This window comes from Nonomuraea sp. NPDC048882 (assembly GCF_040649755.1).
In the GTDB taxonomy this organism is placed as follows: domain Bacteria; phylum Actinomycetota; class Actinomycetes; order Streptosporangiales; family Streptosporangiaceae; genus Nonomuraea; species Nonomuraea maheshkhaliensis.
Map to the genome: position 1 here is coordinate 1 of NZ_JBEZGB010000017.1, position 114138 is coordinate 114138.

Annotated in this window: 105 protein-coding genes, 1 tRNA gene, 1 pseudogene and 1 riboswitch; of the genes and pseudogenes, 63 read left to right on the forward strand and 44 right to left on the reverse strand. The window is 69.6% G+C overall.

The window, feature by feature from the left end; genetic code table 11:
* Window positions 1-98: 98 nt before the first annotated feature.
* From AB0C27_RS43495 to bcp, 3 genes are all read right to left on the reverse strand, one after another.
* Window positions 99-171: transfer RNA gene (locus tag AB0C27_RS43495), tRNA-Leu, on the reverse strand.
* Window positions 125-646 (reverse strand): HNH endonuclease signature motif containing protein, encoded by a 522-nt coding sequence (locus AB0C27_RS43500; protein ID WP_357858104.1) that lies wholly within the window; start codon window positions 644-646, stop codon window positions 125-127. Before AB0C27_RS43500 ends, AB0C27_RS43495 begins: the two co-directional genes overlap by 47 nt.
* A 110-nt stretch (window positions 647-756) precedes the next feature.
* Window positions 757-1230 carry a thioredoxin-dependent thiol peroxidase gene (bcp, locus tag AB0C27_RS43505; protein ID WP_357857697.1) on the reverse strand — a complete coding sequence of 158 codons (474 nt, stop codon included), beginning with the start codon at window positions 1228-1230 and terminating at the stop codon, window positions 757-759.
* A 142-nt stretch (window positions 1231-1372) separates the two neighbouring features.
* On the opposite strand from bcp, the gene AB0C27_RS43510 reads away from it, so the two are divergent.
* The gene (locus tag AB0C27_RS43510) at window positions 1373-1708 is read left to right on the forward strand and encodes a DUF3618 domain-containing protein (protein ID WP_357857700.1); all 336 of its coding nucleotides are present in this window, start codon (window positions 1373-1375) and stop codon (window positions 1706-1708) included.
* Window positions 1709-1793: 85 nt separating this feature from the next.
* Here the strand turns inward: AB0C27_RS43510 and AB0C27_RS43515 are convergent, their stop codons facing one another.
* Window positions 1794-2987: an amino acid deaminase/aldolase gene (locus tag AB0C27_RS43515; RefSeq protein ID WP_357857703.1), complete on the reverse strand. Its 1194-nt coding sequence runs from the start codon at window positions 2985-2987 to the stop codon at window positions 1794-1796.
* Between the two features lie 137 nt (window positions 2988-3124).
* Here AB0C27_RS43515 and AB0C27_RS43520 point away from each other — a divergent pair, with 137 nt between their 5' ends.
* Both AB0C27_RS43520 and AB0C27_RS43525 read left to right on the forward strand, forming a co-directional pair.
* Complete coding sequence (locus AB0C27_RS43520; protein WP_357857706.1) at window positions 3125-3724, forward strand: DUF6286 domain-containing protein; 600 nt, start codon at window positions 3125-3127, stop codon at window positions 3722-3724.
* A 61-nt stretch (window positions 3725-3785) separates the two neighbouring features.
* Window positions 3786-4301 carry a hypothetical protein gene (locus tag AB0C27_RS43525; protein WP_357857709.1) on the forward strand — a complete coding sequence of 172 codons (516 nt, stop codon included), beginning with the start codon at window positions 3786-3788 and terminating at the stop codon, window positions 4299-4301.
* A gap of 20 nt (window positions 4302-4321) precedes the next feature.
* On the opposite strand, the gene AB0C27_RS43530 is transcribed toward AB0C27_RS43525, so the two are convergent.
* The 7 genes from AB0C27_RS43530 to AB0C27_RS43560 form a co-directional block, all read right to left on the reverse strand.
* A complete protein-coding gene (locus AB0C27_RS43530; RefSeq protein ID WP_357857712.1) occupies window positions 4322-5698 on the reverse strand; it encodes an L-serine ammonia-lyase in 1377 nt (458 codons plus the stop codon).
* A 55-nt stretch (window positions 5699-5753) separates the two neighbouring features.
* On the reverse strand, window positions 5754-6146 hold the full coding sequence (gcvH, locus tag AB0C27_RS43535) for a glycine cleavage system protein GcvH (protein WP_346104794.1): 393 nt from the start codon (window positions 6144-6146) through the stop codon (window positions 5754-5756).
* The gene (gene gcvT / locus AB0C27_RS43540; protein ID WP_357857715.1) at window positions 6143-7228 is read right to left on the reverse strand and encodes a glycine cleavage system aminomethyltransferase GcvT; all 1086 of its coding nucleotides are present in this window, start codon (window positions 7226-7228) and stop codon (window positions 6143-6145) included. The genes gcvH and gcvT overlap by 4 nt, the downstream gene beginning before the upstream one ends.
* 131 nt (window positions 7229-7359) lie before the next feature.
* A riboswitch (glycine riboswitch) is annotated at window positions 7360-7457 on the reverse strand.
* An 82-nt stretch (window positions 7458-7539) separates the two neighbouring features.
* Window positions 7540-8232: a gamma-glutamyl-gamma-aminobutyrate hydrolase family protein gene (locus AB0C27_RS43545; protein WP_357857718.1), complete on the reverse strand. Its 693-nt coding sequence runs from the start codon at window positions 8230-8232 to the stop codon at window positions 7540-7542.
* Between the two features lie 7 nt (window positions 8233-8239).
* Window positions 8240-9004 (reverse strand): 3-oxoacyl-ACP reductase, encoded by a 765-nt coding sequence (locus tag AB0C27_RS43550; protein ID WP_357857721.1) that lies wholly within the window; start codon window positions 9002-9004, stop codon window positions 8240-8242.
* Between the two features lie 5 nt (window positions 9005-9009).
* Window positions 9010-10353: an aldehyde dehydrogenase family protein gene (locus AB0C27_RS43555; protein WP_357857724.1), complete on the reverse strand. Its 1344-nt coding sequence runs from the start codon at window positions 10351-10353 to the stop codon at window positions 9010-9012.
* A 9-nt stretch (window positions 10354-10362) separates the two neighbouring features.
* A complete protein-coding gene (locus AB0C27_RS43560) occupies window positions 10363-11733 on the reverse strand; it encodes a glutamine synthetase family protein (RefSeq protein WP_357857728.1) in 1371 nt (456 codons plus the stop codon).
* A gap of 124 nt (window positions 11734-11857) precedes the next feature.
* Between AB0C27_RS43560 and AB0C27_RS43565 the strand changes: the two genes are divergently transcribed.
* Both AB0C27_RS43565 and AB0C27_RS43570 read left to right on the forward strand, forming a co-directional pair.
* Window positions 11858-12562 carry an FCD domain-containing protein gene (locus tag AB0C27_RS43565; RefSeq protein ID WP_357857731.1) on the forward strand — a complete coding sequence of 235 codons (705 nt, stop codon included), beginning with the start codon at window positions 11858-11860 and terminating at the stop codon, window positions 12560-12562.
* Window positions 12563-12626: 64 nt separating this feature from the next.
* Window positions 12627-13379: a hypothetical protein gene (locus AB0C27_RS43570; protein WP_357857734.1), complete on the forward strand. Its 753-nt coding sequence runs from the start codon at window positions 12627-12629 to the stop codon at window positions 13377-13379.
* Window positions 13380-13455: 76 nt separating this feature from the next.
* Here AB0C27_RS43570 and AB0C27_RS43575 read toward each other — a convergent pair whose 3' ends face one another.
* The 4 genes from AB0C27_RS43575 to AB0C27_RS43590 form a co-directional block, all read right to left on the reverse strand.
* Window positions 13456-14247, reverse strand: a complete 792-nt coding sequence (locus tag AB0C27_RS43575; protein ID WP_357857737.1) for an SGNH/GDSL hydrolase family protein — start codon at window positions 14245-14247, stop codon at window positions 13456-13458.
* 140 nt (window positions 14248-14387) lie between these two features.
* A complete protein-coding gene (locus tag AB0C27_RS43580) occupies window positions 14388-15968 on the reverse strand; it encodes a High-affinity nickel-transporter (protein ID WP_357857740.1) in 1581 nt (526 codons plus the stop codon).
* Window positions 15965-17164 carry a tetratricopeptide repeat protein gene (locus AB0C27_RS43585; RefSeq protein WP_357857743.1) on the reverse strand — a complete coding sequence of 400 codons (1200 nt, stop codon included), beginning with the start codon at window positions 17162-17164 and terminating at the stop codon, window positions 15965-15967. Before AB0C27_RS43585 ends, AB0C27_RS43580 begins: the two co-directional genes overlap by 4 nt.
* 203 nt (window positions 17165-17367) lie before the next feature.
* On the reverse strand, window positions 17368-18744 hold the full coding sequence (locus tag AB0C27_RS43590) for a DUF4331 domain-containing protein (protein ID WP_357857746.1): 1377 nt from the start codon (window positions 18742-18744) through the stop codon (window positions 17368-17370).
* Between the two features lie 232 nt (window positions 18745-18976).
* Between AB0C27_RS43590 and AB0C27_RS43595 the strand changes: the two genes are divergently transcribed.
* Entirely contained in the window at window positions 18977-20683 is a 1707-nt protein-coding gene (locus tag AB0C27_RS43595) for an ABC transporter ATP-binding protein (RefSeq protein ID WP_357857749.1), read from the forward strand.
* 122 nt (window positions 20684-20805) lie between these two features.
* On the forward strand, window positions 20806-21639 hold the full coding sequence (locus AB0C27_RS43600; protein ID WP_357857752.1) for a MurR/RpiR family transcriptional regulator: 834 nt from the start codon (window positions 20806-20808) through the stop codon (window positions 21637-21639).
* On the opposite strand, the gene AB0C27_RS43605 is transcribed toward AB0C27_RS43600, so the two are convergent.
* From AB0C27_RS43605 to AB0C27_RS43615, 3 genes are read right to left on the reverse strand one after another with little or no spacing between them, the layout of a single operon-like run.
* Entirely contained in the window at window positions 21619-22368 is a 750-nt protein-coding gene (locus tag AB0C27_RS43605; RefSeq protein ID WP_357857755.1) for an ABC transporter permease, read from the reverse strand. The two genes, AB0C27_RS43600 and AB0C27_RS43605, sit on opposite strands and share 21 nt — an antisense overlap.
* A complete protein-coding gene (locus tag AB0C27_RS43610) occupies window positions 22365-23318 on the reverse strand; it encodes an ATP-binding cassette domain-containing protein (protein ID WP_357857758.1) in 954 nt (317 codons plus the stop codon). The genes AB0C27_RS43605 and AB0C27_RS43610 overlap by 4 nt, the downstream gene beginning before the upstream one ends.
* 17 nt (window positions 23319-23335) lie before the next feature.
* Entirely contained in the window at window positions 23336-23866 is a 531-nt protein-coding gene (locus tag AB0C27_RS43615; protein WP_346104767.1) for a PadR family transcriptional regulator, read from the reverse strand.
* A 55-nt stretch (window positions 23867-23921) separates the two neighbouring features.
* Between AB0C27_RS43615 and AB0C27_RS43620 the strand changes: the two genes are divergently transcribed.
* The 6 genes from AB0C27_RS43620 to AB0C27_RS43645 all read left to right on the forward strand — a co-directional run bounded on the left by AB0C27_RS43620 (window position 23922) and on the right by AB0C27_RS43645 (window position 30334).
* Window positions 23922-24608, forward strand: a complete 687-nt coding sequence (locus tag AB0C27_RS43620) for an SDR family oxidoreductase (protein ID WP_357857761.1) — start codon at window positions 23922-23924, stop codon at window positions 24606-24608.
* Between the two features lie 32 nt (window positions 24609-24640).
* Window positions 24641-25810 carry an allantoate amidohydrolase gene (locus AB0C27_RS43625; protein WP_357857764.1) on the forward strand — a complete coding sequence of 390 codons (1170 nt, stop codon included), beginning with the start codon at window positions 24641-24643 and terminating at the stop codon, window positions 25808-25810.
* Entirely contained in the window at window positions 25801-27234 is a 1434-nt protein-coding gene (locus AB0C27_RS43630) for a formimidoylglutamate deiminase (protein WP_357857767.1), read from the forward strand. Before AB0C27_RS43625 ends, AB0C27_RS43630 begins: the two co-directional genes overlap by 10 nt.
* Complete coding sequence (gene hutI / locus AB0C27_RS43635) at window positions 27231-28415, forward strand: imidazolonepropionase (protein ID WP_357857770.1); 1185 nt, start codon at window positions 27231-27233, stop codon at window positions 28413-28415. The genes AB0C27_RS43630 and hutI overlap by 4 nt, the downstream gene beginning before the upstream one ends.
* A gap of 66 nt (window positions 28416-28481) precedes the next feature.
* A complete protein-coding gene (locus AB0C27_RS43640) occupies window positions 28482-29423 on the forward strand; it encodes a sigma-70 family RNA polymerase sigma factor (RefSeq protein ID WP_106248319.1) in 942 nt (313 codons plus the stop codon).
* Between the two features lie 149 nt (window positions 29424-29572).
* Window positions 29573-30334, forward strand: coding sequence for an MOSC domain-containing protein (locus tag AB0C27_RS43645; protein ID WP_357857773.1), 762 nt, complete (start codon window positions 29573-29575; stop codon window positions 30332-30334).
* A gap of 6 nt (window positions 30335-30340) precedes the next feature.
* Here AB0C27_RS43645 and AB0C27_RS43650 read toward each other — a convergent pair whose 3' ends face one another.
* The gene (locus AB0C27_RS43650) at window positions 30341-31273 is read right to left on the reverse strand and encodes an iron-siderophore ABC transporter substrate-binding protein (protein ID WP_357857776.1); all 933 of its coding nucleotides are present in this window, start codon (window positions 31271-31273) and stop codon (window positions 30341-30343) included.
* Window positions 31274-31477: 204 nt separating this feature from the next.
* Here AB0C27_RS43650 and AB0C27_RS43655 point away from each other — a divergent pair, with 204 nt between their 5' ends.
* The 7 genes from AB0C27_RS43655 (at window position 31478) to AB0C27_RS43685 (ending at window position 40150) form a co-directional block, all read left to right on the forward strand.
* Entirely contained in the window at window positions 31478-32791 is a 1314-nt protein-coding gene (locus AB0C27_RS43655; RefSeq protein WP_357857779.1) for an ammonium transporter, read from the forward strand.
* Entirely contained in the window at window positions 32788-33126 is a 339-nt protein-coding gene (locus AB0C27_RS43660) for a P-II family nitrogen regulator (protein WP_020546578.1), read from the forward strand. Before AB0C27_RS43655 ends, AB0C27_RS43660 begins: the two co-directional genes overlap by 4 nt.
* Window positions 33127-33247: 121 nt before the next feature.
* Window positions 33248-35473 carry a [protein-PII] uridylyltransferase gene (locus AB0C27_RS43665; RefSeq protein ID WP_357857782.1) on the forward strand — a complete coding sequence of 742 codons (2226 nt, stop codon included), beginning with the start codon at window positions 33248-33250 and terminating at the stop codon, window positions 35471-35473.
* Between the two features lie 222 nt (window positions 35474-35695).
* The gene (locus AB0C27_RS43670; RefSeq protein WP_357857785.1) at window positions 35696-38758 is read left to right on the forward strand and encodes a nitrate- and nitrite sensing domain-containing protein; all 3063 of its coding nucleotides are present in this window, start codon (window positions 35696-35698) and stop codon (window positions 38756-38758) included.
* Between the two features lie 21 nt (window positions 38759-38779).
* Window positions 38780-39202, forward strand: a complete 423-nt coding sequence (locus AB0C27_RS43675) for a roadblock/LC7 domain-containing protein (protein ID WP_106248327.1) — start codon at window positions 38780-38782, stop codon at window positions 39200-39202.
* A 26-nt stretch (window positions 39203-39228) separates the two neighbouring features.
* A complete protein-coding gene (locus AB0C27_RS43680; protein ID WP_106248329.1) occupies window positions 39229-39591 on the forward strand; it encodes a DUF742 domain-containing protein in 363 nt (120 codons plus the stop codon).
* A complete protein-coding gene (locus AB0C27_RS43685; protein ID WP_346104744.1) occupies window positions 39572-40150 on the forward strand; it encodes an ATP/GTP-binding protein in 579 nt (192 codons plus the stop codon). The genes AB0C27_RS43680 and AB0C27_RS43685 overlap by 20 nt, the downstream gene beginning before the upstream one ends.
* A 47-nt stretch (window positions 40151-40197) precedes the next feature.
* On the opposite strand, the gene AB0C27_RS43690 is transcribed toward AB0C27_RS43685, so the two are convergent.
* The gene (locus AB0C27_RS43690) at window positions 40198-40968 is read right to left on the reverse strand and encodes a TetR/AcrR family transcriptional regulator (protein ID WP_357857790.1); all 771 of its coding nucleotides are present in this window, start codon (window positions 40966-40968) and stop codon (window positions 40198-40200) included.
* A gap of 80 nt (window positions 40969-41048) precedes the next feature.
* Here AB0C27_RS43690 and AB0C27_RS43695 point away from each other — a divergent pair, with 80 nt between their 5' ends.
* Both AB0C27_RS43695 and AB0C27_RS43700 read left to right on the forward strand, forming a co-directional pair.
* The gene (locus tag AB0C27_RS43695; protein WP_357857792.1) at window positions 41049-41996 is read left to right on the forward strand and encodes an ATP-binding cassette domain-containing protein; all 948 of its coding nucleotides are present in this window, start codon (window positions 41049-41051) and stop codon (window positions 41994-41996) included.
* Window positions 41997-42058: 62 nt separating this feature from the next.
* Window positions 42059-42853 carry an ABC transporter permease gene (locus tag AB0C27_RS43700; RefSeq protein ID WP_357858107.1) on the forward strand — a complete coding sequence of 265 codons (795 nt, stop codon included), beginning with the start codon at window positions 42059-42061 and terminating at the stop codon, window positions 42851-42853.
* A gap of 1 nt (window position 42854) precedes the next feature.
* Here the strand turns inward: AB0C27_RS43700 and betA are convergent, their stop codons facing one another.
* The 5 genes from betA to AB0C27_RS43725 are packed head-to-tail and all read right to left on the reverse strand — an operon-like array spanning window position 42855 to window position 49507.
* Complete coding sequence (gene betA, locus AB0C27_RS43705) at window positions 42855-44486, reverse strand: choline dehydrogenase (protein WP_357857795.1); 1632 nt, start codon at window positions 44484-44486, stop codon at window positions 42855-42857.
* A complete protein-coding gene (locus AB0C27_RS43710) occupies window positions 44483-45436 on the reverse strand; it encodes an ABC transporter substrate-binding protein (RefSeq protein ID WP_357857798.1) in 954 nt (317 codons plus the stop codon). The genes betA and AB0C27_RS43710 overlap by 4 nt, the downstream gene beginning before the upstream one ends.
* A gap of 56 nt (window positions 45437-45492) precedes the next feature.
* Entirely contained in the window at window positions 45493-46467 is a 975-nt protein-coding gene (locus tag AB0C27_RS43715; RefSeq protein ID WP_357857801.1) for an ABC transporter substrate-binding protein, read from the reverse strand.
* The gene (locus tag AB0C27_RS43720) at window positions 46464-48380 is read right to left on the reverse strand and encodes an ABC transporter permease subunit (protein WP_357857804.1); all 1917 of its coding nucleotides are present in this window, start codon (window positions 48378-48380) and stop codon (window positions 46464-46466) included. The genes AB0C27_RS43715 and AB0C27_RS43720 overlap by 4 nt, the downstream gene beginning before the upstream one ends.
* A complete protein-coding gene (locus AB0C27_RS43725) occupies window positions 48377-49507 on the reverse strand; it encodes a glycine betaine/L-proline ABC transporter ATP-binding protein (protein WP_357857807.1) in 1131 nt (376 codons plus the stop codon). The genes AB0C27_RS43720 and AB0C27_RS43725 overlap by 4 nt, the downstream gene beginning before the upstream one ends.
* A gap of 337 nt (window positions 49508-49844) precedes the next feature.
* On the opposite strand from AB0C27_RS43725, the gene AB0C27_RS43730 reads away from it, so the two are divergent.
* The 4 genes from AB0C27_RS43730 to AB0C27_RS43745 all read left to right on the forward strand — a co-directional run bounded on the left by AB0C27_RS43730 (window position 49845) and on the right by AB0C27_RS43745 (window position 53918).
* Window positions 49845-52571, forward strand: a complete 2727-nt coding sequence (locus AB0C27_RS43730; RefSeq protein WP_357857810.1) for a nitrate- and nitrite sensing domain-containing protein — start codon at window positions 49845-49847, stop codon at window positions 52569-52571.
* Window positions 52568-52990: a roadblock/LC7 domain-containing protein gene (locus AB0C27_RS43735; protein WP_346104726.1), complete on the forward strand. Its 423-nt coding sequence runs from the start codon at window positions 52568-52570 to the stop codon at window positions 52988-52990. The genes AB0C27_RS43730 and AB0C27_RS43735 overlap by 4 nt, the downstream gene beginning before the upstream one ends.
* A gap of 66 nt (window positions 52991-53056) precedes the next feature.
* Window positions 53057-53371 (forward strand): DUF742 domain-containing protein, encoded by a 315-nt coding sequence (locus AB0C27_RS43740; protein ID WP_245956310.1) that lies wholly within the window; start codon window positions 53057-53059, stop codon window positions 53369-53371.
* Window positions 53352-53918, forward strand: coding sequence for an ATP/GTP-binding protein (locus AB0C27_RS43745; RefSeq protein WP_357857814.1), 567 nt, complete (start codon window positions 53352-53354; stop codon window positions 53916-53918). The genes AB0C27_RS43740 and AB0C27_RS43745 overlap by 20 nt, the downstream gene beginning before the upstream one ends.
* A 30-nt stretch (window positions 53919-53948) precedes the next feature.
* Here AB0C27_RS43745 and AB0C27_RS43750 read toward each other — a convergent pair whose 3' ends face one another.
* Window positions 53949-54908: an SIS domain-containing protein gene (locus AB0C27_RS43750; RefSeq protein ID WP_357857817.1), complete on the reverse strand. Its 960-nt coding sequence runs from the start codon at window positions 54906-54908 to the stop codon at window positions 53949-53951.
* A complete protein-coding gene (locus AB0C27_RS43755) occupies window positions 54905-55834 on the reverse strand; it encodes a hypothetical protein (protein WP_357857819.1) in 930 nt (309 codons plus the stop codon). Before AB0C27_RS43755 ends, AB0C27_RS43750 begins: the two co-directional genes overlap by 4 nt.
* A 361-nt stretch (window positions 55835-56195) precedes the next feature.
* Here AB0C27_RS43755 and AB0C27_RS43760 point away from each other — a divergent pair, with 361 nt between their 5' ends.
* From AB0C27_RS43760 to AB0C27_RS43775, 4 genes are read left to right on the forward strand one after another with little or no spacing between them, the layout of a single operon-like run.
* Window positions 56196-57317: a spermidine/putrescine ABC transporter substrate-binding protein gene (locus AB0C27_RS43760; protein WP_357857822.1), complete on the forward strand. Its 1122-nt coding sequence runs from the start codon at window positions 56196-56198 to the stop codon at window positions 57315-57317.
* Between the two features lie 38 nt (window positions 57318-57355).
* Window positions 57356-58195, forward strand: coding sequence for an ABC transporter permease (locus tag AB0C27_RS43765; RefSeq protein WP_357857825.1), 840 nt, complete (start codon window positions 57356-57358; stop codon window positions 58193-58195).
* Window positions 58188-58967 (forward strand): ABC transporter permease, encoded by a 780-nt coding sequence (locus tag AB0C27_RS43770; RefSeq protein WP_357857829.1) that lies wholly within the window; start codon window positions 58188-58190, stop codon window positions 58965-58967. The genes AB0C27_RS43765 and AB0C27_RS43770 overlap by 8 nt, the downstream gene beginning before the upstream one ends.
* Window positions 58954-60000: an ABC transporter ATP-binding protein gene (locus AB0C27_RS43775; RefSeq protein ID WP_357857832.1), complete on the forward strand. Its 1047-nt coding sequence runs from the start codon at window positions 58954-58956 to the stop codon at window positions 59998-60000. The genes AB0C27_RS43770 and AB0C27_RS43775 overlap by 14 nt, the downstream gene beginning before the upstream one ends.
* Here AB0C27_RS43775 and AB0C27_RS43780 read toward each other — a convergent pair.
* A complete protein-coding gene (locus tag AB0C27_RS43780) occupies window positions 59994-60599 on the reverse strand; it encodes a TetR family transcriptional regulator (RefSeq protein ID WP_357857835.1) in 606 nt (201 codons plus the stop codon). The two genes, AB0C27_RS43775 and AB0C27_RS43780, sit on opposite strands and share 7 nt — an antisense overlap.
* Window positions 60600-60723: 124 nt before the next feature.
* Here AB0C27_RS43780 and AB0C27_RS43785 point away from each other — a divergent pair, with 124 nt between their 5' ends.
* From AB0C27_RS43785 to AB0C27_RS43810, 6 genes are all read left to right on the forward strand, one after another.
* A complete protein-coding gene (locus tag AB0C27_RS43785) occupies window positions 60724-61989 on the forward strand; it encodes a glycosyltransferase (RefSeq protein ID WP_357857838.1) in 1266 nt (421 codons plus the stop codon).
* A gap of 28 nt (window positions 61990-62017) precedes the next feature.
* The gene (locus tag AB0C27_RS43790; protein ID WP_357857841.1) at window positions 62018-63415 is read left to right on the forward strand and encodes an aminobutyraldehyde dehydrogenase; all 1398 of its coding nucleotides are present in this window, start codon (window positions 62018-62020) and stop codon (window positions 63413-63415) included.
* A gap of 251 nt (window positions 63416-63666) precedes the next feature.
* On the forward strand, window positions 63667-66852 hold the full coding sequence (locus AB0C27_RS43795; protein WP_357857844.1) for a nitrate- and nitrite sensing domain-containing protein: 3186 nt from the start codon (window positions 63667-63669) through the stop codon (window positions 66850-66852).
* A gap of 5 nt (window positions 66853-66857) precedes the next feature.
* Entirely contained in the window at window positions 66858-67271 is a 414-nt protein-coding gene (locus AB0C27_RS43800; RefSeq protein WP_201760494.1) for a roadblock/LC7 domain-containing protein, read from the forward strand.
* Window positions 67272-67291: 20 nt separating this feature from the next.
* Window positions 67292-67699, forward strand: coding sequence for a DUF742 domain-containing protein (locus AB0C27_RS43805; RefSeq protein WP_346104707.1), 408 nt, complete (start codon window positions 67292-67294; stop codon window positions 67697-67699).
* Window positions 67680-68258 (forward strand): ATP/GTP-binding protein, encoded by a 579-nt coding sequence (locus AB0C27_RS43810; protein ID WP_106248363.1) that lies wholly within the window; start codon window positions 67680-67682, stop codon window positions 68256-68258. The genes AB0C27_RS43805 and AB0C27_RS43810 overlap by 20 nt, the downstream gene beginning before the upstream one ends.
* Window positions 68259-68347: 89 nt before the next feature.
* Here AB0C27_RS43810 and AB0C27_RS43815 read toward each other — a convergent pair whose 3' ends face one another.
* The 5 genes from AB0C27_RS43815 to AB0C27_RS43835 all read right to left on the reverse strand — a co-directional run bounded on the left by AB0C27_RS43815 (window position 68348) and on the right by AB0C27_RS43835 (window position 72869).
* Entirely contained in the window at window positions 68348-69217 is an 870-nt protein-coding gene (locus AB0C27_RS43815; RefSeq protein ID WP_357857848.1) for a DUF4429 domain-containing protein, read from the reverse strand.
* A gap of 90 nt (window positions 69218-69307) precedes the next feature.
* Window positions 69308-70078 carry an ABC transporter ATP-binding protein gene (locus tag AB0C27_RS43820; RefSeq protein ID WP_357857851.1) on the reverse strand — a complete coding sequence of 257 codons (771 nt, stop codon included), beginning with the start codon at window positions 70076-70078 and terminating at the stop codon, window positions 69308-69310.
* Window positions 70079-70249: 171 nt separating this feature from the next.
* Window positions 70250-71038 carry an ABC transporter permease gene (locus AB0C27_RS43825; RefSeq protein WP_357857854.1) on the reverse strand — a complete coding sequence of 263 codons (789 nt, stop codon included), beginning with the start codon at window positions 71036-71038 and terminating at the stop codon, window positions 70250-70252.
* A 17-nt stretch (window positions 71039-71055) separates the two neighbouring features.
* The gene (locus AB0C27_RS43830; protein ID WP_357857857.1) at window positions 71056-71871 is read right to left on the reverse strand and encodes an ABC transporter permease; all 816 of its coding nucleotides are present in this window, start codon (window positions 71869-71871) and stop codon (window positions 71056-71058) included.
* Entirely contained in the window at window positions 71868-72869 is a 1002-nt protein-coding gene (locus AB0C27_RS43835) for an ABC transporter substrate-binding protein (RefSeq protein ID WP_346104700.1), read from the reverse strand. Before AB0C27_RS43835 ends, AB0C27_RS43830 begins: the two co-directional genes overlap by 4 nt.
* 609 nt (window positions 72870-73478) lie before the next feature.
* Between AB0C27_RS43835 and AB0C27_RS43840 the strand changes: the two genes are divergently transcribed.
* The 7 genes from AB0C27_RS43840 (at window position 73479) to AB0C27_RS43870 (ending at window position 81174) form a co-directional block, all read left to right on the forward strand.
* Window positions 73479-76256, forward strand: coding sequence for a nitrate- and nitrite sensing domain-containing protein (locus tag AB0C27_RS43840; RefSeq protein ID WP_357857860.1), 2778 nt, complete (start codon window positions 73479-73481; stop codon window positions 76254-76256).
* Window positions 76253-76675, forward strand: coding sequence for a roadblock/LC7 domain-containing protein (locus AB0C27_RS43845; RefSeq protein ID WP_080042345.1), 423 nt, complete (start codon window positions 76253-76255; stop codon window positions 76673-76675). Before AB0C27_RS43840 ends, AB0C27_RS43845 begins: the two co-directional genes overlap by 4 nt.
* 71 nt (window positions 76676-76746) lie before the next feature.
* Window positions 76747-77094, forward strand: coding sequence for a DUF742 domain-containing protein (locus AB0C27_RS43850; RefSeq protein ID WP_346104825.1), 348 nt, complete (start codon window positions 76747-76749; stop codon window positions 77092-77094).
* Window positions 77075-77662: an ATP/GTP-binding protein gene (locus AB0C27_RS43855; protein ID WP_346104696.1), complete on the forward strand. Its 588-nt coding sequence runs from the start codon at window positions 77075-77077 to the stop codon at window positions 77660-77662. The genes AB0C27_RS43850 and AB0C27_RS43855 overlap by 20 nt, the downstream gene beginning before the upstream one ends.
* 310 nt (window positions 77663-77972) lie before the next feature.
* The gene (locus AB0C27_RS43860) at window positions 77973-78779 is read left to right on the forward strand and encodes a class I SAM-dependent methyltransferase (RefSeq protein WP_346104695.1); all 807 of its coding nucleotides are present in this window, start codon (window positions 77973-77975) and stop codon (window positions 78777-78779) included.
* Window positions 78780-78872: 93 nt separating this feature from the next.
* A complete protein-coding gene (locus AB0C27_RS43865; RefSeq protein WP_357857865.1) occupies window positions 78873-79736 on the forward strand; it encodes a cyclase family protein in 864 nt (287 codons plus the stop codon).
* Window positions 79729-81174: an MmgE/PrpD family protein gene (locus AB0C27_RS43870; RefSeq protein WP_357857868.1), complete on the forward strand. Its 1446-nt coding sequence runs from the start codon at window positions 79729-79731 to the stop codon at window positions 81172-81174. The genes AB0C27_RS43865 and AB0C27_RS43870 overlap by 8 nt, the downstream gene beginning before the upstream one ends.
* Before the next feature lie 4 nt (window positions 81175-81178).
* Here the strand turns inward: AB0C27_RS43870 and AB0C27_RS43875 are convergent, their stop codons facing one another.
* The 7 genes from AB0C27_RS43875 to AB0C27_RS43905 all read right to left on the reverse strand — a co-directional run bounded on the left by AB0C27_RS43875 (window position 81179) and on the right by AB0C27_RS43905 (window position 87882).
* Window positions 81179-81955, reverse strand: coding sequence for an ABC transporter permease (locus tag AB0C27_RS43875; RefSeq protein WP_357857871.1), 777 nt, complete (start codon window positions 81953-81955; stop codon window positions 81179-81181).
* On the reverse strand, window positions 81952-82728 hold the full coding sequence (locus AB0C27_RS43880; protein WP_357857874.1) for an ABC transporter permease: 777 nt from the start codon (window positions 82726-82728) through the stop codon (window positions 81952-81954). Before AB0C27_RS43880 ends, AB0C27_RS43875 begins: the two co-directional genes overlap by 4 nt.
* A complete protein-coding gene (locus AB0C27_RS43885; protein WP_357857877.1) occupies window positions 82725-83699 on the reverse strand; it encodes an ABC transporter substrate-binding protein in 975 nt (324 codons plus the stop codon). Before AB0C27_RS43885 ends, AB0C27_RS43880 begins: the two co-directional genes overlap by 4 nt.
* 265 nt (window positions 83700-83964) lie before the next feature.
* Window positions 83965-85413, reverse strand: coding sequence for a dihydroorotase family protein (locus AB0C27_RS43890; RefSeq protein WP_357857879.1), 1449 nt, complete (start codon window positions 85411-85413; stop codon window positions 83965-83967).
* 14 nt (window positions 85414-85427) lie between these two features.
* Window positions 85428-86204, reverse strand: a complete 777-nt coding sequence (locus tag AB0C27_RS43895) for an ABC transporter permease (RefSeq protein ID WP_357857881.1) — start codon at window positions 86202-86204, stop codon at window positions 85428-85430.
* Window positions 86201-87007 (reverse strand): ABC transporter permease, encoded by an 807-nt coding sequence (locus AB0C27_RS43900; protein ID WP_357857884.1) that lies wholly within the window; start codon window positions 87005-87007, stop codon window positions 86201-86203. Before AB0C27_RS43900 ends, AB0C27_RS43895 begins: the two co-directional genes overlap by 4 nt.
* Complete coding sequence (locus AB0C27_RS43905; RefSeq protein WP_346104685.1) at window positions 87007-87882, reverse strand: ABC transporter substrate-binding protein; 876 nt, start codon at window positions 87880-87882, stop codon at window positions 87007-87009. The genes AB0C27_RS43900 and AB0C27_RS43905 overlap by 1 nt, the downstream gene beginning before the upstream one ends.
* 553 nt (window positions 87883-88435) lie before the next feature.
* Here AB0C27_RS43905 and AB0C27_RS43910 point away from each other — a divergent pair.
* The 14 genes from AB0C27_RS43910 (at window position 88436) to AB0C27_RS43975 (ending at window position 99858) form a co-directional block, all read left to right on the forward strand.
* Window positions 88436-91285 carry a nitrate- and nitrite sensing domain-containing protein gene (locus AB0C27_RS43910; protein ID WP_357857887.1) on the forward strand — a complete coding sequence of 950 codons (2850 nt, stop codon included), beginning with the start codon at window positions 88436-88438 and terminating at the stop codon, window positions 91283-91285.
* Window positions 91282-91704: a roadblock/LC7 domain-containing protein gene (locus AB0C27_RS43915; RefSeq protein ID WP_346104683.1), complete on the forward strand. Its 423-nt coding sequence runs from the start codon at window positions 91282-91284 to the stop codon at window positions 91702-91704. Before AB0C27_RS43910 ends, AB0C27_RS43915 begins: the two co-directional genes overlap by 4 nt.
* A gap of 113 nt (window positions 91705-91817) precedes the next feature.
* Window positions 91818-92126 carry a DUF742 domain-containing protein gene (locus AB0C27_RS43920; protein ID WP_106252093.1) on the forward strand — a complete coding sequence of 103 codons (309 nt, stop codon included), beginning with the start codon at window positions 91818-91820 and terminating at the stop codon, window positions 92124-92126.
* 7 nt (window positions 92127-92133) lie between these two features.
* Window positions 92134-92694: an ATP/GTP-binding protein gene (locus tag AB0C27_RS43925; protein WP_106252091.1), complete on the forward strand. Its 561-nt coding sequence runs from the start codon at window positions 92134-92136 to the stop codon at window positions 92692-92694.
* Window positions 92695-92751: 57 nt separating this feature from the next.
* Window positions 92752-94302: a signal recognition particle protein gene (gene ffh / locus AB0C27_RS43930; RefSeq protein WP_357857892.1), complete on the forward strand. Its 1551-nt coding sequence runs from the start codon at window positions 92752-92754 to the stop codon at window positions 94300-94302.
* 248 nt (window positions 94303-94550) lie between these two features.
* A complete protein-coding gene (gene rpsP / locus AB0C27_RS43935; RefSeq protein WP_357857895.1) occupies window positions 94551-94991 on the forward strand; it encodes a 30S ribosomal protein S16 in 441 nt (146 codons plus the stop codon).
* A gap of 1 nt (window position 94992) precedes the next feature.
* Window positions 94993-95238 carry an RNA-binding protein gene (locus AB0C27_RS43940; protein ID WP_043634919.1) on the forward strand — a complete coding sequence of 82 codons (246 nt, stop codon included), beginning with the start codon at window positions 94993-94995 and terminating at the stop codon, window positions 95236-95238.
* A 73-nt stretch (window positions 95239-95311) separates the two neighbouring features.
* On the forward strand, window positions 95312-95812 hold the full coding sequence (rimM, locus tag AB0C27_RS43945; protein ID WP_357857898.1) for a ribosome maturation factor RimM: 501 nt from the start codon (window positions 95312-95314) through the stop codon (window positions 95810-95812).
* Entirely contained in the window at window positions 95812-96660 is an 849-nt protein-coding gene (gene trmD, locus AB0C27_RS43950; RefSeq protein WP_357857901.1) for a tRNA (guanosine(37)-N1)-methyltransferase TrmD, read from the forward strand. Before rimM ends, trmD begins: the two co-directional genes overlap by 1 nt.
* Window positions 96661-96819: 159 nt before the next feature.
* Complete coding sequence (gene rplS / locus AB0C27_RS43955) at window positions 96820-97182, forward strand: 50S ribosomal protein L19 (RefSeq protein ID WP_106251970.1); 363 nt, start codon at window positions 96820-96822, stop codon at window positions 97180-97182.
* A 195-nt stretch (window positions 97183-97377) separates the two neighbouring features.
* Window positions 97378-98181, forward strand: a complete 804-nt coding sequence (gene lepB, locus AB0C27_RS43960) for a signal peptidase I (protein ID WP_357857905.1) — start codon at window positions 97378-97380, stop codon at window positions 98179-98181.
* On the forward strand, window positions 98181-98774 hold the full coding sequence (gene lepB, locus AB0C27_RS43965) for a signal peptidase I (RefSeq protein ID WP_357857908.1): 594 nt from the start codon (window positions 98181-98183) through the stop codon (window positions 98772-98774). Before lepB (AB0C27_RS43960) ends, lepB (AB0C27_RS43965) begins: the two co-directional genes overlap by 1 nt.
* Before the next feature lie 52 nt (window positions 98775-98826).
* Window positions 98827-99495 (forward strand): ribonuclease HII, encoded by a 669-nt coding sequence (locus AB0C27_RS43970; protein WP_106251975.1) that lies wholly within the window; start codon window positions 98827-98829, stop codon window positions 99493-99495.
* Window positions 99496-99534: 39 nt separating this feature from the next.
* A complete protein-coding gene (locus AB0C27_RS43975; protein WP_026215037.1) occupies window positions 99535-99858 on the forward strand; it encodes a DUF2469 domain-containing protein in 324 nt (107 codons plus the stop codon).
* A 293-nt stretch (window positions 99859-100151) separates the two neighbouring features.
* Here the strand turns inward: AB0C27_RS43975 and AB0C27_RS43980 are convergent, their stop codons facing one another.
* Window positions 100152-100361, reverse strand: coding sequence for a hypothetical protein (locus tag AB0C27_RS43980; protein ID WP_357857912.1), 210 nt, complete (start codon window positions 100359-100361; stop codon window positions 100152-100154).
* A 1055-nt stretch (window positions 100362-101416) separates the two neighbouring features.
* Between AB0C27_RS43980 and AB0C27_RS43985 the strand changes: the two genes are divergently transcribed.
* The 3 genes from AB0C27_RS43985 (at window position 101417) to dprA (ending at window position 106363) form a co-directional block, all read left to right on the forward strand.
* Window positions 101417-101776 carry a YraN family protein gene (locus AB0C27_RS43985; protein WP_357857915.1) on the forward strand — a complete coding sequence of 120 codons (360 nt, stop codon included), beginning with the start codon at window positions 101417-101419 and terminating at the stop codon, window positions 101774-101776.
* Complete coding sequence (locus AB0C27_RS43990) at window positions 101777-103315, forward strand: YifB family Mg chelatase-like AAA ATPase (protein ID WP_357857918.1); 1539 nt, start codon at window positions 101777-101779, stop codon at window positions 103313-103315. It begins immediately after the preceding gene.
* Between the two features lie 1833 nt (window positions 103316-105148).
* Entirely contained in the window at window positions 105149-106363 is a 1215-nt protein-coding gene (gene dprA / locus AB0C27_RS43995) for a DNA-processing protein DprA (protein ID WP_357857922.1), read from the forward strand.
* Window positions 106364-106962: 599 nt separating this feature from the next.
* Here dprA and AB0C27_RS44000 read toward each other — a convergent pair.
* Window positions 106963-107523 carry a helix-turn-helix domain-containing protein gene (locus tag AB0C27_RS44000; protein ID WP_357857925.1) on the reverse strand — a complete coding sequence of 187 codons (561 nt, stop codon included), beginning with the start codon at window positions 107521-107523 and terminating at the stop codon, window positions 106963-106965.
* 700 nt (window positions 107524-108223) lie between these two features.
* Between AB0C27_RS44000 and AB0C27_RS44005 the strand changes: the two genes are divergently transcribed.
* From AB0C27_RS44005 to AB0C27_RS44015, 3 genes are all read left to right on the forward strand, one after another.
* Window positions 108224-109033, forward strand: a complete 810-nt coding sequence (locus AB0C27_RS44005; RefSeq protein ID WP_357857928.1) for an alpha/beta fold hydrolase — start codon at window positions 108224-108226, stop codon at window positions 109031-109033.
* Between the two features lie 606 nt (window positions 109034-109639).
* Window positions 109640-110542 carry a tyrosine recombinase XerC gene (locus AB0C27_RS44010; RefSeq protein WP_357857931.1) on the forward strand — a complete coding sequence of 301 codons (903 nt, stop codon included), beginning with the start codon at window positions 109640-109642 and terminating at the stop codon, window positions 110540-110542.
* A gap of 466 nt (window positions 110543-111008) precedes the next feature.
* A complete protein-coding gene (locus AB0C27_RS44015; protein WP_357858124.1) occupies window positions 111009-111698 on the forward strand; it encodes a hypothetical protein in 690 nt (229 codons plus the stop codon).
* 275 nt (window positions 111699-111973) lie between these two features.
* Here AB0C27_RS44015 and AB0C27_RS44020 read toward each other — a convergent pair.
* Together AB0C27_RS44020 and AB0C27_RS44025 are read right to left on the reverse strand one after the other, a co-directional pair.
* A pseudogene (locus AB0C27_RS44020) lies at window positions 111974-112630 on the reverse strand (M23 family metallopeptidase); the annotation flags it as partial.
* A 54-nt stretch (window positions 112631-112684) separates the two neighbouring features.
* The gene (locus AB0C27_RS44025) at window positions 112685-113938 is read right to left on the reverse strand and encodes an MFS transporter (RefSeq protein WP_357857934.1); all 1254 of its coding nucleotides are present in this window, start codon (window positions 113936-113938) and stop codon (window positions 112685-112687) included.
* Between the last annotated feature and the right edge of the window lie 200 nt (window positions 113939-114138).

Below are 114138 nucleotides of genomic sequence, written 5' to 3' on the forward strand. Positions count from 1 at the left end.
ACCCCAGCCGCGATTACCAACCTCAGGCAAACCCCAGCAAGACGAAACCCCCGAACCCGTAGGTTCGAGGGTTTCCGATGTCCTGAGACATCACAATGTAGGGCCGGTGGGATTCGAACCCACACTAACAGCCACCTAAAGACTGCGCCTCTGCCATTGGGCTACGACCCCTTTTCACCTTTCCCTTGCCCGCGAAATTTTCGGTCTGGGAATGGCAATTCGGGCACAGGAAGCGGAGATTCTCCATTTGATTGTCGAGCCAGTCGCCACTGATGTGGTCGACATGGAGCGTCAGCGGCCTTCCCTGCCACGTGCCGCCAATCTTACAGCCTGCGCACGTGTACGGGACCCCTGCTTCGACCAGAGCGCGGCGGAGAATCGGCGCCTTCTCGCGAATGGAACCGGGCGGGCGCGTCACCAGAACTTCCTGGTAGGAGCGCGCGGTCGCGGAACGCCGCCCTTTGCCGTGGGCCTGGCCGACGAAGTGAGAAGTGTCTATGCCGAAGTGTTTGAGCCGCCGGCTGATGTGGGCGTGGCTGCCCCCGGTCCACTTGATCCCGAGGCGCCTGAGCACGTCGGCGACGCTACGCGACTCCGCGGCGGCCTCGGCGAGCGACTCGCGGGAATACTTGATGTACGCGGCCACGACGCGAGCCTAGAGAACGACTCCGACGTTTTCCCGCGGCCGGGAAATCGCTGCGAGCATGCGGAGAATGTCGCCTTTGCGGGCCCTCCGGGAATGGAGGGCCCGTCGGGTCAGAGGAGGCCGAGCTTCTTCTTGAGTGAGGCCACGTGGCCCGTCGCCTTCACGTTGTAGAGGGCCTGCTCCACCTTTCCGTCCCCGTCGATGACGAACGTCGAGCGGATGACGCCCACGACCTCCTTGCCGTACAGCTTCTTCGTGCCGTACGCGCCGTAGGCCTGGTGGACGGTGAGGTCGGGGTCGGACAGCAGGGGGAAGGTCAGCGCGTCGCGCTCGGCGAACTTGGTCAGCTTGGCCGGCTTGTCCTTCGACACGCCGAGGACGACGAAACCCTCGGCGGTGAGCTGGTCGAGGCTGTCGCGGAAATCGCAGGCCTGCTTGGTGCAGCCGGGGGTCATCGCGGCGGGGTAGAAATAGAGGATCACCCGCTTGCCGCGGTAGGTCTCCAGGGAGACGGTGCCGCCGTCGGCGGTGGGTAGCGTGAACTCGGGCGCGGCGTCGCCGGGCGCGAGCTTGGTTTCGGTCAATTGGCCCTCCTGAGTTCTCCCCGCCAACCTACCGGCCTGGCCGCCGTGCCGTACGGCGTGCCGACCTGACAGACTGATCACCCAGATACGAAGCCCAGCACGGCACGCGGCGCCGGGCACGCGTACGGTCGAAAGGAGAGCCATGGCTGACACCGATCCCGACGAGCTGGAGCGGCGGATCGCGCGGACGCGCGCGGAGTTGGCGCAGACGGTCGACGCCATTGCCGACCGGGTGAGCCCCAAGCGGGTCGCCGAGCGTACGGTGGCGGACGTCAAGATCAGGGCGGGGAACTTCGTGGCGTCCGTGGGTGACGCGCTGGGGGTGACGCCTCGGCCGGTGCCGTACGACGGGGAGGAGCCGGATCGGGTCTGGGAGGACGAGCGGCCCGACATGGGTCCTGTGCTGATCGCGGTGGGCGCGGTGCTGGTCGTGGGGGCGGCCGTCGTGCTGTGGCGGCGCAGGCGCAATCGTCGTTGAATCGTCGTTGAGCGGTTCACGCGTTCCTGGGGTCGGTCGTTGAGCGGGTGACGTGCTCCGGGGGCCAGTTGACGTGCTCCGGGGGTCAGAGGAAGGTCTGGCCCTCGCCTCGGTACGTCGGCACGGTCTCGACCAGGGTGTCGCCGTCCACGAGGTGGAGGGCGTCGAAGCGTTCGCACAGCTCGCCCGCCTTGGCGTGCCTGAACCACACCCGGTCCCCGATCCGCAGCTCCGCGGCGGCCTGGCCGATGAGCGGGGTCTGCACCTCGCCCGCGCCCTCGTCGGGCGCGTAGCGCAGGCCGGCGGGCAGGTACGGCTGGGGCAGCCGGCTGGGCCCGGCCGAGCCGGAGGCCGGGTAGCCGCCGCCGAGTACGGTCACCGTCTCCATGTCGGGCCGGCGGACCACGGGCAGGGCGAAGAGGGCGGCCGGCCGGCCGGTGAAGCGGCGGTAGAAGTCGAACAGCCTGGGGTGGAAGAGCCCTGAGCCGGCCGCCACCTCGGTGATGGCCTTCTCGCGTACGGTGCGTTCCACGGAGCCGGTGCCGCCGCCGTTGACGAATTCGAGGTCGGTGTACTGGCGTACGGCGTTCACGACGCGGCCGCGCCGGACGATGAGCTCCCTGGCGGAGCGGGCCTGCATGAGCCGGATGAGGCGGGTGTAGACGGCGTTGCCTGGCGGGTCGTCGCCGAGGCCGGCGATCTGCGACTCGTACGCCATCAGCCCGGCCAGCCGGAACCCGGGGCGCTTGGCGATGCCGGCGGCCAGGTCGGCGGCCTGGTCGGGCTCGCGGACGGGGGAGCGCAGCGCGCCGGCCCTGAACCGTCCGCCGAGGGCGAGGTAGCCGGCGTCGATGTCGAGGCAGGTCCTGAGCTCGGCGCGCGGGTGCACGTGGGCCACGGCGGCGTCGATGAAGTCGAGGTGGGTGGCCGAGTCGATGGTGACGGTGATCCGCCGGGCGGCGTCCTGGTCGGCGGCCAGGGTGGCGAGGGCGTGCCGGTCGGCGGTGGGGTAGGCGACGAGGATGTCGGTGAAGCCGTGGCCGGCCAGCCAGAGCGCTTCGGGCAGGGTGAAGGCCATGATGCCGCGGAAGCCGTCCATGGCCAGGACACGTTCGAGGACCGCCCGGCTGCGGATGGATTTGCTGGCGACCCGAATGGGCTTGCCGGCGGCGCGGCGGACGAGGTCGGCGGCGTTGGCGCGCATGGCCGCCAGGTCGAGGATCGCGAACGGCGCTTCCAGGGCCGCTGTGGCTCTGTCGTAGCGCTGGCGGTCATCCATACCAGCAGCGTAACGACATATCGGGCAAATGAATATGAGGCTTGTTCGTGTTGATCGTCGTCCCCGTAATGATCGGGCAAATGGGCGGCGAGGGCGCGGTTCAGGTCATGCGGGATCCATGTACGTCTGTCGTTGTGATGACCACGCTTCAGCAGATACTGCCCGGTGCCGCCGTCACCCCGCGGCACACCGGGCTGCGCCGGGCGAACAGGGCGTTGCGGCCGGCGCGTACCGTTCCGGGGGCCCTGGTCGCGCTGACGCTGGCCGCCGGGCTGGGGGTGACCGCGGCCGAGGTGGTCTCGGGGCTGCTCGGCGCGCCGCTCGGCTGGGTGCCGGTGAACGAGGCGGTCGATCTCGCCACGAAGAGCACGTGGCCGGAGCTCGCCACGCCGTCCCTGGTCATGTCGGGGGCGGGCGTGCTGATGCTGCTGCTCGCGGTCGTGCCGGGCCGGTCGAGGACGGTGCCGGTGGAGACGTCCGACCCACTGATCGTCATCGGGATCACCCGCTCAGGACTGCGCCGCACGCTCCGCGCCGCCGCCCAGCAGGTGGCGGGGGTGGACAAGGCCCGGGTACGCCTGCGCCGGCGCACCATCGAGGTCACGGTCGTGACGAGCGCGGAGAGCTCGGGCCAGATGTTGCGGCAGGTCGGGGTCGCGGTGGGGGACCGTCTGGCGGGCGTGGGCACCCTAGGGACGGGCGAGGTCGTGGTGCGTCTGCGCAGGAGGTCCGCGTGATGGGCTCTCCGGTACGGCGGGGGCGCCGTGTGATCTGCCGGGACAGTGGGAGGTACGTCTGATGCGTCAGTACACCGGGAATCGGGTCGGGCTGGCGATCGTCGGGGCGACGCTGCTGGGCCTCGGCGCGTACGCGTGGCTGCGCGGCGAGGACCGTTTCCTCGGCCTGCCGCCGGGCGCCAGGGTGCTGCCCGCGCAGGCGTACCGGACGCTGGCGGAGGAGCCGTGGCCGCTGTGGTTCCTGGCCCTGGGCCTGTTGCTGCTGACCCTGGTCTGCCTGCGCTGGCTGCTGCTGTGCCTGGGCTGGGGCCGCAGGGGCACACCCAACGGCACGGGCACGGCCATGCTCTTCGTGGGCCTCAAGGGCGTGGAGGGGCTGGGCCGGGCGGGGGTCAGGGTCGCCGAGGACGGGCTGCGCATCTCCCTGACCTGCCCGGCGGCGGCCGACGTGGGCGCGGTGGTGGGCAAGCTGGACGGCGACATCGTCGGCCGGATCCGGCGGGAGGTCCGCGATGACGAGGCCCCCGCCGTCGTACGGCTGCACGTCCGCCGCCCGGCCGGTGCCCGATCACGTTGAAAGGCCGGGTCGCCGCCCGGTCAGCACTCGATCACGTTGACGGCCAGGCCGCCGCGTGAGGTCTCCTTGTACTTGTCCAGCATGTCCTGCCCGGTGATGCGCATCGTCTTGATGGCCTTGTCGAGCGCCACGTAGTGCTTTCCGTCGCCGCGCAGGGCGATCCTGGCGGCGGTGATGGCCTTGTTGGAGGCGACCGCGTTGCGCTCGATGCACGGGATCTGGACCAGGCCGCCGATCGGGTCGCAGGTCAGCCCCAGGTTGTGCTCGATGCCGATCTCGGCGGCGTTCTCCACCTGCTCGGGGGTGCCGCCGAGCACCTCGGTGAGGCCGGCGGAGGCCATGGAGCAGGCCGAGCCCACCTCGCCCTGGCAGCCCACCTCCGCGCCGGAGATCGAGGCGTTCTCCTTGAACAGCACGCCGATCGCGCCGGCCGTCAGCAGGAAGCGGACCACGCCCTCGTCGTCGGCGTGGGGGACGAAGCGGGTGTAGTAGGTCAGGACGGCGGGGATGATGCCGGCGGCGCCGTTGGTGGGGGCGGTGACGATGCGGCCGCCGGCGGCGTTCTCCTCGTTGACGGCGAGGGCGAAGAGCGCCACCCAGTCCATGGCCTGGAGCGGGTCCTTCTCGGCCGGCTCCGACTGCAGGCGGCGGTGCAGCTGGTTGGCGCGGCGCTTGACCTTCAGGCCGCCGGGCAGGACGCCCTCCTTGGAGATGCCGCGGCGCACGCACTCGGACATCACCCGCCACAGGTTGAGCAGGCCCTCCCGGATCTGCTCCTCGGTGCGGCCGAACGCCTGCTCGTTCTCCAGCATGAGGGCGGAGATCGACAGGCCCGTGTTGGAGCAGTGCTTGAGCAGCTCCTCGCCGGTGGTGAACGGGAAGGGCAGCACGGTGTCGTCGGGCTTGATGCGGTCGGCGCCGGTGGCCTTCTCGTCCACCACGAAGCCGCCGCCGACCGAGAAGTAGACCTTCTCCCTGATCGGCTCGCCGGAGGCGGTGCAGGCGGTGAAGCGCATGCCGTTGGGATGTTCCGGCAGCGAGATCTTGCGTTCGAAGACGAGGTGCTCGCCGACGACGAACGGGATCTCGTGCGTGCCGTAGAGCTTGAGCGTGCCGGACTCGCGCATCGCGGCGATGCGGGCCTCGACGCTGTCCACGTCCACCAGTTCGGGCTTCTCGCCGGACAGGCCGAGCAGGACCGCCTTGTCGCTGCCGTGGCCCTTGCCGGTCAGGCCGAGCGAGCCGTACAGGATGGTCTCGACCCGGGCCACCCGGTCGAGCAGGCCGTCCTCGTGCAGGCCGCGGGCGAATTTGTGCGCGGCGGCCATCGGGCCGCCGGTGTGGGAGCTGGACGGTCCGATACCGATCTTGAACAGGTCGAAGACGCTGATCGCCATTGATGTGCGCCCTTCTTAGGGGCCGGGGCCCGGCCGTGCGGGCCCCGGCGGTGGGTCAGGACTCGCTGCCCTTGGTGAGCGCTGTGTACTCCTCGGGCGTCAGCAGCTCTTCGGTGTCGCCTTCCACGCGCACCTTGAACATCCAGCCCTCGCCGTAGGAGTCGCTGTTCACCAGGCCGGGGTCGTCCACGACGGCCTGGTTGACCTCCACGATCTCGCCGCCGACCGGCGCGTAGATCTCGTTGACGGACTTGGTCGACTCCACCTCGCCGACGGAGTCGCCCCGCTCGATGGTCGAGCCGACCTCGGGGAGCTGCACGTAGACGACATCACCAAGGGCCTCGGCGGCGAAGGCCGTGATGCCGACGGTCACGGTGAGGCCGTCTTCGAGGCCGGCCACCCACTCGTGCTCCTTGGTGTAGCTCAGGTCGTCAGGGATGTTGCTCACTTGTTCCTCCTGTAGAAGGGCAGCTCGACCACGTCCATAGGTTCATGGCTGCCCCGGATGTCCACGGCCAGGCCTGTTTCCGCGCCGGTGTCCACGTAGGCCATCGCGATCGGCTTGCCCAGGGTCTGGGAAGGCGCGCCGCTGGTGACCACGCCGACGACGGCGCCGTCTTTCGTGACCGGGTAACCGTGGCGCGGCACCCGGCGGCCCCGCGCGACCAGGCCGACGAGCCGGCGTCGCGGCGTGTCGTCCTTGACCGCCTCGAGCGCCGCCCTGCCGACGAAGTCACCGGGCTTGTCGAATTTCACCACCCGGCCCAGCCCCGCGTCGAACGGGGTGAGCCCGGCGTGCAGCTCGTTGCCGTAAAGAGGCATGCCGGCTTCGAGCCTGAGCGTGTCGCGGCTGGACAGGCCGGCGGGCTTGAGCCCGTACGGCTCCCCGGCCGCCGTGAGGGCGTGCCACAGCGGCACCGCGTCGTCGTTGGCGACGAACAGCTCGAACCCGTCCTCGCCGGTGTAGCCGGTACGGGCGATGAGGGCCTGCCGGCCGTCCACCACGCCGGGCAGCCCGGCGTAGTACTTGAGCCCGGCGAGGTCGGCGTCGGTGAGCGTGGCCAGGATCTCCTGCGAGCGGGGCCCCTGGACGGCGATCAGCGCGTACTGGTCGGACCGATCCTCGACGACCACATCGAACGCCTTAGAGCGAATTGTCAGCTCATTTCCGACTTTTTCATAGTTCGAGGCGTTGGCCACGACCATGAACTCCTCGTCCCCGAGCCGGTAGACGATGAGGTCGTCGAGCACCCCGCCGCGCTCGTCCACGATCATGGTGTAGCGCGCCCGCCCGGGCGCCAGCGCCGACAGATGCCCGACCAGCGCGTGGTCCAGCGCCTGGCCGGCCTGCGGCCCGGTCAGGAAGATCTCTCCCATGTGGGACAGGTCGAACAGCCCGGCCGCCTCGCGCACGGCCTTGTGCTCCGCGGACTCGCTGCCGTACCGGAGCGGCATGAGCCAGCCCGCGAAGTCGGTGAGCGTGGCGCCGAGGCTCTCGTGAACGTCTCGTAGCGGTGTCGGTCGGGACATTGGTCGCACCTCAGGACAGGGTTGGATGCCAGGATCCTCCCCCTCTGTCATCGATGCCTGAGAGCTTCGCCCGACTTTTGCCGGACTTTCACCTTCGGCGAGGCCCACGGGCCTGCTTTCCAGAGGTCACCCTTAGCCGTGCGGTCCTTTGCCTTGAGAGGTTTGCGGGGAGGGCTTGCTCCTTCAGGGACCCTGACCGGCTGTCAGGGTGCTCTCCCGCACGATGCGTCGGTGATTGCCGCCAGCCTAGTGCCGTCCGGGGGTCGTTGTCGCGTCCAGGGCAGTCGTGACCCGCCGCCGGCGCACGCGTCTCAGCAGGCGGACACCAGCGCGTCGAACAACGCGTGGCCCTCCGCCATCTCCGCGTGCCACTGCACGGCCACCACGAAAGCCGCGTCCAGCTCGACGGCCTCGATCGTGCCGTCGGCGCTCGTGGCCGTGACCGCCAGGCCGGGGGCCAGGCGATCGACGGCCTGGTGATGGTAGTGCGGGACCGCCACCGGCTCCTCGCCCAATGCCTTCGCCAGCCGGGTGCCCGGCACGACGTTCACCGGCAGGTCGCCGAACCGGCCGGGCCCTGGGCAGTGGTCCGTGTGGCCGACCACGTCGGGCAGGTGCTGGTGCAGGCTGCCGCCCAGGGCCACGTTGAGCACCTGGAGGCCGCGGCAGATGCCCAGGTAGGGCAGCCCGGCGTCCAGGGCCGCGGCGAGCAGGGCGAACTCCGCCTCGTCGCGGAACCGCCTGACGTAGCCGATCCGCTCGTGCGGGGCGGCGCCGTACCTGGCCGGGTCGATGTCGCCGCCCCCGGCCAGGATCAGCCCGTCCAGGCCGCGCACGACGGAGGCGGGCGCGCCGGCCGGAGGCAGCACGACCGGCTGGCCGCCGGCCCGCACGACCTGCTCCACGTACGCGTACGGCAGCAGCGCGGCCGTCGTGTCCTGCCACACCGTGAACGAGGCGGGCTCGACGTAACAGGTGATGCCGATGACGGGACGACGCACCATGACCCCCTTAGAGCGGTGTGACGTAGGCACCGGAGATGCCGCCGTCCACCAGGAACTCGCTGCCGGTGATGAACGAGGCGTCGTCGCTGGCCAGGAACGCCACCGCCGCCGCGATCTCCGACGCCTCCGCGAAGCGGCCCACGGGGACGTGCACCAGCCGCCGCGCCGCCCGCTCGGGATCCTTGGCGAACAACTCCCGCAGCAACGGCGTGTTCACCGGTCCCGGGCACAGGGCGTTGACCCTGATGCCCTCCCTGGCGAACTGCACGCCCAGCTCCCGCGACATCGCCAGCACCCCGCCCTTGGACGCGGTGTAGGAGATCTGCGAGGTGGCCGAGCCCATCACCGCCACGAAGGACGCGGTGTTGATGATCGAGCCCTTGCCCTGGCGGCGCATGTACGGGATCGCGTGCTTGCAGCACAGGTAGACGCTGGTCAGGTTCACCTCCTGGACGCGGCGCCAGGCGTCGATGCCGGTCTCCAGGATCGAGTCGTCGTCGGGCGGCGAGATGCCGGCGTTGTTGAAGGCGATGTCCACGCTGCCGTAGGTGTCGTGCGCCGTGGCGAACATCCGCACGACGTCGTCCTCGCTGGTCACGTCGGCCCGTACGAACAGGCCGCCGACCTCGGTCGCGGCCTTGACCCCCGCCTCCTCGTCGATGTCCGCGCAGACCACCTTGGCGCCCTCCTCGGCGAAGCGGCGGGCCGTGGCCAGCCCGATGCCGCCGCCCGCGCCGGTGATGACCGCCACCCGATCCTGCAACCGCTGCATGTGTGTCACTCCGATGAGATGAAGACGTTCTTGGTCTCGGTGAAGGCGGCCAGGGCGTCCGGGCCGAGCTCCCTGCCGAGGCCGGACTGCTTGAAGCCGCCGAACGGGGTCCAGTAGCGGACGGAGGAGTGGGAGTTGACCGACAGCGCGCCCGACTCGACCGCCCTGGCCACGCGCAGCGCCCGGCCGACGTCGCGGGTCCAGATCGAGCCGCTCAGGCCGTAGGGGGTGTCGTTGGCGATCCGCACGGCCTGCGCCTCGTCCTCGAACCTGACCACCGACACGACCGGGCCGAAGATCTCCTCGGTGAACGCGCGGTCCGTCAGCTCGGGGGTCAGCACCGTCGGCGGGAACCAGAAGCCCTTGCCCTGGGGGCAGGAGCCCTGCAGCCAGGGGGTGCCCTCGACGAAGCCGCGGACCCGGTCGAGGTGCTCGGCGCTGATCAGCGGGCCCATCTCGGTGCTCTCGTCACGCGGGTCGCCGACCTTGACGTCCTGGACGGCCGGGGCGAGCAGGGCCATGAATGCGTCGTACACGGACGACTGGACGAGGATCCTCGACCGGGCACAGCAGTCCTGGCCGGCGTTGTCGAAGACGGCGCAGGGGGCGGTGCGGGCGGCCTTGTCCAGGTCGGCGTCGGCGAAGACGATGTTCGCCGACTTGCCGCCCAGCTCCAGCGTGACCCGCTTGACCTGGCGCGCCGCCTTGGCCGCGATCTCCTTGCCCACCTCGGTCGAGCCGGTGAACACGATCTTCGCCACGTCGGGGTGCTCGACCAGGCGGGCTCCCGCGACCTCCCCTGCCCCAGGCAGCACCTGGAGCACCCCCTCGGGGAGGCCCGCCGCCAGGGCCAGCTCGGCCAGCCTCAGCGCGGTCAGCGGAGTCCACTCGGCCGGCTTGACGATCACGGTGTTGCCCGCCGCCAGAGCCGGGGCCATGCCCCACGTCATGATCACCATCGGGAAGTTCCACGGCACGATGATCCCCACGACGCCCATCGGCTCCTGGAACGTCAGGTTCACCCCACCGGGCACCGGGATCTGCTTGCCGTGGTCGCGCTCAGGCGCCCCGGCGTAGAAGTGCAGTACGTCGCGGACGTTGCCGGCCTCCCAGCGGGCGTTGGCGACGGTGTGGCCGGCGTTGGCCAGCTCAAGCCCCGCCAGCTCCTCGCCGTGCGCGTCCACCAGGTCGGCGAAGCGGCGCAGCAGCCGCGCCCGGTCGCCCGGGGCCACCTCACGCCACGTCGCGTACGCCTTCCTGGCACGCTCCACGGCCCGGTCGACCTCGGCCGCGTCGCAGAGCTCGACGTCGGCCAGGACGTCCTCGGTGGCCGGATTTACGATCTTCATGCGCCCCCGTCACATCCGCTCGAAACCACGGAACAGTTCCCAGTCCGTCACCGCCGCGTCGTACGCGGCCAGCTCCACCCGCGCGTTGTTCGCGTAGTGGTCGACCACGTCCTCCCCGAACGCCTCCTTGGCCAGCTTCGACCCCTCGAACAGGGCCAGCGCGTCGCGCAGCGTGTGGGGCACGGTCTCGGCCCCGCTGACGTAGGCGTTGCCGGGGCACGGGTCCTCCAGCGGCAGCTCGGCGTCGATGCCGTGCAGGCCGGCCGCGATCAGCGCCGCCACCGCCAGGTACGGGTTCACGTCGCCGCCCGGCACCCGGTTCTCCACCCGCAGCGACGGGCCGTGGCCGACGAGCCTGAGCGAGCAGGTGCGGTTGTCCACGCCCCACTTGACCGCCGTGGGGGCGAAGCTGCCGGGGACGAAGCGCTTGTAGGAGTTGACGTTGGGGGCGTACAAGAGGGTCAGCTCCCGCATGCACGCCAGTTGCCCGGCGATGAAGCGGGCGCCGAGCGGTGAGAGCCCGTAGGGTCCCTCGCCCGCCATGACGAGCTCGCCGTCCTCACCGCGGAGGGAGATGTGCACGTGGCAGGAGTTGCCCTCACGCTGGTTCGGCTTGGCCATGAAGGTGATCGAACGGCCCTCCTGGGCCGCGATCTCCTTGGCGCCGTTCTTGTAGATGGCGTGGTTGTCGCAGGTGGCCAGCGCCTCGGCGTAGCGGAAGGCGATCTCGTGCTGGCCGAGGTTGCACTCGCCCTTGGCGGACTCGACGTACAGGCCCGCGCCCTCCATGTCGCGCCTGATCCGGCGCAGCAGCGGCTCGACGCGGGCCGTGCCGAGCAGCGAGTAGTCCACGTTGTAGAGGTTGGCGGGCGAAAGATCCCGATATCCCCGGCGCCAGGCGTCCTCGTAGCTGTCGTCGTAGACGACGAACTCCAGTTCGGTGCCCACGTACGCGGCCAGCCCCCGGTCGCCCAGGCGGGCGAGCTGCCGGCGCAGGATCTGGCGCGGCGAGGCGGTCACCTCGGCGCCGTCCTCCCAGGTCAGGTCGGCCATCAGCATCGCGGTCCCCTCGTGCCACGGCACCCGGCGCAGCGTCGCGAGGTCTGGCTTCATCACGAAGTCGCCGTAACCGCGCTCCCAGGACGACATCGAGTATCCCTGCACGGTGTTCATGTCCACGTCGACCGCGAGCAGGTAGTTGCAGCCCTCGGAGCCGTGGTGCAGCACCTCTTCGAGAAAATACCGCGCCGACAGCCGCTTGCCCTGCAACCTGCCCTGCATGTCGGCGATCGCGAGGAGCACGGTGTCGATCCGCCCGTCCGCCACCTCGTCGCGCAGCTCGGCGACGGAAAGGAACCCGGTGCTCGCTCGTCCGCTCACGCTACGTCGCTCCGATCTGGCCTGACGCGCTCACCCGTTGATTGGGCTAGTCTCAGACCATTGATGTGCATGCCACGATCGCTTGTCAAGACCTGAGGACACGTTGGACGAGTCGGCGCGCTTGATGACGGTGTTGCGGCCGGTCAGGGCCGGCAACGCCTTCGAGGAGACCGTGGAACGGCTGCTCCAGGCGATCAAACTCGGCGTGGTCGCTCCGGGCGACAAACTTCCCGCCGAGCGCGAGCTGGCCGCGCGGCTCGGCATCAGCAGGGTGACGCTGCGCGAGGCGATCCGCGCCCTGTCCGACGCGGGCTATCTCGACGTACGCAGGGGCCGCTACGGCGGCGCGTTCGTCACCTACGTCCCGCCCAAGCCCGACGCCGGCGACCTGCGCCAGGCCCTCAGGAAGATGGGCCAGGACGAGCTGTCGGACGCGCTCACGTTCCGGCTGGCGGTGGAGTGCGGGGCGGCGCAGGTCCTGGCCACCTGCGAGCTCACCGACGACAGGAAGGCCGTCCTCGTCCGCCGGCTCGCCGAGCTCAACCAGGCCGGGCTGGACGACTACCGCCGCCTCGACACCGCCTTCCACCTGTCCATCGCGGAGCTCACCGGCTCGGCCCTGCTCGCCACCACGTGCGCCGACGCCCGCTCCAGGATCAGCGACCTGCTCAACGCCATCCCGATGCTCCAGGTCAACCTCGACCACGCCGCCGTCCAGCACCAGGCCATCGTGGACGCCATCCTCGCCGCCGACCCCGACGCGGCCAGGAGAGCCGTCACCGAACACCTGGACGGGACGGCCGCGCTGCTGCGGGCATTCCTCTCCTGACCGGCCATGATCGGGCAATGGGGCCTGGAAGGGGCGCGCGGCTCGTACCATCGAACCCAAGGCCATGCAGAACTGGTTTCAGCAGAGCATCATCTCCACAGGACGGCTGCCGCTGTTCTGTTACTTCGTCATGCTCATCGTCGCCTTCATCGCCACCCGCATCAACGTGCGCCTGATCAGGGCGAAGATCGGCTGGTTCCGCAACGTCAACGTGGGCGAGATGCACATCCACCACGTGGTCTTCGGCGTGGTGCTCATGCTGATCGGCGGCGTCGCCCTCATCGTCTCGCCCGGCTCGCAGATCGGCACCGCCGCCGCGGCCTCCGTGTTCGGCGTCGGGTCGGCGCTGGTGCTGGACGAGTTCGCGCTGATCCTGCACCTGCACGACGTCTACTGGGAGGAGGAGGGCCGCACCTCGGTGGACGCCGTCTTCATCGCGGTCGCCGTCACCGGCCTGCTCCTCATCGGCCTGCGCCCTCTCACCTGGAACTACGGCACCCCGGTCAACCCGGCCATGCTGATCGTGGCCAACCTGGTGCTCGCCGTCGTCACGCTGCTCAAGGGCAAGATCTGGACCGGCATGGCGGGGCTCTTCGTGCCGCCCATGCTGCTGGTCGGCGCGATCCGGCTGGCGCGGCCGGGCTCGCCGTGGGCCCACTGGTTCTTCGGCAAGGGCTCGCCGCGCAAGGTGGCCAGGGCGGTGCGCCGGGAGGAGAGGTTACGGCGGCCGGTGATCAAGGCGAAGATCGCGTTCCAGGAGTTCCTCTCCGGGCGGCACGATCTGCCGTCCACCCGGCGCGGGCGCCGGCACACGTAGCGGCTGTCCCGGCGGGCGCGGGCACACGAAGCGGCCATCCCGTAGCGGCCATCCCGTAGCGGCCGTCCCGCAGCGGCTATCCCTGTGTGCCGGAGACCGGCTGAACCCATGGGATGAGGTCCGGGCGTTTGGCCGTGCGGCCGTCGCCCGAGGAGCGGCCGCGCAGGCGGCGCGCCATCCACGGCCCCGCGAACGTGGCCAGCCAGCGCACCTCGCCCGCCGCCACCCGCCACCGCGCCGCCGGAGGCAGCGGCGGGAAGGGCAGCATCCACGAGTCGTCGCTGCCGGCCAGCCCCAGCGCGTGCGCCATGGCGGCGGCGATGCGGGCGTGACCGGCCGGGCTCGCGTGCAGGCGGTCCACGCCCCACATCCGCGCGTCCGTGACGAACTCCATCGCGAACGTGTCCACCAGCGTGACCCCGTGCCTGGCGGCGGCGGCGCGGATGCGCTCGTTGAGGTCGAGCACCCGGGGCACTAGTGGCCGGGCCATCGGGGCGATCTTGCCGATGTCGGGGAACGTCACGCTGACCACGTGCGCGCCCGCCCCGGTCAGCGCGGCGAACATCTCCTCCACCACCCCCGCCACCGCGGCGGCGTCGAAGCCGGGACGGATGATGTCGTTCATCCCCGCCATGACCGTGACCAGGTCGGGCCGCAGCGCCAGCGCGGCGTCCAGCTGCTCGGCCCTGATCTGCGCGGCCACCCGGCCGCGGACGGCCAGGTTGGCGTAGCGGAGCTCCGGGTCGGCGCGGGCCAGGTGCTCGGCCAGGCGGTCGGCCCAGCCGCGGTGGCCGTTGACGTCGTCGCCGTCGCCCAGGCCCTCGGTCTGGCTGTCCCCGAGCGCGACGTAACGCGTGTAGGCGGTCATGAGGGCCCCTTCCCGATGCGCTCGCGTGCCCCGGCCGAGCGCTCCTCCGGCGTCCGCGCGGTACGCAGGCACCATAAGCGGTGGGCGCCCGCGGGTGCCAGGCGGGGGTCAGGCGGGGGTTGGACGGGGGTTGGACGGGGCTACAGAGCGACCACGGAGCGCAGGGCCAGGCCCGCGCCGAGGAGGACGACCATGGCGGCCGTGCCCATCGGGGCGAGGCCCGACAGCCTGGCGGCCAGGCGGCGACCGGCCGAGGCGCGCCGCTCCAGCCGGTCCACGAGTTTGACCAGGAGCAGGCCGGTGATCGTGAGGGTGGCGGCCATGCCGACGCCGTACGCGGTGACCAGCGCGACGCCGAACCAGGTCCGGCCGAGGGCGATGGCGCCGAGCAGGACGATCAGGGCCGAAGGGCTGGGCACGAGACCACCCGCCACCCCGAGCCCGATCAGGCCGCGGCGCTTGGAGCGATGCTGCTCGTGGTCGTGGTCGTGGCTGTGTCCGTGCTCGCCCTGGTCGTGGTCGTGCTGCTGGGTGCTGTCGTCGCTATGACCATGGCCGTGTCCGTGCCCGTGCGCATGTCCGTGACCGTGACGGTGCCCATGCCCATGCCCGTGACCGTACGTAAGGCCGTGGCGGGTGTTCTGGAGGAGGCGCAGGCCGATGACGGCGATCAGCACGCCGCTGGCCACCCCCAGCCAGGCCAGCACCGACTCCCCGGCCAGCGCCGTGAACACGGTCAGCAGCAGCCCCACCACCAGCACGCCCGCCGTGTGCGTGGCCGTCACCGTCGCGCCCACCACGAGCGCGTCGCGCGGGCGCCCGCGCCGGCCCGCCAGGTACGCGGCCATGATCGTCTTGCCGTGCCCGGGGATGAGGGCGTGCCCGGCCCCGAGCACCACGGCCAGCGCCACCGCCAGCAGGCCCAGCGGCACGGTCAGCGTCTCCGAGCCGATCAGGCCGGTGAACGTCCGGTCCAGCGCGGCCAGGGCGTCCCCGATCGGCCCGCCGATCTCGACCCCGCCGGGCACTGCGCCGCCGCCGGAAGTACCGGACTGGCCGGGGGCAGCGGTGCGGGGAAAGCCGAGACTGGAGAGGGGGCCGGAGACCGTGAAGGTGGCCGTCCGCTGGTCGAGCGGGGCCGTGAGCAGGTCGTCGGGGTAGGACCGCAGCTCCTGGCTGATGCTGCGGGCGGGCACGGAGGAGCCGGTCAGGGCCACCCCGTCGCCGGCGGCGGTGATCTCGCGCCAGCCGATCCTGTCCTGCTCGAACCCGTCGGTGAACGTCACGGCCCCCGAGGCGCGGACGTCGCCCACGAGCCGGCAGGACAGGCGGCTGGTCCGCAGGCCGCCCTCGCCGGGGGCGTAGGTGAAGGAGGAGCCCTCCACGCGCCACGGCACCGTCCGCCCGGCCACCTCAAGCCGCTGGGCGGCGGCCAGGGCGGCGCAGCGGCGGGCCGGGTAGGCGGCGTCCACGTCCGGCTCGGCCTGGAGGGTCGGCAGCTCGGCCAGGTCCACGACGGCGAGGTTGCGCACGGCCGTAGCCGAGACCCGCAGGCCGTTGTAGTGGTTGACGGTGAACCGGCCGAGCGGATGAGCCAGCGTCTCCGCATGGGCGGCCGAGACGGGCGTCTGCGCGTGGGCGGAGGCGGGCAGGAGGGTCGCGCCGAGGGACAGCAGCAGGCCCGTCGCGACGGACAGCAGAGCGAGCAGGACCGCTCTCATGAGAACCTCGCCAGTGCGGAAAGCGTCGGGTCGAAGGCCGGATCCACCCGCGCCGAGCGGCCGAGAGCCCGCTCGATCACGGCGCGGTGGTAGGCGAGCAGCGGGTTGTGCCAGCCGGTCGCGGTGGCCCGCTCGGCGTATTCGAGCGCCTCGGCCGGCTCGTCCGCCTTGAACAGGGCCCAGGCCAGGGCGTCGGCGGCGACGAGGTTGGGGTTGCGCGCGTATTCGGCCCTGGCGTGCCGTACGGCCTTGGCCGGGTCGCCGTGGTCGGCCTCGAACTCGGCCCACGTCAGGTCGTCGCGCACGCCCGCCGCCGCGAAGAGCTTGCGCTGGGCTTCGAGCAGCGTCCAGTCGGCCCGCTGACCGGCCTTGATCCGGGTCTCGCCCTGCTCGATGAGGTACTGGGGGAGGGGGAGCCGTTCGACCACGCGCTCGTACAGGCCGAGTGCCTCGGTGAGCCGGCCGCCTAGCGCCGCCGCCCTGGCCTGGCCGGCGAGGGCGGGCGTGTAGGCGGGGTAGGCCGTGAGGGCCTTGCCGTACCAGCCGGCCGCGGTCTTGAGGTCGCCCGAGTGCAGGGCCAGTTCGCCCAGGTAGTAGCGGGCGTAGGCGACGTCGGCGGGCGTCCAGGCGTCGTTGTGCGCGTATTCGAGATATTTGCGGGCTTTGTCGAGGTCGCCGCGCAGCTCGGCCGCGTAGGAGGCGCGGGTGAAGGCGGGGACGCCGGGGTGCAGGTCCATCATCCGGTCCACGGCCCGCTGTGCCCCGCGCAGGTCGCCGAGCTGGGTCTTCGCGTCGGCCAGCACGCCGTACGCCGCCACGCCGTACGGGTTGGCCGCGATGGCGCGTTCGGCCAGCCGTACCGCGTCGGTGAACTCGTGCCGGCCGGCGGCCAGCGCCGCCTGGGCGGTGAGGACGGCGTCGTCGCGGTCGTTCAGCCGGGCGGCCGTGGCGAGCGCGCCCTCCGCCTTGCTGTAGTACGCCGGGTCGCCGGTGACCCGGGCCTGGTCCACGTACTGGGAGGCGAGTTGCGCCCAGCCGCGGAAGTCACCGGGCAGCCGCTTGAGCCGCTCCTGCAACGTCTCGCGGCGCTGCGCGTCCGCCACCGGCAGTGGCTCGGGCGAGGCCGTGAAGGTGAAGATCGTGAACAGCATCGCCCCGACGAGGGCGAGACCGGCGAATATCGCGAAGGCACGCATGTCCAAGGCTCCAGGGTCGGGCTCCCGGGTCGGGCTCCGGGGTCGGGCTCCGGGGTCGGGCTCCGGGGTCGGAAGGTGGGGCCGACCGGCCGTGACGGGGGGCGCGGCCGGTCGGCCCTTTCTGCTGGCGGCAGGCGATGGGAGACGGGGCCTGCCGCCGGGGCAACCGGCCGGTCTGGAGAGGAACCGGCCGGTCAGGCGGGTCAGCGCTGGTTCACTGCCACGTTGCTCGGCAGCGGGATGTACGGGAACGTCTGCCCGAACGGCTTGTCGTTCCTGTCCACCTTGTCCGTCAGCCCGGGCACGAGCTTGCCGGTCAGCGCGGCGCCGGCCACGGCCTGCAGCTCGATGTCCACGACGTCGTCGGCGAGCCGGCGGCCGTTCGGGAAGCCCGCGAGGTCGCCGCCGAGGACGCCGAGCCGGTTGGGGGACTTGGACGGCGGGACCGCCATGTTCAGCCGCAGCATCTCCGAGGGGCGCAGCTTGCCCGCGTCCTTGTTGAGCACCTGCGAGTTCAGGTCGGCCTTGATGGGGCCGTTCTGCTTGGCGATGCCGGTCAGGAAGATCTCGACCAGGTCGTTGCGCGGGGTCGCCGGAGCCTTGATCCCGTAGATCTTCTGCAGCAGCCTGGCCACCTCGGGGTCGGTGACCCGGTCGACCAGGGGCTGCACGTCGGCGTCCTTCGACGGGTCGAGGGCGTTGAAGGCGTCCTTCAGCCCGGCGGGGGCGACGACCTCGTTCACCAGCGGGTTGCACAGGCGGGAGACCTGCACGAAGGAGTTGCCGTTGAACTTGTCGGTGGTCGAGCAGACGCCGATCACGGGGTTGCGCTTGGGGTCGCCCTTGAGCGCGAGGTCTTTGGCGGGCACCTGGAGGGCCACGGTGTTGACGTTGTAGCCCTTGGTGGTGTCCTGACCGACCTCGGACAGGTCGCCGCCGTAGAGGAGGTCGAAGACGCGCAGGTCGAGGAAGAACGCCTCGTCCGACTGCCCGGCGAACGTCTTGCCGCCGTTCGGCAGGCTCTTGATCGACTGGTTGCGCAGGGTGCCGTAGTCGGGCATGGAGGCGCGTCCGACGTTGCTCGGCGCGACGATGCCGTCGTCGACCAGCGTCCTGGAGCCGCCCGGGGTGATCCGCTTGAGCGTGTAGCGCTGGCGGAAGAGCAGGTTGGGGTCGTTCAGCGAGGTGACGGGGCCGTTGTTGTAGAGGAACGTGTCGTTGCCGCGCTTGTCCTCGTTGCGGAACGTCCACTCGTAGGTGATGTCGGTCTTGGCGTCACCATCGTTGTCGATCTTTATGTTGTGCCGTGACTTGACCGCGAACGGGTAGAAGTTCGGGCCGCCGTTGGGCTCCTCGAACGGGATCCAGTTGGCGATCAAGGTCACGGAGTCCGCTTTGTCGGGACTCACGAAGGCGTACACGTCGGTGTTGTCATGCTGCGGGTCGCCCGAGATCATCGGGGCCTCGCGGTGCGAGGAAGCGATGCCGGAGTCTGTGCGGAGCACGGCCAGGGACGACACAGCGACGGCTGCGGCCAGGCCGATTCCGACAAGAGCGCGCCGGTTGGTCCGGAGCTCCATGTTCGGTCCTTTCGGGAAGGGCTGTTCGTGACTTGCGAGGTTCCGGCCGGGATTCCTCGACGCCCTATTCGTCCGTGGCCCGCCCGCGGATGTCGGTCTCCTCCTTGAGAATGAGTGTCAACCAAAGTTGACATACTTAAGTCGTCAATCTAAGTTGACGTTGTCCTGGCGGTGCGGATCCCGGGGTTCCGTTCGTTGGAGTGAATCGAGAAATGTCGTGAGAGGAGCTGTGGTGCTCAGGGAACTGCTGGCTTATGTGCGCCCGCACCGGAAGATCCTGCTCGTGGGCGGGCTGCTGGGCCTGATCGGCTCGGCGGCGGGCCTGGCGATGCCGTTGCTGGCCAAGTACGTGGTGGACGCCTTCGGACAGACCGGGTCGATGGCGGCGCCGTTACTCGGGCTGACCGCGGCGGTGCTCGTCGGGGCGGTCGTCTCGGCCGGGGGAAGTTACCTGATGGAACGCACGGGCGAGGGCATCGTGCTCGGCGCCCGCCGGAACCTGGTGGACCGGATGTTGCGGCTCAAGGTCGCGGACGTGGACCGACTCAAGCCCGGCGACCTGCTGTCGCGGGTGACCGGTGACACGACGCTGCTGCGGGCCGTGCTGACCAACGGCATCGTCGACTCGGTCAGCTCGGCGTTCATGCTGGTGGGGGCCATCGTCCTGATGGCGACCATGGACGGCGTGCTGCTGCTCGTGACGCTGCTCGTGGTGGTGGTGATCGGCGGCATGGTGGCGCTGATCATGCCGCGGATCCAGCGGGCGCAGACCCAGGCCCAGGAGGCCGTGGGCGAGATGGGCGCGGTGCTGGACCGGGCGCTGCAGGCGTACAGGACCGTCAAGGCCAGCGGCGCGGAGGAGCGGGAGATCGCCGTGGTCGGCGACGCGGCCGTGCGGGCCCGCGACCGGGGGCTGCAGGTCGCCGGATGGACGTCGCTGGCGGGAGTGGCGACGTGGATGGCGGTGCAGATCGCGTTCCTGGCCGTGCTGGGTGTCGGCGGCGCGCGGGTCTCCTCCGGCACGCTGGAGGTGTCGTCGCTGATCGCGTTCCTGCTCTACCTGTTCTACCTGGTGCCGCCGATCGGGCAGCTGGTCCAGGGCGGCGTGCAGCTGCAGCAGGGGCTCGCCGCGATGAAGCGGATCAAGGAGATCGAGGACCTGCCCGCCGAGCCGGTCGGCGTCGCGGAGCCGCAGGCGGCACGCCCGGCCGGCGTGCGGTTCGAGGACGTGGTCTTCCGCTACGGCGACGACCGGCCGCTCGTGCACGACGGCGTGAGCTTCGAGGTGGCGCCCGGCGGGCTGACGGCGCTGGTCGGGCCGTCGGGGGCGGGCAAGTCGACGGTGTTCGCGCTGCTCGAACGCTTCTACGACCACCAGTCAGGCTCGATCGCCGTCGACGGGCGGGACATCCGCGATTGGCCGCTCGGTGAGCTGCGCGGCGCGCTCGGCTACGTCGAGCAGGACGCTCCCGTGCTGGCCGGCACGCTCAGGGAGAACCTGCTCTTCGCCGCCAGTGACGCCACGGAGGAGGAGCTGCACCGGGCCATCGCGCGGACGAGGCTCGACGACCTGGTGGCCCGGCTCCCCGACGGGATCGACACCCCGGTCGGGCACCGCGGTGTGCTGCTGTCGGGCGGCGAGCGCCAGCGGGTGGCCATCGCCAGGGCGCTGCTGCGCAAGCCCAGGCTGCTGCTGCTCGACGAGGCCACCTCGCAGCTCGACGCGGTCAACGAGCTGCGGCTGCGCGAGGTGATCGCCGAGGTCGCGAGGGAGACCACGGTGCTGGTCATCGCGCACCGCCTGTCCACGGTGACCAACGCCGACCGCATCGTGGTGATGGAGGGCGGCGGCGTGCGCGCGGTCGGCACGCACGAGGAGCTGGTGGGCGCGGACGAGCTCTACCGGGAGCTGGCCGCCACCCAGTTCCTGGTCGGCTGAGCGGCGCGGGCCCGCCGCCGGGTTAGTCTCTGCTGTGAATGGGTTCATTCACAGCAGAGACCGCTTCCGGTCGTCACCGGTGTGAGGGATGAGAATGCCGGGTCGGCGGTGTTGGAGGTGACGTGGCGGACGGATATCACGGCGGGCTGAGCGTGCTCCTCGACGGCCGGAGGCTGTCGCCCGTGCAGCGCAGGATCGCCCACTACCTGAGCGAAAACCTGGACGAGGCCATCTTCCTGTCCAGCGTGGAGCTGGCCGACCGGGCCGGGGTCAGCCAGCCCTCGGTGACCAGGTTCGCCATGGTGCTGGGGTTCGCCGGATATCCCGAGCTGCGCCAGGCGCTGCGGCCGCTGGTGCTGGGCGGCGGCGTGGAGGCGCCGCAGGAGAGCCTGCTGCGCGGCGCCATCGACTGCGAGATCCGCAACCTGGCCCTGGTCAGGGAGCGGCTGGCGGCGTTGCCGCTGAAGGAGCTGGGCGAACACCTGGCCGCGACCGAGCCGCTGCCCGTGCTGGGGCTGCGGGTCTCGTGCGGCCTCGCCACCACCTTCGCCTACTACGCCCGCCGCATCCATCCCGACGTGCGGCTGCTCACCCACGGCGGCTCCGAGCTGGCCGAGGGGCTGCACGCGGCCCGGCGGGCCGGAGCCGAGTGGGTGGTGGCCGTGGTGCTGCCGCGCTATCCGGCAGAAGCGCTGCGGGCGCTGGAATACGCGGAGAAGCTGGGCCTGCGCGTGGCCGCCATCACCGACAGGCCCGACTTCCCGGCCGAGATCGTGCTCGACGCGCCCGTGGGCGACCGGCTCGTGTTCGACTCGCACGCCGCGCCGCTGGCCCTGGCCATGGCCCTGGTGGAGGCCATGGCCGACGCCGCGCCGCTGCGTACGCGGGCCAGGCTCGAAGAATATGAGCGGATGGCCGACGAGACCGGCACGTTCCTAACCGGCGATCTTGCCTAGCGACCGCATCGACCACATCGTCGTGAGCACCGCCAGCGCGATGAACAGCCCGAACGCGATCGGGATCGACGCATCACCCAGCCGCCCGTCGAACAGCGCCCGCCCCGCCTCGACGGCGTGGTAGAGCGGGTTGACCGGGGCCAGGAACTTCATCCAGTCGGGCGCGAACGAGATCGGCACGAACAGCCCGGCCAGCAGCATGATCGGCAACATGAACAGGTTGAGCGTCTGCGACATGCCGTTCTCGTCGCGCACGGTCAGCGCCAGCCCCTGCGACAGCCCCGAGGCGAACAGCCCGGTCGCGGCCATGAGCAGCAGCACCAGCACCAGCTCGACGGCTCCGATGCGCACCCCCATGGCGATGGCCACGATCAGCACCAGGACGGCCTGGAGGACCAGCACGACCATGTCCTTGGCCACCCGCCCGAGCACGATCGCCGGCCGCCAGGCGGGGCTGACGGCGTAACGTTCGAGCGAGCCGTTGCGCAGCTCGGCGATCAGCCCGAACCCGGAGAAGAGCGAGCCGAACACGGCGATCATCATCATGGACGCCGGGGTGAACATGCGCAGCGCGTCCACCGTGGTGCCGCCCGGCGTCAGCGACTTCAGCAGCGGCGCGAACATGAGCAGGTAGAGCACCGGCTGCATGAGGCCGAACAGCGGCCAGATCGGGTTGCTGAAGGACTTCTTCAGCTCGTAGCCGGTGAACAAGGCGGTGTGGCGGATCATACGGCGGCTCCCGCGTCACGAAGGGATCGGCCGGTCTTGGCCAGGAAGACGTCATCGAGGGTGGAGCGGTCGAGCGCGATCGAGGTCAGGCCCAGGCCCCGCTCCTCCAGCGCCCGCAGCAGGGCGGGCAGCGTGTGCTCGCCGTCGTCCACGTAGACGCGCAGCAGGTCGTCGTCCACGCGGGTCTCGCGGGCCAGCGGCTTGAGCGTCTCCGCCGCGCGTTCCGGCTCGCTCACCCTGAGCGTGATCACGTCGCCGGAGACCTCCCGCTTGAGCGCGGACGGCGTGCCCTCGGCCACGACCGTGCCGTGGTCCACGATCATCAGCCGGTCGCACAGCGCGTCGGCCTCGTCGAGGTAGTGGGTGCTGAGCAGCACGCTCGTGCCCGCCTCGCGCAACTGCCTGATCCGGTCCCAGAGGTTGGCCCGGTTTTGAGGGTCGAGGCCCGTGGTGGGCTCGTCGAGGAAGAGCAGCGGCGGGTTGTGCACGAGCCCGATCGCGATGGCCACCCGCCGCTTCTGGCCGCCCGACAACGTACGGCCGGGGCGGTCGGCCAGCTCGGTCAGCTCGAAACGGTCGAGCACCTCGGCGGTGGCCCGCGCCGGATCGGCCATGGCGTGGATCCTGGCGGCCATCATGATCTGCGCCCGCGCGCTCGTGGTGTCCTCCACCCCGCCGGCCTGGCTCACATAACCGAGGTTGCGCCGGACCTGCGCGGGCTCCTTGAGCAGGTCGTGGCCCGCGATCGTGGCGGTGCCCGCGTCGGGGGCGATCAGCGTGGACAAGATCCTGATCGTGGTGGTCTTGCCCGCGCCGTTGGGCCCGAGCACGCCGAAGATCTCGCCCTTGGCCACGTCGAGGTCCACGCCGCGCACGGCCTCGACGGTCTGGGCGCCCTTTCTGCTTCTCGTGGTGAACGTCTTGCGCAGGCCCTCTGCCTGAATGATCATCGGGGCGGTCAGCTCCTTCATGGCAACTCGTCGGCCTCGATCCTCGGGATCGCCTTCTCCACCCAGTCGAGCTGGGCCTGGAGCATGGCCCGCTGCAGGCCGAGGTTCTCGTTGACGTGCTCGGGGGCGCCGTGGGCGACTTTCACGCCGCTCATGTGTCCCATGGTGTCGACGTACATCCGAAGCTGGGACATCCTGCCACGCAGCGCCGTCAATATCTCCTGCTTTTCCAGCCGGTCCATGAACGTCATGGCCACCTGGAACGGGTCGACGATGGGCTTGAGCTCGTGCCACGCCTTGAGCAGCATCCGGTGGAACTCCTCGCGGCCGAGGTCGGTGAGGGCGTAGACGACCTTGCCGCCCTTGCCCGCCTCGACGACCTCCAGCAGGCCCTCGTCGGCCATCTTGCTCAGGCCGTGGTAGATCGAGCCGAACGCCACGTTGGTCCAGGATTCGATGCCCATGACCTCCAGGCGGCGGCGGACCCCGTAGCCGTTCATGGGGCCGTCCAGCAATGCGCCGAGGATCAGGATCCGGGTCGATGACATGTATTCAAGTTTGTATGCAAACTTGAATAGGCGTCAAGGTCAATAAGCTGCCTCCATGAGTGAACGACCGACGGCGCTGGTCACAGGCGCCTCCCGGGGTGTCGGCGCCGCCGTCGCCAGGGCGCTGGCCCCGACCCACGACGTCATCCTGGGCGGGCGCGACGAGCGGGCGCTGGCCGCGCTGGCGGCCGGACTGCCGGGAGCGCGCCCCTGGCCGGTGGAGCTGACCCGGGTCACCGCGGCCGACGTGGCCGGCATCGAGCGGCTCGACGTGCTGGTGCACAGCGCCGGGATGAGCCGGCTCGGCCGGATCGCCGACCAGGGCGCCGACGTCTGGCGGCAGACCATGGAGGTGAACGTGATCGCGGTCGCCGAGCTGACCAGGCTGCTGCTGCCCGCGCTGCGGCGGGCCGGCGGCCACGTCGTCTGCGTCAACTCCGGCTCCGGTCAGCGGGCCAACCCTCACTGGGCGTCCTACGCGGCCAGCAAGTTCGCGCTGAAGGCGTTCGCCGACACGTTGCGGCTGGAGGAGCCGGAGCTGCGGGTCACCACCGTCTATCCGGGGCGGACGGCCACCGACATGCAGCGGGAGGTGCGGGCGTACGAGGGCGGCGCGTTCGAGCCGGAGAAGTATCTCGAACCGGAGACCGTGGCGCGGGCGCTGCTCGCGGCCGTCATGGCCGGACCCGACGCCCACCTTACCGAGCTGACCCTGCGGCCCCGAGGGGGTCCCGTCAACTGAGGTGAATGGATCCATTCACTATGGTGGGGTCCATGCTTGAACGACTCGCCCCCATTGGCAGAGATCCCGAGACCGGCGGCTACCTGCGCGACGCCTGGTCGGACGCCGACCTGGAGCTACGCGAGTGGTTCGCGGGCGAGGCCACCAGCAGGGGGCTCGACCTGCGCGAAGACCGCAACGGCAACCTGTGGGCGTGGTGGGGGAGCCCGTCGCGCGAGCGCCCCGGCGTGGTGACGGGCAGCCACCTCGACTCCGTCCGCCAGGGCGGCGCCTATGACGGGCCGCTCGGCGTCGTGTCCGCCTTCGCCGCGCTCGACCTGCTGAAGGAGCGGGCCGTGACGCCCTCGGTGCCCGTGGGCGTGGCCTGCTTCACCGACGAGGAGGGCGCCAGGTTCGGCGTGCCGTGCATGGGCTCGCGGCTGCTCACCGGCGCGCTCTCCCCCGACCGCGCGCTCGGGCTCACCGACGACGACGGCGACACCCTGGCAGATGTGCTGCGCCGGGCCGGGCGCGAACCCCACGAGACCGGCCGCGACGACGAGACGCTGGCCACCGTCGGCACCTTCGTGGAGCTCCACGTCGAGCAGGGCCGCGGGCTCGTGACCGAGGGCCGCCCCGTGGGCGTGGCCGGGGCGATCTGGCCGCACGGCCGCTGGCGGCTCGACTTCCGCGGCCGGGCCGACCACGCCGGCACCACCCGGCTGGCCGACCGCGACGACCCGATGCTGCCCTTCGCCCGCATGACGCTGGCCGCCAGGCAGTCGGCTCAGCGGCTCGGCGTGGTGGCCACCGTCGGCAAGGTACGCGTCTCGCCCGGCAGCGCCAACGCCATCCCGGGCCTGGTCAGCGCCTGGCTCGACGCGCGCGGAGCCGACGCCGCGGCCGTGCGCGAGCTGGTCGGCGAGGTGAGCGGCGAGGCGAGCGAGGTGCGCGAGGAGTCCTGGACGCCCGAGGTGGTCTTCGCCGAGGCGCTGCGCGACCGGCTGGCCCGGGTGGCCGGGGGCGACACGCCCGCGCCCATCCTGCCGACCGGCGCCGGGCACGACGCCGGAATCCTCGCGGCGGCGGGTGTCCCGAGCGCCATGTTGTTCGTCAGGAACCCCACCGGCGTGTCCCACTCACCCGGAGAGCACGCCGAGCGGGCAGACTGCGAGGCGGGAGTGGTGGCACTCGCGGATGTGCTGGAGGATCTGTGTCGCTGACCTACTGGTGCGAGCGGGCCTGGCTGCCCGATGGGGTCGCCGGCGACGTGCTCGTGGAGATCGACGGCGCCAGGATCACCCGCATCGAGCAGGGCCCGCCCGGCGACGCCGAGCGGCTGCCTGGGCTGACCGTCCCCGGCCTGGCCAACGCCCACTCCCACGCCTTCCACCGCGCGCTGCGCGGCGTCACCCAGGAGGGCAAGGGCGACTTCTGGACCTGGCGCGAGCGGATGTACGAGGTGGCCGCCCGGCTCGACCCCGAGTCCTACCTGCGCCTGGCCACCGCGGTCTACGCCGAGATGGCCCTTTCCGGAGTGACGTGCGTGGGCGAGTTCCACTATCTGCACCACGACCGTGACGGGCGGCCGTACGAGGACGACGACAACGCGATGGGCCACGCCCTCGTGCGCGCCGCCCGCGCCGCCGGGCTGCGCATCGCGCTGCTCGACACCTGCTACGTGTCGGGCGGCATCGGCGCCCCGCTGGCCGGCCCGCAACTGCGCTTCAGCGACGGCGACGCCGAGCACTGGGCGGTCAGGGCCGAACGGCTGGAGGCCGCCTACGGCGGGCAGCCCGACGTCGAGATCGGCGCCGCCATCCACTCCGTGCGGGCGGTGCCGCCCGAGCAGATGCAGGTCGTGGCCGAGTTCTCCCACCGCCATGCCGCGCCCCTGCACATGCACGTCTCCGAGCAGCGGGCCGAGAACGCCGCCTGCGTCGAGCGCTACGCCGCCACGCCCGTCCAGGTCCTGCACGAACGGCGGGCGCTGGGGCCGCGCTCGACCGCGGTGCACGCCACCCACCTGACCGACGTGGACATCGAGCTGCTCGCGCAGTCGGGCACCTACATCTGCATGTGCCCCACCACCGAACGCGACCTCGCCGACGGCATCGGCCCGGCCAGGACGGCGGCCGACCGGGGCGCGCGCATCACGCTCGGCTCCGACAGCCACGCCGTGATCGACCTGTTCGAGGAGGCCAGGGCGGTCGAGCTGAACGAGCGGCTGGCCAGCGAGCGACGCGGGCACTGGCGCGCCGCCGACCTGCTGCGCTCCGCCACGGTCGAGGGGCACACCTCGCTCGGCTTCCCCGACGCGGGCCTGCTCGTGCCCGGCGCGTGGGCGGACCTGGTGACGCTGCGGCTCGACTCCGTACGCACGGCCGGCGCTCCCGACCTGGAGGCCGTGGTGTTCGCGGCCACGGCGGCCGACGTGCACTCGGTGGTCTCCGGCGGGCGCCGCGTGGTGACCGACGGCCGCCACGTGCTCGGCGACGTGGGCCGCATGCTGATCCGGGCGATCGGGGCGGTGACAGGACCCGAGACGGGGGCCGCGACAGGGCCTGTGACAGGAACGACGACGGGAACGACGACGGGGACGGCGTCAGGGGCGGAGACAGGCGCGGCGATGGGAGAGCGGCGATGACCACGACGCTGATCGACGGGATCGGGCTGCTCTACACCGGCGACCCCGAGCGCGAGGAGATCCCCGGCGCCGCGCTCGTCGTCGAGGACGGCCTGGTCGCCTGGACCGGCCCCGCCGCCGAGGCTCCCGACGCCGACGTGCGGGTGGACGCCGGTGGGCGGGCCGTCATCCCCGGGTTCGTCGACAGCCACGCGCACCTCGTCTTCGCCGGTGACCGGACGGCCGAGTTCCAGGCGCGCATGTCGGGGGAGGCGTACACGGGGGGCGGCATCAGGACCACGGTCGCGGCCACCCGCCGGGCGAGCGAGGCCGAGCTGGCCACCCGCGCGCGGGCCCTGGTCGGCGAGATGCTCGCCCAGGGCACCACCACCGTGGAGATCAAGAGCGGCTACGGGCTGTCCGTCGAGCACGAGCGGCGCTCGCTGGAGATCGCCACCGGGCTGACCGACGAGACCACCTTCCTCGGGGCCCACGTGGTGCCGGCCGGCATGGACACCGACTCCTACGTGCGGCTCGTGGCCGGGGAGATGCTCGAAGCGTGCGCGCCCTACGCGAAGTGGGTGGACGTGTTCTGCGAGCGCGGGGCCTTCGACGGGGACCAGACGCGCGAGATCCTCACGGCCGGGCGCAAGGCCGGGCTCGGGGTGCGCGTGCACGCCAACCAGCTGACGGAAGGGCCTGGGGTGCGGCTGGCCTGCGAGTTGGGGGCGGCCTCCGCCGACCACTGCACCCACCTGACAACGGCCGACGTGGACGCGCTGGCCTCCTCGGGGACGGTGGCGACGCTGCTGCCGGGGGCCGAGTTCTCCACCCGCTCGCCGTACCCCGACGCGCGGCGGCTCATCGACGCGGGCGCGACCGTGGCGCTGGCGACCGACTGCAACCCTGGCTCGTCGTTCACCTCGTCGATGGCGTTCTGCGTGGCGCTGGCCGTGCGCGAGATGCGGATGACGCCGCTGGAGGCGATCAGGGCGGCGACGTACGGCGGGGCACGCGCGCTGCGCCGTAGGGACGTAGGCTGGTTGCGGCGCGGGGCCCGTGCGGACCTCGTCGTCCTCGACGCTCCCTCCTACGTGCACCTGGCCTACCGGCCCGGCGTTCCCCTCGTTCACCAGGTGTTTCACCGTGGTCTCCTCCTTGAGGAGGACATCCAGAACCATCCCGCAGACGTAGTGCTTTAGGGAATCTTTGCCCCTGCCCGGACGTTGGCCGGGTAAGTATGCAGCTGCGGAACGAGGTGCCTGGGGATGGCAAGGCCTACGGGGAGTCGCACGCAGGAGCAGCACGTCGCTGATCGCGATCTGCTGGGGACATATCTGGCCGAGATCGGCCGGGTCCCGCTGCTCACGGCTGAGGAAGAGGTGGAGCTCGCCAAGCGGATCGAGGCGGGCCTGTTCGCCGAACAGCTGCTCGACAGCGGGGGCACGGAGCCGCGCATCGGGGACGCGGCCGACGAGGAGCTGGAGCGGCTGGCCATCTCGGGCCAGCGGGCGAAAGACGAGTTCATCCAGGCCAACCTGCGCCTGGTCGTGGCGGTGGCCAGGAAATACTCCGGCCGGGGGATGCCGCTGATCGACCTGGTCCAGGAGGGAAACCTGGGGCTGGTCCGGGCGGTGGAGAAGTTCGACTACCGGCGGGGATACAAGTTCTCCACCTACGCCACGTGGTGGATCAGGCAGTCGGTGGGCCGGGCCATTCACGAGCAGGCCCGTCCCGTACGCCTGCCGACCCACGCCGGCGAGCAGATGACCCGGCTGATGCGGGTGCGGCGCGACATCCTGGCGGAGTTCGACGCCGAGCCGACCGACGACGATCTCGCCGAGATCCTCGACCTGCCCATCGAGCGGGTGCGTGAGCTGCGGCGCTGGGCCTCCGACCCGGTCTCGCTGCAACTCGGCGTCGGCGACGAGGACGAGACCGAGCTCGGCGACATGATCGCCGACGAGACCTGGGCCGACCCCGAGCAGCAGGCCATCGACATTCTGGAGCGGGAGCGGCTGGACCAGTGGCTCACCGGGCTCGAAGGGGTCACCAGCGAGATGCTGCGCTGGCGTTACGGGCTGGTCGACGGGCGCGAGCACACGCTGACCGAGGTGGGTGAGCGTTACGGCATCGGCCGTGACCGCGCCCGCCGCATCGAACGCGACGCCCTGGCCCGGCTGCGCAAGATGGCCACCGCGGCCGCCTAGACCGCTCGCGGTTCCGGGGGGAGCCGTGCGGAGGTTCGGGGGGTGGGCCGCCAGGGCCCGGGGGCGTCAGGTTCGGGGCGTCAGGTTCGGGGTGGGTCAGGTTTTGCGGGTGATCCGCGACTTTCCGGGCGGGTCGTAAGCTCTCGGGCATGCATGTCGAGACGTTGCGCCGCTATCCGGTCAAGTCGATGCTGGGGGAAGAGCTCGCCGAGAGCGCGGTGAGCGAGCGGGGGTTCGCGGGAGACCGGGCTCGGGCGGTGCTCGACGTCGCCACGGGGAAGATCGCCAGCGCCAAGAACCCCCGCCTCTGGCGCGGGCTGCTGGCGATCGAGGGCGCGCGGGCGCCGGGTGACGCGGAGCTGTCGGAGCTGCTCGGGCGCGAGGTCAGGCTGATCGACGTGCCCCCGGAGGGCGCTCACCTCGAACGGTCGGTGCCCGAACGGGTGCTCGCCGACGGCATCGAGGCCGAGGTGCCCTACACCACGACCGTGCTCGGCTCGGGCTCGCCCGAGGGCACGTTCTTCGACTTCGCGCCGATCCATCTGATCACCACCTCCACCGTCGAGCGGATCGGCGCGCTCGGCCCGCGCGGGCACGTCGAGGCGCTGCGCTACCGGCCCAACCTGGTGATCGCGACGGAGCCGGACGGCTTCGTGGAGAACGACTGGGCCGGGCGCGAGCTGCACGTCGGCGCGGAGGTGGTGCTGCACGTGATCGTGGCCAGCCCGCGCTGCGCCGTGCCGACGCTGGCGCACGGGTCGCTGGAGCGCGACGCCGACGCCCTGCGCACCGTGGCCAGGCACAACCGGGTCACGGTCTTCGACCTGGAGAACCAGGCCTGCGCGGGCGTCTACGCGCGAGTGCTCCGCCCCGGCCTGATCAGGAAGGGCGATCCGGTACGTCTCGCGTGACCGGCGTCACTTCGCGAGCGGCGCCAGGTACTTGTCCAGGTCGTCCAGGATCTTGCCGGCGGCCGTGACGCCGATCCCGGTCATCCAGATCTCGTCGTCCACGTTGTGCGCGTTGCCCGACTTGACCGCCTCCAGGTTCTTCCACAGCGGCCCCGCGGTGACGGTGGCCTGCGACTTGGCCGCCGCCTCCCCGTACGCGGTGTAGAAGACCGCGTCGGCATCGGCCTTGGCGATGTTCTCCTGGCTCAGCTTGCCGAAGCGCTTGTCGTCCTGGTCGGCCAGCTGCTGCGCCTCGGGCCTCGGGATGCCGGCGTCGCCCACCACGATGCCGCTGAACGACTCGGGGCCGTACATGCGGATCTCGGTCGGCATGAACCGCACGATGCTGACCTTCAGCTTCGAGAACTTGGCGCCCACCTCCTTGGCCCGCGTCTCGTACGCGGACAGCAACTGCTGGGCCTGCTCCTTCTTGCCCAGCGCCTCGGCGTCGAGCAGGAAGTTGTCCTTCCAGGTGATGCCGACCCGCTCGGTGAACACGGTGGGGGCGATCTTGGCGAGCTTGTCGTAGAAGGCGGCCTGGCGGAACTTGCTGCCCAGGATGAGGTCCGGCTTGAGCGCCATGATGGCCTCGATGTTGAGCTGCTGCAGCGTGCCCACGGGCTTGGTGTCCGCCAGCGCCGGGCCGAGGTATTCGGGCCAGGTCTGGTTCTCCTGGGCCTGCGCCGCGCCGACGGGGGAGAGACCGAGCGAGACCATCGTGTCGAGCTTGTCGGTGTCGAGGACGATGACCCGTTTCGGCGTCATGGGCACCTTGGTCTCACCCATGGCGTGCTTGACGGTACGGGTGGGCCCCGCTTCCTGGGACGCGGTGGTGCCGCTCCCGCATGCGGTGAGGACTAACACGGGCAGCATGGCAGCGACGGCCAGGCGAAGGCGCATGGGCATTCCTTGATCGTTAGGTTAGGCAATCCTAAGTATGACATGTCCGATTCAGTGTTACCCAAATGCGCGGAGTGAGATGTCCGAAACCTAGTCGAAACACCCGTGTGGCGAGATTCACAGATGTGAAACACGCCTGGTCGAGCCACGAAACCCCGGCCGAACACGCTGTGGCCACACGTCACATGTAAGGAGGGTCGCGTCGTGAAGATCGATAGCGGCACGACTGCCTGGATGCTCGCGGCCACCGCGTTGGTGCTGTTGATGACTCCGGGCCTCGCGTTCTTCTACGGGGGCATGACCAGGGCCAAGAGTGTCCTGAACATGATGATGATGTCGTTCGGCGCCATCGTCACCGTAACCATCACCTGGATGCTCTTCGGGCACTCCCTGGCCTTCACCGACAACCCCAGCTCAGCACTCAACAACTTCGTCGGCGGCTTCGACGCGCTCGGCCTGCAGAGCCTGGTGGAGACCGCGACGAAGGACGACGGCACCGGCATGCCGAGTCTCGTCTTCTCGGCCTTCCAGATGACGTTCGCCATCATCACGGTCGCCCTGATCAGCGGTGCCATCGCCGACCGGGCGAAGTTCGGCGCGTGGATGCTGTTCAGCGTGATCTGGGCCACGGTCGTCTACTTCCCCGTCGCCCACTGGGTGTGGGGCACCGGCTGGCTCAACACCATGGGCATCGAGGACTTCGCGGGCGGCACGGTCGTCCACATCAACGCCGGCGCCGCGGCGCTCGCCCTGGCCCTGGTGCTGGGCAAGCGGCAGGGCTGGCGCAAGGAGCCGATGCGGCCGCACAACCTGACCCTGGTGCTGCTCGGCGCGGCGCTGCTGTGGTTCGGCTGGTTCGGCTTCAACGCCGGCTCCGAGCTGGCCGTGGACGGCACGGCGGGCCTGGCCTTCCTCAACACCCAGGTCGCCACCGCGGTCGCCGTCGGCGCCTGGCTCGTGGTGGAGAAGCTGCGTGACGGCCACGCCACCAGCCTCGGTGCCGCCTCCGGCGCGGTGGCCGGTCTGGTCGCCATCACCCCCGCCTGTGGTTTCGTCGACCCCTGGGCCGCGATGGTCATCGGCCTGCTGGCCGGCGCGATCTGCGCCTACGCCGTGGGCCTGAAGTACAAGCTCGGCTACGACGACTCCCTCGACGTGGTCGGCGTGCACCTGGTCGGCGGCGTTGTTGGTGCCGTCTCCCTCGGCTTCCTGGCCGCCTACCCCTTCCTCGACCAGCAGAGCGAGGGCCTGTTCTACGGCGGCGGCTTCGGCCAGCTCGGCCTTCAGGTGCTCGGCCCCGTCGCGGTCGGCGGTTACTCGTTCATCCTCACATGGGTGATCGGCAAGATCATCGACAAGACGATGGGCTTCCGCATCTCCACCGAGGACGAGGTCACCGGCATCGACATCACCTCGCACGCCGAGACCGGGTATGACCTCGGCACCGTTCACGCCTCCGGCGTGAGCTCCCCCAACGGCCCCGTCACCGCTCCCGCCACGAAGAAGGTGGACGCATGAGGCTCATCACCGCCATCATCAAGCCCTTCAAGCTCGACGACGTGAAGGCCGCGCTCGAACAGTTCGGCATCAAGGGAATGACCGTCAGCGAGGCCAGCGGCTACGGCCGCCAGCGCGGCCACACCGAGGTCTACCGCGGCGCCGAGTACCAGGTGGACCTGGTGCCGAAGGTGCGCCTCGAGGTCCTCGCGGAAGAGGACGACACCGAGGACGTGATCGACGTCATCGTCAAGGCGGCCCACACCGGCAAGATCGGCGACGGCAAGGTCTGGTCCGTTCCGGTCGACACCGTCATCCGTGTGCGCACGGGAGAACGGGGTCCGGAAGCCCTGTGACGTCGGAGACGCGAAGCCCTGACAACGGCGTCAGGGCGGAGCACGACAGGGGTTCCACGACGGATCCGCGGCGATGCCCGGACAAGGGGGTCCGGGCGGAGCTCGGCAAGGGGGCACAGCAGTGAGGGGAGAGGCCCGTTCGTACGCCGCGGCCCGCAAGGAGCGGGGCGCGGACACCGACCGCTGGCTGAAGGATCTCTTCCGCACGGCGAGCGACGGCGAGCACGTCTCGCTCGTCGCCGTCGGCAGCCTGGGAAGGGGTGAGCTGGCACCCGGCAGCGACCTCGACCTCGTGCTGCTGCACAACGGCCGGGCCGACGTGGCCAGGATCGCCGACCGGATCTGGTATCCGATCTGGGACTCCGCGGTCAACCTCGACCACTCCGTACGCACGGTGGACGAGGCCGTGTCGGTGGCCAGGCAGGACCTCAAGGCCGTGCTCGGCCTCATCCAGGCCAGACACGTGGCCGGCGACCCCGACCTGACCAGGAAGGCCAGGGAGTCGGTGCTGGCCGAATGGCGCGCCGACTCCAGGCGCAGGCTCGGCGAGCTGCGCGAGGCGGCCGACAAGCGGGCCCAGGCCAGCGGCGAGCTCGCCTTCCTGCTGGAGCCCGACATCAAGGACGGACGCGGCGGGTTGCGCGACGTCCAGGCGATGCAGGCCGTGGCCGCCGCCTGGGTCGCCTCGGCGCCGGGCCCGCGGGCGCGGGAGGCGTACGAGTTCATCCTCGACGTGCGGCACGCGCTGCACGTCGTCACCGCCCGCGGCACCGACCGGCTGGTCCTCCAGGAGCAGGACGCGGTGGCCGGGCTGCTCGGGCTGCTGGACGCCGAGGCGCTGATGCGCCGCCTGGCCGAGGCCGGCCGCACTGTCTCCCACGCCTTCGACGCCACCTGGCGCACCGTTGACAGGCTGCTGTCAGGACCGGCGCCCCGTGGCCGCCGCCCGCTGGCCGACGGCGTGGTCGAGCACGGCGGCGAGGTGGTGCTGGCCAGGGGCGCCGACCCGCGCAAGGACCCCGTCCTGGTGCTGCGCGCCGCCGCCGCGGCGGCCGACTCCGGGCTGCCGATGGCGCCCGCGACGGTGTCCGTACTCGCAGCTCAGTCGGCTCCGATGCCGGTGCCGTGGCCCGAGGAGGCCCGCGACGCGCTGGTGTCGATCCTCGGCGCGGGCCGCGCCGCCGTGCCCGTGTGGGAGGAGCTCGACCAGGCGGGCATTCTTGTCAAACTGCTTCCTGACTGGGAGCGCGTACGCCACCGCCCCCAGCGCAACCCGATCCATCGCTTCACGGTCGACCGGCACCTGATCGAGGCCGCCGCGAACGCGGCCGGCCACACCCGTGAGGTCTCCCGCCCCGACCTGCTGCTGATCTCCGCGCTGCTGCACGATATCGGCAAGGGCTGGCCCGGTGACCACTCGGCGACCGGCGAGGTCGTGGTCCGCGACATCGCGACCCGGATCGGCCTGCCCGCCCACGACATCGACACGCTCGCCGTCGTCGTCCGCCACCACCTGCTGCTGCCCGAGACCGCCACCCGCAGGGACCTCGACGATCCCGTGACGATCGAGAAGGTCGCCGCCACGGTCGGCACCCGCGAGGTGCTCGACCTGCTGGCCGCGCTGGCGGTCGCCGACGGCAACGCGACCGGTCCCGCCGCCTGGAACGCCTGGAAGGCGGGGCTCGTCGCCGACCTGGTCCGCCGGGTCAGGTCGGTGCTGTCGGGCTCGCCGCCGCCCCAGCCGCCCACCCTCTCGCCCGAGCAGGCCGGGCTGGCCCGCCACGGCGGCGGCGCCGTCCGGGTCAACGGGGGAGCGGTCACGGTCGTCGCCCCCGACCGGGTCGGGCTGCTGTGGAGCGCCGCCGGGGTGCTGTCGGCCCACCGGCTGGTCGTGCGCTCGGCCTCGTCGGCGTCCGCGGGCTCCACGGCGGTGATCGAGTTCTCCGTCATCCCCGAGTACGGCTCTCCGCCCGACCCCGCGACGCTGGAGGCCGATCTCCGGCTCGTCCTTGCCGGCCGTCTTGACATCGAGCAGCGGCTGGCCCGCCGCACCCGCGCGCTCAGGCCGCCCCGCGTACCTGTGGCCCCACCTCGGGTGACACTGGTCGACGACGCCTCCGCGACCGCTACCGTGGTGGAAGTCAGGGCCCATGACAGGCCGGGACTGCTGTGGCGCATTGGACGTGCGTTCGGTGAGTGTGGTCTTGACGTGAGGGCCGCTCGCGTGGAGACTCTCGGCGCGGAGGCGGTGGACGTCTTCTACGTTGTGGACCGCGCTGGTCGCCCCCTCAGCGACGACGCGCAGAGGGCTCAAGTCCGCGATCAAGTCCTGGCCGCACTGCGATAACCAACAACACATCGACTACGGTCACGTTTGTAACGATTGTGTCCGATATGACTGTTAAGTCAGTTGCTGCGGATACCTTGTGGACGGCTTATGGCCCGTGGCGGACGGGACGATTGAGGGGTAGCGGGAGCGGTGACAACGGGGAGTGCGGGAAGCGACCCAGCCACACGAAGGGACCGCGGGCAGCGGTCTCTGCCACGGCTGGGGCTGCGGAATTGGCGCGTGAGATGGCGGCTGACCGCCCTGATCCTGGTGCCCACCATCGCCGGCGTCGTGCTCGGGGGAGCGCGCGTCGTCGGGTCGGTCCAGAGCATCGGCGTCTACGACCGCACGGCCACCGCGGCCGAGCAGGCCGGACGCATCCGTGACCTGGTGCAGGCCATCGGACTCGAGCGCGACACGGGCGGCTGGATCGGCGCGAGCCGCTCGGTGCGCAAGGCCCTGGCCAACCCGTACGCACAGCGCAAGGCGTCCGTCGACACCTTGATCAAGACCGTCAGAGCCGACCTTAACACGATGGACGACTCTTATGGACCCCGTGTGGTCAAGGCGGTCGAACAGGCGAAGTACGACCTGGGCCGGCTCCCCAAGATCAGGACCGAGGGTCAGGTCAACACCATCCGGTACGACTTCCTCACCGACACCCTGCTCAAGCTGCACGACGAGCTGGCCCTGATGTCCGACGACTCCCAGATCGTCGGCCAGTTCCGTGCCCTGAGCGCGCTCGCCTCGGCCAAGGAGGAGATGTCCAAGCAGCGGGTGAAGCTGCTGCAGGCCTCCTACGAGACCAGGCGGGTCGGCGCCAAGGACGTCGAGGAGTTCATCGCCTCCAACGCCCGCCAGCAGCGCGACATCGCCACCGTCGGCGCCGAAGCAGGCGTCGAGGTCGGCCTTGAGCTGTCCAAGGCGCTCACCTCGAACAACGACTACGTCAACGTCCAGCTCACCAAGTCGCGCGCGGTCACGCTGGTCAGCGGCCGGCAGCCGGGCGCCACGATCACCGACAACCTGATCTCCGCCAACGCCGAGCGCGACCAGTGGTTCAAGCAGAACACCAACGCCATCGAGGTGCTGCACGGCATCGAGAAGCAGATGGCGGACAAGGTGAACCTGCGCAGCCAGGAACTGCGCCAGTCCGAGATCCGCAGCGCGATCGTCGCGGGCGCCCTGATCCTCGGGCTGCTGCTGCTCGTCCTGCTGCTCACCGTCGCCATCGCCCGCTCCATGGTCGGCCCGCTGCGCCGGCTGCGCACCGAGGCGCTGGAGGTGGCCGGCTTCCGGCTGCCCGACGTGGTGCACCAGCTGCGCGTCAGCGGTGACTCGGCCGTACGCGACGTGCAGCCGATCGAGGTCGAGGGCAACGACGAGATCGGTGAGGTGGCCAGGGCCTTCGACCAGGTGCACCGGCAGGCCGTACGCCTGGCGGGCGAGGAGGCCGAGCTGCGCAGCAACATCAGCTCGATGTTCGTCAACCTCTCGCGCCGCACGCAGACGCTGGTCGAGCGGCAGATCTCGCTGATCGACGGCCTGGAGAAGGGCGAGCAGGACGGCGGCCGGCTGGCCGACCTGTTCAAGCTCGACCACCTGGCCACCCGCATGCGCCGCAACTCCGAGAACCTCCTGGTCCTGGCCGGGCACGAGGCCACCCGCAGGCGCAGCCAGCCGGCCAAGCTGGTCGACGTCGTCCGCGCCGCGCTGTCGGAGGTCGAGGGCTACGAGCGCGTCCAGGTCAAGGTGCACCGGGCCACCTCCGTGCTCGGCAGCTGCGCCAACGACCTGGTCCACCTCGTCGCCGAGCTGGTCGAGAACGCCATCCAGTTCTCCCCGAGCAACTCCCAGGTCACGGTCACCAGCAGCCTCATCGAAGGCGGCGGCGCGCTGCTGTCCGTCACCGACTCCGGCATCAGCATGACCGAGGACGAGCTGGCCGAGGCCAACCGCCGCCTGGCCGAGCCGCCCGTGGTGGACGTGTCGGTCTCCCGCCGCATGGGCCTGTTCGTGGTCGGCCGCCTGGCGCTGCGCCACGGCATCAGGGTGCAGCTGCGCAAGGGCGACGGCAGCGGTCTGATCGCCATGGTGCTGCTGCCTCCGACGCTGATCGCCGACGGGACGCAGCAGCAGCCGCTGCCGCAGCGGCCGGCGTTCGGCGGCGGCACCGTGCCCGGCCAGCCCGCCGCTTCCGGCACGGGGGCTTCGGGGCCGAACGGGCTGGGCGCGCAGAACGGGACGTTCCGGTCGTTCGCCAGCTTCGACTCCTTCGAGATCGGGCAGGTGCCGCGGCCTGGCGGCTACGACAACGGGCAGCCCAGGACGGGCGGGCTCGACAACGGGCAGCCCAGGCCGGGCGGCTTCGACGGCGGCCAGCCGCGTCGTGGCGCCTTCGAGGCGGGGCCCGCGCCGCGCCCCGGCTCCGCCGACAACGGGCGGCCCCGGCACGCGGCCCCGCCCTCCGGCCAGGGGCCCGCTTCTTTCGACAGCAGCTCCTTCGGCAGCGGCTCGATCGACAGCGGCCCGTACGACAGCGGCCCCGGCAGGACGGGCCCCGGCACGTTCGACACCGGCCCCGCCCGGCGGCCGGGCCCGCGCCAGGACGACAACGCGCAGGGGACGCCAGGGCCCGCGTTCGGCACGTTCGGCTCCGACCCGGGCCGCCCGGGGGCGGGCGGCTTCACCGCCGACACCGACGGCGGCTCTTACCGCAGGCAGCAGGGCACGTTCGACTCAGGAAGCTACCCTTCGTACCCCGGCGCGGGTTCTCCGCGATCTGGTAGTGGCGCGTTCCAGACGCCGCCGCCGGCGCCGTCGTACTCGACGAACGACGTGCGCGGGCCGGGCCGGACTCCGTCGGTCGACATGTCGCCGATGGAGCAGGAGCAGGAGGAGTACCTGCCGATCTTCGCCTCGGTGGAGTCGGCCTGGTTCCGCCGGCCGCCCGCGGAGACGCCGCCCCAACCGGCGGGCACCGGTGAGGCCACACCGGCGCAAGCCGTACCCTCTGGGGAGGAAGCGTGGCGTACGGCCGCGGACGCCGGATGGCGTGCGGCGGCCGCGGCCAGCGAACCGAGTCTCGGCGGCGTCACCGCCGCCGGGCTCCCCAAACGGACCCCGAAAGCCAACCTGGTGCCGGGCACGGCGAGCCGGCCCGCACAGGCGCAGCAGCCCCAGCGGCAGGCTCCCGCGCCCCCGGTCTCAGCCGACCGGATGCGCTCCAGGATGGCCGGCTACCAGCAGGGTGTGCGACGGGCCCGTCAGGAAGTACACGGACAGGAGGAACAGAGTGAGTAAGCGTCCCGCCGGGGAGGATGCGTGACAACCCTTAGCCATGAGGCGCACAAGTTCGACTGGCTGATCACCGACTTCGTGCGTAACACCCCAGGTGTCGCGCACGCCGTCGTCGTCTCGGCCGACGGGCTCTGCCTGGCCGCCTCGGAGGGCTTCCCGCCCGACCGGGCCGACCAGCTCGCCGCGGTCTCCGCGGGTCTGCTGAGCCTGACCGTGGGTGCGTCCAGGGTGTTCGAGGGCGGCGCGGTGACGCAGACCGTCGTCGAGATGCAGCGTGGCCTGCTGCTGGTGATGGCGATCAGCGACGGCTCGGTTCTGACGGTGCTGGCGGGTCCGGATTGTGACATGGGCCTCGTGGCATACCAGATGACGTTGCTGGTAGACAGAGCGGGACAAGCGCTGACACCGGCCCTTCGTGCGGAGCTTCAGGCCGCCAGGTCCCGGTGATGTGATGGAACTGATGGGAGAGGGCCGTGTACGGCACTGACGGCACCGGGGACGAAGAGCCCCTGTTCCGTCCTTACGCGGTGACCGGCGGCCGTTCCGAGCCGCGTTATCACCTCGCCATGGAGACGTTGATCTCGTCCATGTCGATCCCGGACGACGAGATGGCCATGCTCACCCCCGAGCAGGAGGCCATCATGCAGCTGTGCAGGTCGTTCCGGTCGGTCGCCGAGATCTCGGCCCTGCTCCGCGTCCCGCTGGGCGTGGCCCGGGTGCTCGTGGCGGACATGTCCGACGAAGGGCTTGTCCGCCTGCACCAGCCACGCCTCAGCCAGGGACAGCCAGACCTCAACATGCTCGAAAGGGTGCTCAGTGGACTACGCAGGCTCTAGCCCCGGCCTCACGTCGACGAAGATCGTCGTCGCGGGCGGGTTCGGCGTCGGGAAGACGACGTTCGTGGGGGCGGTGTCGGAGATCCTCCCGCTCACCACGGAAGCCGTGATGACCGACGCGTCCGCGGGCATCGACGACCTGGGCATGACGCCGAACAAGCAGACCACGACCGTGGCGATGGACTTCGGCCGCCTGTCGCTCGACCGTGACCTGATCCTCTACCTGTTCGGCACCCCGGGTCAGCACCGGTTCTGGTTCATGTGGGACGACCTCGTCCGCGGCGCGATCGGCGCGGTGGTGCTGCTCGACACGCGCCGCCTGGCCGACAGTTTTCCCGCCATCGACTACTTCGAAGAGGCCAAACTGCCGTTCGTCATCGGGGTCAACGGCTGGGACGGGCAGTTCCCGCACTCCGACGGCGAGGTCAGGGAGGCACTCGCGCTCTCGCCGCACGTGCCGATCGTGCGCACCGACGCGCGCAGCCGCGAGTCGGTCAAGGCGACGCTGATCTCCCTGGTGGAGCACGTCGTACGCCTGCGCGCGGCCCCCGTACGCTAGCCCGCCGCACCGCGCCGGGGCGTGGACGCCGGCCCGCGGTGTCGGCGTCAGGATGAGGTCGCGCGGCGGTTGATCAGGGCCTCGATGCCGTCGAGCACGCGCTCCAGCCCGAACTCGAAGGCGTGCTCGGGGCTGTAGGCGGCGTTGAACGCCTCGCCCGCCGACTGCCCGACCCTGGAGGCCACGGAATAGCGGCCGGCGTCGGCGATGCGGCTGAGGAAGGGCGCGTGCGCGGCCCACCACTGCTCGTCGGTCAGCCCGGTCACGCTCTCCGCCTGCGCGGCCTCCACCGCGCCCCTGGCCGCCCCGTGCACGAAGCCGGTGATCAGCGTGATCACCGAGTCCATCTCCACGTCCGTCAGGCCGATGCCGTCCACGGCGCGCAACTCGTAGTCGTACTTGGCCGTCACGTTGGGCCCGAGCGGCGGGCGGCTGGCCGCCACCTGGAGCAGCCACGGATGGCGCAGGTAGAGGGCCCAGTTCTCCCTGGCGATCCGGTCGAGCGCGCCCCGCCAGTCGCCGGGCACGTGCTCCGGCCTGGCCGTCTCGCCGTACACCGTGTCGAGCATGACGTCGAACAGCTCCGGCTTGCCCGGCACGTACGTGTAGAGCGACATCGTCCCCACGCCCAGCCGCTCGGCCACGCGGCGCATGGACAGCGCCTGGAGGCCCTCGGCGTCGGCCACCTCGATGGCGGCGCGCACGATGCGATCGACGTTCAGCTCCGGCCTGCCCTTGCGGCTGGCCCGCTCGCTGGTGCGCCAGAGCAGCGCCAGGCTGCGCGCCGGGTCGCCTTTTCCGGAGTACTCGACTGTCATCTTCGTACGGTACACCGTACGGTTGCCGTTCTCCACCGTATGGCGTACGGTACATCGTACGCTATCGACGGGAGGCGGCATTGTCAGCGGTATGGGCGCGCGACCTGCGCAAGACGTACGGCGAGCAGGCGGCGCTGGACGGCATCGACCTCGACGTGGGCCAGGGCACGGTGCACGGCCTGCTCGGTCCCAACGGCGCGGGCAAGACCACGACCGTCCGCGTCCTCACCACGCTCCTGCGCCCCACCGGCGGGCGCGCCGAGGTGGCCGGCTTCGACGTGGTCCGGCAGCCCCGCCAGGTACGCCGCAGCATCGGCCTGGTCGGCCAGCACGCCGCGGTGGACGAGATCCTGACCGGCCGGCAGAACCTGGAGTTGTTCGGCCGCCTCTACCACCTGGGCCCCGCCGAGGCGCGGGCCAGGGCGGAGGAACTGCTGGAACGCTTCGGGCTGGAGCACGAGGGGCCGGCCAAGGAGTATTCAGGCGGCATGCGGCGCCGGCTCGACCTCGCGGCAGGCATGATCCTGGCGCCGCCCGTGCTGTTCCTCGACGAGCCCACCACGGGCCTCGACCCGCGCAGCCGCGCGGAGATCTGGCGGGCCGTGCGCGACCTGGTCGCCGGCGGCACCACGGTGCTGCTGACCACCCAGTACCTGGAGGAGGCCGATCACCTCGCCGACCGGATCTCCGTGATCGACGCGGGCCGGGTGGCGGCCGAGGGCACGCCGGACGAGCTCAAGGCCAGGCTCGGCGGCGACCGGCTCGACGTGGTGATCCGCGACCCGGAACGGCTGGCCCAGGCCGCCGAGATCGTCGGCCGCGCGGCGTCAGGGGCTGTAGCAGGGGCGGTGGAGGCCGATCAGGACACGCGGCACGTGAGCGTGCCGGTGCGCGAGCGCGTCCAGGCGCTCACGGAGGTCCTGGTGGCGCTGTCGGCGGCCGGGATCGAGGCCGAGGACGTGGCGGTGCGCCGCCCGACCCTCGACGAGGTCTTCCTGAGCCTGACCGCCGGAGGTGACGGCAGATGAACACGGTCTCGCTCGGAAGGGGAGCGGCGGATGAGGACGATCTCGACGGCGGGCGGTGGCGCATGAGCGCGAGCTCGCTGCGCTGGGCCCTGGTGGACGGCTGGTCGGTGGCCCGCAGGGACCTGATCCACTGGGCGAACCAGCCCATGACGGTGGTGTTCGGGGTGGTCTTCCCCGTGGTCATCACGCTGGCCTTCGGCTACCTGTTCGGCGGCGCGGTGAAGGTGCCCGAAGGGGCCGACTACTTCGCCTTCCTCATGCCCGGCATGTACGGCATGACGATGCTCTTCGGCCTGAGCGCCACCATGATCGCCGTCGCCACGGACGTCTCGAAGGGCGTCACCGACCGCTTCCGCTCCATGCCCATGGCGCCTTCGGCCGTCCTGATCGGCCGGGCCGTCGCCGACCTGCTCAACTCGGTCCTCGTCCTGGCCGGCCTGCTGGCCTGCGGCCTGGCGGTCGGCTGGCGTCCGGCCACGTTCTCCGGCGCGCTCGGCGCGGTGGGCCTGCTGCTGCTCCTGCGTTTCTCGCTGCTGTGGGCCGGGATGTACCTGGGGCTGCTCACCAGGGATCCAGGCGCGGCGGTGGCGGTGCAGACCCTGGAGTTCCCGATCGGCTTCCTGTCCAACGCCTTCGTCGCCCCGGACACGATGCCGGGCTGGCTGGGGGCGGTCGCGGAGTGGAACCCGCTGTCGTCCACGGTGGCGGCGGCCAGGCAGCTGTTCGGCAACCCGGGCTGGGGCGGCGACTCCTGGGTGGCGCAGCACGCGGTGCCGATGGCCGTGGTGTGGCCGCTCGTCATCACGGCGCTGTTCTTCACCCTGTCCGTCCGCCGGTACCAGCGTCTCGACCGGTGAACTACGCCTGCCCGTGGCGGTAGAAGGCGACCGGCTCCGGCGGCAGGGGCGTGTTGCCGAGGATGAGGTCGGCGGACTTCTCGGCCAGCATCATCACCGGCGCGTAGATGTTGCCGTTGGTCACGTACGGCATGGCCGAGGCGTCCACCACCCGCAGCCCGTCCAGGCCGTGCACCCGCATGCTCTGGGGATCGAGCACCGACATCTCGTCGGTGCCCATCCGGCAGGTGCACGACGGGTGCAGCGCGGTCTCGCCGTCCTTGGCCACCCAGGCCAGGATCTCCTCGTCCGTACGCACGTCGGGCCCGGGTGACAGCTCGCCCCCGTCCAGGTCCGCCCAGGCGGGCTGGGACAGGATGGCCCTGGCGTGCCTGATCGCCTCCACCCACTCGCGCCGGTCCTGCTCGGTGGACAGGTAGTTGAAGCGCAGGGCCGGCTTGCGGCGGGGATCGGCGGAGACGACGCGCACCGAGCCGCGCGCGTCGGAGTACATCGGGCCGATGTGCACCTGGTAGCCGTGTCCGCCGGCCGGGGCCGAGCCGTCGTAGCGGACGGCGATCGGCAGGAAGTGGAACATCAGGTTGGGGTAGGCGACGTCGTCGTTGGAGCGGATGAAGCCGCCGGCCTCGAAGTGGTTGGTGGCCCCTGGGCCGCGTCTGCGGAAGAGCCAGTCGGCACCGATGAACGGGCGGCGCCACATGGCCAGCGAGGGCTGCTGCGAGACCGGCTGCGTACACGCGTGCTGGATGTAGACCTCCAGGTGGTCCTGGAGGTTCTCCCCGACGCCGGGCAGGTCGTGCACCATCTCGATGCCCAGGGGCTCCAGCAGGGCGCGCGGGCCGACCCCGGAGAGCTGGAGGAGCTGCGGGGTGTTGATCGCCCCGCCGCACAGGATGACCTCCCCGGCCTCGATGCGCTCGCCGTCGCACAGGACACCGGTGGCGCGGGTGCCGTCGAAGAGCACCTTCTCCACGAAGGCGCGGGTCCTGACGGTCAGGTTGGGGCGGCGGCGCACCGGGTGGAGGTAGGCGCGGGCGGCGCTGAGCCGGCGGCCGCGGTGGATGTTGCGGTCGAAGGCGGCGAAGCCCTCCTGGCGGTAGCCGTTCACGTCGTCGGTCAGGGGGTGCCCGGCCTGCTGGACCGCCTCGAAGAACGCCTCGAACAGCGGCCCGCGCGCCGGGCCGCGCTCCAGCTTGAGCGGGCCCTCACCGCCGCGGAACTCGGTGCCGGGGTCGGCCAGGCAGTTCTCCATCTTCTTGAAGTACGGCAGGCAGTGGGCGTAGTCCCAGTCCTTCATGCCGGGATCGCCGGCCCAGCGCTCGTAGTCGAGCGGGTTGCCGCGCTGGAAGATCATCCCGTTGATGCTGCTCGAACCGCCCAGCACCTTGCCGCGGGCGTGGTAGACGCGCCGGCCGTTCATGTGGGGCTCGGGCTCGGACTCGTACTTCCAGTCGTAGAAGCGGCTGCCGATGGGGAACATCAGCGCGGCCGGCATGTGGATGAACACGTCCCACAGGTGGTCGGCCCGGCCGGCCTCCAGCACCAGCACCGAGGTCGAAGGATCGGCGCTGAGCCGGTTGGCCAGGGCGCAGCCGGCCGAGCCGCCGCCCACGATGACGAAGTCGAACCTCAACGGGGAATCCAGTCCTTCCACACGATCTTGTTCTCGTCGACCCACCGCTCAGCGGCCTCTTCGGCGCTCATCTTCTCGTTGATCATGTCGCTGGCCACGGCGTTCTGGTCGTCGTTGGTCCAGTTGAAGTTGCGGACGAACTCGTACGCCTTCCCGCCGGTCTCGGCGAACCGCCTGCTGACGATCTTGTCCAGCAGGTACGGCGGATAGTCGCAGGCCACCTTCGCCGCCGTGTCGTCGCAGCCCACCGCGTAGGGAGGCAGTGAGACCTTGACGAGCCGGATCTTGGTGAACAGCCATTGCGGTTCGTAGAAATACATGAGCAGCGGCGTCCGGTTCTTCGTCGCCTCCTGCGCGGCCTTGATCAACGCGGCCTCGCTCCCGGAGTAGACGACCTTGTAATTCAGTCCGAGGTTCTTGATGATGGCCTCGTCATTCGTCACGAAGGTCGGATCGCCGTCCAGAACCTGTCCGGCGGTGCCAGTTTTCTCGGTCCGGAAAAGGCTAGAGTATTTATTGAGGTTTCGGTAGTCCGTAATGCCGGGATACCTTTTGGCCATCCACTCGGGGATGTACCAGCCGATGACCCCTTTGTTCCCCGTGAGGCCCGCCGACAGTGCGACCTTCTTCTGCTCGATGTAGGTCTTCTTCAAGTCGTTGTGACCCCAGCTCTCCACGATCACGTCGACCTTGCCGGATTCGAAATCCTTCCAGGACTGGTCCTCTTTCACCGGGCGCTTGTTGACCTTGTAGCCCAGCTCCCGCTCCAGCAGGTGCGCCATGACGGCGGCCTGGGCCTCGTAGCCCGCCCAGGCGTGGATGTCGATGTTGACCGTCCCCTTGGCCTGGGCGGCGGCCTCGGGTTCGGCGCCCGAGCAGGCCGTCAGGAGCAGGATCCCGACGAGGGGCCCAGTGAAGGGCAGGGCGGCGAGCTTCTTGGTTCGCATCATCAGAGGTCTCCGGGAACGCGCGGCCCCAGGGGCGGGGCCGCGCGGTCATGACGGGGTCACTTGGGGATCCAGGCCTGCCACTTCGCGGGGTTGGCCTCGATCCACTTCTTGGCGGCTTCCTCGCCGGTCATGCCGTTGTTGGTCATGTCGTTGGCCACGGCGTTCTGGTCCTCGTTGGTCCAACTGAAGTTCTTGACCAGCTCGTACGCCTTCCCGCCGGTCTGCGCGAACTTCGTGCTGACGATCTTGTCGAGGTCCATCTCCGGGTAGTCGCAGGCGACCTTCTTGGGGTCCGCGTCGCAGCCCTCGGTCCAGGCCGGCAGGTTGACGCGGACCAGGTCGACCTTGTCGAAGATCCAGTGCGGCGTCCAGAAGTAGAACAGCAGCGCCTTCTTCTGCTCCTGCGCCTGCGTGGCCGACTTCAGCAGGGCCGCCTCGCTGCCGCCCGTGACCACCTTGAAGTTCAGCTTGAGGTTCTTGACCAGGGCCTCGTCGTTGGTGACGTAGCTGGGGTCGCCGTCGAGGAGCTGGCCCTTGCCGCCCGACTCCGAGGTCTTGAACAGGTCGGCGTACTTGTTCAGGTTCTTGTAGTCGGTGATGTCCGGGTACTTGTCGGCCATCCACTTGGGCACGTACCAGCCGATGATGCCCTTGTTGCCGGTCGAGCCGGCCTCCTGCGCCGTCTTCTTCTCCTCGATGAACTGCTTCTTCAGGTCGGGGTGACCCCAGTTCTCGATGATGACGTCGACGTCGCCGGTCTCGAAGCCCTCCCAGGCCAGCTGCTCCTTGATCTCGGGCAGCTCGACGTTGTAGTTGAGCTCGTTCTTCAGCAGGTACGCGACGACGTTCGCGCTGGCCTCGTACCCCACCCAGGGGTTGATCGCGATCTTCACGGTGCCCGCGGAGGCGGCGCTGCTGGCGCCGGCCTGCGGGGCGGCGGTGCTGGTCGAACTGCTGTCCACCGTTGCTCCGCCGCAGCCCGCGGCGGCGAACGCAACGGCCATCAGGCCTGCGAACAGGCGAATCTTCATGTGAGCTTCCTCTTTCGGGGGGAAGGGCGTCTGTCGGCGCCCTGCGTGATGCGGTCGAGCATGACTCCGAGCAGGACGGTCGCGACGCCGGCCACGAAGCCCATGCCGAAGTCGCTCCGCTGGGAGAAACCGACGACCACGTCGTAACCGAGCGCCCCCGCCCCGACCAGGCCACCGACGACGACCATGGCGAGCGTCATCACGATGCCCTGGTTGGCCGCGAGCAGGATCGCCCGCCTGGCCATCGGGAGCTGCACCTTCCACAGGAGCTGGGCCGAGGTCGAGCCGGCGGAGGCCGCGGCCTCCACGACGGTCGGGGGCACGGCCTTGATCCCGTCCTCGACCAGGCGCACCACGGGGGGAACGGCGTAGATGATCGAGGCGAAGATGGCGGTGAAGCGGGTGGTCTCGAACAGCGCCAGCGCCGGCAGCAGGTACACGAACGCCGGCATGGTCTGGGCGGCGTCCAGCACGGGCCGCTGAACGGCCGAGTAGCGCGGCGAGCGGGCCGCGGCCACCCCGAGCACGAGGCCGATGAGCAGGGTGACCAGCACCGCGACGGCGACCGTGGTCATCGTCTGCATGGCGTGCTCCCAGACGCCGAGCAGCGCGATGGCGAGCAGGCAGCCCAGCGCCGTCAGCGCGGGGCCGGCGCCGCTCACCCGCCAGGCCACCAGCAGCACCGCGAGCGCGATCAGCCACCAGGGGGCCGAGGTGAGCAGCGACTCCAGCGGGTTGAGCAGGACGGCGGAGGTGACGTCCTTGATCCACGTCGTCACGCCGAACCAGTTCGTCTCGGCCCAGCGGACGATGTCGTTGACCTCGGAGACGACGTTGACGGTCAGGTTCTCCGGCCACGTCGCGGGCAGCACGGGGATGAGCGCGAGCCCGGCGGCGGCCAGCACGCCCGCCCCGGCCAGGCCGGCGCGGCCGATCCTGGCGTGCGGGTCGCGGCGGGCCACCGCCATCAGCATCCGGTCCAGCACCACCGCCATGATCACGACGGCGACGCCGGCCGGGAGCATGATGCCGACCTGCGCGCGCGACAGGCCGCGGATGATGTCGCCGCCCAGCCCGGGGGCCGAGATCAGGTTGGCGATGACGACCATGGACAGCGCCATCATGACCGTCTGGTTGACCGCCAGCGCCATCGTGGACCTGGCCAGCGGCAGGTAGACCTTGAACAGCGTCTGCGCGCGCGTGGCGCCCAGCGAGGTGGACGCCTCGACGGCGGTGGGGGAGACCCCCGAGATGGCCAGGGCGGTGATGCGGATCGCGGGCGGGATCGAGTAGATCATCGTGGCGATGGCCCCGGCCGGCGCGCCGATGTGGAAGAACAGCGCCAGCGGCGCCAGGTACGCGAACGTCGGCATGATCTGCATGACGTCCAGCACCGGCGTGATCGCCCGCCGGACGCGGGCGGAGAGCCCGGCCCAGACGCCGATCGGGACGCCGATCGCCAGCGACAGCAGCACCGCCACCGCGACCAGGGCCAGCGTGTCGACGCTCGACTCCCACAGCCCCAGCACGCCGAACGCGCTCACGCCCGCGACCGCGAGCAGCGCGATCCGCCAGCCGCCCGCCAGCCACGCCAGCGCGCCCATGACCCCGGTGATGCCGGGCCAGCCGAGGGCGTACAGGGTGGTCTGGAACACGCCGTAGAGCAGGCCCACGAAGAGCCGGATGTAGTTGAGGAAGTACAGGAAGAGCGGGTTGTCGTTGCGGTGGTCGTCGATCCACTCGCGCAGCTCGGTGACGGCCAGGAACTGCGGCGCCTCCTTGTCGTGCGGCAGCGTGCCCGTGCCCTGGAAGACCAGGTACGCCACCACGAACAGCAGCGCCACGCCCGCCGGCGCCGCCCACTTCGGCAGGCCGAGCCTGGTGGAGGGCGTGGGGACGGCCGTGGAGCTCATGCCCCCGCCTTCGCGCCCGTGCCGTCGCCGCCGTCGCCCGCACCCGCGCTCGCACCCGCGCTGACACCGGCACCGGCACCGGCGTTCGCGCCTAAGTCCTGGCCGGCCAGGAAGCCGAGCAGGTCCACCTGGTCCACCACGCCGACCAGCTCGTCGCCGTCCACCACCCTGATCGGCTGGGCCGAGGACGACGACACGCCGATCGCGTCCTTGATCACCGTGGTCACCGGCAGCACCGGCCCGTCCAGCGGCTCGCCGCGCTCGGGAGGGCGGCAGATCCAGCGCAGGGTCAGCACGTGACTCCTGGGCACGTCGCGGACGAAGTCGGCCACGTAGTCGTCGGCCGGCGCGCCCACCAGCTCCTCGGCCGTGCCGAGCTGCACGATCGAGCCGGCCCGCATGATCGCGATCCGCTCGCCCAGCTTGAGCGCCTCGGACAGGTCGTGCGTGATGAAGAGCATCGTCTTGCCGACCTCGCGGTGCAGCCGGATCACCTCGGCCTGCATGTCGCGCCTGATCAGCGGGTCGAGCGCGCTGAACGGCTCGTCGAACAGCATCACCTGCGGCTCCACGGCCAGCGCGCGGGCCAGGCCCACCCGCTGCTGCATGCCGCCGGAGAGCTGGTCGGGATAGGCGTCGGCGTAGCCGTCGAGGCCGACCAGCGAGAGGATCTCCCCGGCCCGCGCGTGCCTGGCGGCCTTGGCGGTGCCCTGGATCTCCAGCCCGTAGGCGACGTTGTCGATCACCTTGCGGTGCGGCAGCAGGCCGAAGTGCTGGAAGACCATGCTGACCTGGTGCCGGCGGATCTCGCGGAGCCGGGTGGGCGAGGCGGCGCGGATGTCCTCGCCGCCGATCGTGATCCGGCCCGCGGTCGGCTCGATGAGCCGGGTCAGGCAGCGCACCAGGGTGGACTTGCCGCTGCCCGACAGGCCCATGACCACGAAGACCTCGCCGGGGCGGACCTCGAAGCCCACGTCCCTGACGGCGGCGGTGCAGCCGGTCTTCTCCCTCAGCGCGGCGGGTTCGAGATGCTTGTCCTCGCTGTCCAGGACTTTCTCCGCCCTGGGTCCGAAGATCTTCCAAAGACCCGCAACGGTGATAGCCGCGTTGTCGGGAGAATCTCCCACACTCGCCTCCTCGTTATGACGTCGCTCAACATATGTCGGGAATAGCGAGATTCTCAACGCTGTGACCTTCTGGAGATCTTCGTGCGCCTCGCACGTTACTCGCTGGAACGGACCAATCGCCCAGAAGTGGACATTTATTCTGTTAAAGGTTTATTTCGTGCTGCAGACGCTTCCATCATGGAGTGCCAGGTTCTATCCTCATCAGTCACGCGAGCCAACTTTTGTCGCGTTATGTTGCCTTGGCCACGAGCCTTAGGATGTGTTGCAATAACCGGCAACTTGATTTCTCCCACGGCACACACTCCTCATATACGCCGATTCGGGCGAGGTGCGTTCGGTGACTACAGAGCGGGGCGTCAAGCACGCCGGCGAGGGCGGCTGGCGGCTGGGCAATTGGCGCGTCCGAGCACGTCTCGTGGCCCTCATCATGGTGCCCACCGCCGCGGCCGTGCTGCTCGGCGGCGTCCAGGTGCTCTCCTCGACCGCCGCGGCCGGCGACTACGCGCGCACGAACCAGTTCGCCCGGCTCTCCGCCGAACTCGGCGGCCTCACCCACCTCATCTCCGGCGAGCGGGCGCGGACCTCCTGGTACATCGCGCGTAACCGGCCGGCCGACGGCCTGGCCGAGGTCAAGGCGCAGATGGACCAGGTGGACCTGGAGGCCGGGCAGGTGCGCGGCATCGCCCAGCAGCTCCTGGCCGACTCCACCGGCCGCACCGCCGACCAGCTGGAGAGCCTGCTCAACCGGCTGAACGACCTGACCTCCCTGCGCGCGCAGGCGCTGGAGGCCAACCTGCTGCCCGGCCCGGCCGTCGAGCTCTACACCACGGTCGTCAACGACCTGCTCTCCGTGCACAACGAGCTGGTCAAGGGCAGCGTGGACGACGAGCTCTTCCGCCAGACGCGCATGCTCGACGGGCTCGCCCGCGCGAAGGAGAGCCTGTCCTACCAGCAGGCGCTGGTCACCGTCGTGCTGGCCGAGGGCGCGTTCGACCAGGAGCAGCTCAAGCGCTTCCTGGGCGAGCAGTCCAGGGAGCAGAACGAGCGCAGAGGATTCGCCGCCGAGGCCACCGCCGAGGAGCGCCGCTTCTTCGACGAGAACGTCAACGGCAGGCCCGCCGACCGCATGCTCTTCCTGCGCGAGCTGGTGCTGATCAGAGCCACCAGGGGCCTGCCGCTGCGCGGGCTCGACCAGTCCGCGCCCGACGACGCCAAGGAGTGGTTCGACGCGACCAACGTGGTCGTCGACGCCATGCGCCAGGTCGAGGAGCGCCAGGCGGAGGGCATCGTCCGGCGCAGCGAGGCGCTGAGCGCCGACGAGCGGCAGCAGGCCATCGTGACCGCCGTCGCCGTGCTCGCCCTGCTCGTGATCGTGCTGCTCATCACCACCGGCGTGGCCCGATCCCTGGTACGCCCCCTGCGCCGCCTGCGCGGCGAGGCCCTGGAGATCGCCGGCAAGCGGCTGCCCGACTTCGTCCAGCACCTGCGCGAGTCGCGTGACGGCGTGGTCACCGCCGAGGTGCCGCCCATCGGCATCTTCTCCAAGGACGAGGTCGGCGAGGTCGCGCGCGCCTTCGACGAGGTGCACCGCGAGGCCGTCCGGCTGGCGGGCGACGAGGCCAAGCTGCGCTCCAACGTCAACGCCATGTTCGTCAACCTGTCCAGGCGCAGCCAGACGCTGGTCGAGCGGCAGCTCACGCTGATCGAGAAACTGGAGCGCGGCGAGCGTGACGACACCAGGCTCGGCGACCTGTTCAAGCTCGACCACCTGGCCACCCGCATGCGCCGCAACAGCGAGAACCTGCTCGTCCTGGCCGGCCAGGAGGCCGCGCGGAAGTGGAGCGAGCCGGTCGAGCTGATGGACATCGTGCGGGCGGCGCTGGGCGAGGTCGAGAGCTACGACCGGGTCAGCATCCAGGTCGAGTCGGACGTCGCCATCGCCGGGCAGGCCGTCACCGACGTGGTCCACCTGCTCGCCGAGCTGGTCGAGAACGCGGTCTCGTTCTCCTCGCGCGACACCAAGGTCATCATCTCCAGCAGCCGCATCGACGGCGGCAGCCTGATGTTGTCGGTCACCGACCAGGGCATCGGCATGAGCCAGGAGGAGTTGGCCGAGGTCAACTGGCGCCTGGCCAACCCGCCCGTGGTCGACGTCTCCGTCTCGCGGCGCATGGGCCTGTTCGTGGTCGGCCGGCTGGCGCTGCGGCACCAGATCCGGGTGCAGCTGCGCCGCCAGGACATCGGCGGCCTGACCGCGATGGTGCTGGTCCCGCCCCGGTTGCTCACCGCCGTGCCCGGTCCGGTGCCCGGCGCGGGGCAGCGTCTTCAGGCGCCCAGGCAGGTCAACCGGCCCACGCCGTCGTACGCCCCGCCGTACTCCTCCTCGCCCGCCGGGCCGCCATCGGGCCATTCGTCGGGCCATTCGTCGGGTCGTTCATCGAGTCATTCGTCTGGGCATCCGTCGTTCGACACCGGCGGCGCGCCCGAGCCGTCGTCCTGGTTCACCTCCTCGCGCACGTCCATGAGCGGATCGCTCTCCTTCGACTCGGCGTCCTTCGACGCGGCCTCCTTTGATTCGGCTGCGTTCGATTCGGGGTTCGACTCGACGTTCAGCCCGGGCGGCCCGGGCGCGCCGCGGTCGTCGTTCGCCGGGCCGGCGCCGCCCGCCCCGTCCTACCCCGACCAGGCCACGCCGGCGACGTCGTTCCCGCCGCCCCCTGCGCCGGCCAAGGACGAGTACCTGCCGATCTTCGCCTCCGTCGAGGAGAGCAGCTGGTTCAGCAGGTCGGCGCCGACGGCAGACCGCCGCGAGGAGTCCTGGTCCTCACCCGCCGACCAGGGGTGGCAGGCCGCGGGAGCGGCCGCGGAGCCCGTGCAGAGCGGCACCACGAACTCCGGCTTGCCGAAGCGCACGCCACGAGCGAATCTGGTACCGGGCACCGCCAGCCCGCAGCCGCCGCCCGTACCCGTCGCTCCGGTGTCCCCTGACCGGTTGCGCAGCAGGCTGGCCAGCTACCAGCAGGGCGTGCGCAAAGGACGCGCCGAGCTCCAGGAGGACTCATGAAGGAGTTGAGTCAGGCCGCCAGAGACATCAACTGGCTGGTCAGCCGCTTCGTCGAAGAGGTCCCGGGCGTGGCGCACGCCGTCGTGGTCTCCGCGGACGGCCTGCCGATGGCCTTCTCCCGGGGGTTTCCGAAAGACCGTGCAGACCAGCTCGCCGCCATCGCGGCCGGGCTGGTGAGCCTCACCCAGGGGTCGGCCCGCGTGTTCGAGGGCGGAGGGGTCACCCAGACCCTCGTCGAGATGGAACGCGGCCTGCTGCTGGTGATGTCGATCAGCGACGGTTCCTGTCTGGCGGTGCTGGCCGCACCCGACTGCGACATGGGCTTGGTCGCCTACCAGATGACGATCCTGGTCGAGCGTGCGGGGCAGGTGCTGACGCCTGCCGTGAGGGCGGAGCTCTCCGCAGCGCGTCCGTGGTGATGGGAGTGAACCGTGGCATCGTGGCACAACGGGGAGCCGGAGCCCGAGCGAAGTTCGCTCGTCCGGATGTACGCCGTGACCGGAGGCCGGACCGCTCCGCGCACGGCGCTGGCCATGGAGGCACTGGTATCGTCGGCGACCTCGGCGCAGCTCGGCACGACCTACACGCGCGAATATCGCGCGATCAGTGAGCTGTGCCGGCAGGTGCGGTCCGTGGCGGAGATCTCCGCGCTGCTCAGCGTGCCCCTCGGAGTGGCTCGGGTGCTCGTCGCCGACATGGAGGCGGATGGGCTGGTCAAGGTGTACCAGCCGCAGCTAGAGGCAGGTTTGCCCGACAGGGGCCTGCTCGAAAGGGTATTAAGTGGACTTCGCAGGCTCTAGCCGGCTCACTTCCACGAAGATCGTCGTGGCCGGCGGGTTCGGCGTGGGCAAGACCACGTTCGTGGGCTCCGTGTCCGAGATCATGCCGCTCACGACGGAGGCGGTCATGACGGACGCGTCGGAGGGCATCGACGACCTCGGGCACACTCCGGGCAAGACCACCACAACCGTGGCCATGGACTTCGGGCGGCTCTCGCTCGACCAGGACCTGATCCTCTATCTCTTCGGCACCCCGGGCCAGCACCGGTTCTGGTTCATGTGGGACGACCTCGTCCGCGGGGCCATCGGGGCCGTGGTGCTGGTCGACTCGCGGCGGCTGGCCGACAGCTTCCCCGCGGTCGACTACTTCGAGAACTCCGGGATCCCGTTCGTCATCGGGCTCAACGGCTGGAACGGAGAGTTCCCGCACATCGAGAGCGAGGTGCGGGAGGCGCTCACGCTCTCGGCCCACGTGCCGATCGTGCGCACGGACGCGCGGGTCCGGCCGGCGGTCAAGCAGACGCTGATCACGCTGGTCGAACACGCGCTGACCGTACGCACGGGCTGAGCGGCCCGGTCAGGCACCCACCCGGTGGATCTATTGGGCCGACCACCAGTAGGCGGCCACCAGTTCGGCCACCAGCGTCTCCGTGAGCAGGGCGACGTCCGGGTCGTCGTCGTGGACGTACCTGATCGCCGCCGCGGCGTCCTTCACCTCGCCGCCGACGGCGATCACCGTGGACCCGCGCTCGCGCACCCAGTCCATGGCCTGCCCGTCGTAGCGGGAGCCGGGGAAGAGCAGGGCGCGGTAGTCGAGCGTCTTGGTGAGGTAGACGTCCACGTGCGACCAGTCGCCGCTCTCGCAGGCGTCGGCAGGGCGGCGCGGGCCCTCGCGGAACATCAGCGCCGACTGCTCCGCCGACGACAGCCGCTCGGCCGGGGCGATCGTGTAGACGCCGTGCGGGCCGTCCAGCAGCTCCATGGTCAGGGGCAGCCACTCGTCCCTGCGCTCCAGCAGGTCGGCCGACGCCTGCGCCGCCCGTTCGAGCAGGGCGGGCAGGTCGCGGTCGCGGCCGGTGAGCCTGGACTCCAGCGCCAGCAGCAGGGCCAGCGTGTGCTGGAACGTGCGGCAGGCGACGCCGCCGCGCTCCTCCCCGGCGTGCAGGTCGACCACCAGGTCGGCGGCGGCGGCGAGGGGCGAGCCGGGGGAGTTGGTGAACGCGGCCAGCCGGGCCTGACCGCCCGCGTACGCGGCGACGGCGTCGAGGGTCTCCCTGCTGGCGCCCGTGGCCGAGATGGGCACGACCAGGGTGCCCTCGGCCGGAGGCAGGCTCGCCGCGGCCGAGGCGTACTCGGCGTGGGCGAACACGCCGGCGGCGCGAAGCCGCAGCGCGGCGACGCCGGCGGCGTAGCGTGAGCTGCCCATGCCGAGGAACAGCACCCGGTCGATGCCCGCCGGCAGGCCCGCGAACGGGTCCTCGGCGCGCAGCCGGCCGGCCAGCTCCGTCAGCGCCTCCGGCTTGGACTCCAGGTCGGACAGGTAGAGCTCGGCGTTCACGCGGTGTTCTCCTCGGGGTACCAGGTGCGCAGGACGCCCATCGGGGCGTAGCGCCAGCGGGGAAGGTGCCGGGCGGCGTAGATCAGCTCGCGGCACTCCTGCTCCACCTCGAACGGGCGGATCAGGCTCTCGTCGAGCAAGTCTGCCCTGCCCTCCTCGGCCAGCCGGCGCCGGTAGGCGGTGAGCAGGGTGGCGCGGGCCCGCTCCGCCCAGGCGGCGGCGCGGGCGGGCGGCGTGGACCTTCTCTTGATCGCCACCTGCGCCACGTGGTCGAGGCTCGTGGTCAGCTGGGCCACGTCCCTGGCGGCCGGCTGGTACGTCGCGGCGTCGGCGACGGTCGGGTTGCCGTCGAAGTCGATCACCGCGTACCCGTCGCGCCAGCGCAGGATCTGGCCCACGTGCAGGTCGCCGTGGATCCTGATCAGCGGGGAGCCGGCGGGGACCGGCTCCAGCGCGGCCAGCTCCCGTCTCATGGCGCCGGCCCTGGCGGCCAGCCACGCACCGTCAGCGCCATCGGTCAGGTCGAGCGCCTCGGTCAGCGCGCTCTCAGCCCTGACAGCCAGATCCTCCCCCTTAACCGGTCCGGGGAGGGTGGACGCGGGGAGAGTGCACAGGGCGAGATGCAGGCCGGCCGCGAGCCGGCCGAGCTCGGTGGCGAAGCCGGTCCGGCCGTGCTCCGCCTCGTCCACGCACCACTCCCAGCCGTCCCTGGCCTCGGGCAGATAGCCGGTCACCAACGCCAGCAGGTGCTCGCGTCCGTCTACTACACCTGTCAGAGCCGCGTAAGGGGGAGCTGTGTCGTTGAATCCCGCCTCAACGAGGTGCGCGAGGATCTCCGGCGTCGGGTGGGGCAGCGGCGCGGGAGGGGTCAGCCACTTCACCACGACCCGCTCGTCCACCACCACCGAGTAGTTCGTCTGGTCCACGTGGTCACCGAAATCACGCTCACCTGGGGCCCCAGTGTGGAGATCTTCAGGACCGTACGAGAGGCTGGGGAGCGGGAGGAAGCGCCGCACGGCGAACGGCGGCGGCACCTCTCCCTCCAGCCGCAGAAGGAGCGCGGCGGTGAGCCCGCGATCTCGGGTGGTGAGTGGCCTCTCACCGAGAGAGATCAAGCGATGGCGTATTGAATCCCAATTCAACTGGTAGACCAAACTTCCAGGTAGCAATGTCATCAAAAGTCTTGCCCATGTTGATTTCTGCTGCAACACTCCTGGTCTGGTCGGCTGTGTCCGGTAAGGTCGCGCGACCCCTCTTCCCATACAAATTGCAGAAGGAGTAGCGGCCGTGTCCCGTACCCGGTTCACCCGTCGTCTCCCGGCCGCCGTCGCGGTGGCCGGTCTCGCGCTTGCCGTCGCGGCGTGCGGCGGTGAGTCGTCGTCAAGCTCAGATGGCACGACGGTAGCGGCGGCCGACCAGCTCAAGCCCGACGCGGACCTGTCGAAGCAGTCCCTGCAGATCACCGTATGGGACGGTTACACGCCCAAGGAGCTGCCCCAGCGGGTGAAGGAGAAGCTCAAGGTCCAGGACATGAAGGTCGCGCTGCACGCCACCAACGAAGAGGCGATGAACAAGCTCACCGCCCAGGGCGACAGCGGCATCGACGTGGCCTTCGTGTCCGGCCAGTACGCCCAGGCGCTCAACGCCCAGGGCCTGCTGGAGCCGATCCACCCCGAGCTGATCCCCAACCTGGCCAACCTCTACCCCGAGGCCACCCAGCTCTCCTACGACAAGGGCAACAAGTACTCCGTCCCCTACACCTGGGGCACCACCGGCATCTGCTACCGCACCGACCTGGTGAAGAGCAAGCCGACCAGTTGGAACGATCTCCTCAAGCCCCCGGCCTGGGCCGAGAAGAAGGTCACGATGATGACCACCGAGCGCTGGCTGGCGCTGCCCGCGCTCAAGTCGCTCGGCTACTCGGTCAACACCGACAAGGACGAGGAGATCGCCAAGGCCCGCGAGCTGCTCATGGCCCAGAAGCCCCACCTGCTCACCTACGACGACACCACGTTCGGTGACAAGCTGGTCAGCGGCGAGGCCGTGATGGTCGAGGCGTGGGACGGCTGGTGCCCGACCACCGACCCCAAGGGCAACATCGCGTTCGCGGTGCCGAAGGAGGGCAGCGACCTCTGGGTGGACACCATGGTGATCATGAAGTCCTCCAAGAACAAGGAGGCCGCGCACGCCCTGATCAACTACATCCTCGACCCCGCGATCCACAGCTGGGCGGCCGAGAACATCAACTACAAGGTCCCCAACAAGGCGGCCATGGACAAGGTGAAGATCGCCAAGGGCTCGCTGCTCGACATCCCGCCGTCCCAGCTGCTGGACGGTGAGTCGATCATCGACCTGGGCGCCGCCTCGACCAAGTACACGCGCCTGTCGGCCGACGTTCAGGCGAAGTAGTTGTCGTTGTAGTGAAGTCAGAGGTCAAGGCCCGGCCGGTGTCCCGTTCGAGAGGACGCCGGCTGGGCGCGTTCGTGTTCCTGACGCCGGGGCTGACGTACCTGGTCGTGCTGCTGCTGGTGCCGTTGGCGCTGGTGCTGAGCTACACGGTCTTCCAGCGCGGGCGCTTCGGCGGGGTGGTCTACGAGTTCACGGCCGAGAACTTCGAACGGCTGGTCGACCCGCTCTACCTGGACGTGGTCATCGGCTCGCTGAAGATCGCGGCGGTGACGACCGTGATCGCGCTGCTGTTCGGCTATCCGACGGCGTACCTGATCGCCCAGCTTCCGCGGAAGTGGAAGACGATCGCGCTGGTCGCGATCGTGCTGCCGTTCTGGACGAACTTCATCATCCGCGTCTACGCCTGGATCATCCTGCTGAGCGGGCCCGGGCTGGTCAACAGCGGGCTGAAGGTGTTCGGGATCGAGCCGCTCGAACTGCTCTACAACGAGGGCGCGATCGTGGCGGGGCTGGTGTACTCGTACCTGCCGCTGATGGTGCTGCCGCTGTTCGCCGCGATCGAGAAGCTCGACCCGCAGCTCAGAGAGGCCTCGGCCAACCTGGGGGCCTCCGGCCTGACCACCTTCAGAAAGGTCACGCTGCCGCTCACGGTGCCGGGCGTGCTGACCGGGAGCCTGTTCGTGTTCGTGCCCAGCTTCGGCAACTTCGTCATCCCCGAGCTGCTCGGGGGCAGCAAGTCACTGATGGTGGGCAACCTGATCAGGCAGCAGTTCCTGTCGGCGCGCGACTGGCCGTTCGGCTCGGCGCTGGCGCTGGCGCTCATCGCGGTGCTGCTCGTGCTGCTGGTCGCGCAGGCATGGGTGGCGCGCCGTGCGTAGGTCCAGGCTCCTGTACGTCCCCTTCTGGGCCACGTACGTCTTCCTCTACGCGCCGATCGTCGTGCTCGTCGTCATGTCGTTCAACGCCGGCGAGTCCGCGTACACCTACGAGGGCTTCAGCCTCAAGTGGTACGGCGAGCTGGCCGGCGACGACCGGATCATGAACGGCGTGGTCAACACGCTGATCGTGGCCGTCGGATCGACCGTGATCGCCACGGTGCTCGGCACACTGCTGGCCGTCGGCCTGGCCAGATACACCAGGTCCAAGCTGCTCGACGCGGTCTCGCTGATGCCCGCCGTGCTGCCCGACCTGGTGCTGGCCATCGGGCTGCTGGTCTTCTACGGGATGATCCAGCTCACGCTCGGCCTGTACTCGGTGATCCTGGCCCACGGCGTGTTCGCGATGGCGTTCGTGGCGGCGGTGGTGCGGACCAGGCTGTCCGGCGCGGACACCTCGCTGGAGGAGGCCTCGCGCGACCTGGGCGCAGGGCCGGTGGTGACGTTCATCAAGATCACGCTGCCGCAGCTCGCGCCGGGGATCGTGGCCGGGGCGCTGCTGGCGTTCACGCTGTCGCTGGACGAGTTCGTGATCGCCTTCTTCACGATCGGCAACGCCGAGCCGACGCTGCCGATCGTCATCTACTCAATGATCCGTTTCGGGGTCACCCCGAAGATCAACGCCCTGGCCGCGATCCTGCTGCTCGTGAGCTTCACGGCGGTGATCGCCGGGCAGCGACTGACCAAGATCGGGGAGTCTCGTGCTCAAGATTGACGGTGTCTCCCGCAGGTTCGGGGACGTCACCGCGCTGGACGGTGTGTCACTGGAGATCGGCCAGGGGGAGTTCTTCGCCCTGCTCGGCCCCTCCGGCTGCGGCAAGACCACGCTGCTGCGCATCATCGCCGGCTTCGAGACGCCGGACGCGGGCGCGGTGACACTCGACGGCGACGACCTGCTGTCCCTGCAGCCGAACCGGCGGCCGATCAGCCTCATGTTCCAGTCGTACGCGCTGTTCCCGCACATGACCGTGGCCAAGAACGTGGCCTACGGCTTGGAGCGCGAGCGGCTGCCCCGGCAGGAGGTCAGGCAGCGCGTCGGCGAGGTGCTGGAGACGGTCGGCCTGTCCGCGCACGCCTCCCGCAAGCCCGCCCAGCTCTCCGGCGGTCAGCGGCAGCGCGTCGCGCTGGCGCGTTCCATCGTCAAGCGGCCCCGGCTGCTGCTGCTCGACGAGCCGCTGTCGGCCCTGGACAAGAAGGTCCGCGCGGACATGCAGCTGGAGCTCAAGCGCCTGCAGCACGAGGTGGGCATCACGTTCGTGGTCGTCACGCACGACCAGGAGGAGGCCATGTCGCTGGCCGACCGCATCGCCGTCTTCGACAACGGCAGGGTCTGCCAGGTGGACGAGCCGATCGCCCTGTACGAGCGCCCCCGCTCACCCTTCGTGGCCGACTTCGTCGGGGCCAACAACCTCTTCGCCGGCGTGGCAGGGTCCGGCGGGATCGAGAGCGAGACGTTCGGCACCCTGGCCGGCACGCCGCTGACGGAGCTGGAGCCGGGCGCGGCGGCGCTGCTGGCCGTCCGGCCGGAGAGCATCGAGCTGGCCGACGAGAACGCGGCCAGGGGCCTTCCTGGCAGCGTCCTCGACGTCAGCTTCTACGGCGGCGTCTCACACGTCTCCGTGGACGTCCCAGGCCGGGCCAAGCCGGTCCTCGCCGCCGTGCAGGGCGCCGCCACGGTGAGCGCGGGCGCCAAGGTCAAGGTGCGCTGGGACGCCGAGGACGCGGTCATCATGGCGGCCGGTCAGTGAGCCAGGTCGTTGCCCGTGGCCGCGCGGGCGTAGGACAGGATCAGCTCGTTCGCCTCGTCGGGGCCGATCACCGGATGCCTGGCCGTGATGCGGTAGCCGTAGGCGTCCTCCAGGGCCACGAGGTTGCGCGCGATCGTCAGCGAGTCGGCGCTCAGCCGGAACACGCCGAGCGCCGCCCCCGTGTCCAGGATCGCCTGGTACATCGACACCTGACGGTCGTAGAGGGAGGTGAGCAGCACGCCGTAGACCCGGTTGCGGCCCGCGGCGCCGCCGAGCTCGTTGAGCAGGCGCACGTCGGGGTCGAGCGAGCCGGTCGGCAGCCCCGTCCTGATCGTGACCACCAGCTTCTCGACGGGGTCGGTGAGCGTGGCGAGCTGACGCATGCGCTGCTCGTAGAAGCGCTCCATGCCCGCGTGCTGCGCCTCGACCAGGAGCTCGCTGAGGTCGGGGTAGTGGTAGAGCACGGCGCCCGAGGTCAGGCCCGCCTCCTCGGCGACGTGCGAGAGCTGTACACCGTCTATGCCGTGGCGGATGATGGCCCTGCGCGCGGCCTCGATCAAGTCGATGCGCCGATCGCTGCGGCTCTTACGCTGCGCCACCCTCACCACCCTCACTCTTCGCATGATGTTCAGTTAGCCGTGACCATAGTGCACGTAACTCGACCCTCACGCCAGATCCATTTTTGAATTCACCTTCAAAATGACGAGTTCTCCCGGAGTCTCGATGTCTCTCACGTTCCTGTTCATGCCGGAAAGCGCGTACGGACCGACCAACAACTGCATCGGCATCGGCGACATCCTTCGCCGGCGCGGTCACCGGGTCGTCTTCGCCGCCGAGGCGTCCTGGAAGGGCAAGCTCGAAGCGCTCGGCTTCGAGGAGGACCTGGTCGACCTGGCCCCGCCGGCCGAGGAGGAGCAGGACGCCGGCCAGTTCTGGAAGGACTTCATCCGCGAGACCGCGCCCGAGTACCGCAAGAGCACGCGCGAGCAGCTCGAGACGGTCACCAAGCCGATCTGGGCCGAGCTCGTCGAGGGCGCGAAATACTGCGAGCCGCAGCTCAAGGCGATCATCGAGCGGGTGAACCCCGACGTGATCGTCGAGGACAACGTGATCACGTTCCCGGCGCTGCTCACGGCGGGCCGCAAGTTCGTCCGCATCGTCTCCTGCAACCCGCTGGAGGTGCGCGGCGAGAACGTCGCGCCGGTCTTCTCCGGCCTGCCCGCCGCCGACCGCTCCGAGTGGGACGGCTTCCGCGCCGAGTACGACCGCACCCACCGCGAGCTCTGGACCGCCTTCAACGAGTGGTGCGTCGAGCAGGGCACCGCGCCCCTGCCCGACCTCGACTTCATCCACGAGGGCGACCTGAACCTCTACGTCTACCCGGAGATCGCCGACTACGTCGGTGACCGCCCGCTCGGCCCGTCGTGGCACCGTCTCGACTCCTCCGTCCGCGAGACCGAGGAGGACTTCACGCTGCCGTTCCAGCGCGGCGAGGGCTCCCTGGTCTACTTCTCGCTCGGCTCGCTGGGATCCTCCGACGTGGAGCTGATGCAGCGCGTGATCGACGTGCTGGCCACCACCTCGCACCAGTACATCGTCTCCAAGGGTCCGCTGCACGAGGAGATCAAGCTCGCCGACAACATGTGGGGTGCGGAGTTCGTTCCGCAGACTAAGATCATCCCACTGTGCGACCTGGTCATCACCCACGGCGGCAACAACACGACCACCGAGGCGCTGCACTTCGGCAAGCCGATGATCCTGCTGCCGCTCTTCTGGGACCAGTACGACAACGCCCAGCGGATCGACGAGCTCGGCTATGGTGTCAGGCTCTCGACCTACACCTTCACCGACGAGGAGCTGACGGGGGCGGTCGAGCGCCTGCTCGGCGACAGTGACCTGCGGGCGAGGATCGCCGCCGCGGGCGAGGAGATCCGGCGTCGCGACGGCCTGCGCAAGGCCGCCGACCTGATCGAGCAGCTCGGCAAGTAGCCCGACCCGGAGAGATGAAGTCTTCCTGATGCGCGAATTGATCAACCCCGCCACCGGCCTTCCTTGTGCCGAAATTCCGGATACGCCGGTCGAGGAGGTGGCGGCGGCCGTCCGCGGGGCCCGCGCCGCGTTCGAGGAGTGGTCGCAGGCCACCCCGGGCGAGCGGGCGCGGGTCCTGCTGCGGCTGGCCGACCTGGTGGAGGCCGACGCCGAAGAGCTGACCAGGCTGGAGGTGGAGGAGACGGGCAAGCCGGCCGCGGTGTTCCGCGACGGCGAGCTGCCCTTCGCCGCCGACAACCTGCGCTTCTTCGCCGGGGCCGCCCGCTCGCTTGAGGGCACGGGGGCCGGGGTGTTCAGCTCCGGCTACACCTCGGTCATGCTGCGCCGCCCTGTCGGGGTGGTGGGGTCGATCGCGCCGTGGAACTTCCCGTTCGTGATGGCGGTCTGGAAGCTCGGGCCCGCGGTCGCGGCGGGCAACGCCGTGGTCATCAAGCCGGCGCCCCAGACGCCCCGTACGACGCTGCGGCTGGCCGGGCTGTTCGCCGAGGCGGGCGCCCCGGCCGGGCTCGTACGGGCCGTCACGGGCGACGCGGAGGTGGGCCAGGCGCTGGTCACCGACCCGGGCGTGGACATGGTGAGCGTCACCGGCTCCACCGAGACCGGCAGGGCCGTCATGAGCGGCGCCGCGGCCACGCTCAAGCGGGTCCACCTCGAACTCGGGGGCAAGGCGCCGGCACTGGTGTTCGAGGACGCCGACCTGGCGGAGATGGCCCACGGCGTGGCCATGGGGGCGACGTACAACACGGGGCAGGACTGCACCGCGGCCACCCGCGTCTACGTCGACAGGAGCGTCTACGGCGACGCCGTGGAGGCGATCAGGGAGCGGCTGGCGGGCATCACCGTGGGCGACCCCTGGGACCCCAAGACGGACATCGGCCCGCTGATCTCCGCGGCGCACCGGGACAGGGTGCACGGCTTCGTCTCGCGGGCCGGCGGGCGCGTGGTGCACGGCGGCTCCCCGATCGGGGGCCCCGGCTTTTTCTATCCGCCCACTTTGGTGGCCGACGTCGCGCAGACCAGCGAGATCGTCCAGGGTGAGCTCTTTGGACCGGTCCTGGTGGTTCTGCCGTTCGACGGTGAGGACGAAGCGGTGAGACTGGCCAACGACACTAGATACGGTTTGGCCTCTTCGGTCTGGTCGCGTGACGTGGCCAGGGCGATGCGGGTCTCGCACCGGCTCGACGTGGGCGTGACCTGGGTCAACGACCATCTGCCCATCGCCAGCGAGGCTCCGCACGGCGGGGTGAAGGGCAGCGGGTTCGGCAAGGACATGAGCCAGGAGGCGGTGCAGGAGTATTCGGTGACGCGGCACCTGATGGTGAAGCACGCGGCGCCCGCCGAACGGGATTCGTTCCGGCCAGCCTGAAAACGTGTAGGCGCTATGGTGCCCAAAGTGCCTCTTTGGGCATGTGTGGTGGGATATGTTCGGTTGGCCGATCTGGTACGGGTTGTGTTCCAATTACCCAGCCGGACAGAATCCCATGCGCCCCACGCGTGTCTGATTTTCTTCGAGCACGTACCGGCGAGAGGTTGCGAGACTCAGTGAGGACGAAAGACCCCAGGCACACCAGGTCAGGGGAGTACACAGGCGGACGGTTCCGGCTGGCGAACTGGCGTGTGCGGTCAAGGCTGGTCGCGCTCATCCTCATCCCCACGGTCGTGGGCGTGCTGCTCGCCGGCGTCCAGCTGGCGAACTCCATCGGCACCAGTGCCGAATACCGCCGGCTCAGCCAGGTGGCGGAGCTGGTCCAGCGCATCGGCGCGCTCAACCACGAGCTCGCCAAGGAGCGCACGCTCACCGCGTGGTACGTCGCCGACCGCCGCAAGGGGCAGCGCTTCGTCAAGCTGAAGACGCAGCGGCAGGCCACCGACGAGGCCAAGACGGAAGTGCTGTCCGCCTCCACCGCCATCGACGCCGCGCACTCGGTCCGCGTGCGCGAGGGCGTCCAGAACATGCGCCGCTGGCTCGACGGTCTCAACAGCCTTCGCGCCTCCATGGTCGGCAACGTGCCCGCGCGCGCCTCCATCGGCACGTACAGCACGATGATCGACGTGTTCTCCTCCATCCAGGGAGACCTGGGCGACGGCGTCAGCGACGACGCCCTCCAGGGTGACGTCGCCGCGCTCAACTCGCTGCAGAAGGTCAAGGAGGAGGTCTCGCGGCAGCAGATCATCCTCATCGTCACCCTCGTGCAGCGCAGGATCGACCGCGCCGACTGGTCGGACTTCCTCGGCTCGTGGAACAACCAGCAGGCCGAGCTGGCCGCGTTCGAGCAGGAGGCCGGCCCCGAGGAGCTCAAGGCCTACCAGCAGGGGGTCAGGGGCCAGGACGTCGACCTCGCCGACGCCATGCGCCAGCGCGCGCTGGCCCAGGTGAGCGACAGCAACCGGATCAGGGAACTCGACGTCACCACCCCCACCCTCGTCCGCGACCTCGACAACTGGTACAAGAGCACCGACTTCACCACCGACGCGATGCGCAAGGTCGAGAACGGCCTGGCCACCAAGATCGTGGCCAGCACCCGCGAGCTGAGCGACACCGAGCAGCGCAACGCCATCATCTCCGGCGCGCTGATCCTCGTCCTGCTGCTCCTCGTCCTGGTGATCACCACCCGCGTGGCCGGTTCGCTGGTCCGGCCGCTGCGCCGGCTGCGCGCCGAGGCGCTCCAGGTCGCCACGACCCGGCTGCCCGACACCGTCCGCGTGCTGCGCGAGTCCGGCGAGGGCGCCAACATTCCCGAGGTGCCGTCGGTCGGCGTCAACACCCGCGACGAGATCGGGGAAGTGGCCCGGGCGTTCGACGAGGTCCACCGCGAGGCGATCCGGCTGGCCGGCGACGAGGCCAAGCTGCGCGCCAACGTCAACGCGATGTTCGTCAACCTCTCCCGCCGCAGCCAGACGCTGGTCGAACGGCAGCTGCAGCTCATCGAGGGCCTGGAGCAGGGCGAGGAGGACGAGAACCGGCTCGCGAACCTGTTCCGCCTCGACCACCTGGCCACCCGCATGCGCCGCAACAGCGAGAACCTCCTGGTCCTCGCCGGCCAGGAGGCCGCGCGCAAGTGGAGCGAGCCGGTGCCGCTGGTCGACATCGCCCGCGCCTCGCTGTCGGAGGTCGAGAACTACGAACGGGTGCAGATCCAGATCCCGTCCGGCACCCTCATCGTCGGCCCCGCCGTCACCGACGCCGTCCACCTGCTCGCCGAGCTGATCGAGAACGCCATCTCCTTCTCCCCGCGCGAGAGCAAGGTCACCGTCACCAGCACGCCCGTCGAGGCCGGCGTGATGGTCTCCATCAACGACCTCGGCATCGGCATGAGCCAGGAGGAGCTGGCCGAGGCCAACTGGCGCCTGGCCAACCCGCCCGTGGTCGACGTCTCCGTCTCGCGGCGCATGGGCCTGTTCGTGGTCGGCCGCCTGGCCCTGCGCCACGGCGTCCGCGTCCAGCTGAGCATGCGCGAGACCGGCGGCCTGAGCGCGCTCGTGATGATGCCCGACATGCTCATCAGCAACGGGGCGGGCATGCCGCAGCAGGGCGGCCAGTACGAGGCGTTCACCACGTTCGACCCGAGCCAGTTCGGGCCGCAGTCGCCGAACGGCATGCAGGGCCACCCCTCCTTCGACGACGCTCCCGGCCAGGTCGTCGACACCCAGTGGCCGGGCTCGCTGCCGGTGCCAGGCGGTGATAACTGGCCCTCGTTCGGCGAGCAGCAGCCCGCCGCCTTCGGCGAGCAGCCGCCCTCCTACGAGCAGCCGTCGTACGAGCAGCCGCAGCCGGCCGCCGACGAGCCCCGCTGGCCGCCGTTCGGTTCAGAGGAGCCCCCGGCCGTGCCGCAGCAGCCGCAGCCGTTCGGCGAGCAGCGCTGGCCCTCGTTCGCGGAGGAGGCCCCGCCGGCCGCCGACCCGCAGCCGTTCGCCGAGAACCGGTGGCCGTCGTTCGCCGAGCAGCCGCCGCCCATGCAGGACGACGAGCCGCGCTGGCCGTCCTTCGCGACCGAGCCGCCGCAGCAGCAGCCCCAGGAGGAGCCGCGCTGGACGTCGTTCGCCGACCCGGCGCCGCGCAGGTCGCTGTTCGAGGCGGAGGAACGGCCGAAGCCGGTGTTCGGCGACAACTACCACTCGCCGTTCGTCGACGAGCCCAAGCCCGCCGACCAGTTCGAGCAGAACGGCAACGGGCAGTACAGCCGCTTCGGCCCCGGCGACTACTCCTCGCAGGACATGACGGGCCCGCTGCCCGCGGTCCGCAACTCTCCCATGGAGGAGCAGGGCGAGGAGTTCCTGCCGATCTTCTCGTCGGTCGGCTCGGACTGGTTCCGCCGCCCGGACCCCGAGGTGCTGCGCCAGCCCGAGCCGGACATGCTGCGCTACCCGGAGCCGGAGAGCGAGCCGGAGATCACGGCTGTGCACCCGGCCATCCCGGCCGACCCGCCGCCGCCCGCGGCGCCGCCGGCGCCCCAGCAGCAGAACCAGCCGCAGCACACGCTGAGCAGGTCCGGGCTGCCGCAGCGCACGCCCGGCGCCTCCGGCGCCGGCTCGACCTGGTCGTCGCCCGCGGACTCCGGCTTCCAGGCCGCGCAGGCGGCGGCCCAGCCCCAGCAGGCCGGTACGACGCAGTCGGGCCTGCCCCGTCGTGTTCCCAAGGCCAACCTGGTGCCGGGCACGGCCAGTCTCGCCGAGCCCCAGGCCACGTCACCGGCACCCCAGATCTCCCCGGAGCGGTTGCGCAGCCGGCTCTCCAGCTTCCAGCAGGGTGTCCGGCAAGGCCGGGCGTTCACCCGCGGAGACGAGAATGAGGAGGACAAATGAGAGAAATGAGCCAGGGAGCGCGCGGTATAAGCTGGCTGATCACGGACTTCGTGAACAACGTGCCAGGCGTCGCTCACACGGTCGTGGTGTCGTCCGACGGGTTGCCGCTGGCCTTCTCCGAGGGTTTTCCCAAGGACCGGGCCGACCAGCTCGCCGCGGTCGCCTCCGGTGTGATCAGTCTCACCCAGGGCGCCGCGCGGGTTTTCGAGGGCGGTATGGTGACCCAGACCGTTATCGAGATGCAGCGCGGGCTCTTGATGATCATGTCGATCAGCGATGGCTCCTGCTTGGCGGTCCTGGCTGCTCCCGACTGTGACATGGGGCTGGTCGCGTACCAGATGACCTTGCTGGTCGAGCGGGCCGGCCAGGTGCTGACCCCGGCCGTACGCGCTGAGCTGCAAGCGGCCCGCCCCCGCTAGTTTGGGCGGTGACAGGAGATATGGTGTCAGGTCAGCAGGGTTGGGCTGGTGATAGCACTCCGCCGCATCCGGCGGCTCCCCGTCCGCAGAAGCCGAGTTCTCTGGTGCGGCCCTATGCCGTGACCGGAGGGCGCACCGCGCCGCGGATGAAGTTCGCCATGGAGGCACTCGTGTCCTCCATGACGTCTGAATACCAAGACATTTCCCTACTAAGTCCGGAGTATCAGGCGATCATTCAGCTGACCCGGAACGTCCGGTCGGTTGCCGAGATCTCCGCCCTTTTACGCCAGCCTCTTGGTGTGGTCCGGGTGCTGATCGCCGACATGGCGTCGGAAGGCCTGATCCGCGTGCACCAGCCTGCGCTGGACGCGGGAAAGCCGGACCTCAACTTGCTCGAAAGGGTGCTCAGTGGACTTCGCAGGCTCTAGCCCCGGCCTAACCTCGACGAAGATCGTCGTGGCCGGGGGCTTCGGCGTGGGGAAGACGACGTTCGTGGGGGCGGTCTCGGAGATTCTGCCGCTCACCACGGAAGCGGTCATGACAGATGCTTCCGCTCACGTGGACGACGTCTCCCTCACTCCGAACAAGACCACCACGACCGTCGCCATGGACTTCGGCCGGGTCTCGCTCGACCGTGACCTGATCCTGTACCTGTTCGGCACGCCCGGACAGCACCGGTTCTGGTTCATGTGGGACGACCTCGTACGCGGGGCCATCGGCGCGGTCGTCCTCGTGGACACCCGCCGCCTGGCCGACAGCTTCCCGGCCATCGACTACTTCGAAGAGGCGAAACTGCCCTTCGTCATCGGCATCAACGGCTGGGACGGTCAGTTCGCGCACCAGGAGGACGAGCTCAGGGAGGCGCTGTCGATCGGCGGCCACATCCCGATCGTGCGGCTCGACGCCCGGCAGCGCGAATCGGTGAAATCCACCCTGATCACGCTGGTGGAGCACGCCCTGACCCGCCACATGCACACGCCGGTGTAAACGGCTCGGCGCGGGCGGGCTCATCAGGGCCCGCCCGCCCGAACTCACCCGAACCCACTCACCTGCCCGCCCGCGCTCGTCCGGCGGGGTCAGAGGCGTGACAGCAGCTCGGTCTTCTTGGCCTGGAACTCCTCCTCCGACAGCACCCCGCTGTCGCGCAGCTCGCCCAGTCTGGCGATCAGCTCGGTCACCTCGCTCCAGTGGGGCGCCGCCGTGAGCGCCTCTGGCGGCCTGGGCGCCTCGTCCGCCTCAGGAGTCCCGGACTCATCTGAGGAGGAGAGAGCGGCCAGCACAGCGGCGGCGAAGGGCAACGACTGGTGTGTGGCGCCGTAGCCGAGCGAGAAGACGACGGAGGCCGGATCCTTGTTGGGATCGAGCGGCGTCCGGCGGCCGCGCGCCTTGAGCCGCAGCGACCCGCTGGCCCCCTCGGGGGCGTGCCACTCGACGCCCTCCAGCTCGGTCAGGTGGTAGCGCTGGTCGCCTGTGGCGTACTTGGCCGACGAGGCTCCCGACCAGAACCAGGTGAAGGTGACGATCTCGCCGTCGAAGGCCGCGGCGCCGTCCCACGCCTTGAAGGCCCGGGGCGTCGGAGGCGGGGCGACGAGGAAACGATCGGCAGGACCCCGGTCGGTGACGGCCGAGCGCAGCTCCTGCGCGTAGTAGTCGGCGAGCGTCTCCTTGTCCTCGGGCAGCACCAGCAGGTACGGGTCCTCGCGCTCCTTGAGCTGCCCGGCCGCGGCCGCCAGCACGGGATCGGCGCTCCACCTGGGGATCGCCCGCAGCGCCACGGTGCCGCGCTTGCCCCGCGTCAGCGTGACGTCGGAGATGGCCGCGTACGGCACGACGCGCTCGCCGAGTTCGGCCAGGAGTTTCGGAGCCTTGCCCGGCCCCGGAGTGATGGTCAGCGATTCAGGGCCGAAGGTCCAACTGCATCCCCGGCCGGCTAAGACGTCCTCCACCCTTTTCAGCTTAATGCTCTTGGGCGGACAGGCACGGCGAGAGGGCCCCTCGACGGAGGCCCGGCGCCGGACGCGGAAGGAAGGAGCCGTCTAGACCGTGGCGTGGCCGCGGACGAGCCGCCCCACCTCGGCCCGCAGGTGCACGAAGTCGGGGTGTTCGCGCGTCGTGATCTGGTCGCGCGGCCCGGGCAGGTCGACCTTCAGGTCGCCGACCACGTGCGCGGGCGCCTTGGACAGCACCACCACGCGGTCGCCCACGTAGACGCTTTCGTCGATGTCGTGCGTGATGAGCACGATCGTCATCTGATGGTGGCCGCGGACCTTGAGCACCAGGTCCTCCAGGTCCTCCCTGGTCTGCGCGTCCACCGAGCCGAACGGCTCGTCCATCAGCATCAGCGTCGGCCGGTAGGCCAGCGCCCTGGCGATCGCCACCCGCTGCTGCATGCCGCCCGACAGCTGGAACGGGTATTTGCGACCCGCTGCCTCCAGGCCCACCGACTCCAGAGCCTCCTGGGCGGCCTCGCGGCGCTGGCGCTTGTCCATGTTCTTGCGGCGCAGCGGCAGGGCCACGTTGTCGGCGACCGACATCCACGGGAACAGCGAGCGGCTGTAGTCCTGGAAGACGACGGCCAGGTTGTCGGGCGTCTGGCGCACCAGGTTGCCCTCGACCTTGACCTGGCCGCCCGTCGGCGTGATCAGACCGGCGATGGAGCGCAGCAGCGTCGACTTCCCGCATCCCGAGGGACCGACGATGCAGAGCAGTTCGCCCTCGGCGACGCTCAGGTTGAGTCCGTCGATGGCGTGGTGCTCGTTGGGGGTGCCGCCGCCGTACACATGGGAAAGGTTGTCTATCTCGAGCAATGGATGTCCTAGGGGCGAGACCGCGGACAGCGCGGTGACTCTTGAGGAGTCGCAACGACTCTAGCGGAGGGGGAAAAGCTGGACATGTCAGTCAGGTAAACCTATTCAGGGCGTGATCTTACTCTCGCACGTTCGGCATCGCCATGGGAGTGACAGCCTCATAGGCGCCCCCTATCCGACCAGCCGCTGGGCGGCGTGGTGCCAGGCGAGCACCCGGCGTTCGACGATCAGGAACAGCTCGTTGAGCAGATAGCCGATCACCCCGAGCAGCACGATTCCGGCCCACATGGCGGGCAGGTCGAAACTCTGGTAGGCGAAGGTGAGCTGGAAGCCGATCCCGTTCGTGGTGCCGGGCAGCAGCTCGGAGAAGACCATCACGATGAGCGAGAGCGACAGGGCCAGCCGCAGCCCGGCGAACATCTTGGGCAGCGCCGAGGGCAGGATCACCTGGAACAACCGCTCGGCCCGCGACAGCCGGAACGCCTGGCAGGTCTGCAGGTGCAGCGGCTCCACCGAGCGGGCCCCGTCGGCGGTGTTGAGCAGCACCGGCCAGACGATGCTGAACAGGATGAACGCCAGCTGCATGCGCAGCCCGAACCCGAACAGCACCAGGAAGACGGTCACCAGCGCGGGCGGCGGGATCGCGCGCAGGAACTGCAGCACGCCGTCGAGATAGTCGTAGACCCGCTCCGACAGTCCCACCGCCAGCCCGAGCACGACCCCGATCAGCGCGCCCCCGGCGAACCCGAGCGCCATCCGGCCCAGGCTGGGCAGGACATCCGCGACGGCCCCCTCGGTCAGGAACAACGTAGTGGGCGGCCCGGAGAACCACAGCTCGTACATCCGCGCCACGATCGTGCTGGGCGGGGGGAAGAATGGGTCGCCGGCCGCCCGCGTGCCCGCCTCCCAGACCGCGACGAGCCCGAGGAGGACCGGCAGCCGGAAGACGGCCGTCCGCATGCCCCTGCCCCTCATCCTCATTCCGGCGCTCCCAACTGCGCGTGGTGCCAGCGGAAGGCCCGCCGCTCGGCGGCCACCAGCAGCGCGTTGACCAGGACGCCGAACATTCCCACCCAGAACACCCCGGCCAGGATGTCGGCCATCCGCGCGGGCACGGCGATCCCGGCGAAGAAGATGAACACGCCGATGCCCTCGCCCCGCCCGGCCACGATCTCGGTGCTGACGGTCAGGATGAGCGCCACCCCGGCCGCCAGGCGGACGCCGGTGGCGATGAAGGGGGCCGCGGAGGGCAGCGACACGCGCAGCAGCACGGCCGGTGGGCCGAAGCCGTAGGCGCGCAGCGACTCCTTGGCCAGCGGGTCGACGCCGCGCAGGCCGTACATCGTGTTGTAGAGGATGGGCCAGAGCGAGGCGTAGACGACCAGTGCCACGCGGTGCTGCAGCCCCGTGCCGATGAGCAGGGCCACCAGCGGGATCAGCGCCACGGACGGGATCGGCCGCAGGAACTCCACGACCGAGCGGGTGGCGGCGTCGATGATCGGCACGCTGCCGAGCAGCAGGCCGAGCGGCACCGCGATCACGGCCGCGAGGCCGAGCCCGATGGCCCAGGCCAGCGCGCTGGTCAGGGCGTGCGCGTGGAACCGCGTGTCGAGGAGCAGCGTGGCCGCCCGGCCCAGGATCTCCGTGGCAGGCGGCAGGAACGCGGGATCGGCGATCCCGGTCCTGCTGAGCAGCTCGATGAGCGCGGCGAAGCCGAGAGCCCCGGTCGCCCGGCGCCGCCACCGGGTGGTGGCGGACGCCGGGCCGACGCGGGACAGGGTTTGAGCGCTCACCCCGACGTGGTGGGCGACATGAGGGACTTGACTTCGATCGGCTTGGTCAGCCACTTGGCTTCCAGCATCCAGTCGGCCACCCGCTGGAGGCGGACCGGGTTGTCGTTGCTGGAGAAGTAGGGGAAGGTCACGGTGGCGGCGGTGCCGGCGTCGATCTGGGTGAAGGTGGGCAGCACCTTGGCCACCACCTCACGGTTGTTCTCCATCAGCTTGGCCGCGTTGTGGATGGCCCGCTGGAAGGCGGCCGACACCTTCGGGTTGTCGTCGTACCAGTCCTGGGTGCTGACGTAGCCCGAGATGGGGAACTCGGCGGCTGGCCCCGAGGCGGGGTCGAGGATCTTGCGCGCGCCCATGCTGGACGTGGCCGCGGTGACCATCGGCTCGCCCAGGTAGGCGGCGTCGATCTGGCCGTCCTTCCACGACGGCATGATGTTCTGGAACGTCACCTGGACGTACTTGATGGTGGCCGGGTCGACGTTGTTGGCCTTGAGCACCTGGGTGAGTGCCAGCTCCTGGAAGTTGTGCAGGACGTTGACGTTGATCGTCTTGCCTTCCAGGTCCTTCGGCGTCTTGATGGGCGAGTTGGGCAGCGCCATGATGCTGAGCGAGTCGGGGGCTGCGCGAGAGCCCTCGGCCAGGATGCGCAGCTTCAGTGCGTTCTTGTCGTGGGCGGCGAACATCGACACGTAGTTCCCGAACATCGCGTCGATCTCGCCCTTGACCAGCATGGGGATCGCCTCAGGCGCGGCCTGGACGATCTGCGGGGTGACCTCCAGTCCCTCCTTCTCGAAGAGCCCCTGGTCGATGGCCACGTAGAGGGCGGCACTGTCGATGGCGGGCAGGGTTGCGATCTTGAGCTGGGTCTTCTCCAGGCCGCCGTTGGCGGGTGCCGACGGCGGGGCGCTGGCGGTGGATGCGCCGCCGGTGCTGCACGCCACGGCGCCGAGTGTCAAAGCGAACCCGATGATGGCGGCCCTGGCGGAACGGCCAAGCCTCATGTCAGGGACTCCCTTCAGATGGAGCCAGGGGGGGACCGGGTGGCTTCTGCTCCCGGGGGCTGTGTGCCTGACGCACAACAGGGATCGACGGTAGCACCAAATGTGTGGTCATTATCGTGAAGATAACACTTGTGGTTGCAATGTCTGTTTACCGCTATATCGTGAAAATTTGACGACCCGCAAGAATCCTGATGTTTGTCCGGTTTGGGATTGGAGGTAACCAGCGGGACATCGGGTGCCCGTGAGGCCCGTCATTCGATCTTTTCCACGAGTCAGGCGGCGGCTCGTGGAACGATCTCCCATTGCCTGTTTCACCAGCTAGAACGTGCTGGTATGATTCCGCCGCTTTTTCCGGACATTTAGGGACGAACACCTCATCGGGGCATTAAGGGTGGTTGGCCCCGTTCGAGCCCTGTGCTCAAATGGCGCTTATCTCGATGTGCATATTGCCCCACGCGCAAGACCTGCAATAACCGGGAATTCCCTCACGGGCGAGAGGTAGCGAAGGCAGTGAGAACGCAGAGCGCTGAAGCTTCCGCTGACCGCGAGTCGCACGGCCATCAGAAGCGCAGGCTGTCCAAACCCACTTCCTCTTCAAAGAGGTTCGGATTGGGCAACTGGCACGTGCGGTCGCGCCTGATCGCGCTGATCGTCGTACCTACCGCCGTCGCCGTGGGCCTGGGCGGGCTGAACGTCGTCACCTCCCTCAGCGACGCCAACACGTACGAGACCCTCAGAGAGGTCGCCGAGCTCAGCCAGCAGCTCGGCGCCGTCACGCACGACCTCTCCTTCGAACGCGACGAGACCGCTCTCTACATCGCCCAGGGCCGGCCGGACAACCGCGAGGCCCAGCTCCGCACGACCTACAGCGGGGTGAACGGCCTCATCAATGAGGCCAAGCAGCGGGCGATCGCGCTCAGCGACACTCATGGCGAGGCCGTGCGGCCGGTGCTGCGCCGCCTGGAGGAGATCCCGACCCTGCGGGAGACCGCCGTCAACGGCAAGATCCAGCCGCTGCCGATGATCAGGAAATACTCCGAGATCATCGCGGCCCTGCTGCAGTTCCACGACCAGGTCGGCCAGGTGGCGGTGGACGACCAGGTCGCCGACAGCGCCAGCTCGATGGCCGCCATCGCCAGGGCCAAGGAACAGGCGTCCAAGCAGCGCGGCATCCTGGCCAGCGCGCTGGACAAGAAGGGCTTCGACAGCGGCGAGCTCGACGCGCTCACCGACGCCAAGTCGCGTGAGGAGAGCGAGGAGACGCTGTTCGCCACGCTGTCGAACCTCGACCAGCTTGAGCTCTACCGCAACACCGTCGTCGGCCGCGACGTCGACCAGACCGACCTGTTCAGGCTGCGCGCCATGGCTCAGTCGGCCGAGGGCAAGGAGCTGAGCATCGGCCTGCGGCCCGACCGGGACGTGGCCACCTGGTTCGAGGTCAGCACCGGCAAGATCGACGCGCTGCGCGCCGTGGAGAAGGAGCTGTCCTCCTCCGTCATCCTGCGCGCGCGTGGCCTGGTGGAGGGGGCCAACCGGTCGGCGATGATCTCCGGCGGGCTCATCCTGCTGCTGCTGATCGTGGTGATCGCGATCATCTCGCTCATCGCCCGCTCGCTCATCAGGCCGCTGCGCAGGCTGCGCAGGGAGGCACTCGACATCGCCGGGCAGCGACTGCCGGAGACCGTCCAGGGCCTGCGCGACAGCGGTGACGGCACGGTCGGCCCCGTGCTCCCGATCGGCGTGGACACGCACGACGAGATCGGCGAGGTGGCGCGGGCGTTCGACGAGGTGCACCGTGAGGCGGTGCGGCTGGCGGGCGAGGAGGCCCGGCTGCGCAGCAACGTCAACGCGATGTTCGTCAACCTGTCGCGCCGCAGTCAGACGCTGGTCGAACGCCAGATCACCCTGATCGACGGTCTGGAGCAGGGCGAGCAGGACGAGAACCGGCTGGGCAACCTGTTCAAGCTGGACCACCTGGCCACCCGTATGCGGCGTAACAGCGAGAACCTGCTGGTGCTCGCCGGCCAGGACCCGCCGCGCCGCTGGAGCCAGCCGGTGAAGCTGGTCGACGTGGCCCGCGCGTCGCTGTCGGAGGTGGAGAACTACGAGCGCGTGGTGCTCCAGGTCCCCGACGGCGTGTCGGTCGCCGGGCAGGCGGTCAACGACGTCATCCACCTGCTGGCCGAGCTGGTGGAGAACGCGCTGTCGTTCTCCCCGCGCGAGACCAGGGTGACGGTCTCCGGCAGCCGGATCGACGGCGGCGGCGTGATGTTGTCGATCACCGACTCCGGCATCGGCATGACCCAGGAGGAGCTGGTCCAGGCCAACGAGCGGCTGACGGACGCGCCGAGCGTGGACGTGTCGGTGTCGCGCCGGATGGGCTTGTTCGTGGTCGCCAGGCTGGCGCACCGCCACGGCATCCGGGTGCAGCTGCGCCCGCACGCCTCGGGCGGCCTGACCGCGATGGTGCTGATCCCCGAGAACATGCTCGGCTCCCAGGCGCCCAACTTCGCCGGCATGCCGTCCTTCTCCGGCAACCAGCCGCCCCAGTTCTCCGGCAACCAGCCGACGGCCTTCGCCGGCGCGGGGAGCGGCGGGCCGGCCGGACCCGGAGCACCTGGCGGCGAGCCCTACTCGGGGCCGCATCCCGCGCCACCGGCCACCGACTGGCCGCAACCGACGTTCCAGATGGGGCCGGGACACCCGTCCTTCCCGTCCAACCCGGACGGCGGCGGCAGCGGCGGCAACTGGGGGGCGCCGCCCTGGCAGCCCGACCCCTCGGCCTGGCCCCAGGAACCGCGCGGCAGCGCCCCCGACGGCGGCGACATCTGGACGCCGCCCCGCGGCTCCACCTGGAACGGCGACCGGGGCCTGCCCAAACGACCCGTTCCTGAAGCGCCCCCTGGTGGCTGGAACCAGGACACCAATCCGTCGCAGCGGCCGGGGTTCGACTTCCCCCCGTCCGACTCCGGCGTCACAGGCCCCATGCCGGCGGCACCGCCCGCGTCCGCCGGCGACGACTACCTGCCGATCTTCGCCGCCGTCGAGTCCGCCTGGTTCGGGCGCGACACGAACGGCGCGAGCTGGGGTTCCTCGAAGGCGGACGCGGGCTGGAGCGCGGCGGAGGCGGTAGTGGAGCCGGTACGAGACGGATCGACGGCGGCGGGCCTGCCCAAACGGGTGCCCAAGGCCAACCTGGTCCCGGGATCGGCGGACACGGGGGCCTCACCCAAGGGCGTGACACCGATGCCGTCGGTGTCACCGGATCGGATCCGCAACCGGCTATCCAGCTTCCAGCAAGGCTTCAGGGCGGCACGCGATGACATCACCGACGGCAAAGCGTTCCCCTCTGGCCCGAAGAACAACGAAAGGGAGGAGGGCCTATGAACGACCTCAGCCACGCGGCGCGCGGTGTCGACTGGCTGATCACGGACTTCGTCAGCACGGTGCCGGGGGTCGCGCACGCGGTGGTGGTGTCGTCCGATGGTCTGCCGTTGGCGGCGTCGGCGGGTTTTCCGGCTGATCGTGCCGATCAGCTGGCCGCCATCGCGTCGGGATTGGTGTCTTTGACGCAGGGTGCGGCGCGGGTGTTCGAGGGTGGTGCGGTCAATCAGACGATCGTGGAGATGCAGCGCGGGCTGATGCTGATCATGTCGATCAGTGACGGCTCGTGTCTGGCCGTGCTGGCGGCTCCGGACTGTGACATGGGTCTGGTGGCGTACCAGATGACGCTGATGGTCGATCGTGCGGGTCAGGTGCTGACTCCGGCTGTGCGTGCCGAACTGCGTGCCAGTCAGACCAGGTGATGTAGGTGTCAGACCCCCGATGGAACAGCAGCGGTTGGGCCCCTCCGCCTCAACCCCAGTCCCAGCCGCAGCTGAATCACGACCCCGCATCGCCCGTCCGTCCCTACGCGGTGACAGGTGGACGGACGGCGCCGCGGGTCAAACTGGCGATGGAGGCCCTGGTGTCCTCGGCGACGGCCGAGCACCGGGAGTTCTCGCACATCACGCCGGAGTACCAGGCGATCAGTCAGCTGTGCCGGCAGGTCCGGTCCGTGGCAGAGGTGTCGGCCCTGCTGCGGATCCCGCTCGGGGTGGTGCGGGTGCTGATCGCTGACATGGCCGCCGAGGGTCTGGTGCGCGTGCATCAGCCGCAACTGGACGCCGGCCGGCCGGACGTAAATCTGCTCGAAAGGGTGCTAAGTGGACTTCGCAGGCTCTAGCCCCGGGCTCACCTCGACCAAGATCGTAGTGGCGGGAGGTTTCGGGGTGGGCAAGACGACGTTCGTCGGCGCGGTGTCGGAGATCATGCCGTTGACCACGGAGGCCGTCATGACCGATGCCTCCGCCGGGATCGACGATCTGGGCATGACGCCGCTGAAGTCGACCACGACCGTCGCCATGGACTTCGGCCGGGTCTCCCTGGATCGTGACCTGATCCTCTACCTGTTCGGCACGCCCGGGCAGCACCGGTTCTGGTTCATGTGGGACGACCTGGTGCGGGGCGCCATCGGCGCGGTCGTGCTGGTCGACACGCGCCGGCTCGCCGACAGTTTTCCCGCGATCGACTATTTCGAAGAGGCGCAGCTCCCGTTCGTGGTGGGCGTGAACGGATGGGACGGCCAATACCCCCACAGTGACAGCGAGGTGCGCGACGCCCTGACGCTGGCGCCGCACATTCCCTTGGTCCGGCTCGACGCCCGCTCCAAGGACTCGGTCAAGAGCGCTCTGATCAACCTGGTCGAGCACGCGCTCACGGTCAGGATGGCCGTGCCGGGCTGGGGCGGCTGACCCCACCGAGCCCGGCTCCACCGGGCCTGGCTCGCGCGGCCGTCCTGCCGTGCCGTACTAGGGCCGGGCCTTTCGAGCGCGCCCGCCCCCGAGGCCCATCCGGCTGCCCGTCAGCCGCACCCACGTCTTCCGCAGCCTTCCTTGCGACTTCCCTGGCGTTGCCGCGCCCCGCCTCTTCCGAATCGGCGGGGCGAATGGGGTGCTTGTGGCGATTGTCCGCCTTTCGTGGCAGGCTCAGCTTCGAGCTCATCTGATCATCGGTCCACCCCCCGACGCCCGGCGTCCGCAAGCTGACTGTGGAGGAAATCTGATGAACGCCAAGGAGTACATGGCCGGCCTGTTCGACCGCGCGGCCGGCACGTACGAGCGCGTCGGCGTGTCCTTCTTCGCGCCCGTCGCCGCCGAGCTCGTCCGGCGCGCCGCCCCAGGACCAGGGGACCACGTCCTCGACGCCGGCTGCGGAACCGGCGCCTCGCTCGTGCCGGCCGCGCACGCGGTCGGTCCCACCGGCCGGGTCGTCGGGCTGGACCTCGCGCCCGGGATGGTGGCGGCCGCCACCGCCGAGGTCGAGCGCCAGGGCCTGCGCCAGGCGACCGTGCTGCTCGGTGACGCGGAGCAGGCCGAGGAGCTGCTGCCGGGGGAGCGGTTCGACGTCGTGCTGGCCGGGATGATGCTGTACTTCCTGCCCGACCCGCTCGCCGCCGTGCGGTCCATGGCCGGGCTGCTGAAGCCGGGCGGGCGGCTGGCGGCCAGCCTGCTGGTCCGGTCGAGCCCGGCCGAGGCCGAGCTGCTCGGGCTGGTGGCGCGGGCGCTTGAGCCGTACACGACGGGAGCGGGCAGCGCCCCGTTCACCCACAAGCTGGGCGGGCCCGAGGAGATGATCGAGCTGTTCGAGGCGGGCGGCCTGCGCGACGCCGCCTGCGCGGACGTGGTGTTCGAGGTGCCCATCCAGGCCGGGCAGGTGTGGGACTGGCTCTGGTCGGCCGCTCGCAGGGCCGCGCTGGAGAGCATCCCGGAGTCGTCGCGCGCCGAGGCGAGAGCCGCCTTGGAGGCGTCGCTGCCCCAGGACGGCTTCCTCCTGGAACGCACCGTGCGCTACGCCACGGGACGCCTGTGAGCGAGGCGCCTGTCCTGGGGGGTTCCTCCAGGGCAGGCGCCCGGTAAGAGAGACGTCTGTGAGAAGAGACGTCGGTGAGAAGAGACGGAGAACATGAGCACGACCGCGAACACCGACCCCTTGCTCGACGCGGTGCGCGGCGGTGTGAGGATCTACGACCTGGGCAGGCCGCTCTTCGCCGGCATGCCCCAGTCGCCCAACCACCCCGCCTACACCCACACGCTCCCGCGCCGGCACGGCGACAAGGTGCGTCCCGACGGGGGGTCGGCCGCCAACGACCTGATCTTCATGGGCACTCACGTCGGCACCCACATCGACGCGCTGGCGCACGTGTCCCAGGACGGCAGGTTGCACGGCGGGGCCGACGCGGCGGAAGCGTGCGTCGGGGGCCGCTACCCCGAGCACGGCGTGCACACGATCGCGCCGATCGTCCGCCGCGGCGTGCTGCTGGACGTGCCGGCCGCGCTCGGGCTGGAGTCCTGCGCGCCGGGATACGAGATCACCCCGGCCGATCTCGACGAGACCGTACGCCGCCAGGGCGTCGAACCCGCACCCGGAGACGTCGTCCTGGTCCGCAGCGGATGGGGACGCCACTTCACCGACCCCGACCGTGAGGTCTACATCGGCGCGAAGTCGGGGGTGCCCGGCGTGGGCGAGGCGGGAGCCCGCTGGCTGACCGCCAGGTCCCCGCACGCGGTGGGCGCCGACACCATCGCGTTCGAGCGCCTGGCCCCGGGGGAGGGGCACAGCGTGCTGCCCGCGCACCGGGTGCTGCTGGTGGAGTCCGGCGTCTACATCGTCGAGGCCATGGACCTGGACGGGCTGGCCCGCGACGGCGTGCACGAGTTCACGTTCGTCCTGTCGCCGCTGGCCTTCCTGGGCGCGACCGGCTCGCCGGTGCGCCCGCTGGCGCTGGTGGCGGGCGCACCGGCGAGCCAGGAGGCGTCCCGTGGCTGAGCCGACCCTGGGCCGGCTGCTGGCGGAGTTCGCGGCCGGCACCACCTACGACACGCTGCCGGAGGCGGTCGCCGACAGCGTGCGCAAGCGGGTGCTCGACGTGATCGGGCTCTGCGTGGCCGCGCACCGGCTGCCGACCAGCGCCGCCATCGTCTCCTATGTCCGCGACCAGGGCGGCGCCCCGCAGGCGCACGTCGTGGGCGGCGGCGCGAAGGTGCCCGCCGCGCTGGCCGCGCTCGCCAACGGCGTGCTCGCGCACTCGCTCGACTACGACGACACCCATCTGCCCTCCGTGCTGCACCCCAGCGCCCCCGTCATCCCGGCCGCGCTGGCCGCCGCCGAGCTGGCCGCCGCCTCGGGCCGGGACACGATCCGCGCCATCGCGGTGGGTCTGGAGGTCTGCGTCCGCCTCGGCATGGCCGGATACGACCCCGAAGCCGGCAATTCGACCTTCTTCGAGCACGGCCAGCACGCCACCTCCATCTGCGGCACCATGGGCGGCGCCGTTGCGGCGGCACTGCTGCTCGGCCTGCCGGCCGAAGGCGTGCTCGACTCGCTCGGCCTGGCCGCCTCCACCGCCTCGGGCATCATCGAGGGCAACAGGACCGGCGGCACGGTCAAGCGGCTGCACTGCGGATGGGCCGCGCACGCGGCGGTGACCTCGGCCGACCTGGTCCGGCGCGGCTTCACCGGCCCTCCGACCGTGATCGAGGGACGTTTCGGCTTCTTCGAGGCGTTCCTGCACGGCCACTACGAGGCCGGCGAGATCACCAGAGGTCTCGGCTCGGAGTGGGCCGTCCCCGGCATCTTCTTCAAGCCCTACCCGGCCAACCACTTCACCCATGCCGCCATCGACGCGGCGATGGGCCTGCGCGCGCAGGGGCTCGACCCGCACCGGGTGGAGAGCCTGACGCTGGGCGTCCCCGCACCCGTGATCAGGACCATCGGGCAACCGATCGAGGCCAAGCGCACCCCGGAGACGGGTTACCAGGCGCAGTTCAGCGGCCCGTACGCGGTGGCGGCCGGGCTGCTCGGCGGCGGCGGGCTCGGCCTGGGCCTGGCCGACTTCACCGACGAGCTGGCCAGGGACCCGCTGCGGCGCGAGCTCATGGCCAAGGTGGACGTGGTGCCGGACGAGCGCGCGACGGAGATCTTCCCGCACCAGTTCCCCGCCGTGCTGCGTGCCCGTGACGCCGACGGCCGCGAGTGGCGGCAGGAGGTGCTGGCCAACCGCGGCGGCCCTGATCGGCCGCTGTCGGCGGAGGAGCTGGCGCTGAAGTTCCGCGACAACGCCGCCGGCCGGCTCTCCGCCGCCACCGCCGACGCTGTGGCCGGGCTCGCGGGCCGCCTGGAGCAGGCCGATGACGTGGGTGAGCTGCTCCGGCTGGTGGCCGCGTTCGACCCGGACTCGGACTCGGGCCCGGACCTGGAGCCGTGAGCCCTCAGCCCCGGCCCGACTGGCGGTGCCAGACCAGGACGCGCCGCTCGGCCAGCACGAACAGCGAGTTCACCAGGTAGCCGAGCACGCCGAGCAGCGCGATCGCCGCCCACACCCCCGCCCCGTCGAAGCTGCGCTGGGCCTGCAGCAGCTGGTACCCGATGCCGTTGGAGCCGCCGATGAGCTCGGTGATCACCATGAGGATCAGCGCCAGCGACAGGCTCAGCCGCAGCCCGGCGAAGATCTTCGGCGCGGCGGCGGGCAGGACGACCAGGCGCAGGCGCTGCGCCCTGGTCAGACCGAAGACCGTCGCGGTCTCCGTGTAGCCGCGGTCGACCGACCTGGCGCCGTCCACGGAGTTGAGCAGGACCGGCCAGATCACCCCGAACACGATCGTGGCCAGCTGCGTGGTCAGCTCCACCTTGAACAGCAGCACGAACACCGGCAGCAGCAGCGGCGGCGGGATGGAACGCCCGAACTCCATCAGCGGGTCCACGTAGTCGGTCGCGGTACGGGACCGCCCGAGCGCCGTCCCCAGCAGCACCCCGATCACCGCGGCCAGCACCCAGCCGCCGAACATGCGGCCGAGGCTCGGCAGCAGGTTGCCGACGGCGTCCTCGGTGAGGAACAGCCGTCCGGCCGGGCCGGAGAACCACAGCGCGTGCATGCGGGCGATGATCGTCGTCGGCGGCGGGAAGTCCGTGTCCGCCAGGGCGCGGGCGGCGAGCTCCCACAACACGAGGACGAGCGGGATCACCCAGAGCCTGATGAGGGCCTTCACGACTCCGCCTCTCCCGTCCGCGCCCGATGCCAGTGGAACAGGCGGCGCTCCCCGGCCAGCAGCACCAGGTTCGCCGCCACCCCCAGCACCCCGGCCCAGAACGTGGCCGCCATCATGAGGTCCATCCGGTTGCCGCTCCCGGCCACGTTCACGTAGACGCCGATGCCGGCCACGCCGCCCGCCACCAGCTCGGCGCTGACCGCCAGCACGAGCGCGATCCCGGCCGCGATCCTGACGCCCGTGGCGACGAACGGGGCGGCGCTCGGCAGGCTCACCCGGACGAGTACGGCCAGCGGCCCGAACCCGAAGGCCCGCAGGGTGTCCTTGGCCATCGGGTCCACGTCGCGCATGCCGTACAGGGTGTTGATCAGGATCGGCCAGATGGAGGCGTACACGATGACCGAGACCTTCATCAGCTCGTCCACCGGGATCAGCAGGATCGCCAGCGGGATGATCGCCACGGACGGGATCGGCCGCAGGAACTCCAGCACCGGCCTGATGGCGCGCTCGGCCGGAGGCAGCGCGCCGAGCAGCACGCCCGCGGGCACGGCCACCACGGTGGCGGCGAGCAGGCCGAGCACCCAGTTCGTCAGCGTCGCGAGCGCCCCTTCCAGGAAGACGCCGTCCGCGAGCAGCTCCCATGCCCCGAGCAGGATCGCGGACGGCGCGGGGAAGACCAGCCCCTCGCCCAGCCCGAACCGGATGAACAGTTCCGCGGCCACGAGGAACCCCGCGACGCCGGCGGCGCCGCGGAGCGGGCGCGCGGCGATCATCCGGTGGTCGGCACGATCATCGACTTCACGTCCACGGGACTCTTGAGGTACCCGTATTCGAGCATGAGGTCGGCGACCTTCTGCAGCCGGGCCGCGTCGAGCGAGGTCGGGAAGGTGCCCAGGGCGATGGCCGCCGCCGTCTTGGCGTCGATCTTCGTGTACGTCGGCAGGACCGCCTCGACCTCCTTCCTGTCGGACGACGCGAGCTGCTGCGCCTTGGCGATCGCCCGCTGGAAGGCCGCCAGCGTCCTGGGGTTCTTCGCGGCCCAGTCCTCACTGGCCATCCAGCCCGCGATCGGAAACTCCGCAGTGGGGCCCGTCATCGTGTCGGCGATCGTGCGGAAGCCGAGCGCGTTCTTGTTGGCCGTGATGAACGGCTCGGTGATCCAGGCCGCGTCCCCCTGACCGGAGTTGAGCGCGTTGCCCATCTCGGGGAACGGCTTCTCGATGAACTTGATGTCGTCCGTGCTCAGGCCGGCGGCCTTGATCTGGGACGTCACCGCCAGGGTGGCGATGTTCTGGAGGTTGTTGACCAGCACGACCTTGCCCTTGAGGTCGGCCACCGACTGGATGGGGGAGTCCTTGGGCACCATGATGGTGAAGGTGTTGGGCGCCGCCTGGTACATGTCGGCGACCAGCTTGATCTTCTTGCCCTGGCCCGCGGCCAGGATCGTCGAGACGTAGTTGGTCTGCGAGATGTCCAGGGCGCCGCTCTCGATCTGGGGCAGCGCCACCGCGCCGCCGGTGATCGTCACCGGCTCCACGGTCAGGCCCTCCGCCTTGAAGAAGCCCTTGGCCTGGGCGATGTAGAGGGCGGCCGGGTCAGGGATGGGCAGGGCGCCGACCTTGATGGTGGTCTTCTCTAAACCGGTGCCGCCGGCGGCCGTGGGAGTGGGGGAGTCGCCGCCGCCGCTACACCCGGAAAGGGCCAGGGCCAGTCCGAGGACGACGGCCGGGATTCGTGATCTCATGCGTTCTCCTACCGGGGGGGTTATCGCGTCATGGAGAGCGACTGACGTCACTGGCCCGGAGCGTACCCGAATGATGATCAATTGGGCACCGTGCGAACGGCCCGGCGGAGAATCGTTCCTGTGGAGCAACGTGCGGGGCAGGGCCGCTCCCGTACGGAACCGGCTCTGCGGAGAATCGCTCCTGTGAAAGACGACAAAACGCCGCCGCCGTACGGATGAGACGGTTGCTCGTCCGTACGGCGGCGGCGTCGTGTGCTGCCGGTGATCAGGCGGGCCGGGACACGTACCTGCCCGCCGGAGCGCCCACGATCTTGCCGGAGTCCAGCACCCGGTGGCCGCGCACGAACGTGTCCGTCACCCTGGCGGTCAGCTCGAACCCCTCGAACGGCGTGTACTCCTGCGTCGACTCCGAGTCCTGCGCCCGCACCGTCCACGTCTGCGCGGGGTCGACCAGGCAGATGTCGGCGTCGAAACCGGGTGCGATCGTGCCCTTGGTACGCAGGCCGAACCGCTTGGCCGGGTTCCACGAGGTCAGCGCGGCGATGCGGCCGTACGGCAGCCCCCGGCGGCGGCCCTCGGTGACCAGGCCGGGCAGCAGGTACTCGGCCCCGCCGAACCCGGACTTCGCCAGGAAGACGTTGTCGCGCGGCTCACCGAACTTGACCTCGTCGCGGCAGCAGGCGTGGTCGCTGACAACCCAGTCCACGGTGCCGTCGAGCACGTACTCCCACAGGGCCTCGACGTCCTCGCGCGGCCTGATCGGCGGGTTCACCTTGGAGCCGATGCCGTTGGCGGTGTCCACGTCGGCGAGCAGGTGGCCGATCGTGACCTCGCGGCGGAAGTCGATGTGCGGGAACGTCGCCGCCATGCGTACGGCGGCGTCCATGGCCTTGCGCGACGAAAGGTGCAGCAGGTTGACGTTGCCCAGCCCCGTCTCGTGGGCGAGGTAGGAGGCGATGAAGACCGCCAGCCCCTCGGAGTGCGGAGGACGTGAGGCGCTGTAGGCGGCCAGCCCGCTCAGCTCCCCGGCCTCCTCCACGAGCTTGGTGTAAGCCGTCATGATCTCGGCTGTCTCACAATGCAGTGACAGCGAGATCTCGCTCGCCAGCTCGGGCAGCCGCTCGCGGGCCGCCTGCACGCCGCGCATCACGAACTCGAAGTGCGCGTAGTCGTAACGCTCGCCCTCGGGCAGCATGAGGAACGAGCTCTGGTCGTCCGAGCGCCCGTGCAGCCCGTGACCGCCGTAGAACATGAAGATCTTGAACGACGGCACGCCGAACCGCTCGACCAGGTCGGGCAACTCGCCGATGTGCCCGCTCGACATGGGCGCCAGGTGGAACCCGTAGTCGACGTAGGCCCTGCCCTCGGCCTGCCGCAGCACCTCGGGGTAGAACTCGGCGTAGGGCCCGCCCTTGTTGAGGTAGTACTGACCGGTCCGCATGTAGGTGAGCGCGGTGGTGACGCCGCCCTGGGCGCTGGCCCGGCTCTCCGACTCGGCGTCCTCCGGCAGCGGGTTGTAGATGCCCCAGTGCTGGTGGGCGTCCACGACTCCGGGGAAGGCCAGCCGGCCGCCCCCGTCGATCACCTCGCCCGCCGTGGACAGCCCCGGCTCGACCCGGACGATCCGGCCGCCCTCGATGGCGACGTCCGCGTCGATGGGCTCGTCGCGGTCGTGGGTGACGACCTTCACGTTCTTCAGCAGCAGCTCGCTCACGGGCGTGAACTCTCCTATGCGATGCGGTGGGCGTCGCGGTGCCAGGCGAGCACGCGCCGCTCCACCATGAGAAACAGGGTGTTGAGTACGTAGCCGAGCACGCCGAGCAGCAGGACTCCGGCCCAGATGGCCGGCATGTCGGCGTTGTTGCTGGCCAGGTTGAGGAGGTAGCCGATCCCCTCGGTGCTGCCCTTCAGCTCCGAGATGATCATCAGGATCAGCGCCAGCGACACGCTCAGCCGCAGCCCGGCGAAGATCTTCGGCGCGGCCGACGGCAGGATGATCCGGCTGAACCGCAGGTGAGCCGGCACCCCGAAGACCGTCGCCGTCTCGATCTTCAGATGGTCGACGCTGCGCGCGCCGTCGATGGAGTTGAGCAGAATCGGCCAGACGATGCCGAAGACGATGGTCGCCACCTGCACCTGGGTGCCCATCGTGAACAGCACGAGGAAGACCGGCAGCATCGCGGGCGGCGGCACCGCCCGGCCGAACTCGATCAGCGGCGAGACGTAGTCGGCCAGCCAGGAGCTGCGGCCGATCGCCACTCCCAGTGCCACGCCCACGATCACGGCCAGGCACCAGGACCCGGTCACGCGGACCAGGCTGGGGACGAAGTTGTCGATGGCCTCGTCGGTGAGGATGTACGGCCCGGAGAACCACATCTCGTACATGCGGGACAGGATCTTGACCGGGCCCGGCAGGTACGGGCTCTCGGCCGAGAGCGCGGTCAGCTCCCACGCGATCAGCACGACGGGAACCAGCCAGAGCCGTTTGACCAGGGTACGGATCATGCCGTCCGCCACTTGAACAGGCGCCGCTCGGCGCGCAGGAGCAGGGTGTTGACGACGAGACCGATCACTCCGGCCCAGATGAGCGCCGCGATCACGTCGATCATGGCATCGGCGCCGATGCCCGTGCTCGCCTCGATGAGGAAGCTGCCGATGCCGCTCGACCCGCCCACGATGTACTCGAAGCTGACGGCCAGGATGAGCGTGATGCTCGCGGCCAGCCGCACACCGGTGGCGATGAACGGGGCCGCGCTCGGCAGGGACACCCGCCAGATGACCGCGCCCTTGCCGAAGCCGAACGAGCGCAGCGTCTCCTTGCCCAGCGGGTCCACGTCACGCACGCCGTACAGCGTGTTGATGAGGATCGGCCAGGAGGCGGCGAAGACGATGAGCGCCACCTTGGCGTTGATCTCCGGCTGGAAGAAGAACAGCCCCAGCGGGATCAGCGCCACCGAGGGGATGGGCCGCAGGAACTCCACGAACACCCGGGTCATCTCCTCGACGGCCGGGACCGTTCCCAGCAGCAGCCCGATCGGCACGGCGATCACCACGGCCAGCGGCAGCCCGATGATCGCGGCGACCAGCGTGCCCCGCAGATCGTCGAGGAAGACCGGGTCGACGGCCAGCCCGACGGCTCTGACCAGGGTGTCGATCGCCGGTGGCAGCCACTTCACCATGCCGGACATCCCGAGCAACTGCCAGGCGAGCAGAAAACCCGCCACGCCGACGGCGTGGCGGGTGACCTTGATGAGTTTCGCGCGGGCGAGCGGAGTCCGCTCGCGCCGCACTGCGGTGATCGTGCTCATCATCCCTGAGGGGCGGTGTAAATCATTGACTTGACGTCAATCTGCTTCTTGAGCATGCCCGCGTCGAGCATGAGGTCGGCAACCCGCTGGATGCGGTCGGCGCTCAGCGTGGTCGGGTAGTTGCCCAGGTTGATGGTCGCGGCCGTCTCCGCCGGGATCTTGGTGAAGGTCGGCAGCACCTTGGTCACCGCACTACGGTCAGTGGCGGCGATGTTCTGGGCCTTGGCCATGGCGCGCTGGAAGGCGGCGAGCGTCTTCGGGTTCTCCGACACCCACTTCTCCGTGGCGGCCCAGCCGGTGATCGGCAGACCGTCGGTCGGGCCGGACATGGTGTCCAGCAGCATGGTGGCGCCGAGCGTCTTCTTGGCCTCGCTGACGTACGGGTCGGTCATCCACACCGCGTCGACGTCGCCCTTGTCGAGCGAGCTGAGCCAGTTGGTGGTGGGAACCTCGACGTACTGGATGTCGGTCTTGGGGTCCAGACCGGCGATCTTGAAGTGCGGGTTCATCGTGAGGACGCCCAGACCGGCCAGGGCGTTGACGCCGACCTTCTTGCCCTTGAGGCCGGCGACGTCCTTGATGGTCGAGCCCTTCTTGACCATGATGCCGAACGCACCGGCCGCACCCTGGTAGGAGTCGGCGATGTACTTGAACTTCTCGGTGCCCGCCTCCTGGATCGTCAGGATGGTGGCGTAGCTGCCGAGGACGACGTCCATGGTTCCGTTGGAGAGCTTGGGCAGCACCGCCTGCGGAGCCTGGATCGGCTCCTGCTTGACGTTGAGGCCCTCTTCCTTGAAGAAACCGCGCTCCATGGCAATGAAGAGAGGGGCGGAGTCCGCACCGGGGTACTGGCCGATCAGCAGGTCGGTCTTCATTTCCGAGGAGGCGCTGGTGGTGCCGCCTCCTTCGCCCGAGCTGGAACACCCCGTGATGACGAGGGAAGCGACGAGCCCAATCAGAGCAGTGCGCCCTAATGCACCGAACCGCATTGCGGGTCTCCTTTGAACCGAGGGGGGTGAGTGCGAACGGGAGTGTTCAACGACGGTGGCACCCTAGCGCAGCCAGGGCTTCTTACCGCATCCAGTCCACCGGAAATTAACGAGATATATACACATATAGAGTGATATTGCCCGTTTTGTCCGATTATCTGGAGTGCCCGCCTTGGCCTGGGGGGCTGGGCGACAGGTGTTGACTTATGAGAAGATTGTCGGATTGCGTGGCAACTGAGATCTTTGCGGTATTGGCCGATCTCCTGTTGATGTGCTCCAATTAGCTCTCGCCCCAAGGGTGCGTCGGCGTCACACTGCAAACACCGGCATGACGTGATCTTCGTGCACCAAACCATCCGAGGAGAGGTTGCGGAGGCAAGTGAAGAGTGTTGTCCCCTCTGTGGGCGGGGATCAGGGCTTAACTGATGGAGCCCCCCAAATGGCATCCCATAAACCACAGACGCAGGCTCCGGGCAAGGCCGCAGGCGGCAGCCGGAAGGCGGGGGCCCGCTTCTCTCTGCGTAACTGGCGCGTGCGCTCCAAGCTGGTGGTTCTGGTCGTCATCCCGACCATCGCCGCACTGACGCTGGGCGGCCTGAGGGCTGCCACCTCGATCGCCACGGCCAACGAGTACGCACAGGTCAACGAGGTCGCGGTGCTGGCCAGCCAGCTGACGGGCCTCGCCCACGAAGTGGAGAGCGAGCGCGACCTGAGCGCGATGTACGTCGCGCAGGGACGCAGAGGCGGCACCCCCTCGAACGTGAAGACCCAGTACGAACGGGTCGACAAGCTCGTCACCGACGTCCGAGGCGACGTCGATACCTTGAGCACCGAGGACAGCCCCCATGCGGCCGAGGCCCTGATCATCAAGAACCGGCTCGACGAGCTGGCCACGTCGCGAGAGACCGCCATGGACTCCCAGCTCGACGTGAACTCGGTCATCACCCTCTACGACCGGACCATCTCGGACCTGTTGTCGCTGAACGACAAGATCGACCGAGGCGCGGTCGACGAGGAGCTGTCCGCCAGCGTGGCCGGCTTCGGCGCGCTGTCCCGAGCCAAGCAGTACGTCTCCACCCAGCGCGCCCTGCTCGTGGCCGCGCTGGCGACCAGGTCCTTCGGCAAGACGGCGCTCGACGACTTCATCGCCGCGCGTGCCCAGAAGAACAGTGAGCTCAGCACCTTCAGGTCGCAGGTCTCGCTGAAACTTCGCCAGCTGTACGACGACACCGTCAGCGGCAAGGCCGTCGACCGCGCGGAGATCCTCTCGCAGCGCGCCCTGGTGCTCCAGAACGCCGGCCTGTTGCTGACCGACCGTCAGATCGGGCTCACCCGAGACGGCAAGGCCTGGTACGACGCCATCACCGAGACCGTCGACGGGATGCGCGAGGTCGAGCAGCAGGCCGCCGACAGCATCGTGCTGCGCAGCCGCACCCTGGAGGGCGCGGAGCAGCAGAGTGCCATCATCGCGGCGGGCGCGATCGTCCTCCTGCTCATCCTGGTCCTGCTGGTCACCGTGATCATGGCCCGCTCGCTCAGCGGCCCCCTGCGCAGGCTGCGCAGGGAAGCCCTGTTCATCGCCGGCCGCCGGCTGCCCGACACCGTCCGCCAGATGCGCGAGACGGAGACGGCCGTCGACAGCTCGGACGTCGAACCCATCGGAGTCGCCTCCAACGACGAGATCGGTGAAGTCGCGCGGGCGTTCGACGAGGTGCACCGTGAGGCGGTGCGGCTGGCGGGCGAGGAGGCCCGGCTGCGCAGCAACGTCAACGCGATGTTCGTCAACCTCTCCCGCCGCAGTCAGACGCTGGTCGAACGCCAGATCACCCTGATCGACGGTCTGGAGCAGGGCGAGCAGGACGAGAACCGGCTGGGCAACCTGTTCAAGCTGGATCACCTGGCCACCCGTATGCGGCGTAACAGCGAGAACCTGCTGGTCCTCGCCGGCCAGGAGCCCCCTCGCCGCTGGAGCAAGCCCGTCAAGCTGGTCGACGTGGCCCGCGCCTCGCTGTCCGAGGTCGAGAACTACGAACGCGTCGTGCTCCAGGTCCCCGACGGCGTGGCCGTCGCCGGACAGGCCGTCAACGACGTCATCCACCTGCTCGCCGAGCTGGTCGAGAACGCGCTGTCGTTCTCGCCCCGCGAGACCAGGGTCACCGTCTCCGGCAGCCGGATCGACGGCGGCGGCGTGATGCTGTCGATCACCGACTCCGGCATCGGCATGACCGCCGACGAACTGACCCAGGCCAACGAACGCCTCATCGACGCGCCCAGCGTGGACGTCTCGGTGTCGCGCCGCATGGGCCTGTTCGTGGTCGCCCGCCTGGCCCACCGCCACGGCATCCGGGTGCAGCTGCGCCCGCACGGCTCCGGCGGCCTGACCGCGATGGTGCTGATCCCCGAAACCCTCCTGGGCTCGCAGTCCCCCGCCTACCCGGCGGGCGGGAACCAGGGCATGCCTTCGATGCCGTCCATGCCTTCGATGCCGTCGATGGACTCGCGCGACGACAGCTTCGGCTTCGGCTTCGGCGGCCAGCAGCCCACGCCGCCGCCTCCTCCCGTGCCCCAGTGGGGCGGCGGGGGCGACTACCGGCCGGGACCCGGACATCCGTCCTTCCCCTCCCAGCCGAGCGTGGACATGGGCTGGCCGTCCGAGCCGCGCGGCAACGGCGGCGGCGGATACGAGAGCAGGGACGTGTGGGTGCCCTCGCGTACCCCCTCCAGCCCGATGGGCAGCTGGGGGAACGGTGCCTCGCTGCCCCAGCGCCCGGTCGCCGACGAGCGCCAGGACATGGGCTGGGCCGAACCGGCACCGTCCGATCTCGGCCCGCGGCGCTCACGCTTCGACCTGCCCGAGGCCGAGTCTGCGGCCACCGGACCCATACCCGTCGTCAAGCCCGCCTCCTCGGGGGACGAGTACCTGCCGATCTTCGCCTCTGTCGAATCCGCCTGGTTCGAGCAGAGCGCCGAAGGCGAGGCCACCTGGGGTTCGGCCAACGCCGACGCCGGCTGGAGCGCCGCGAAGGCGGTCGTGGAGCCCGTACGTGACGGTGCCACGGCGGCGGGACTGCCCAAGCGGGTGCCCAAGGCCAACCTGGTGCCCGGCTCGGCGGACACCGTGTCGGCGCCCAAGGGTGTGGCGCCCATGCCTTCGGTCTCGCCAGAACGGGTACGTAGTCGTCTGTCGAGCTTCCAGCAAGGCTTCAGGGCAGCACGGGACGACATCAGCGAGGGAAGAACGTATCCCTCCGGTCCGAGAAGCGTTGAGAGCAGGGATGAGCGCGCATGAACGACCTGAGCCAGTCAGCACGTGGCGTCGATTGGTTAATCACGGACTTCGTCAGCACGGTGCCGGGGGTAGCGCACGCGGTGGTGGTGTCGTCCGATGGTCTGCCGTTGGCGGCGTCGGCGGGTTTTCCGGCTGATCGTGCCGATCAGCTGGCCGCCATCGCGTCGGGATTGGTGTCTTTGACGCAGGGTGCGGCGCGGGTGTTCGAGGGTGGTGCGGTCAATCAGACGATCGTGGAGATGCAGCGCGGGCTGATGCTGATCATGTCGATCAGCGACGGCTCCTGCTTGGCCGTCCTGGCCGCTCCCGACTGCGACATGGGTCTGGTCGCGTACCAGATGACGCTGATGGTCGACCGCGCCGGACAGGTGCTTACTCCGGCTGTGCGCGCGGAGTTGCGCGCCAGCCAGACCAGGTGATGTAGGTGTCGAATCCCACGTGGAACAGCGGCGGATGGAACAGCGGCGGCTGGGAGCCGCCGCCTCCACCGCCGTCGAGCTCCGACCCGGCCTCCCCGGTACGGCCTTATGCCGTGACCGGCGGACGGACGGCGCCCCGGGTCAAACTGGCGATGGAGGCCCTGGTGTCCTCGGCGACGGCCGAGCACCGGGAGTTCTCGCACATCACGCCCGAGTACAAAGCGATCAGCCAGCTCTGCCTCCAGGTGAGATCCGTGGCCGAGGTGTCGGCCCTGCTGCGGATCCCCCTCGGGGTGGTGCGGGTGCTGATCGCCGACATGGCGGCCGAGGGTCTGGTTCGGGTGCATCAACCGCAGCTGGAAGCGGGTAGGCCGGACGTCAACCTGCTGGAAAGGGTGCTAAGTGGACTTCGCAGGCTCTAGCCCCGGTTTGACCTCGACCAAGATCGTGGTCGCCGGCGGTTTCGGAGTGGGCAAGACGACGTTCGTCGGCGCGGTGTCGGAGATCATGCCGTTGACCACGGAGGCCGTCATGACCGATGCCTCCGCCGGGATCGACGATCTGGGCATGACGCCGCTGAAGTCGACCACGACCGTCGCCATGGACTTCGGCCGCGTCTCCCTGGATCGTGACCTGATCCTCTACCTGTTCGGCACCCCCGGGCAGCACCGGTTCTGGTTCATGTGGGACGACCTCGTCCGCGGCGCGATCGGCGCGGTCGTGCTCGTCGACACGCGCCGGCTCGCCGACAGCTTCCCGGCCATCGACTATTTCGAAGAGGCGCAGCTCCCGTTCATCGTGGGGGTGAACGGGTGGGACGGCTCCTACCCGCACAGCGACTCCGAGGTGCGCGACGCCCTGACGCTGGCGCCGCACATCCCGATGGTGCGGCTCGACGCCCGCTCCAAGGACTCGGTCAAGAGCGCTCTGATCAACCTGGTCGAGCACGCTCTCACCGTCAGGATGGCCGTGCCAGGCTGGAGCGGCTAGCGGAGCGGATAGGCTGGAGCCTTAGACGTACTTTCGCTTCGAGGACTGGCCAACCACGTGTTCGAGACGCTTTCCGACCGGCTGACATCGGTCTTCTCCTCCCTCCGATCCAAGGGGCGGCTGTCCGACGCCGACATCGACGCCACCACCCGCGAGATCCGCATCGCCCTGCTAGAGGCCGATGTCGCGTTGCCGGTGGTCAAGGCGTTCGTCGCCCAGGTCAAGGAGCGCGCCCGCGGTTCCGAGGTCTCCCAGGCGCTGAATCCGGCGCAGCAGGTCGTCAAGATCGTCAATGACGAGCTGATCGGGATCCTCGGCGGTGAGACCCGCAGGCTCCGCTTCGCCAAGACCCCGCCCACCGTCGTCATGCTGGCGGGCCTCCAGGGCGCGGGCAAGACAACCCTCGCGGGCAAGCTCGCCCGGTGGCTGCGCGAGCAGGGCCACGCGCCCATGCTGGTCGCCGCCGACCTCCAGCGGCCCAACGCCGTCCAGCAACTCCAGGTCGTGGGCGAGCGCGCCCAGGTCGCCGTCTACGCGCCCGAGCCGGGCAGCGGCGTCGGCGACCCGATCGAGGTGGCCCGCCGCTCCATCGACGAGGCCCGCCGCCTGCAGCACGACGTCGTCATCATCGACACCGCCGGCCGCCTGGGCATCGACCAGGAGATGATGAAGCAGGCCGCCGACATCCGCGACGCGGTCTCGCCCGACGAGGTCCTGTTCGTGGTCGACGCCATGATCGGCCAGGACGCCGTCACGACGGCGCAGGCGTTCATGGAGGGCGTCGGCTTCGACGGCGTCGTGCTGACCAAGCTCGACGGCGACGCCCGCGGCGGCGCCGCCCTGTCGGTCCGCCACATCACCGGCCGGCCGATCATGTTCGCCTCCACGGGCGAGAAGCTCGAAGACTTCGACGCCTTCCACCCCGACCGGATGGCCTCGCGCATCCTCGACATGGGTGACATCCTCACCCTGATCGAGCAGGCCCAGAAGACGTTCGACGAGGAGCAGGCCGCCAAGATGGCCGGCAAGCTCACGTCGGGCGAAAACTTCACGCTCGAGGACTTCCTCGAGCAGATGATGATGGTCCAGAAGATGGGGCCGATCAAAAACCTGCTCGGCATGATGCCCGGCATGGGGCAGATGCGCGACCAGATCAACTCCATCGACGACCGTGACCTCGACCGCATCGCGGCCATCATCCGCTCGATGACCCCCGGCGAGCGTCAAGACCCCAAGATGATCAACGGCTCGCGCCGCGCCCGCATCGCCGCCGGCTCCGGCGTCACCGTCAGCGCGGTGAGCAACCTGATCACCCGCTTCTTCGAAGCCCAGAAGATGATGAAGCGGATGGCGGGCGGCATGGGCATCCCCGGCATGCCGGGCGGCCGGGGCAAGGCCGGCAAGGCCCAGAAGAAGGCCAAGAAGGGGCGGCGCGTCAGCGGTGACCCGCGCAAGGCCGCCCTCGGCAAGGCCCCCGCGGAGCGTCCCGCCGAGGAGGAGCCCAAGCCGGGCGGGGTGCTCGGCAACCTCGGTGGGAAGCTGCCGCCGGGGATGGAGCTGCCGCCGGGCTTCGACCCCTCGAAACTCCGCCTCCCCGGCCAGAAGTAACCACCCGCGGCGCCCTGGGCGGCTCTTCTGCCTGGGGCGCTCGGATTGTCGGACTTTTGCGATGCACTGTCACCGACAAGTCGTGGGCAGTGCCGTCGATCTGGCACAATGACATGTTGGAACATCGTGACCAGGCGGGTGCCCTCTCACCTCCCGCAGGTCACGCCTGTCCCTGGAGCGTCATCCCGTCGTGCCCCACTCGGCGAGGTGCCGTTCACCCACGCTCGAATGCAGGAGAGACCACACCCGTGGCAGTCAAGATCAAGCTCAAGCGGCTCGGCATGATCCGCAACGCTCAGTACCGCATCGTCGTCGCCGACAGCCGCACCAAGCGTGACGGCCGTGCGATCGAAGAGATCGGCCTGTACCACCCGAAGAACGACCCTTCGCGCATCGAGATCGACGCCGAGCGTGCCGCTTACTGGCTGAGTGTCGGCGCGCAGCCGACCGAGCCGGTGCTCAAGCTGCTGAAGCTCACCGGTGACTGGCAGAAGTTCAAGGGCGAGCCCGCCCCTGCGCCGCTCAAGGTCGCCGAGCCCGCGCCCGACCGTCACGCCCTCTACGAGGCCGCGGCCAAGGAGGCGCTGTCCGGTGGCGACACCGGCACGGCCGCCACCACGGCGAAGAAGGCCAAGAAGAAGGACGAGGCTGAGGCCCCCGCCGAGACCCCGGCCGAGGGCGAGGCCTGACGTGCTCGAGGAGGCTCTCGAGCACCTCGTGAAGGGCATCGTCGAACATCCTGACGATGTCCGGGTCCGCGCACGCCGCATTCGCAGCGGGCGCGTCCTGGAGGTCCGGGTGCACCCCGAGGACCTGGGCAAGGTCATCGGACGCGGCGGGCGCACCGCCAAGGCGCTGCGCACGGTCGTGAACGCCCTGGCCGACGGGAAGTACGTACGGGTCGATCTGCTCGATCTGCACGAAGCAGTCCGTTAGCGTCAGGTTTTCGCGCCCTCATCGGTCTCGTTCCGATGGGGGCGCTCCGCGTTGATACAGAAAGCAGGTTCAGGTGCAGCTGGTCGTCGGCCGGATAGGCCGCCCGCACGGGGTCCGCGGTGACGTGACCGTGGAGGTGCGCACCGACGAACCGGAGCTGCGCTTCGCCGCCGGTACGGCGATCCGGACCGATCCGCCGGAGCGGGGGCCGCTCGTCGTCGCCGCCCGCCGCTGGCACAAGGGCATGCTGCTGCTGTCCCTGGAAGGGGTCACCGACCGCGACGCCGCCGAGGCGCTGCGCGGCACCATGCTGGTCATCGACTCGGCCGAGGTGACGCCGTCCGACGACCCCGACGAGTTTCACGACCACCAGCTCATCGGGCTTGAGGTGGTGACCGTCGCAGGCGAGCCGGTCGGGCAGGTGGAGGACGTCCTGCACCACGGCCAGGATCTGCTCGTGGTACGCCGCAAGGGCCAGGAGGACGCCCTCATCCCCTTCGTCCTGGCGCTGGTGCCCGAGGTCGACGTGGAGGCGGGCAGGCTGGTCGTGGATCCGCCTGAAGGGCTGCTGTGATGCGGCTCGACATCATCTCGATCTTTCCCGAGTACTTCGCGCCGCTCGACGTCTCGCTGATCGGCAAGGCGCGGGAGCGGGGCACGCTGGACGTACGCGTGCACCAGTTGCGTGACTGGGCTCATGACGTGCACAGGACCGTGGACGACACGCCGTACGGCGGGGGGCCGGGCATGGTCATGAAGCCGGAGGTGTGGGGCGAGGCCATCGACGCGGCCATCGGCGCGAGTGCGGAGGATGAGGGTCGCGCCACGCCGCAGACGGTCGAGTCGGCGACGGCCGCACCGCAAGCAGCGGCCCTGCCGCGGTTGATCGTGCCGACGCCGAGCGGGCGCCCGTTCACCCAGGAACTGGCGCAGGAGCTGGCCCAGGAGCCGTGGTTGCTGTTCGCGTGCGGTCGCTACGAGGGCATCGACTCGCGCGTCATGGAGGAGTACTCCGGGCGGCTGCGCGTGGACGAGGTCAGCATCGGTGACTACGTGCTGGCCGGCGGCGAGGTGGCGGTGCTGGTCATGGTGGAGGCCATCGGCAGGCTGCTGCCCGGCGTGCTCGGCAACGCCCAGTCGGTCGTGGACGACTCCTTCGCGCCCGGCTCCATGGAGAACCTGGTCGAAGGCCCGGTCTACACCAAGCCGCCGGTGTGGCGGGGCCACGCGGTTCCGGCCGTCCTGCTGTCCGGACATCACGGAAATGTCGCCCGCTGGCGACGGGACGAAGCGATCCGGCGTACCGTACGAAACCGGCCCGAACTCGCGGCGGAACTCGACCCCGAGAAGCTGGACAAGCACGACAGGAAGCTCCTCGACGAGCTGTCGTTTCGCGTCCGCCGGAAAGATGTGGCAAACTGAATCGCTGCCGACCATCCTGCGGTCGGTGTTGCGTGCCCGGGAATGAGCGAGCCCGGGCCCCAGGAGACAGCAAGCGTGTCCGCTTCCGTCGCCGTGCCCGACTCGGGTGTGGCCGGGTGGACCTCCGCGTGCCCGCCAAACTTTGAGGAATAGACTCTCATGCACACGAAGATCCAGGAGCTCGAGAAGGCGACCCTGCGCGGCGACGTGCCGGCTTTCCGCCCCGGTGACACCCTCGAGGTTCACGTACGCGTCGTCGAAGGCAACCGGTCCCGCGTCCAGGTGTTCAAGGGCTTCGTGCTGCGCAGGCAGGGCAGCGGCGCCCGCGAGACCTTCACGGTCCGCAAGGTCAGCTACGGCGTCGGTGTCGAGCGCACCTTCCCGGTGCACAGCCCGGTCATCGAGAAGATCGTGCTCGTGACCCGTGGCGACGTCCGCCGCGCCAAGCTCTACTACATGCGTGACCTGCGCGGTAAGGCCGCCCGTATCCGCGAGAAGCGTGAGACGACGGCCGCCAAGTAACCATGGCGTTTACCGATGGCCCGCGCATCGCGCGGGCCATTCGGCTTTACAGGGCCGTTTCCTTTATGTGGAGCGACTCGTGCGTGGGTGTAACGTCGGTCGAGGCTTGTCGAGCCAAGTCATCATCTAGGCTCGTCAGCGATGACTAGCGAGAGCCAGGAGCACGGCGCTGTGCGCCGCCCTGTCGAGGACGAGGTGGACGTGGTCGCCGAAGAGACTCAGCAGCCTGCCAAGGGCGAGAAGAATGAGAAGAAGGGGTCGTTCTGGAAAGAACTTCCTGTTCTCGTGGTAGTCGCCTTGGTGCTGGCCCTGATCATCAAGACGTTTGTGGTCCAGGCCTTCTATATCCCGTCGGAATCGATGGAGAACACCCTGCTGACAAATGACAGGGTCCTGGTCAACAAGCTCGTCTACCACACTCGTGACATCGAGCGCGGCGACGTGGTGGTGTTTTCGGGAGTCGATTCCTGGGACGGTGAGTTCCAGCTGGAGGAGCCGTCCAACCCCGTCGCGGCGTTCTTCCGCTGGGTCGGCACGGCGTTCGGCATCGTGCCCGGCGAGAAGGACTACATCAAGCGGGTCATCGGCGTCGGCGGTGATCATGTCAAGTGTTGCGACTCCAAGGGGCGCATCACGGTCAACGGCACGCCCATCGAGGAAGAGAGCTATCTCTATCCGGGTGACGTGCCGTCCGACAGGTTCTTCGACATCACCGTGCCGCAGAACCGGCTGTGGGTGATGGGTGACCACCGTTCGGTCTCGCTCGACTCCCGCTCGCACACCGGCGACCCCGGCGGGGGCTCCATTCCCGTGGGTCAGGTCATCGGCAGGGCGTTCGTGATCGTCTGGCCGTTCGACCGGTTCTCCTCGATAGACATCCCTGACACCTTCGCCCAGCCCGCTCTCAACGCCCTCGGCACACAGGTGCCGCTGGTCGCGGGGTTCGGGCTGGCCGTACCCTTGGTGCTGGTCCGTCGGCGCCTGCGGAAGAGGCGCTGATGGCCGTCACCAAGAAGGCGGAGGGCGTGGGCAAAGAGAAGAAGAAGGGCAGTTTCCGCGAGACCGTTCTGCTGCTCGTCATGGGCGTGGGCATCGCGCTGCTGCTGCAGGCATTCGTGGTCGGCTCGTTCTACATTCCGTCGGAGTCGATGGAGAACACGCTGCTGATCAACGATCGCGTCTTCGTCAACAAGCTCGCGGGCGCGCCCGAACGCGGTGACATCATCGTCTTCAAGGGATGGAACGGCGAGGACACGATCAAGCGGGTCATCGGAGTCGGCGGCGACAAGGTGGTGTGCTGCGACAAGCAGAAGCGCATCACGGTCAACGGTACGGCCCTCGACGAGTCCTCCTACCTCTATCCCGGCGATTTCGCTTCCGGCGATAAGTTCGACGTCACCGTGCCCGCGGGAAAGCTCTGGCTGATGGGCGACCACCGCAGCGCCTCGGCCGACTCCCGGTCCCACATGGAGGAGCCCGGAGGCGGTTTCATCTCGGTGGACGCGGTGATCGGCACGGCCGTGGTCCGCTACTGGCCGCTGTCGCGAGGCTATCTTTTCTCCCGTCCCGACATCTTCGACAAGGTCAAGTAGGGGCCACTTCCGGTCGCGGATTGCGGCGAATGGGGCGTACGCTGCCTGTGTCATGACAGTTGCGTTCCGCCCTCGACCGAGCGTCGTCCGGCGAGATTCCGGACTCTACGCCTATGAGCGGGCGCTCGCTCGCCGCGGCCTCAGCCCGATCGCGGGCGTGGACGAGGCCGGCCGCGGCGCGTGCGCCGGGCCGCTCGTGGTCGCGGCCGTCATCCTGCGCAAGCAGGTCGACGGCCTGGCAGACTCCAAACTTCTCACCCCCCAGGTGCGCGAACGTCTCTACGAGCAGATCATCCGCGTCTCTCATGTAGGCATAGTGATCATCCCGTCGGGGGAGATCGACGCCAAAGGTCTTCACAAGTGCAACGTTTCAGGAATGCGGCGAGCTGTCGCACAGTTGCCCTGTGACCCGGAGTACATCCTCACGGACGGCTTCCCGGTCCCGGGGCTACCGGCGCCGTCTCTGGCCGTGTGGAAGGGGGACCAGGTGGCCGCATGCGTGGCGGCGGCGTCGATCGTGGCCAAGGTGACCAGGGATCGCCTCATGGTCACGCTCGACGAGCGCTACCCGCTGTACGGCTTCGCCGAACACAAGGGGTATGTCACTCCAGGACACCGGCTGGCGCTGGAAACGCATGGTCCGTGTCCTGACCACCGCTTCTCCTTCGTCACGGTGGCGAGGGGGATGGGTGAAAATGAAATGGGGGCCGGGGTTGCCTGACCAGGCGAACCGGGGGACCGGTACGACAGGAGGACCGCGATGAGCGCAGAGGATCTCGAAAAGTACGAGACCGAGATGGAGCTGCAGCTTTACCGCGAATACCGTGATGTCGTCGGTTTGTTCACGTACGTGGTGGAGACTGAACGGCGCTTCTATCTGACCAACTCGGTGGATCTCGACGTCCGTACCGCGGAGAACGGCGACGTCTTCTTCGACGTGAAGATGCAGGACGCCTGGGTGTGGGACATGTACCGGCCGGCGCGGTTCGTCAAGAACGTGCGGGTCGTGACGTTCAAGGACGTGAACGTGGAGGAACTCGCGAAGGCCGACCTGGAGATGCCCAAGGAGGGGTTCTCGGGGTAGGGGGCGAATGGAGGGCTGAGGGCCTGAGTTGGGGGCCGGGGGCCTGAGCCGGGGAGGGCCGAGGGCCTGAGCCGCCACCGACTCACGGCCGGCCCTGGCACACGCACGGCCACACCTTCCCCGAGGCCGTTCACTCCTACGGCCTCGCCGCGCGTGTGGCTACCACCGTTGATGACGCCGTTCGTTCTCACGGCGCCACCACGCGCGGCTACACCTGTTGACGAGGCCTTCCACCCTCACGGCCCCGCCCGTACGCGCATCTCAGAAGCCTGGGCCTTCTCCGTACCCGCATCTCAGAGGGCTGATCTGCCCTCACGGCTCCAGGCGGTCGGGCCGGACGGCCCACAGGCACGACCACCGCCACCCGCACCCGCGCCGCGCCTGCGCCACACCGCGCCGCGCCTGCGCCGCGCCTGCGCCACACCGCGCCGCACCCAGCGCCACACCGCGCCGCACTGCACCAGCGCCGCGCGGTGCCGCACCAGCGCCGCGCTCATCTTCACGGAGATCGCCTCTTCCCATGGAGCGGGCCTTGCACCTTCCTGGCCGCTCACCCCTTCCAGGGCAAACCCCGCATCCTTCCTGGGGTGCTTCCCCTTGCCACGGAACTGCGCTGGACCTACCCCGGGCCCGCTCGCCCTTCCCTAGGAGCGGACCCTCACGCGATGGCCGTCGCCATTTCACAGCGCCATGCTTGTGACCAGGTCAAACTCGTAGACCACTCCCGTGGACGCAACCCGCCTGTGACCGGGTCAAAACCGTACACAACTCCCATTGACGCAACCCCTTCACCCTCCTGGGGCCTTTCGCTCGTCCTGTGGGGAGAGGTCCTGCCCCCTCCTGGGCGCGCTCGCTCGTCCTGCAGAGGGCCCTGCACCCACCCTCTTGGGCTGCTCGTTCTTCCTGCGGCGCGGACCCGGTGCTTTCTGGGCGGCTTGACCTTTTCGCGGGCGGAACCTGTGCTTCCCTCGGGCCCCTCGCCCCTCCGGCGGGGAGGAGCCTGCGCTTTCCTGACCCGCTTACGCTTCCCACCGGCCGGGCCATGCGCCGACAACGCCCCCCATCCGGCTCGCAGCATGGGACGCGGGACATCCTCAGCGACAACCGCAGCCCTCGCCCCGGCGTCGACCCGACAGGTGCCGTCCGACCTCCGACGTCTGCCCAAGTGGCAGGGGTGTCCGCCCGCGTGGCAAGGGCGCCCGCTCCGTGCCCTCCTGAGGCCGCTCACCCTCATCGCAGCCCTTCATCCTCAACGAGACGCCAGCCCTCGGAGGACCATGCGACGTGACTGGGAGGTGACCCGCCGCCACCTGCGAACTCAATATCCTCCCCTGAGAAGCGGCCTGAGAAGCGGCCTGAGAAGCGGCCTGAGAAGCGGCCTGAGAAGCGGCCTGAGAAGCGGCCACTCGGCCCGACCCACACCCACGTTATCCACAGGCTCTCCTCCTCCCACCGCCCTCATCCACAGAACCCCGTTCGGCCCCACCCTCACCACCCCGCATCCACGAAGGTCAGTGCCCAGACCCACCCCGCACCACCCACCGGACGGAGCTGGCACATGACACCCGAGAGCAAACAAGAGCTGGGCAAACGCGGCGAAGAGGTAGCGGTGACCTACCTGGAGGCCGAGGGCATGAAGGTGATCGAACGCAATTGGCGCTGCCGCCACGGCGAGATCGACATCATCGCGGAAGACGGCTCCAACCTCGTCGTGGTGGAGGTCAAAACCCGATCGAGCAGATCACACGGCACCGCTCTGGAATCGGTCAGCCCCGCCAAACTCGCCAGGCTCCGCGTGCTCGCGGCCAAATGGCTGGCCACCCGCACTGAAACGTACAAAGCAGTCAGGGTAGACGTGATCGCCCTCGAACGTTTCGCGGGTGACTTCGCGCTGCGTCACGTACGGGGGGCGATCTAGGTGGCCGTGGCCCGCACGCGCAGTGTGGCCCTGGTTGGCGTCACGGGCCGTACGGTGGAGGTCGAGGCCGACGTGGGCAACGGCCTGGCCGGCATCCACCTCATCGGCCTCCCCGACACGGCGCTCAGCGAAGCCCGCGACAGGGTCAGGTCGGCGATGGTCAACAGCAATTATCCCTGGCCGGACGCCCGCATCATCGTCAGCCTCTTCCCGGCCAGTCTCCCCAAACGCGGATCACAGTTCGACCTGGCCATCGCGATGGCGATACTGGGCGCGGCCGGGGTGATTCCCGCGGAACGGATCGCGGAGCCGTTCTTCCTCGGAGAGCTGGGGCTCGACGGCCGGATCAGGGCCGTACGCGGCGTGCTGCCCTCGGTCCTGGGCGCGGCCAAGCACGGAGACGTCACGGTCGTGGTCCCGGCGGCGAACTCCGCGGAGGCCGTCCTGGTGCCTGATGTGAAGGTGGTGCCCGTCTCACACCTGCGCCAGCTCGTGGAGTGGCTGCGGAAGGGAGACGACCCGCCCAAACCCGAGACCGATGAGTGCCCGCAGCCGCCCACGCCCTCCACCACGTCCGACAACCTCGATCTGGCGGACGTGGTGGGCCAGCCGGTCGCCCGCCGAGCCCTCGAAGTGTGCGCGGCGGGCGGCCACAACCTCTGGATGCTCGGCCCGCCCGGCACCGGCAAGACCATGCTCGCCGAGCGCCTCCCCACCCTCCTGCCGGACCTGGAGCTCGACCATGCCCTGGAGGTCACGGCCATTCATTCGGTAGCCGGAGCGCTGCCGTCCAGCGCCCCCATGATGAGCCGGCCGCCGTTCGTCAGCCCGCACCACACGGCGACCTCGGCCGCGATCATCGGCGGCGGCAGCACGATCGTCCGCCCAGGAGCCGTCTCCCTGGCCCATCGCGGAGTGTTGTTCATGGACGAGGCGCCCGAGTTCCCGCGCCATGTCCTCGACGCGCTGAGACAGCCCCTCGAATCCGGCCGTGTGACCGTCTCCAGATCCGCCGGGTCGGTCACGTTCCCCGCCAGATTCATGCTCATCCTGGCCGCGAACCCCTGCCCCTGCGCCCAGGCGGAAGACCAGGGAGGCACCTGCAGATGCACGCCCATGACGCGCCGCCGCTACCTCGGCAGGCTCTCCGGCCCGCTGCTCGATCGCATCGACATGAAGGTCACGGTCGCGCGCTCGTCCAGACGCGAGCTGCTGGCAGATCGCCAGTTCGTCGAGACGAGTGAAACGGTGGCCGAACGCGTCCTGGTGGCTCGTGAACGGGCCGCAAAGCGCCTGGCCGGCACCCCGTGGCGCTCGAACGCCGAAATCCCGTCCTCCGTCCTCCACGCCGACTACCGCCCGTCCGCCGAAGCCATGCACCCCATGACGTCCTGCCTCGACTCGGGCACCCTCACCGCCCGCGGCCTCGACCGTGTCGTCCGAGTCGCCTGGACCCTCGCCGACCTGGCCGACAAGGACGTCCCCGGCCAAGACGAAACCAACGCCGCCCTCAGCTTCTGGCTCGGAGTGGAGTCATGACCTCCCACACCAGCAGTGTCGAGGACGGCGCCACCTCGCTCCAGCAACGTCGAGGACGGCGCGCCCTCGCACTAGCAGAGCCGAGGATGCCGCCGCCTCGCACCAGCAGTGTCGAGGATGCCGCCGCCTCGCACCAGCAGTGTCGAGGAGCTCGCCACCTCGCACGAGCAGGACCGAAGGCGTCGCCATCGGACGCGGCCCCCCTCACGCACTGGCAATGACGATCGCACCCGCCCCTACTCCACGGTCTGAGTCAGCTCCACCTCGCAGATCACGTGAAGGACGGAGATAGCACCGCTGCAAGCAGCATCGACAAGAGGGACCAGCTCCAGGCCGGAGCCGGCCCTGACCGACGCGACCAATGCCTGAACCGGGGCGGGGCCACTTCGCGCCGTCCCGGTGGGACCAAACACGACCGCCATAGCCATACGCACACTCCACCGCGCCCGACACCTCCAAACAGGCCGAACCGCCCGCTGCACAGCCACCCGGAACCTGACTGCACCTCGCACAGTGACCGATCGGAGCCTCGACTGCACCTCGCGCACCGAACGGCCGGCCGGAGCCTGACTGCACGTTGTGCGGTGGCTGGCCGGGCGCCGGCTGCACTTTGCGTAGCGCGGGCCGGAGCCCCAACCCATGACCACCGCACGCCTCGTACCATCCCCGAACCGCCACCCGGAGCCTCGCCATGATCACCGCATGCCCAGCGCCATCCCAAGCCGCCACCCCGAACACGCCCCTCTCACCCCTGGCACGCACCAGCCCGACGACGCCCCCCGCGCCCGGTAGGCCCGTTGCATGCGTCATACCGGCTACGTTCGGGACGCCACTCGGCCCCGGTACGCCACTCGGCCCCGGTACGCCACTCGGCCCCGGTACGCCGGCCGGCCCCGGTACGCCGGCCGGCCCCGGTACGCCGGCCGGCCCCGGTACGCCGGCCGGCCCCGGTACGCCGGCCGGCCCCGGTACGCCGGCCGGGCCCGGTAGGCCATTCCTATCCGATACGGCGATTGGACCCGGTCGGGCGGTCGAACCCGATACGCCGATCAGAGCCGATAGGCCGAGCAGAGCCGGTGAGCCCCTTAAGCGCCTCATGCCCGCCATACGCCTCGCTCCTGCGACTCCTCCACCCGCAGGCGCGGCCATCACCGAATCAATCGCACCCACCGAGCGCGACCCCGTCCGGACAGAGGTTCTTTGCCGCACGAGACCCGGAAGGAGACCAGACCCCGTAGGAAAACCAGGACTGACGTGGAGGCCGAGCCTGTGATGGAGATCAGCATCGAGACAGCGGTCAGGAGCCGTGCGCCAGAAAACCACGCGCAAGTCCAGGACCACACCCGGACCGCAGACAGTCGGATCGCAGACAGTCGGACCACCGACAGCTGGGCCGCCGACAGTTGGGCAGCTGACAGCGGGCCCTCGCAGTCACCCGGGGAGATAGAAACCAGGACCGCATCAACGACCTTCACTCCTCCTCCTCCAAGGACCCCTGATTCCTCTCCGGCCCTCAGACCCTCTGAGAGGTTCGAGGTTCCGCACGGACCTGCAACCTCTCCTGCCGTAATCCCGGGCCGCCCAAGCGAGCCCTCCGAGACCGCTGAAGTATCTGGAAGGGTCAAGATCGACGAGTCTCGGGAACCCTGCGAGACCTCGCCAGGAGCCCATGAATCATCCGGAACGTCCGAGATTGCCGGACCCCCTCAAAGCGCCGTCACCGTCACCGCAGCAACTGAAGCCCCAAACGCCACCAAGGCAAACTGCACACCCACCACCGCCTTCGTCGCGGCCTCAACCGCCCAGGCAGAGGCCGAAGCCAGAGCCGCTCTCATGCGAGCCGCCGACGTAGGCGATCCCGTCATGGGCCGTCTCGTGGACCAGTACGGCGCTCAGCAGGCAGTAAGGGCGATCCGTTCTCGGGCCCTGCCACCGGAGTTCACCGCCCGAGAAGCCGAGCAAGAACGCCCGCCCGACCTCGCAGCACGCCTGAACACCTGGTACGCCCGCCTTGCGGCCTCCAACCCCGCAGCGGATGTCGAGGCAGGGAAGAGGTCCGGAGCCAGGCTGATCATCCCAGGCGACTCGGAGTGGCCGACGCAGTTGGACCAGCTCGGAGCGGGCCGCCCCCTGGCGCTCTGGGCTCACGGCACCGCGGACCTCCGCTTCTCCTGCCTCAAATCGGTGGCCGTAGTGGGGGCCAGAGCCGCCACGTCGTACGGTTCCCACGTCGCGGCGGAGTTCGGCGTCGGTCTGAGCGAGTCGGGATGGACCGTCGTGTCAGGCGGAGCGTTCGGCGTGGACGGGGCCGCGCACAAGGGCGCGCTCGCCGCGGGTGCCCCGACGGTCGTGGTCCTGGCCTGCGGCGTGGACATCTGCTACCCGAGCAGCCACGAGGCCCTGTTCGCGGCCATCGGACAGCAGGGGGTCTTGATCAGTGAGTGCCCGCCCGGCGTCCATCCGACCCGAGCCCGCTTCCTCATCAGGAACCGCCTGATCGCCGCATTGTCGCGAGGTACGGTGGTCGTCGAAGCGGCCCTCCGCAGCGGCGCCCTCAACACGGCCTCCCATGCCCTGACTCTCACCAGACACCTCGGGGCGGTGCCGGGCCCGATCACGTCGAGCATGTCCGCCGGCTGCCACAGACTCCTCCGCGAACGCAAAGCGGTATGCGTCACCTCCCCGGAGGACATGATCGAGCTCGTGGGCGTACTGGGCGACGACCTGACCCCACAGATGAGAGCCCCCGCCGTCCCCAGAGACAGACTCAACGAGTCGACGAAAAGAGTCCTGGACGCGGTACCCACCCGAGGCGGCGCAGGACCGGCATCGATCGCGGTAGCCGCCGGTGTCGGCCTGGACACGGCGTTGAGCGCCTTGGGCGGCCTGGCTGCCGCAGGCTACGTCGAACGAAGCACCAAAGGCTGGCGCCTGCGCAAACAACAAACCGCCTACCGCAAAGCCCTCGACTCCGCCACCCTCGAACCCCCATCCACGCCGGAGCCCGACCCAGCGGAAGTCCCGCCGTTCCCGGAGGACTTCCTGTGACCAGTGCAGGGCTGCCCCAACCCACGACCTCGATCACCTACGCACCGCCACCACGTACCGGATGGGGCCAAAGCGGTCTGCCAGCAGGAGGCTGAAGACCTGGACGATGGCATGCAAGCGGTCAGACGGTGCCCCACAGCACCCGGGCTACGGCGCTCCGCGACCGCCGGACGGCACCCCGCCACATCCCGACTACGGCACCGCACAGGATCCGAACGATGCGGACCTGCCAAGGCAAGGCCGATCGACCAGGTGAAGGCGTGAGGTCGGCTCGATACGACCCCGGCCCCATTACAACGGCATCCCGTGGTGGGCTACGTCCACGGGCATGGGAGTGGTGAACGAGTTTGACCTGGTCACAGGCGGGGCCACCGTGAAATGGTGACGGCCACCGTTTGATCCTTGGAGGGCCCTGACGAGACCGGAGAGCAGAACGATGGCCGCAAGAACAGTGTGGCTTCTGACTGCGCACGGGTGAGGCAGAACGCCCATCGGTGGCTCCTACTTTGTCGGCCCTCCATGAGCGCGCACTTTATGCAGATCGGCGGGCTCACGCTCGTGCCCTCCTCCTTTCCCGTCAACCAGCTTGTTGCGGGGGTTCAATCGTGCTCAGGGTCTGTCTGGGCGGAGGCTGATGGTTCGACAGGGAACATGATCGGGCTCAGGAGGTACTGCGTGCGGTCAGGGGCGGACGGGTTCGCCAGATGGGGAACGATGGCGCGGCGCAGCTCACTGATCAGGTCATGGAGTTCGTCGGTGTTGAGCCAGATGGCATGTTGCCGGTATCCGACCAAGTCCTCGACCGGATCCGCGCCCTCCCGGCTGAGATAGGTGTTGAACTCGGCGAGCAAGATCGCCATGGCTGTGGCGAATCCGCGACGGTGATCGTCAACGGACAGCGTTCTGAGGGCGGCCTCGTCGATCACCGCGAGGTCCTGGCGGAGGCGGTAATGGCGCTCCACCGCTCCTCGCACCCGCCGTTCGTCCGCCACCTCGAGAACTCCCGCTGACACCAGCACGTCGATGTGGCGGTAGAGCGTGGCCTTGGAGACATCGGGGATTCGTGTGCACAACTCGGCCGTTGTCAGCGTGCGCCCTCCCCGCATGGCGTGCACGACGCGGAGCCGTACCGGGTGCGCCAGGAGGTCCAGTGAGTCCATCGCCTAATGATTTCATATGTGTTACCTTTCGCAAATATGAGAAAGGTGGTGAGTGGTCATGGGGGATGCGTGTGCGGTAGCCGTACGGGTCGCGCAGCTTGCCCGGGATGGGCGCTTCGCGGAAGTCGTCGAGCTGTTTGAACCGCCGCTGCGTGCTGTCGTATCGGAGCAGGCGTTACAGGTTGCCTGGGAAGCGGAGGTCGGGAAGCGCGGTTCGGTGTCCGCACTCGGGGAGCCGGTCGGCCAACCGGCCGGAGCTGGGCTGATGCAGGTGAGCGTTCCCATCGTCTGCGGGGACGGCGTGCTCGCGCTGGTCATGGCGGTCGACGACGCTGGGCGACTGCATGGGCTTCGTCTCGCCCCAGGCACCACCAGCGTGTGGGCACCGCCGGCTTACGCCGTGCCCCAACGCTTTACCGAGCGCGACGTCATGATCGGTTCCGGACCTCTCGCCGTACCGGGAACGCTCACCCTGCCGCACAGCGCGGCACAGACTCCAGGCGCGGGACAAACGCCGAGCGCAGGACGGGGATCGGGCCCGGCACGGACTCCGGGCGCGGAACAAACACCGGGCGCGGGACGGATACCGGGTACGGGACACACTCCAAGCGCGGAACAAACACCAGGCACAGGACATACGCCAGACGGGGGACGGGCATCGGGCCCGGGGCAGACGTCGGGTACAGGACAAGCACCGGGCGTGGTGTTGCTCAGTGGGGGAGGACCGTTCGATCGCGATGAGACCAGCGGGCCGAACAAACCGCTCAAGGACCTCGCGTGGGGCCTGGCAAGTCGCGGCGTGGCCGCGCTGCGGTTCGACAAGGTGACATACGCACATGTCCAGGCGGCTGACGCGCCGGACTTCACGATGACGGACGAGTACGTGCCGCACGCGGTCGCGGCCGTACGTCTTCTCCAGAGCCAGGACGGAGTGGATCCGGAGCGGATCTTCGTCGTCGGCCACAGCATGGGCGGCAAGGTCGCTCCGCGAGTGGCGGCCGCTGACGCCTCCATCAGGGGCCTGGTGATCCTGGCGGGCGACACGCAGCCGATGCACCACGCCGCGGTGCGTGTCACTCGCCATCTCGCCTCACTGAGCCCGGGCCCGGCCGCGGAGGCAATGGTGGAGGCCATGGTGCGGCTGGCCGCGACGGTCGACAGCCCTGACCTGTCGCCCTCGACGCCTTCCGAGGCATTGCCGTTCGGGCTATCGGCCACGTACTGGCTGGATCTGCGCGACTACGACCCCGTGGTGACTGCGGTGGCGCTGGACAAGCCGATGTTCATCCTTCAGGGAGGGCGCGACTATCAGGTGACCGTCGCGGATGATCTCTCGGGATGGAAGGCAGGCCTCGGGCATCGACCGGACGTCACGATTCGGGTTTACGACGCCGACGACCACCTGTTCTTTCCAGGCGACGGACCGTCCACCCCGGCCGACTACGAATCCCCGCAGCATGTCGATCCATTGGTCATCGGTGACATCGCTGCCTGGGTCTCGGCGGCATAGGAAGTCGCTGGCCTGATTCGACGGCCCGGCTTCGGCGCAGGAGCCGGTCGTCGATCACTCGCTGCGTGCCCCGAAGGTGAGAGGACGTGCCACATATCTGCGGGTGCATGGGCCGAAGGGTGGGGGCGTGGTGGGTATGAGGGGGCGCGGCCGGAGGTGGTTGCGTGCAGTGTATGGGCGGGTGTGTGAAGCGAAGGTGATGAAGCCGTGATGGGTGTGGGTGGGCGCGGCTGGAGGTGGGAGGGCATGGCGGGTTAAGTGGGCGCGCGTCTGGAGGTGGGGGCATGCAGCGTATGGGCGGTTGCAGGCGGCGAAGGTGACGGAGCGTGGCGGGTGTGGGTGGGCTCGGCTGGAGGCAGGGGGCGTGCGGTGTATGGGTGGGTGGGTGCGTGCGGCGAAGGTGAGGAAGCGTGGCGGGTATGGGTGGGCGCGGGTTGGAGGTGGGAGGGCGTGCCGGACGTGAATGGGTTTGGGATGGAGGTGGGAAGCGCAGCGGGTAGTTGCGGGTGGTCGGAGGAGTGCGTGAGGGTCTTGAGTGGCGGTGGGTGTGCCATGTGGTGGACGTTTGAGGGGACGGACGCGGTCGGATCGTGATCGGAGGGCGACGTGGGCGTGGACAATGTGAGCGTGGATAGGGAAGAAGTGGTGACCGAGTTCGGGCGGTATCTACGGCTCGAACGCGATCTTTCGCCGCACACGGTCCGGGCGTACTTGACCGACGTCAACTCCCTTCTCGATCACATGCACGGGGTGCTGGAAGGACTCGATATCGGGGCGCTGAGGGAGTGGCTGGCCGGGCAGCATGCGGCGGGAAAGGCGCGAGCCACGCTGGCGCGCAAGACGGCTTGCGCGCGCACCTTCACCGCGTACTGTCATCGCCGCGGCTGGTTGTCGACGGATCCCGGGTTGCTGCTGGGAAGCGCCAAGGCGCCCAGGCCGCTGCCCGCCGTACTGGATCAGCGGCAGGCGGAGGCCGCTCTCGACGCTGCCTCCAGCGAAGGCCCTAAGGAACTGCGGGATCAGGCGCTTCTTGAGCTGTTGTACGCCACGGGCGTGCGGGTGAGTGAACTGTGCGCGCTCGATGTCGACGATGTCGACCGCGAGCGGAACGTCGTCAGGGTGATGGGCAAGGGGCGCAAGGAGCGTACGGTGCCGTTCGGGCTGCCTGCTCTGCGCGCATTGGATCGGTGGTGCATCCACGGGCGGCCGCTGTGGATGAAGGCTGGAACCGGGCCGGCCCTCTTCCTTGGGGTACGGGGTGGACGTATCGACGCGGGCACCGTACGGCGAGTGGTGCACGCGCGGCTGGCACAGGTGGAGGGCGCGCCCGATCTGGGGCCGCATGGGTTGCGGCACAGTGCGGCGACGCACCTTCTTGAAGGCGGTGCCGATCTTCGCAGCGTGCAGGAGCTGCTTGGGCACGCGTCCTTGAACACCACCCAGATCTACACGCATGTATCGATCGAACGGTTGCGGGCGGCGTATCGGCAGGCGCATCCTCGGGCTTGATCGAGGAAGAGGGCAAGGACGAGGGGGCGGATAGGTTCCCCTACCGCGTAGGTCGACGACCCGCGGTCGATGCGCGAGAACGGCTACTAGGCTCACGTTGGTCGGGTGGTACGACTATCGGATCCACGTTGGTCGGTCTGCTTTGAGCACCTAACGCGAAGGTACGAGGCGCTAGCAGCCGGTGGCTTGGCCGTTCTCATCAGCCCCCTGGCCGTGGGGCGGGGTTGCAGGGGTGGGGAAGGGCCATGGACCGAGCAGGTTGTTGCGATGGATGTCGCAGGGGTTCGCCAGTCAGCTCGGAGGAGGGTGGTGTCGAGGAGCTGGATTTCGGAGGCGACGTCGTTCTTTACGGTGCTGGCCTCGTACAGGGCCGTGCCTGGGTGTTCTGACCCGGCGCTTGCTGCGTCTGCGGCGTGTTGGGCTGCGCAGGGTGGCGGTGAGCAGGAGGAGCACGGCTCCCAGAAGTATGCCGACGCCGATCGTGGAGGCAGAGGTCAGCTGGGTTGAGGTTGCGTGCAGCAGGGGCCGGATCGGGGATGTTGGGCGATGGCTGACGGCTAGCGAGGCTGTACCTGAGGTGGTAGCGCTCTTGTCGCTGTCGCTGTCGCTGTCGCTGTCGCTGTCGCTGCCAGGGCCATGGCCAGTGCCGGAGGTGGCGGGGGTGGCGGTGGGGTTTGCGGCGGTGTCGTTCACGGTTGTCGTTGTGGTGATGATGCTGGCGCTGGCGGTCCTGCTCGCTGCTGCTGTCGTCGTCGTCGTCGTCGTCGTCGTCGTCGCCGTCGTCGTCGTCGTCGTCGTCGCCGTCGCCGTCGTCGCCGTCGCCGTCGGCCTCGCCCTCGTGCTCGTGCTTGTGCTCGTGGTGACCGTGACGTCGGCGGTTGCGACCGCGATGATCTTGTCGGTGTCGGTGTCGGTGTCGGTGTCGGTGTCGGTGTCGGTGTCTGGGTTCTTGTTTCGGCCTGGTTGGGTGGTCGGGTTTGGGGGCGGTTGCGTAGTCGGGCTCGTGTTGGGTGTGGCGTCTTCCTGGGCGGCCTTGTGGCGGAACGACGCGAGCGTCATGGCCAGGAGGCTGAGGCTTGGCGCAACTGGGGATGCGGTCAGGAACAAGGCCGGTGGGAGTGCCGTCGGCGGTTGGGTTGCGGTTTCCGTTGAGTAGGGCGGTGTTTCTACCTGCGGAAATGGGGCTGAGAGGTGTGCCGCTGATGGTGGGAGTGACGCTGTCGAGGGGTTGAGCGGGGTTTGTGGGCGTGTGGGTGGGGCCGGCTCTGCGCGGGGGAGGGTGAGGGCGTTCGAGGGCGTTGCTGTGTGCAAGGAAGGCAAGGTCTGGTCAGGGGGAGGATGCTGGGGGCCGTTTGTCTTGGTCGTTGGTAGAGACCAGAAAGGGAGGAGGCGGATGGGGGCTTGGCCGAGGAGGGCGAGAGGGTTGAGGTAGCGGGTGTTGCGGAGCAGGCCCCAGTGCAGGCATGACTCCGTGCAGTGGGGCTTCGAATCTTCGAGAGTGCCGATCTTGGCGCCCGCTGTGATGGGCTGGCCACGGCGTACGGATGCTGTGACGGGAAGGTAAGTCGTGCGGAGGCCGTCTGGGTGATCTATGGCGATCACGCCTTTTCCGGCGACGGGGCCGGCGAAGCGGATCGTGCCCGAGCCTGAGGCGAGGACGGTGGCGGAGACCGGGGCGGCCAGGTCCACGCCGCGGTGGCCGGCCAGCCAGGGCTCCGGAGGTGGGGTGAAACGGCGCACGATCCTGGGGTGTCCCTCCAGAGGCCAGCGCCAAGGGGGCGGGGAGGCTCTGGCTGGAGGAGTGAGGATGGGCAGGATCAGGGTCGCGGAGATGAACGTGGTCACGATGGCTGCCCTGATCGGTGCCGGGCTTGTCCAGGGGCGAGGCCGTGGTCGCGGGTGGAAGTGCATCGGCGGAGGAGAGGCGGGAGTTGGAGAGGCGGCGGGGGAGGTGGTGTTGACGTTCATGCGGGGGAGTTTGGCGGGGTGGCTTGCGGCGCGAGGTGGTGAACGTCGTTCTGTGGATATCGGGAGCGGCGGAAGGGTGCCTGTGGATAACGCGGTTGCGGAATGATGAAGGTGAGGCATGATGGTCACGCCTGCTGCGGGACGGCGGGCCGACTCGATCAAGTGGTTCGTGGGCTACACATGTGATGGCGCTGAAGTTGCGTGGTCCGGGGATGACGGCTTGGCGCGGTGCGGACGTAGAGGCGACGTCCAGATCCAGATGGTGCTCAGAGCGATGCCAGCGGCGCAGATGAGGATGACAGGGCGCAAGCCGATGAGTTCGGCGACCAGACCGCCGGCGAGGCCGCCCAGGGCCAGTACGCCTTGAACGGCGAAGGTCATGGTGGCGTTGACCCGGCCACGGAGTTCCGGGGACGTTTCCCGGAGGATGATCGCACCCATACAAGTGGCGAAGGCGACGACAATGCCGCCGGTCAGTGTGCCTGTCAGGACGAGTATCGAGATCTTCCACCACAGGGAGCCGTTCAGCAGACCCACTGCGAGGATCTCCATGGGGAAGAAGATCACTGCGATGAGGAGGATGCGGTCCTCGCCGTAGCGCTTGGACAGGCGGGCGGTTGCCCACGCGCCGAGCAGGCCGCCGGCGCCGCCCAGGGCGATGAGGACACCGATGAGGCTCTTGGGGATGTCGAGCGTGTTCAGCATGTAGAGCATGTAGACGGCGGTGTAGGCCATGGCGAAGAAGTTGATGGTGACGCCTGCGCCCAGGAGGGCGCGGAGCACGGGGTGGGTGACGCTGGCCTTCAGGCCTTCCATGACGTCCTGCCACATGCCTCGGGAGGTCGTGGCGGTGTTCTTCTCGGGGGTTCGGATGGAGCGGAGCAGCAGGGCCGAGGTCAGGAACGACAGGGCTTCCGCCAGTACGGCCAAGGGAGCTGTGAGTATTTGCACCAGAAGGCCGGCCAAGCCGGGGCCGCTGACTGATGCGACGGAGTAGGAAGCGTGGAAGCCGGCCATCGCCTCGGTGCGCTGGGTCGTGGGGACCACGGCTGCGATGTGGGGGAAGTTCGCCGCTTTGAAGAGCACGCCGGCCGTACCGATCACCAGTGCCACGACGATCAGCCAGACGACGTTCAGTATGCCGAGGAGCCAGGCGATTGGGATCGTGGCTGCGGCCGCGCATGAGACGAGTTCGCAAGCGATCATCATCGGGCGATGACGGGTGAGCCGGTCGGCGATGGCACCCGACTGGAGGCCGAACGCGAGAGCGGGCACCGAGGCGGCGGCGGTCAACATGCCCATTTGGGACGGGGATGCGGTCAACAGGGTGATCGCGGTCAGTGGGATGGCCAGTTTCGATACTTCTGAGCCGGTGATGGAGATCGTTCGGGCGGTCCAGAGCAGGCGATAGTCGCGTTGCTTTCTCAACGGAGTGGGTTGGGGAGCAATCTCAGCGGCAGCTGGGGGGCTGGGCCGGCGGGCGTCAACCTTGCCGGTCCCGGTGAGTCCGGAGGCTGTAGCCGGGGGTTCGACGAGGTCATGGATGGTGGGGGCCTCATGTGATTCAGGCTGAGGGGAGTGGGGAGGGGTGGAGTCAGCCAAGTTGTGAAGGGAACGCTTCATAACTA

Bases quoted from the DNA above. Each gene is read 5' to 3' on its own strand.
- AB0C27_RS43510 (WP_357857700.1), top strand. From the start codon at position 1,373: ATGGCTGACACCGATCCCGACGAGCTGGAGCGGCGGATCGCGCGGACG.
- AB0C27_RS43515 (WP_357857703.1), bottom strand. From the start codon at position 2,987: ATGGATGACCGCCAGCGCTACGACAGAGCCACAGCGGCCCTGGAAGCG.
- AB0C27_RS43520 (WP_357857706.1), top strand. From the start codon at position 3,125: ATGACCACGCTTCAGCAGATACTGCCCGGTGCCGCCGTCACCCCGCGG.
- AB0C27_RS43525 (WP_357857709.1), top strand. From the start codon at position 3,786: ATGCGTCAGTACACCGGGAATCGGGTCGGGCTGGCGATCGTCGGGGCG.
- AB0C27_RS43530 (WP_357857712.1), bottom strand. From the start codon at position 5,698: ATGGCGATCAGCGTCTTCGACCTGTTCAAGATCGGTATCGGACCGTCC.
- gcvT (WP_357857715.1), bottom strand. From the start codon at position 7,228: ATGTCCCGACCGACACCGCTACGAGACGTTCACGAGAGCCTCGGCGCC.
- AB0C27_RS43545 (WP_357857718.1), bottom strand. From the start codon at position 8,232: ATGGTGCGTCGTCCCGTCATCGGCATCACCTGTTACGTCGAGCCCGCC.
- AB0C27_RS43550 (WP_357857721.1), bottom strand. From the start codon at position 9,004: ATGCAGCGGTTGCAGGATCGGGTGGCGGTCATCACCGGCGCGGGCGGC.
- AB0C27_RS43555 (WP_357857724.1), bottom strand. From the start codon at position 10,353: ATGAAGATCGTAAATCCGGCCACCGAGGACGTCCTGGCCGACGTCGAG.
- AB0C27_RS43565 (WP_357857731.1), top strand. From the start codon at position 11,858: ATGACGGTGTTGCGGCCGGTCAGGGCCGGCAACGCCTTCGAGGAGACC.
- AB0C27_RS43570 (WP_357857734.1), top strand. From the start codon at position 12,627: ATGCAGAACTGGTTTCAGCAGAGCATCATCTCCACAGGACGGCTGCCG.
- AB0C27_RS43575 (WP_357857737.1), bottom strand. From the start codon at position 14,247: ATGACCGCCTACACGCGTTACGTCGCGCTCGGGGACAGCCAGACCGAG.
- AB0C27_RS43580 (WP_357857740.1), bottom strand. From the start codon at position 15,968: ATGAGAGCGGTCCTGCTCGCTCTGCTGTCCGTCGCGACGGGCCTGCTG.
- AB0C27_RS43585 (WP_357857743.1), bottom strand. From the start codon at position 17,164: ATGCGTGCCTTCGCGATATTCGCCGGTCTCGCCCTCGTCGGGGCGATG.
- AB0C27_RS43590 (WP_357857746.1), bottom strand. From the start codon at position 18,744: ATGGAGCTCCGGACCAACCGGCGCGCTCTTGTCGGAATCGGCCTGGCC.
- AB0C27_RS43605 (WP_357857755.1), bottom strand. From the start codon at position 22,368: ATGATCCGCCACACCGCCTTGTTCACCGGCTACGAGCTGAAGAAGTCC.
- AB0C27_RS43610 (WP_357857758.1), bottom strand. From the start codon at position 23,318: ATGATCATTCAGGCAGAGGGCCTGCGCAAGACGTTCACCACGAGAAGC.
- AB0C27_RS43615 (WP_346104767.1), bottom strand. From the start codon at position 23,866: ATGTCATCGACCCGGATCCTGATCCTCGGCGCATTGCTGGACGGCCCC.
- AB0C27_RS43620 (WP_357857761.1), top strand. From the start codon at position 23,922: ATGAGTGAACGACCGACGGCGCTGGTCACAGGCGCCTCCCGGGGTGTC.
- AB0C27_RS43625 (WP_357857764.1), top strand. From the start codon at position 24,641: ATGCTTGAACGACTCGCCCCCATTGGCAGAGATCCCGAGACCGGCGGC.
- hutI (WP_357857770.1), top strand. From the start codon at position 27,231: ATGACCACGACGCTGATCGACGGGATCGGGCTGCTCTACACCGGCGAC.
- AB0C27_RS43640 (WP_106248319.1), top strand. From the start codon at position 28,482: ATGGCAAGGCCTACGGGGAGTCGCACGCAGGAGCAGCACGTCGCTGAT.
- AB0C27_RS43645 (WP_357857773.1), top strand. From the start codon at position 29,573: ATGCATGTCGAGACGTTGCGCCGCTATCCGGTCAAGTCGATGCTGGGG.
- AB0C27_RS43650 (WP_357857776.1), bottom strand. From the start codon at position 31,273: ATGCGCCTTCGCCTGGCCGTCGCTGCCATGCTGCCCGTGTTAGTCCTC.
- AB0C27_RS43660 (WP_020546578.1), top strand. From the start codon at position 32,788: ATGAGGCTCATCACCGCCATCATCAAGCCCTTCAAGCTCGACGACGTG.
- AB0C27_RS43690 (WP_357857790.1), bottom strand. From the start codon at position 40,968: ATGACAGTCGAGTACTCCGGAAAAGGCGACCCGGCGCGCAGCCTGGCG.
- AB0C27_RS43700 (WP_357858107.1), top strand. From the start codon at position 42,059: ATGAGCGCGAGCTCGCTGCGCTGGGCCCTGGTGGACGGCTGGTCGGTG.
- AB0C27_RS43710 (WP_357857798.1), bottom strand. From the start codon at position 45,436: ATGATGCGAACCAAGAAGCTCGCCGCCCTGCCCTTCACTGGGCCCCTC.
- AB0C27_RS43715 (WP_357857801.1), bottom strand. From the start codon at position 46,467: ATGAAGATTCGCCTGTTCGCAGGCCTGATGGCCGTTGCGTTCGCCGCC.
- AB0C27_RS43720 (WP_357857804.1), bottom strand. From the start codon at position 48,380: ATGAGCTCCACGGCCGTCCCCACGCCCTCCACCAGGCTCGGCCTGCCG.
- AB0C27_RS43735 (WP_346104726.1), top strand. From the start codon at position 52,568: ATGAAGGAGTTGAGTCAGGCCGCCAGAGACATCAACTGGCTGGTCAGC.
- AB0C27_RS43740 (WP_245956310.1), top strand. From the start codon at position 53,057: ATGTACGCCGTGACCGGAGGCCGGACCGCTCCGCGCACGGCGCTGGCC.
- AB0C27_RS43785 (WP_357857838.1), top strand. From the start codon at position 60,724: ATGTCTCTCACGTTCCTGTTCATGCCGGAAAGCGCGTACGGACCGACC.
- AB0C27_RS43790 (WP_357857841.1), top strand. From the start codon at position 62,018: ATGCGCGAATTGATCAACCCCGCCACCGGCCTTCCTTGTGCCGAAATT.
- AB0C27_RS43800 (WP_201760494.1), top strand. From the start codon at position 66,858: ATGAGCCAGGGAGCGCGCGGTATAAGCTGGCTGATCACGGACTTCGTG.
- AB0C27_RS43805 (WP_346104707.1), top strand. From the start codon at position 67,292: ATGGTGTCAGGTCAGCAGGGTTGGGCTGGTGATAGCACTCCGCCGCAT.
- AB0C27_RS43825 (WP_357857854.1), bottom strand. From the start codon at position 71,038: ATGCGGACGGCCGTCTTCCGGCTGCCGGTCCTCCTCGGGCTCGTCGCG.
- AB0C27_RS43835 (WP_346104700.1), bottom strand. From the start codon at position 72,869: ATGAGGCTTGGCCGTTCCGCCAGGGCCGCCATCATCGGGTTCGCTTTG.
- AB0C27_RS43845 (WP_080042345.1), top strand. From the start codon at position 76,253: ATGAACGACCTCAGCCACGCGGCGCGCGGTGTCGACTGGCTGATCACG.
- AB0C27_RS43860 (WP_346104695.1), top strand. From the start codon at position 77,973: ATGAACGCCAAGGAGTACATGGCCGGCCTGTTCGACCGCGCGGCCGGC.
- AB0C27_RS43865 (WP_357857865.1), top strand. From the start codon at position 78,873: ATGAGCACGACCGCGAACACCGACCCCTTGCTCGACGCGGTGCGCGGC.
- AB0C27_RS43880 (WP_357857874.1), bottom strand. From the start codon at position 82,728: ATGATCGCCGCGCGCCCGCTCCGCGGCGCCGCCGGCGTCGCGGGGTTC.
- AB0C27_RS43885 (WP_357857877.1), bottom strand. From the start codon at position 83,699: ATGAGATCACGAATCCCGGCCGTCGTCCTCGGACTGGCCCTGGCCCTT.
- AB0C27_RS43895 (WP_357857881.1), bottom strand. From the start codon at position 86,204: ATGATCCGTACCCTGGTCAAACGGCTCTGGCTGGTTCCCGTCGTGCTG.
- AB0C27_RS43900 (WP_357857884.1), bottom strand. From the start codon at position 87,007: ATGAGCACGATCACCGCAGTGCGGCGCGAGCGGACTCCGCTCGCCCGC.
- AB0C27_RS43905 (WP_346104685.1), bottom strand. From the start codon at position 87,882: ATGAAGACCGACCTGCTGATCGGCCAGTACCCCGGTGCGGACTCCGCC.
- AB0C27_RS43910 (WP_357857887.1), top strand. From the start codon at position 88,436: ATGGCATCCCATAAACCACAGACGCAGGCTCCGGGCAAGGCCGCAGGC.
- AB0C27_RS43915 (WP_346104683.1), top strand. From the start codon at position 91,282: ATGAACGACCTGAGCCAGTCAGCACGTGGCGTCGATTGGTTAATCACG.
- trmD (WP_357857901.1), top strand. From the start codon at position 95,812: ATGCGGCTCGACATCATCTCGATCTTTCCCGAGTACTTCGCGCCGCTC.
- rplS (WP_106251970.1), top strand. From the start codon at position 96,820: ATGCACACGAAGATCCAGGAGCTCGAGAAGGCGACCCTGCGCGGCGAC.
- lepB (WP_357857908.1), top strand. From the start codon at position 98,181: ATGGCCGTCACCAAGAAGGCGGAGGGCGTGGGCAAAGAGAAGAAGAAG.
- AB0C27_RS43970 (WP_106251975.1), top strand. From the start codon at position 98,827: ATGACAGTTGCGTTCCGCCCTCGACCGAGCGTCGTCCGGCGAGATTCC.
- AB0C27_RS43975 (WP_026215037.1), top strand. From the start codon at position 99,535: ATGAGCGCAGAGGATCTCGAAAAGTACGAGACCGAGATGGAGCTGCAG.
- AB0C27_RS43985 (WP_357857915.1), top strand. From the start codon at position 101,417: ATGACACCCGAGAGCAAACAAGAGCTGGGCAAACGCGGCGAAGAGGTA.
- dprA (WP_357857922.1), top strand. From the start codon at position 105,149: ATGCGAGCCGCCGACGTAGGCGATCCCGTCATGGGCCGTCTCGTGGAC.
- AB0C27_RS44000 (WP_357857925.1), bottom strand. From the start codon at position 107,523: ATGGACTCACTGGACCTCCTGGCGCACCCGGTACGGCTCCGCGTCGTG.
- AB0C27_RS44015 (WP_357858124.1), top strand. From the start codon at position 111,009: ATGCCGACGCCGATCGTGGAGGCAGAGGTCAGCTGGGTTGAGGTTGCG.